Origin of the sequence: Flavobacterium sp., from assembly GCF_029945805.1 — a bacterium.
Taxonomy (GTDB): domain Bacteria; phylum Bacteroidota; class Bacteroidia; order Flavobacteriales; family Flavobacteriaceae; genus Flavobacterium.
Map to the genome: position 1 here is coordinate 1 of NZ_JAQSDH010000049.1, position 115,343 is coordinate 115,343.

General features: G+C 36.3%; 98 protein-coding genes and 2 tRNA genes. 42 read left to right on the top strand and 58 right to left on the bottom strand.

From position 1 onward, the window contains the following. Positions 1 to 124 precede the first annotated feature (124 nt). The 6 genes from PSU83_RS13665 to PSU83_RS13690 form a co-directional block, all read right to left on the bottom strand. The gene (locus PSU83_RS13665; protein ID WP_300590107.1) at positions 125 to 2,545 is read right to left on the bottom strand and encodes a ribonucleoside-diphosphate reductase subunit alpha; all 2,421 of its coding nucleotides are present in this window, start codon (positions 2,543 to 2,545) and stop codon (positions 125 to 127) included. A 370-nt stretch (positions 2,546 to 2,915) separates the two neighbouring features. Further along, on the bottom strand, positions 2,916 to 3,893 hold the full coding sequence (locus PSU83_RS13670; RefSeq protein ID WP_300590108.1) for a ribonucleotide-diphosphate reductase subunit beta: 978 nt from the start codon (positions 3,891 to 3,893) through the stop codon (positions 2,916 to 2,918). Between the two features lie 334 nt (positions 3,894 to 4,227). Then, a complete protein-coding gene (locus PSU83_RS13675) occupies positions 4,228 to 4,803 on the bottom strand; it encodes a hypothetical protein (protein WP_300590109.1) in 576 nt (191 codons plus the stop codon). A gap of 66 nt (positions 4,804 to 4,869) precedes the next feature. Further along, complete coding sequence (locus PSU83_RS13680; RefSeq protein WP_300590110.1) at positions 4,870 to 8,265, bottom strand: hypothetical protein; 3,396 nt, start codon at positions 8,263 to 8,265, stop codon at positions 4,870 to 4,872. A 42-nt stretch (positions 8,266 to 8,307) separates the two neighbouring features. Further along, positions 8,308 to 9,567 carry an aspartate kinase gene (locus PSU83_RS13685; protein WP_300590111.1) on the bottom strand — a complete coding sequence of 420 codons (1,260 nt, stop codon included), beginning with the start codon at positions 9,565 to 9,567 and terminating at the stop codon, positions 8,308 to 8,310. Beyond that, positions 9,567 to 10,040, bottom strand: coding sequence for a GNAT family N-acetyltransferase (locus PSU83_RS13690; RefSeq protein WP_300590112.1), 474 nt, complete (start codon positions 10,038 to 10,040; stop codon positions 9,567 to 9,569). The genes PSU83_RS13685 and PSU83_RS13690 overlap by 1 nt, the downstream gene beginning before the upstream one ends. A 107-nt stretch (positions 10,041 to 10,147) precedes the next feature. Between PSU83_RS13690 and fbp the strand changes: the two genes are divergently transcribed. Then, the gene (gene fbp, locus PSU83_RS13695) at positions 10,148 to 11,155 is read left to right on the top strand and encodes a class 1 fructose-bisphosphatase (RefSeq protein ID WP_300590113.1); all 1,008 of its coding nucleotides are present in this window, start codon (positions 10,148 to 10,150) and stop codon (positions 11,153 to 11,155) included. A gap of 72 nt (positions 11,156 to 11,227) precedes the next feature. On the opposite strand, the gene PSU83_RS13700 is transcribed toward fbp, so the two are convergent. Further along, the gene (locus PSU83_RS13700; protein WP_300590114.1) at positions 11,228 to 11,659 is read right to left on the bottom strand and encodes a TerB family tellurite resistance protein; all 432 of its coding nucleotides are present in this window, start codon (positions 11,657 to 11,659) and stop codon (positions 11,228 to 11,230) included. Between the two features lie 146 nt (positions 11,660 to 11,805). On the opposite strand from PSU83_RS13700, the gene PSU83_RS13705 reads away from it, so the two are divergent. The 3 genes from PSU83_RS13705 to PSU83_RS13715 all read left to right on the top strand — a co-directional run bounded on the left by PSU83_RS13705 (position 11,806) and on the right by PSU83_RS13715 (position 14,713). Continuing rightward, complete coding sequence (locus PSU83_RS13705; protein ID WP_300590115.1) at positions 11,806 to 12,399, top strand: HupE/UreJ family protein; 594 nt, start codon at positions 11,806 to 11,808, stop codon at positions 12,397 to 12,399. A gap of 287 nt (positions 12,400 to 12,686) precedes the next feature. Further along, the gene (locus PSU83_RS13710; RefSeq protein ID WP_300590116.1) at positions 12,687 to 13,115 is read left to right on the top strand and encodes a dCMP deaminase family protein; all 429 of its coding nucleotides are present in this window, start codon (positions 12,687 to 12,689) and stop codon (positions 13,113 to 13,115) included. A gap of 29 nt (positions 13,116 to 13,144) precedes the next feature. Beyond that, positions 13,145 to 14,713 (top strand): S41 family peptidase, encoded by a 1,569-nt coding sequence (locus tag PSU83_RS13715; protein ID WP_300590117.1) that lies wholly within the window; start codon positions 13,145 to 13,147, stop codon positions 14,711 to 14,713. Between the two features lie 3 nt (positions 14,714 to 14,716). On the opposite strand, the gene PSU83_RS13720 is transcribed toward PSU83_RS13715, so the two are convergent. From PSU83_RS13720 to panC, 3 genes are read right to left on the bottom strand one after another with little or no spacing between them, the layout of a single operon-like run. Beyond that, positions 14,717 to 15,679 (bottom strand): lysylphosphatidylglycerol synthase transmembrane domain-containing protein, encoded by a 963-nt coding sequence (locus PSU83_RS13720; protein WP_300590118.1) that lies wholly within the window; start codon positions 15,677 to 15,679, stop codon positions 14,717 to 14,719. A gap of 3 nt (positions 15,680 to 15,682) precedes the next feature. Further along, positions 15,683 to 16,033 carry an aspartate 1-decarboxylase gene (gene panD, locus PSU83_RS13725; protein WP_300590119.1) on the bottom strand — a complete coding sequence of 117 codons (351 nt, stop codon included), beginning with the start codon at positions 16,031 to 16,033 and terminating at the stop codon, positions 15,683 to 15,685. A gap of 14 nt (positions 16,034 to 16,047) precedes the next feature. After that, on the bottom strand, positions 16,048 to 16,896 hold the full coding sequence (panC, locus tag PSU83_RS13730; RefSeq protein ID WP_300590120.1) for a pantoate--beta-alanine ligase: 849 nt from the start codon (positions 16,894 to 16,896) through the stop codon (positions 16,048 to 16,050). A 106-nt stretch (positions 16,897 to 17,002) separates the two neighbouring features. Between panC and PSU83_RS13735 the strand changes: the two genes are divergently transcribed. From PSU83_RS13735 to PSU83_RS13765, 7 genes are all read left to right on the top strand, one after another. Then, positions 17,003 to 17,809 (top strand): glycogen/starch synthase, encoded by an 807-nt coding sequence (locus PSU83_RS13735; protein WP_300590121.1) that lies wholly within the window; start codon positions 17,003 to 17,005, stop codon positions 17,807 to 17,809. 18 nt (positions 17,810 to 17,827) lie between these two features. Beyond that, positions 17,828 to 19,612, top strand: a complete 1,785-nt coding sequence (locus tag PSU83_RS13740; protein WP_300590122.1) for a DUF4270 domain-containing protein — start codon at positions 17,828 to 17,830, stop codon at positions 19,610 to 19,612. Between the two features lie 11 nt (positions 19,613 to 19,623). Continuing rightward, positions 19,624 to 21,474, top strand: a complete 1,851-nt coding sequence (gene glmS, locus PSU83_RS13745) for a glutamine--fructose-6-phosphate transaminase (isomerizing) (protein WP_300590123.1) — start codon at positions 19,624 to 19,626, stop codon at positions 21,472 to 21,474. A gap of 280 nt (positions 21,475 to 21,754) precedes the next feature. Further along, positions 21,755 to 24,592 carry a TonB-dependent receptor gene (locus PSU83_RS13750; RefSeq protein ID WP_300590124.1) on the top strand — a complete coding sequence of 946 codons (2,838 nt, stop codon included), beginning with the start codon at positions 21,755 to 21,757 and terminating at the stop codon, positions 24,590 to 24,592. Positions 24,593 to 24,622: 30 nt separating this feature from the next. Beyond that, a complete protein-coding gene (locus PSU83_RS13755; protein ID WP_300590125.1) occupies positions 24,623 to 26,182 on the top strand; it encodes a G-D-S-L family lipolytic protein in 1,560 nt (519 codons plus the stop codon). 212 nt (positions 26,183 to 26,394) lie between these two features. Further along, complete coding sequence (gene atpD, locus PSU83_RS13760) at positions 26,395 to 27,906, top strand: F0F1 ATP synthase subunit beta (protein ID WP_300590126.1); 1,512 nt, start codon at positions 26,395 to 26,397, stop codon at positions 27,904 to 27,906. A 76-nt stretch (positions 27,907 to 27,982) separates the two neighbouring features. Continuing rightward, positions 27,983 to 28,264, top strand: a complete 282-nt coding sequence (locus tag PSU83_RS13765) for a F0F1 ATP synthase subunit epsilon (RefSeq protein ID WP_300590127.1) — start codon at positions 27,983 to 27,985, stop codon at positions 28,262 to 28,264. A gap of 70 nt (positions 28,265 to 28,334) precedes the next feature. Here the strand turns inward: PSU83_RS13765 and PSU83_RS13770 are convergent, their stop codons facing one another. Next, the gene (locus PSU83_RS13770) at positions 28,335 to 28,502 is read right to left on the bottom strand and encodes a hypothetical protein (protein WP_300590128.1); all 168 of its coding nucleotides are present in this window, start codon (positions 28,500 to 28,502) and stop codon (positions 28,335 to 28,337) included. 286 nt (positions 28,503 to 28,788) lie between these two features. Next, positions 28,789 to 32,094 (bottom strand): reprolysin-like metallopeptidase, encoded by a 3,306-nt coding sequence (locus tag PSU83_RS13775; RefSeq protein ID WP_300590129.1) that lies wholly within the window; start codon positions 32,092 to 32,094, stop codon positions 28,789 to 28,791. Positions 32,095 to 32,201: 107 nt separating this feature from the next. On the opposite strand from PSU83_RS13775, the gene PSU83_RS13780 reads away from it, so the two are divergent. The 6 genes from PSU83_RS13780 to PSU83_RS13805 all read left to right on the top strand — a co-directional run bounded on the left by PSU83_RS13780 (position 32,202) and on the right by PSU83_RS13805 (position 37,946). Beyond that, entirely contained in the window at positions 32,202 to 33,359 is a 1,158-nt protein-coding gene (locus tag PSU83_RS13780) for an 8-amino-7-oxononanoate synthase (protein ID WP_300590130.1), read from the top strand. Between the two features lie 2 nt (positions 33,360 to 33,361). Then, positions 33,362 to 33,766 carry a DUF2007 domain-containing protein gene (locus PSU83_RS13785; RefSeq protein ID WP_300590131.1) on the top strand — a complete coding sequence of 135 codons (405 nt, stop codon included), beginning with the start codon at positions 33,362 to 33,364 and terminating at the stop codon, positions 33,764 to 33,766. A gap of 19 nt (positions 33,767 to 33,785) precedes the next feature. Further along, entirely contained in the window at positions 33,786 to 34,676 is an 891-nt protein-coding gene (locus PSU83_RS13790) for a tetratricopeptide repeat protein (RefSeq protein WP_300590132.1), read from the top strand. 17 nt (positions 34,677 to 34,693) lie between these two features. After that, positions 34,694 to 35,311 carry a dethiobiotin synthase gene (gene bioD, locus PSU83_RS13795; RefSeq protein ID WP_300590133.1) on the top strand — a complete coding sequence of 206 codons (618 nt, stop codon included), beginning with the start codon at positions 34,694 to 34,696 and terminating at the stop codon, positions 35,309 to 35,311. 88 nt (positions 35,312 to 35,399) lie between these two features. Next, positions 35,400 to 36,671: an adenosylmethionine--8-amino-7-oxononanoate transaminase gene (gene bioA / locus PSU83_RS13800; protein ID WP_300590134.1), complete on the top strand. Its 1,272-nt coding sequence runs from the start codon at positions 35,400 to 35,402 to the stop codon at positions 36,669 to 36,671. A 117-nt stretch (positions 36,672 to 36,788) separates the two neighbouring features. Beyond that, positions 36,789 to 37,946: a beta-ketoacyl synthase N-terminal-like domain-containing protein gene (locus tag PSU83_RS13805; protein ID WP_300590135.1), complete on the top strand. Its 1,158-nt coding sequence runs from the start codon at positions 36,789 to 36,791 to the stop codon at positions 37,944 to 37,946. A gap of 304 nt (positions 37,947 to 38,250) precedes the next feature. Here the strand turns inward: PSU83_RS13805 and PSU83_RS13810 are convergent, their stop codons facing one another. After that, positions 38,251 to 38,730 (bottom strand): regulatory protein RecX, encoded by a 480-nt coding sequence (locus tag PSU83_RS13810; protein WP_300590136.1) that lies wholly within the window; start codon positions 38,728 to 38,730, stop codon positions 38,251 to 38,253. A gap of 327 nt (positions 38,731 to 39,057) precedes the next feature. Between PSU83_RS13810 and PSU83_RS13815 the strand changes: the two genes are divergently transcribed. Further along, positions 39,058 to 43,932, top strand: coding sequence for a choice-of-anchor D domain-containing protein (locus PSU83_RS13815; protein ID WP_300590137.1), 4,875 nt, complete (start codon positions 39,058 to 39,060; stop codon positions 43,930 to 43,932). Between the two features lie 213 nt (positions 43,933 to 44,145). Here PSU83_RS13815 and bioB read toward each other — a convergent pair whose 3' ends face one another. The 4 genes from bioB to PSU83_RS13835 form a co-directional block, all read right to left on the bottom strand. After that, entirely contained in the window at positions 44,146 to 45,231 is a 1,086-nt protein-coding gene (bioB, locus tag PSU83_RS13820) for a biotin synthase BioB (RefSeq protein WP_300590138.1), read from the bottom strand. A gap of 79 nt (positions 45,232 to 45,310) precedes the next feature. After that, positions 45,311 to 45,751, bottom strand: a complete 441-nt coding sequence (locus PSU83_RS13825; protein WP_300590139.1) for a hypothetical protein — start codon at positions 45,749 to 45,751, stop codon at positions 45,311 to 45,313. A gap of 121 nt (positions 45,752 to 45,872) precedes the next feature. Beyond that, positions 45,873 to 46,805 carry a bifunctional riboflavin kinase/FAD synthetase gene (locus PSU83_RS13830; protein WP_300590140.1) on the bottom strand — a complete coding sequence of 311 codons (933 nt, stop codon included), beginning with the start codon at positions 46,803 to 46,805 and terminating at the stop codon, positions 45,873 to 45,875. 98 nt (positions 46,806 to 46,903) lie between these two features. Continuing rightward, a complete protein-coding gene (locus PSU83_RS13835) occupies positions 46,904 to 47,314 on the bottom strand; it encodes a hypothetical protein (RefSeq protein WP_300590141.1) in 411 nt (136 codons plus the stop codon). A gap of 322 nt (positions 47,315 to 47,636) precedes the next feature. On the opposite strand from PSU83_RS13835, the gene PSU83_RS13840 reads away from it, so the two are divergent. Both PSU83_RS13840 and PSU83_RS13845 read left to right on the top strand, forming a co-directional pair. Next, a complete protein-coding gene (locus PSU83_RS13840; RefSeq protein ID WP_300590142.1) occupies positions 47,637 to 50,321 on the top strand; it encodes a reprolysin-like metallopeptidase in 2,685 nt (894 codons plus the stop codon). Between the two features lie 126 nt (positions 50,322 to 50,447). Beyond that, positions 50,448 to 51,755, top strand: a complete 1,308-nt coding sequence (locus tag PSU83_RS13845; RefSeq protein WP_300590143.1) for a zinc-dependent metalloprotease — start codon at positions 50,448 to 50,450, stop codon at positions 51,753 to 51,755. Between the two features lie 79 nt (positions 51,756 to 51,834). Here PSU83_RS13845 and pth read toward each other — a convergent pair whose 3' ends face one another. The 3 genes from pth to PSU83_RS13860 all read right to left on the bottom strand — a co-directional run bounded on the left by pth (position 51,835) and on the right by PSU83_RS13860 (position 54,350). Further along, on the bottom strand, positions 51,835 to 52,449 hold the full coding sequence (pth, locus tag PSU83_RS13850; protein ID WP_300590203.1) for an aminoacyl-tRNA hydrolase: 615 nt from the start codon (positions 52,447 to 52,449) through the stop codon (positions 51,835 to 51,837). 136 nt (positions 52,450 to 52,585) lie between these two features. After that, entirely contained in the window at positions 52,586 to 53,191 is a 606-nt protein-coding gene (locus tag PSU83_RS13855) for a 50S ribosomal protein L25/general stress protein Ctc (protein ID WP_300590144.1), read from the bottom strand. Positions 53,192 to 53,408: 217 nt separating this feature from the next. Further along, the gene (locus PSU83_RS13860; protein WP_300590145.1) at positions 53,409 to 54,350 is read right to left on the bottom strand and encodes a ribose-phosphate pyrophosphokinase; all 942 of its coding nucleotides are present in this window, start codon (positions 54,348 to 54,350) and stop codon (positions 53,409 to 53,411) included. A 278-nt stretch (positions 54,351 to 54,628) separates the two neighbouring features. On the opposite strand from PSU83_RS13860, the gene PSU83_RS13865 reads away from it, so the two are divergent. Beyond that, a tRNA-Leu gene (locus PSU83_RS13865) sits at positions 54,629 to 54,708 on the top strand. A gap of 165 nt (positions 54,709 to 54,873) precedes the next feature. Here the strand turns inward: PSU83_RS13865 and mgtE are convergent. From mgtE to serS, 6 genes are all read right to left on the bottom strand, one after another. Beyond that, positions 54,874 to 56,223 carry a magnesium transporter gene (gene mgtE, locus PSU83_RS13870; RefSeq protein ID WP_300590146.1) on the bottom strand — a complete coding sequence of 450 codons (1,350 nt, stop codon included), beginning with the start codon at positions 56,221 to 56,223 and terminating at the stop codon, positions 54,874 to 54,876. After that, positions 56,213 to 56,992 carry a 16S rRNA (adenine(1518)-N(6)/adenine(1519)-N(6))-dimethyltransferase RsmA gene (gene rsmA / locus PSU83_RS13875; RefSeq protein WP_300590147.1) on the bottom strand — a complete coding sequence of 260 codons (780 nt, stop codon included), beginning with the start codon at positions 56,990 to 56,992 and terminating at the stop codon, positions 56,213 to 56,215. Before rsmA ends, mgtE begins: the two co-directional genes overlap by 11 nt. A gap of 41 nt (positions 56,993 to 57,033) precedes the next feature. Continuing rightward, entirely contained in the window at positions 57,034 to 57,336 is a 303-nt protein-coding gene (locus PSU83_RS13880; RefSeq protein WP_300590148.1) for a GIY-YIG nuclease family protein, read from the bottom strand. 49 nt (positions 57,337 to 57,385) lie between these two features. Further along, positions 57,386 to 57,697 carry a DUF4286 family protein gene (locus PSU83_RS13885; RefSeq protein ID WP_300590149.1) on the bottom strand — a complete coding sequence of 104 codons (312 nt, stop codon included), beginning with the start codon at positions 57,695 to 57,697 and terminating at the stop codon, positions 57,386 to 57,388. Positions 57,698 to 57,751: 54 nt separating this feature from the next. Beyond that, positions 57,752 to 59,530 carry a tetratricopeptide repeat protein gene (locus PSU83_RS13890; protein WP_300590150.1) on the bottom strand — a complete coding sequence of 593 codons (1,779 nt, stop codon included), beginning with the start codon at positions 59,528 to 59,530 and terminating at the stop codon, positions 57,752 to 57,754. 78 nt (positions 59,531 to 59,608) lie between these two features. Next, positions 59,609 to 60,880, bottom strand: a complete 1,272-nt coding sequence (serS, locus tag PSU83_RS13895; protein WP_300590151.1) for a serine--tRNA ligase — start codon at positions 60,878 to 60,880, stop codon at positions 59,609 to 59,611. 179 nt (positions 60,881 to 61,059) lie between these two features. On the opposite strand from serS, the gene PSU83_RS13900 reads away from it, so the two are divergent. The 3 genes from PSU83_RS13900 to PSU83_RS13910 all read left to right on the top strand — a co-directional run bounded on the left by PSU83_RS13900 (position 61,060) and on the right by PSU83_RS13910 (position 64,530). Next, positions 61,060 to 62,982, top strand: a complete 1,923-nt coding sequence (locus tag PSU83_RS13900; protein WP_300590152.1) for a M1 family aminopeptidase — start codon at positions 61,060 to 61,062, stop codon at positions 62,980 to 62,982. Between the two features lie 74 nt (positions 62,983 to 63,056). After that, the gene (gene rseP / locus PSU83_RS13905) at positions 63,057 to 64,382 is read left to right on the top strand and encodes an RIP metalloprotease RseP (protein WP_300590153.1); all 1,326 of its coding nucleotides are present in this window, start codon (positions 63,057 to 63,059) and stop codon (positions 64,380 to 64,382) included. Between the two features lie 74 nt (positions 64,383 to 64,456). Further along, a tRNA-Asn gene (locus tag PSU83_RS13910) sits at positions 64,457 to 64,530 on the top strand. Between the two features lie 271 nt (positions 64,531 to 64,801). On the opposite strand, the gene PSU83_RS13915 is transcribed toward PSU83_RS13910, so the two are convergent. The 3 genes from PSU83_RS13915 to PSU83_RS13925 are packed head-to-tail and all read right to left on the bottom strand — an operon-like array spanning position 64,802 to position 68,130. After that, positions 64,802 to 66,199, bottom strand: a complete 1,398-nt coding sequence (locus PSU83_RS13915) for a GH1 family beta-glucosidase (protein WP_300590154.1) — start codon at positions 66,197 to 66,199, stop codon at positions 64,802 to 64,804. A gap of 3 nt (positions 66,200 to 66,202) precedes the next feature. Continuing rightward, positions 66,203 to 67,243 (bottom strand): glycosyltransferase family protein, encoded by a 1,041-nt coding sequence (locus PSU83_RS13920; RefSeq protein WP_300590155.1) that lies wholly within the window; start codon positions 67,241 to 67,243, stop codon positions 66,203 to 66,205. 2 nt (positions 67,244 to 67,245) lie between these two features. After that, positions 67,246 to 68,130: a UDP-2,3-diacylglucosamine diphosphatase gene (locus tag PSU83_RS13925; RefSeq protein WP_300590156.1), complete on the bottom strand. Its 885-nt coding sequence runs from the start codon at positions 68,128 to 68,130 to the stop codon at positions 67,246 to 67,248. Positions 68,131 to 68,562: 432 nt separating this feature from the next. On the opposite strand from PSU83_RS13925, the gene PSU83_RS13930 reads away from it, so the two are divergent. Further along, positions 68,563 to 68,901 (top strand): helix-turn-helix domain-containing protein, encoded by a 339-nt coding sequence (locus PSU83_RS13930; protein WP_300590157.1) that lies wholly within the window; start codon positions 68,563 to 68,565, stop codon positions 68,899 to 68,901. A gap of 324 nt (positions 68,902 to 69,225) precedes the next feature. After that, positions 69,226 to 69,636 (top strand): hypothetical protein, encoded by a 411-nt coding sequence (locus PSU83_RS13935; protein ID WP_300590158.1) that lies wholly within the window; start codon positions 69,226 to 69,228, stop codon positions 69,634 to 69,636. A gap of 56 nt (positions 69,637 to 69,692) precedes the next feature. Here PSU83_RS13935 and PSU83_RS13940 read toward each other — a convergent pair whose 3' ends face one another. The 9 genes from PSU83_RS13940 to PSU83_RS13980 form a co-directional block, all read right to left on the bottom strand. Next, the gene (locus PSU83_RS13940) at positions 69,693 to 70,286 is read right to left on the bottom strand and encodes a chemotaxis protein CheB (RefSeq protein ID WP_300590159.1); all 594 of its coding nucleotides are present in this window, start codon (positions 70,284 to 70,286) and stop codon (positions 69,693 to 69,695) included. After that, a complete protein-coding gene (locus PSU83_RS13945) occupies positions 70,268 to 71,077 on the bottom strand; it encodes a protein-glutamate O-methyltransferase CheR (protein ID WP_300590160.1) in 810 nt (269 codons plus the stop codon). The genes PSU83_RS13940 and PSU83_RS13945 overlap by 19 nt, the downstream gene beginning before the upstream one ends. A gap of 2 nt (positions 71,078 to 71,079) precedes the next feature. Further along, positions 71,080 to 71,448 (bottom strand): response regulator, encoded by a 369-nt coding sequence (locus tag PSU83_RS13950; protein WP_363319900.1) that lies wholly within the window; start codon positions 71,446 to 71,448, stop codon positions 71,080 to 71,082. Beyond that, a complete protein-coding gene (locus tag PSU83_RS13955) occupies positions 71,448 to 74,990 on the bottom strand; it encodes a response regulator (protein ID WP_300590162.1) in 3,543 nt (1,180 codons plus the stop codon). The genes PSU83_RS13950 and PSU83_RS13955 overlap by 1 nt, the downstream gene beginning before the upstream one ends. After that, a complete protein-coding gene (locus PSU83_RS13960) occupies positions 74,990 to 76,213 on the bottom strand; it encodes an ATP-binding protein (protein ID WP_300590163.1) in 1,224 nt (407 codons plus the stop codon). The genes PSU83_RS13955 and PSU83_RS13960 overlap by 1 nt, the downstream gene beginning before the upstream one ends. 313 nt (positions 76,214 to 76,526) lie before the next feature. Beyond that, positions 76,527 to 77,114: a ferritin-like domain-containing protein gene (locus PSU83_RS13965; protein ID WP_300590164.1), complete on the bottom strand. Its 588-nt coding sequence runs from the start codon at positions 77,112 to 77,114 to the stop codon at positions 76,527 to 76,529. A 160-nt stretch (positions 77,115 to 77,274) separates the two neighbouring features. Further along, the gene (locus tag PSU83_RS13970; RefSeq protein ID WP_300590165.1) at positions 77,275 to 78,045 is read right to left on the bottom strand and encodes a phosphatase PAP2 family protein; all 771 of its coding nucleotides are present in this window, start codon (positions 78,043 to 78,045) and stop codon (positions 77,275 to 77,277) included. Between the two features lie 70 nt (positions 78,046 to 78,115). Continuing rightward, positions 78,116 to 80,077 (bottom strand): alkaline phosphatase family protein, encoded by a 1,962-nt coding sequence (locus tag PSU83_RS13975; RefSeq protein ID WP_300590166.1) that lies wholly within the window; start codon positions 80,075 to 80,077, stop codon positions 78,116 to 78,118. Positions 80,078 to 80,132: 55 nt separating this feature from the next. Further along, positions 80,133 to 80,897 carry a hypothetical protein gene (locus tag PSU83_RS13980; protein ID WP_300590167.1) on the bottom strand — a complete coding sequence of 255 codons (765 nt, stop codon included), beginning with the start codon at positions 80,895 to 80,897 and terminating at the stop codon, positions 80,133 to 80,135. A gap of 190 nt (positions 80,898 to 81,087) precedes the next feature. Here PSU83_RS13980 and PSU83_RS13985 point away from each other — a divergent pair, with 190 nt between their 5' ends. Both PSU83_RS13985 and PSU83_RS13990 read left to right on the top strand, forming a co-directional pair. Beyond that, the gene (locus tag PSU83_RS13985; RefSeq protein WP_300590168.1) at positions 81,088 to 81,447 is read left to right on the top strand and encodes a hypothetical protein; all 360 of its coding nucleotides are present in this window, start codon (positions 81,088 to 81,090) and stop codon (positions 81,445 to 81,447) included. An 84-nt stretch (positions 81,448 to 81,531) separates the two neighbouring features. Further along, positions 81,532 to 82,008, top strand: coding sequence for a hypothetical protein (locus PSU83_RS13990; protein ID WP_300590169.1), 477 nt, complete (start codon positions 81,532 to 81,534; stop codon positions 82,006 to 82,008). 285 nt (positions 82,009 to 82,293) lie between these two features. On the opposite strand, the gene PSU83_RS13995 is transcribed toward PSU83_RS13990, so the two are convergent. The 3 genes from PSU83_RS13995 to PSU83_RS14005 are packed head-to-tail and all read right to left on the bottom strand — an operon-like array spanning position 82,294 to position 84,203. Next, a complete protein-coding gene (locus PSU83_RS13995; protein WP_300590170.1) occupies positions 82,294 to 83,259 on the bottom strand; it encodes an OmpA family protein in 966 nt (321 codons plus the stop codon). A gap of 42 nt (positions 83,260 to 83,301) precedes the next feature. Beyond that, a complete protein-coding gene (locus tag PSU83_RS14000; protein WP_300590171.1) occupies positions 83,302 to 83,430 on the bottom strand; it encodes a hypothetical protein in 129 nt (42 codons plus the stop codon). 11 nt (positions 83,431 to 83,441) lie between these two features. Further along, positions 83,442 to 84,203: an exodeoxyribonuclease III gene (locus tag PSU83_RS14005; RefSeq protein ID WP_300590172.1), complete on the bottom strand. Its 762-nt coding sequence runs from the start codon at positions 84,201 to 84,203 to the stop codon at positions 83,442 to 83,444. A 217-nt stretch (positions 84,204 to 84,420) separates the two neighbouring features. Between PSU83_RS14005 and PSU83_RS14010 the strand changes: the two genes are divergently transcribed. Then, positions 84,421 to 86,238, top strand: coding sequence for a lysophospholipid acyltransferase family protein (locus tag PSU83_RS14010; RefSeq protein WP_300590173.1), 1,818 nt, complete (start codon positions 84,421 to 84,423; stop codon positions 86,236 to 86,238). A gap of 44 nt (positions 86,239 to 86,282) precedes the next feature. Here the strand turns inward: PSU83_RS14010 and PSU83_RS14015 are convergent, their stop codons facing one another. From PSU83_RS14015 to deoC, 8 genes are all read right to left on the bottom strand, one after another. After that, the gene (locus PSU83_RS14015) at positions 86,283 to 86,789 is read right to left on the bottom strand and encodes a DUF805 domain-containing protein (RefSeq protein WP_300590174.1); all 507 of its coding nucleotides are present in this window, start codon (positions 86,787 to 86,789) and stop codon (positions 86,283 to 86,285) included. A gap of 111 nt (positions 86,790 to 86,900) precedes the next feature. Beyond that, positions 86,901 to 87,302, bottom strand: coding sequence for a DUF805 domain-containing protein (locus tag PSU83_RS14020; protein ID WP_300590175.1), 402 nt, complete (start codon positions 87,300 to 87,302; stop codon positions 86,901 to 86,903). A gap of 115 nt (positions 87,303 to 87,417) precedes the next feature. After that, a complete protein-coding gene (locus tag PSU83_RS14025; protein WP_300590176.1) occupies positions 87,418 to 87,804 on the bottom strand; it encodes a DUF2752 domain-containing protein in 387 nt (128 codons plus the stop codon). A gap of 53 nt (positions 87,805 to 87,857) precedes the next feature. Beyond that, positions 87,858 to 88,244 (bottom strand): DUF4234 domain-containing protein, encoded by a 387-nt coding sequence (locus PSU83_RS14030; protein ID WP_300590177.1) that lies wholly within the window; start codon positions 88,242 to 88,244, stop codon positions 87,858 to 87,860. Positions 88,245 to 88,383: 139 nt separating this feature from the next. Then, positions 88,384 to 89,352 carry a 2-hydroxyacid dehydrogenase gene (locus PSU83_RS14035; protein WP_300590178.1) on the bottom strand — a complete coding sequence of 323 codons (969 nt, stop codon included), beginning with the start codon at positions 89,350 to 89,352 and terminating at the stop codon, positions 88,384 to 88,386. Positions 89,353 to 89,470: 118 nt separating this feature from the next. Then, positions 89,471 to 90,352: an aldehyde dehydrogenase family protein gene (locus tag PSU83_RS14040; RefSeq protein ID WP_300590179.1), complete on the bottom strand. Its 882-nt coding sequence runs from the start codon at positions 90,350 to 90,352 to the stop codon at positions 89,471 to 89,473. 11 nt (positions 90,353 to 90,363) lie between these two features. Continuing rightward, the gene (locus PSU83_RS14045) at positions 90,364 to 91,830 is read right to left on the bottom strand and encodes an aldehyde dehydrogenase family protein (RefSeq protein ID WP_300590180.1); all 1,467 of its coding nucleotides are present in this window, start codon (positions 91,828 to 91,830) and stop codon (positions 90,364 to 90,366) included. A gap of 5 nt (positions 91,831 to 91,835) precedes the next feature. Further along, positions 91,836 to 92,738: a deoxyribose-phosphate aldolase gene (deoC, locus tag PSU83_RS14050; protein WP_300590181.1), complete on the bottom strand. Its 903-nt coding sequence runs from the start codon at positions 92,736 to 92,738 to the stop codon at positions 91,836 to 91,838. Between the two features lie 204 nt (positions 92,739 to 92,942). Here deoC and PSU83_RS14055 point away from each other — a divergent pair, with 204 nt between their 5' ends. After that, entirely contained in the window at positions 92,943 to 94,961 is a 2,019-nt protein-coding gene (locus PSU83_RS14055; RefSeq protein WP_300590182.1) for a M13-type metalloendopeptidase, read from the top strand. 215 nt (positions 94,962 to 95,176) lie between these two features. Then, on the top strand, positions 95,177 to 95,587 hold the full coding sequence (locus PSU83_RS14060) for a hypothetical protein (RefSeq protein WP_300590183.1): 411 nt from the start codon (positions 95,177 to 95,179) through the stop codon (positions 95,585 to 95,587). Between the two features lie 87 nt (positions 95,588 to 95,674). On the opposite strand, the gene PSU83_RS14065 is transcribed toward PSU83_RS14060, so the two are convergent. The 3 genes from PSU83_RS14065 to PSU83_RS14075 form a co-directional block, all read right to left on the bottom strand. Beyond that, positions 95,675 to 96,259, bottom strand: a complete 585-nt coding sequence (locus PSU83_RS14065) for a 2OG-Fe(II) oxygenase (RefSeq protein ID WP_300590184.1) — start codon at positions 96,257 to 96,259, stop codon at positions 95,675 to 95,677. Between the two features lie 192 nt (positions 96,260 to 96,451). Continuing rightward, positions 96,452 to 96,646 (bottom strand): hypothetical protein, encoded by a 195-nt coding sequence (locus PSU83_RS14070; protein ID WP_300590185.1) that lies wholly within the window; start codon positions 96,644 to 96,646, stop codon positions 96,452 to 96,454. Positions 96,647 to 96,957: 311 nt separating this feature from the next. Next, positions 96,958 to 98,535, bottom strand: a complete 1,578-nt coding sequence (locus tag PSU83_RS14075) for a L,D-transpeptidase family protein (RefSeq protein WP_300590186.1) — start codon at positions 98,533 to 98,535, stop codon at positions 96,958 to 96,960. A 104-nt stretch (positions 98,536 to 98,639) separates the two neighbouring features. Between PSU83_RS14075 and PSU83_RS14080 the strand changes: the two genes are divergently transcribed. From PSU83_RS14080 to PSU83_RS14090, 3 genes are all read left to right on the top strand, one after another. Further along, the gene (locus PSU83_RS14080; protein ID WP_300590187.1) at positions 98,640 to 99,140 is read left to right on the top strand and encodes a nuclear transport factor 2 family protein; all 501 of its coding nucleotides are present in this window, start codon (positions 98,640 to 98,642) and stop codon (positions 99,138 to 99,140) included. Positions 99,141 to 99,554: 414 nt separating this feature from the next. Next, on the top strand, positions 99,555 to 100,007 hold the full coding sequence (locus PSU83_RS14085; protein WP_300590188.1) for a hypothetical protein: 453 nt from the start codon (positions 99,555 to 99,557) through the stop codon (positions 100,005 to 100,007). Positions 100,008 to 100,025: 18 nt separating this feature from the next. Further along, the gene (locus PSU83_RS14090) at positions 100,026 to 100,604 is read left to right on the top strand and encodes a hypothetical protein (protein WP_300590189.1); all 579 of its coding nucleotides are present in this window, start codon (positions 100,026 to 100,028) and stop codon (positions 100,602 to 100,604) included. A 75-nt stretch (positions 100,605 to 100,679) separates the two neighbouring features. On the opposite strand, the gene PSU83_RS14095 is transcribed toward PSU83_RS14090, so the two are convergent. Beyond that, entirely contained in the window at positions 100,680 to 101,618 is a 939-nt protein-coding gene (locus PSU83_RS14095) for an L-threonine 3-dehydrogenase (protein WP_300590190.1), read from the bottom strand. 151 nt (positions 101,619 to 101,769) lie between these two features. Here PSU83_RS14095 and PSU83_RS14100 point away from each other — a divergent pair, with 151 nt between their 5' ends. Next, positions 101,770 to 103,317: a hypothetical protein gene (locus tag PSU83_RS14100; protein ID WP_300590191.1), complete on the top strand. Its 1,548-nt coding sequence runs from the start codon at positions 101,770 to 101,772 to the stop codon at positions 103,315 to 103,317. Between the two features lie 93 nt (positions 103,318 to 103,410). Here PSU83_RS14100 and tsf read toward each other — a convergent pair whose 3' ends face one another. From tsf to rplM, 4 genes are all read right to left on the bottom strand, one after another. After that, entirely contained in the window at positions 103,411 to 104,241 is an 831-nt protein-coding gene (tsf, locus tag PSU83_RS14105) for a translation elongation factor Ts (protein ID WP_300590192.1), read from the bottom strand. Between the two features lie 117 nt (positions 104,242 to 104,358). Continuing rightward, positions 104,359 to 105,210, bottom strand: coding sequence for a 30S ribosomal protein S2 (gene rpsB / locus PSU83_RS14110; RefSeq protein ID WP_300590193.1), 852 nt, complete (start codon positions 105,208 to 105,210; stop codon positions 104,359 to 104,361). 207 nt (positions 105,211 to 105,417) lie between these two features. After that, positions 105,418 to 105,804, bottom strand: coding sequence for a 30S ribosomal protein S9 (gene rpsI / locus PSU83_RS14115; RefSeq protein ID WP_300590194.1), 387 nt, complete (start codon positions 105,802 to 105,804; stop codon positions 105,418 to 105,420). Next, positions 105,804 to 106,259: a 50S ribosomal protein L13 gene (gene rplM / locus PSU83_RS14120; RefSeq protein WP_300590195.1), complete on the bottom strand. Its 456-nt coding sequence runs from the start codon at positions 106,257 to 106,259 to the stop codon at positions 105,804 to 105,806. The genes rpsI and rplM overlap by 1 nt, the downstream gene beginning before the upstream one ends. Positions 106,260 to 106,529: 270 nt before the next feature. Between rplM and PSU83_RS14125 the strand changes: the two genes are divergently transcribed. From PSU83_RS14125 to PSU83_RS14135, 3 genes are all read left to right on the top strand, one after another. After that, positions 106,530 to 107,552: a LacI family DNA-binding transcriptional regulator gene (locus PSU83_RS14125; protein WP_300590196.1), complete on the top strand. Its 1,023-nt coding sequence runs from the start codon at positions 106,530 to 106,532 to the stop codon at positions 107,550 to 107,552. Between the two features lie 111 nt (positions 107,553 to 107,663). Then, positions 107,664 to 108,203 (top strand): ankyrin repeat domain-containing protein, encoded by a 540-nt coding sequence (locus PSU83_RS14130; RefSeq protein WP_300590197.1) that lies wholly within the window; start codon positions 107,664 to 107,666, stop codon positions 108,201 to 108,203. Continuing rightward, positions 108,200 to 108,973, top strand: coding sequence for a T9SS type A sorting domain-containing protein (locus tag PSU83_RS14135; protein WP_300590198.1), 774 nt, complete (start codon positions 108,200 to 108,202; stop codon positions 108,971 to 108,973). The genes PSU83_RS14130 and PSU83_RS14135 overlap by 4 nt, the downstream gene beginning before the upstream one ends. Positions 108,974 to 109,185: 212 nt before the next feature. Here the strand turns inward: PSU83_RS14135 and polA are convergent, their stop codons facing one another. Further along, positions 109,186 to 112,041, bottom strand: a complete 2,856-nt coding sequence (gene polA, locus PSU83_RS14140; protein WP_300590204.1) for a DNA polymerase I — start codon at positions 112,039 to 112,041, stop codon at positions 109,186 to 109,188. Between the two features lie 191 nt (positions 112,042 to 112,232). Here polA and PSU83_RS14145 point away from each other — a divergent pair, with 191 nt between their 5' ends. The 4 genes from PSU83_RS14145 (at position 112,233) to PSU83_RS14160 (ending at position 115,301) form a co-directional block, all read left to right on the top strand. Beyond that, complete coding sequence (locus PSU83_RS14145; RefSeq protein ID WP_300590199.1) at positions 112,233 to 112,697, top strand: hypothetical protein; 465 nt, start codon at positions 112,233 to 112,235, stop codon at positions 112,695 to 112,697. Between the two features lie 94 nt (positions 112,698 to 112,791). After that, positions 112,792 to 113,466 carry a response regulator transcription factor gene (locus tag PSU83_RS14150; protein WP_300590200.1) on the top strand — a complete coding sequence of 225 codons (675 nt, stop codon included), beginning with the start codon at positions 112,792 to 112,794 and terminating at the stop codon, positions 113,464 to 113,466. Next, the gene (locus PSU83_RS14155) at positions 113,467 to 114,795 is read left to right on the top strand and encodes a HAMP domain-containing sensor histidine kinase (protein ID WP_300590201.1); all 1,329 of its coding nucleotides are present in this window, start codon (positions 113,467 to 113,469) and stop codon (positions 114,793 to 114,795) included. It abuts the gene before it with no gap. A 290-nt stretch (positions 114,796 to 115,085) separates the two neighbouring features. Further along, positions 115,086 to 115,301: a hypothetical protein gene (locus PSU83_RS14160; protein ID WP_300590202.1), complete on the top strand. Its 216-nt coding sequence runs from the start codon at positions 115,086 to 115,088 to the stop codon at positions 115,299 to 115,301. Positions 115,302 to 115,343 lie beyond the last annotated feature (42 nt).

A 115,343-nucleotide genomic window follows, 5' to 3' on the forward strand; every position in this document is an offset into this window, starting at 1 on the left:
TCATGTTTTTCCATAAGGATACTTTTTTGTGTATCGCTATTTCAGGACAAGACATTATTACAAAAAAAAACAGCCATCTTATCGACAGCTGCTTCTTTATTATTAATTCTTAATTTTTATTTCTTTATGATCCACACATTTCGCAATCATCCGGACCCGCGTTTCGCGCTAGTTCTACCATTGCGGCAAAATCTTCGGCAGTCATTTCACCGTTTTCTGTTGGTGCTACGACTTCTACTGCTACGGGTTCTGGAACTTGTACTGCTGGTTCGGCTTTTTTATCGTTGTTCAATGTGAATTTGATGGCGTCAACTGCAGCTTTAGTTCTCAGATAATACATTCCGGTTTTCAATCCACTTTGCCATGCGTAGAAGTGCATTGATGTTAATTTCGCATAATTGGCATCTTGCATAAACAAGTTCAACGATTGCGATTGGTCGATAAAATACCCTCTGTGACGCGACATGTCAATGATGTCTTTCATAGACATTTCCCAAACGGTTTTGTACAATTCTTTCAAATCTTCTGGAATATCCAAATTCTGAACAGAACCATTATTACGCATTAATTGTTGTTTCAAATCTTCGGTCCAAAGTCCACGTTTTACTAAGTCTTCTAGTAAATGTTTGTTTACAACTATGAATTCTCCAGACAATACACGACGCGTGTAAATGTTAGATGTATATGGTTCGAATGCTTCGTTGTTCCCTAAAATTTGCGAGGTAGAAGCGGTTGGCATTGGCGCTACCAATAACGAGTTTCTCACACCATGCTGCATCACTTCTTTTCTCAACGCTGCCCAATCCCAACGTCCAGACAATTCTTCGTCTTTAATGTTCCACAAATTGTGTTGGAATTCTCCTTGTGAAATTGGCGATCCTTTGAAAGAAGAATACGGCCCTTCCACTTTGGCTTCTTCCATCGATGCGGTTACGGCTGCGAAGTATAAGGTTTCGAAAATTTCTTGATTTAATTTCTTTGCTTCATCACTTGTAAAAGGCATTCTCAACATGATGAAAGCATCAGCCAAACCTTGTACACCAAGCCCAACGGGACGGTGACGCAAGTTAGAATTTTCCGCTTCTTTTACAGGATAATAATTTCTGTCGATTACTTTATTCAAGTTTCTCGTTACACGTTTGGTTACGTTGTATAACAATTGGTGGTTGAATTCGCCGTTGTCAACAAACATTGGTAACGAAATCGAAGCCAAGTTACATACTGCAACTTCATCAGGAGAAGTGTACTCCATGATTTCAGTACACAAATTCGAAGAACGAATGGTTCCCAAATTCTTTTGGTTCGATTTTCTGTTTGCTGCATCTTTATACAACATATACGGCGTTCCGGTTTCTATTTGTGATTCTAGGATTTTCTCCCAAAGTTCACGGGCTTTGATCGTTTTTCTTCCTTTTCCTTGTTCTTCGTATGCAGTATACATGGCTTCAAATTCGTCTCCATAAACGTCACATAATCCCGGACATTCATTTGGACACATTAAGGTCCAATGTATATCTGCTTGAACACGTTTCATGAATAAATCGGAAGTCCACATCGCGAAAAATAAATCACGTGCACGCATTTCTTCTTTCCCTGTATTTTTTTTCAAATCCAAAAATTCAAAGATATCCGCATGCCAAGTTTCTAAATAAATAGCAAAACTTCCTTTGCGTTTTCCACCACCTTGATCTACGTATCGCGCCGTATCATTGAACACTCTCAACATCGGAACAATTCCGTTCGAAGTTCCGTTAGTCCCACGAATGTAAGAACCTGTTGCACGTACGTTGTGAATAGATAATCCAACGCCACCGGCAGATTGCGAAATTTTGGCTGTTTGTTTTAAGGTATCATAAATTCCGTCAATGCTATCGTCTTTCATCGTTAGTAAGAAACAAGACGACATTTGAGGTTTTGGTGTCCCTGCGTTAAACAAGGTCGGAGTCGCATGCGTAAAGAACTTTTTCGACATTAAGTCGTAGGTTTCAATAACCGATTCCATATCGTTTAAGTGAATTCCAACCGAAACACGCATCAACATATGTTGTGGACGCTCTACGATTTTTCCGTTGATTTTTAGCAAGTAGGAACGCTCTAAGGTTTTAAAACCAAAGTAATCGTAGTTAAAATCACGGTTGTAAATGATGTGTGAATTCAAAAATTCAGCGTTTGCTTGAATCGCTTCGTGCACCTCATCTGATAATAAAGGTGCCTTTTGGTTCGTTCTTGGATTTACATAAAAGTACATTTCTTTCATGGTTTCCGAGAAGGACTTATTGGTGTTTTTATGCAAGTTTGAAATAGCAATACGGGCGGCTAATTGTGCATAATCTGGGTGTGCAATGGTCATTGAAGCCGCAGTTTCTGCCGCTAAGTTGTCAAGTTCAGAAGTAGTTACTCCGTCATACAATCCTTCGATAACACGCATGGTGACTTTTACAGCGTCTACCAAATCGTTCAATCCGTAACATAATTTTTTAATTCTGTCCGTGATTTTGTCGAACATTACGGGCTCTTTGTGACCGTCTCTTTTAACTACATACATATTCTTGTGGGTTTTTAAAAACAGAAAATCCCTTCGCTGCTTTTGGTTATTTGTTTGTGCTGAACTCGTTTCAACATCTTTATTTTTACTGATTTTATTTAAAAAAGTTCAGTTTCTTTTTTTGATTTATTTCAGGAGCTATTTCCAGCTTTCCGTTCTATCTTTTCTAGCTGTCCGGTTTTTAAAACCGGACAGCTAGAAAAGTATGCCACTGCAAACACTTTGTGTTCACCGAACTCCTATTAAAAATAGACGAAAGGCGAGGTAATCTGGGCTAGGATACTAGTTTTTCAAAGAACTATTTGTTTTTTAATTCACTAAGAGAAAAAAATCAAGCTAAAACTTAATCTCTTAATGGTTGATTTTTTTTCTAGAAATCCGCGTCGAAACTAATTTTTCCTGATTCTGCATCAGCATTCATCACACCAGCTTTTTGGTATTCAGCAACACGTTTTTCGAAGAAATTGGTTTTTCCTTGTAACGAAATCATATCCATAAAATCAAAAGGATTGGTTGAATTATAAACACGTTTACATCCCAATTCCACTAGCAATCTGTCGGCAACGAATTCTAAATAGTTCGTCATTAATGTAGCATTCATCCCAATCAAACTCACAGGAAGTGATTCGGTAATAAATTCCCGTTCGATGTCTAAAGCATCCGTAATTATTTCTGTAATTCTAGCTTTCGAAACTTTGTTCACCAAATGGTGGTTGTGTAAATGCACAGCAAAATCACAGTGAACGCCTTCGTCACGAGAAATTAATTCGTTTGAAAAAGTTAATCCTGGCATTAATCCACGTTTTTTCAACCAGTAAATTGAGCAAAATGCACCTGAGAAAAAGATTCCTTCCACCGCGGCGAAAGCAATTAACCGTTCTGCGAACGAATCGGAATCAATCCATTTTAAAGCCCAATCTGCTTTTTTCTTAATCGCTGGAAAAACTTCTAAGGCATTGAAAAGTTGTGCTTTTTCGGCTTCATCTTTCACGTAAGTATCAATTAATAGCGAATAAGTTTCGCTATGAATATTTTCCATCATGATTTGAAAACCGTAGAAAAACTTCGCTTCAGGATATTGTACTTCGTTTACAAAGTTCTCAGCTAAATTCTCGTTGACAATTCCATCTGAAGCGGCAAAAAAAGCTAAAATATGTTTGATAAAATACTTCTCATCATCATTCAGCTTATTGTTCCAATCGGTCAAATCTTGATGCAAATCGATTTCTTCTGCAGTCCAAAAACTAGCTTCCATTTTTTTGTACCAATCCCAAATATCATTATGCTTTATTGGAAAAATCACGAAACGATTTTTATTTTCTTGTAAAATTGGTTCTGCGTTGGCCATTTTGAAATTATATTTAGGGTGAAATTTTCTAATTCTGTATGTTACAAAGATTGTCAAACGAAACGTAAAATGAAAGCCAAACTTATTCACAATACGCTGTAGTTTTTAACATTTTCGGTGCTTTTGCCTGATTTGTGGAATTTACACAAATTGTTGATTTACAGAATTTTGAAAATGTAAAATTATTCAAAAAGCCCTAAAACAAAGGGTGTTAAGAATTTTCTGTCGCTAAAATTTTAACATTTAAAACAATCTAAAAATGATTTTTAAAACCATAAAAAAACGCAGTTTTCAATGTAGAAAACCGCGTTTTGAATTGTAGGTAAGAAATCGTTTATTCGTCTCTATCAACATAGGTTTTGTTTCCGTTTTTGTTGATGTAATATTTACCGCCTCTTGGACCAGTGAATATTTTTTTACCTTTATAAGAACCTGTTGCTTTGTCAGCTACTTTCTTTTCTGCCGCTTTTGAAACCGGAGTTTCTTTCATGTCTTCTTTTTCTTCAGCAGCTGTTTTTTTAACTTTGGCTTTAACTTTAGTTGTAGTTGTTTTAACCTCTTTTTCTGTTTCTTTGTACCGTTTATCTACCGTTCCGTCTTTTTTAAGTTTCGGTGCATCCTTTGCCGTTTCTTTAAATCGTTTGTCTGGCGTTCCGTCTTTTTTAGTTTTTGGCGCTTCTTTTGCAACTTTTTCAGCTTTAACGGCTGTCTCCTTAGCTTTCTTTTCTGTTTTTGTTGCTTTCTCTTGTACTTCTTTTTTTGTTTTTTCTGTTTTAACCTTAGCCTTTTTCTCTGTTGCCGTTTGGGCGTAGAACGTAGCTGAGAAAACAAAGAACATGCATAATAACAATACTTTTTTACTCACACTAAGTAGTTTGTTTAGTTGGAGTTCGTGAATCGGTGATTTCATGGTTTCTAGTGGTTTTTTAATTCAAATTAAAATTAGTGAATTTTTTGTTTCCAAATACTATTCCAATTAAAAATAGGCTCGTAATTGTACATTGCCGGTGTGAATCGTTTGGCTGGTTTCTGTTTTTCGGCCCTGATAATTGATATTGATATCTAAAAACTGTGTTAGATTCTTCTGTAAAAGCAAGCGCCAAGTCATGTTTTTTCCGGGTTGCAAGCCTTCCAACATTTGAAAAGCCACGGGCGATTGTGGATCGCCCGTAAAAGTATTTTGATACAATGAAAATTCACCATTCATCGTAATCTTCTTGTCGCTGGCGTATGAAAATGAAGTTCCAAAACGATTTTGCAGTAATTTTTCAGCATTTCCTATTTGGTTTAACTTGTTCTGATATTCATAAAAAACATCCCAGCTCGCATTTTTATTGAACAAATATGAAATCTTCGGATTGATTTGATACGAATCGACTTCGTAATTTTTACTGGTGTAATTTTCAGAAATCAAATCGGTTGCCGTTGCGTCTGTTGATACTGAAAAGAGCCACGATTTTTTAAGCAGATGAAGATATTGGAGTTGATAAGTAGTATTTTTACTTTCCTGCGAACCCACTGAAAGCAAGCTTTTCAATTGATTACTAATGTATGTTGCTGTTAGCGAATGGTTCTGCTTTCCTCTGTTATAAAACAAGCTATTCCTAATGCTGGTGTTTAATCCCAGTAGGTTTTCATCAGTAGTTGAGAACGGATTCAAATCAAAATTATCTCCATTTCGCCTTATTTTACGCTCTATTAAAAAAGAACTTTGGTTGTAGAAATGAGACAGTAATTTTCTAAAACCAGTCGCGTTTTGCCACTGACTCATATTTAACGTGAGCGACTGAGAGAACTTATTTTGATGCGTTTTAACAAAAACCTGATTGGGCAAAAACACGCGAACATACTTCGCCTGATCGGGAAATGGCGCGATTTCAAACTCTTGCAATTCCTGAATGCCGTTGCCGTTATAATCAATCCAAGTGTAAACGCCTTGCCCAGCTTCAACTTCAAGATAGGTGAATTCCTGTTGCGCTATCGAACCTGAAGTAGATTCATAAGCTGTTGTAACCTGCAACAATTGCTTAAAATACTGGTCATTATACAACAATCTCGAATTCAGGGAAGGTTCATTTTGTCTAGTCGCATCACTAAATTTCAGGTTTCGGTAATTGATAAATACTGACAAATCACTTTTTTTGGTCTGTATCAATTTTGATTTCAAATAATACGACTGTGATGTATTAACTCTTTGTAGAAAACCATTCAGCAAACTGTCATTAACCCGTTGCAAATAACCCAATTCAACAAAAACTTTGGTGCTATCACCACGTCCTATAAAAGCACCGTATTCGGTAAATTTCTGACTTAAAGCCGTTAATTGTTGTGTCGCAACCAATTTTTCTTTGTTGTTTTCCAATCGTAACGAACTTCCTATCCAATTGTTTTTGAAGTTGTACCGAACTTGTGATTGGTTTCGGATAAAGGTTGAATTGGCGTATGTTCCGTCACTTTTAAGGTAACTACTATTTTGTAGAATGTTCCAATTTTTGAGTTTCAATATTCCGTTTACAATATGGCGACTTCCAGAAAAACTTTTGGAAAAATCCAATTTTTCAAACTGATAACTAAGTTTTCCTTTTTCGGGCAGAATGAAATCCACGCCATTAATTAACAGACTTTGATTTCCTTCAAAAGTTGTCAAATTCCAATCACGATTGAATTCAATATTAAACAAACGCTCAATAGTTTTGAAATTTTCCTGAACATACTGATAGTTTCCAAAAGCATCAATTTGCCATTTCTTAGTCAACAATCTTTGCTTGAAATTCAACTTACCGGCAATGCCTTTATTATTTCCATCGTCAAGCGAAGAAAATAAATTTAGATCGTTATTGCTGACGCCAATTTCAAAATCAACCGTAGTCCTTTCACTCGGATTGAATTTTCCAAGAACCGTAGCAAGCTGTATTTTTGTAGGCGCTATCAATCGGGTTATCGGCTCATAATTTCCTTGGGATATTCCACCTATTGGATCTACATATTGATAAATCTTTCCTATCGCAGCGGAATTCGTTAAGATATAATTTCCGAGAAAATTGCCCACCAAAGTAAACCGCACGTTGAACAATTCGTCATCGGGATTATTTGAATACTGAAACGCTTCTCCGGTTGCGACCGTAATTTTTTTATACAAAACCTTATTCTCCGAAAACGAATCCGGAAACGCTGACGGAGCATTCATCAAGTTGGGATTGTCGCCGGCCCCAGCTAATACTGCAACTTGTTCACCTGTTAAATTTTGTTGCAACGGCTGATTTTTTACATCATTTTCCGAATACAAATAACCGCCCAAACTCCATGTTTTGGCTTCGTGATTGGCTCCAGCATACGTCACAAAACGCGTGTAATTTCTATCGGAATACTGATATTCAATCACAATACGCATTTCAGAAGTTATGGGGAATAATGACGTAAACGTAATTTCTCCCGCATTATAATCGATAACATAGTCGTTGTTTTCGCCGCGCTTTTCCAGGATTCCATTCACATAAACGCGTTCCGAACCCGAAATCACCAAAACATACAATTCGCCATTATTGCCTCGCAGTTTATACGGCCCTTGATTTCCTTCTTGTCCGGTGAACGCACTTTTAGCATATTGGCCGCGAACCAAAGCTGCCGAAGCAAATATATCGGTCTTATTTTCTTCTCCGCCAAAAGTAAAATGTGTCGACAATCCTTGCACTTTTTTATTGAAATTCAGAAAACGGGATTGTCGGTTTTCAAGAAATAAATCTCCAGCTCGAATGTTCCATTTATCCGTAAATAATTCGATAAAAATCTGATCAAATTCATCCAATTTCTGTGAATAACCGCCATCTTGTAGCGGAATATTCGAATCTTGAATCGAAGCACGAAGCGACACTTTATCCGAAATTTTTCCGGTGATTTGAAGATCTAAATTGGAACTTACCGAAGCGTTTTGATTGTTCCCAATGGTTACGCCACGCGTTATGCTTCCCGAAGTGTTCAATCCGTCAAACGGAACAAACTTTTTAACAGAGCGATTGACTTTATACAGATTTCCATCATTCGCAACCACTCGATCTTGGTCGTAAATGCTATAGGTTTTAGTTAGTTGTTCCGGATATTTAAAGTAGCGCACCGTCAAACTATCTTGTGAAGTAAAGCCGTTTTTGAAAACCAATTTTCCCTTTTTGAAATCGATTATATAGAAACTTGTATCGATTTCTGTTCCGTTTGCAGTTTGTACTTTAAAGAAACTTGGGCTAATACTTACTTTTTCAAGCGAAATACTATCCTTTGAAACGGCAACTTTTTTATTTTGATACAACGACTTGATTTCCTGAGCCGAAAGCTTGGAACAACCAAAAACGAACAACAATAAAAAAAGTTTTTTCAACATACATAATAGTAACGTAAAAAAGGGAATTTGAGTATAAAACAGTTACTCTTTAGCGACAATCTGCATGGTTTCTCTTGAGACTTGTTTTAGCAAGACCCTTTTGTCTTTTTCAACCATTTTTGCCGCATGGTCATCAAAGTGTCTGATGGTAAACAACGATACATTTTCGTTATAAGAAACTTTGAATTTTTTAGACAATATCTTTTTTACTTCATTAAAGTTTCCAAATTTATCTTCGATACAAACTGAAAAACTAATGGCTGAATTCTGAATTAAGCTTGTTTTCAATTTGTATTGATGTAATAAAGCAAATATTTCGCTGATATTTTCTTCCATGATGAAAGAGAAATCAATAGAGGACAACGAAAGTAATAATTGATTTTTCTTAACAATAAAGCAAGCTATTTTTGGCTCTAAATCGGTGCCTTTTGAAACGCTTGTTCCTGGCAAAAGCGGATTTACAAATGATTTTACAAACAACGGAATTTCCTTTTTCTGCAATGGTTGCAATGTTTTTGGATGAATAACTGAAGCGCCGTAAAACGCAAGTTCAATCGCTTCCCGATAAGAAATCTGGTTCAGCAAAACGGCATTTTCGAAATATCTTGGATCCGCATTCATGACTCCCGGAACGTCTTTCCAAATTGTTACGCTTTCCGCATTCAGACAGTAGGCAAAAATCGCAGCAGTATAATCGGAACCTTCTCTGCCTAATGTTGTAGTGAAATTATTTTCATCAGAGCCCAAAAATCCTTGCGTAATATGGAGTGCTCTTTTCTTTATCCCTTTTGAAATTAATTGCTGTGTTTTTTCCCAATTCACATCAGCATCACGATAATTATTGTCTGTCTTGATAAAATTTCTAACATCTATCCAGTTGTTTTTCAATCCGGCATAATTAAAATAGTGGCTCAAAATTGTTGTGGAAAGAAGTTCTCCATATCCCACAACTTGATCGTAAACAAAGTTATAATTTGGCGATTTGTTGCTTCGTAAAAAGTATTCTAAATCGGCGAAATGACTGTTAACTGCAAAAAAAACTTCATGTTCTTGCTCTTCATCTTCAAATAAATCCAATAAAATTTGGTTGTGGTATTTTCTAACATCTTGCAAAGAAGAATTGAGTTCACCCGATTTGTCAAAGTAATTCTTAATTACTATTTCCAAGGCATTGGTAGTTTTTCCCATGGCGGAAATAACCAAAAGCGTGTCTTCGTGACCCACTTTTTCCAATACGCTGAATACATTTTTTATACCGTTGGCATCTTTAACTGACGCTCCACCAAATTTGAATATTCTCATTACAAATTACTTAAAAATTCATTTATTCCGTTTTCATCCATTTGAGCTACTCGCCAAGTATCCAACACTTTTGCTCCCGATTTTACATAAAAATCAATGGCTGGCGTATTCCAATCCAATACATTCCATTCAATTCTGCGCACTTTATCGTGTTTTCCTTGTTCGATTATTTTGGAATATAAAGCAAAACCCAAACCGGAACCGCGCATTTTTTCCTTTACAATTAAGTCCTCCAAGTGAATTGTTTTGCCTTTCCACGTAGAATAGCGGTAATAATACAATGCGGTTCCAACAATCTCGTTATCAACCTCAGCCACAAAGGTGTAAAACAAAGGATAATCACCAAAACCATCGCGTTCTAAATCGGCTACAGTTACCACAACAGCATCGGGTTCTTTTTCGAAAGTAGCTAACTCCTGAATCAAATCAAGAACGGCTTCCATGTCCTTTTTCTCTCCTTTTCGAATGTTCATTAGAATCAAATTTTTAACAAAAATACAATTATTAATTTCTTGATGAAATAGATTTTTTCTTAGCCAAATTTATCGATATTTGCACAAACAACTACAACGATTTCGCAATGGAAGAACGCAATAAAACGCTTGGTGAGTTCATCATCGAAAAACAAGAAGAATTTAAATATTCTTCAGGAGAACTCTCCCGAATTATAAATTCCATCCGATTAGCCGCCAAAGTGGTAAGCTATAAAGTAAACAAAGCGGGTTTGGTTGATATTGTCGGTGCTGCCGGAGAGCAAAACATTCAAGGGGAAGACCAACAAAAATTGGATGTTTATGCTAATAACATTTTTATCCAAACGTTAATCAATAGAGAAATTGTGTGCGGAATTGCCTCCGAAGAAAATGATGATTTTATCACCGTAGCCGGTTCTGACAAAAGCCATAGCAATAAATATGTTGTGTTAATGGATCCGCTTGATGGTTCGTCGAATATTGATGTTAATGTTTCTGTTGGAACGATTTTTTCTGTTTACAGACGGGTTACACCCATCGGAACTCCAGTTTCGACAAAAGATTTTTTACAACCCGGAACCCAACAAGTGGCCGCAGGTTATGTGATTTATGGAACATCAACGATGTTGATTTATACAACGGGTCACGGCGTGAATGGTTTTACTTTGAATCCGGCAATTGGAACCTTTTATCTATCGCATCCGAACATGCAGTTTTCAAAAGATGGAACAATCTATTCAATCAATGAGGGAAATTATGTTCATTTTCCACAAGGGGTGAAAGATTACCTTAAATATTGTCAACTAGAAGAAGGCGATCGCCCTTATACTTCGCGTTATATTGGCAGTTTAGTGTCCGACATTCACAGAAATATGATTAAAGGCGGGATTTATATTTACCCAACGAGTTCGAAAGCACCAAATGGAAAACTGCGTTTATTGTACGAATGCAATCCGATGGCATTTATTGTAGAACAAGCCGGTGGAAAAGCGTCAAATGGTTTTTCAAGAATAATGGAAATAGAACCCACCGAATTACACGAACGCGTTCCGTTTTTCTGCGGAAGTTACAATATGGTAGAAAAAGCCGAAGAATATATGGCAAAAAACAAGTAACAAGTTTACAGAATTATAAATCAAAAAAGCGAACATTAGAGGTTCGCTTTTTTGATTTTAACTAGTTTACAACTATTTATTCATGTGAGTCATTTCGTAAACGAAGGCATCTAAATCTACGCCCATCACTAACAACGACATCGCTTTATCTACAATAAAAGGAACGTTCCCTGGAGTAAAACCAAGTGCTAAAGCAAACTTAGTCAAGATTTGTTTTTGCTTTGGCCCCAAAACATGATCCACATAAACCATTCTCGACAAATCATACAAACGCTCTAAACGTTGCGAATGTAAATAGGGAGGATTGATTGGATATTTTAAAGGATTTTCTAAAATTTCATCATATTCGGAGGGTGAAATCTCCAAGCGAACTGCCAGCTTATCAAGGAATTCCTTTTCCTCTATACTCATCGCTCCATCAGCAATCGCTACACGAACAATGGCAGAAAAATGACCTTTATTTCTACTTTTAAATTCACTATCAAATAAATCCGAAATCGACATATTATTTTGTTTTAGTACTACAAATATAAATCAAATTAGCATTTTTAAAAAATGTAAATCGAAAATGTTTTTCATCGATTTTAAAGCATTTTTTTAGTGCGAAAAGAAATAAATTGTACGTTTACATACCTAAATAACCTAATGCTATGTCAGATTTCTGGACCCACTTCACATTCGGATTAAAACATTTGTGGAACTTCAACGCTTACACTGATATCTTATTTCTTTTGGCACTCACCGTTCCGTATGAATTTAAAGCGTGGAAAAAGATTTTAATTCTCGTTTCTTTATTCTTGGCGGGACATATTTTAGCACTGCTGCTTTCTGTTTTCAATATTGTTACAATCAAAACCAATATTCTGTCATTCATCATTTCGATTATTCTTCTCATAATTGCGCTGTTCAATATAATTTCTGCGGGTAAATCAGGCAAAAAAGACAACATTACTTTCATTGCTATTGTGTCATCGGTGTTCGGAATGCTACACGGATTGGGATTTGCGCATTATTTCAACACTATTACTCCTCAAAAACCAACCGATAAATTAGTGCCTCTTTTCGAATCGGCTTTAGGATTTGGAATCGGAATTCTTATAGCCGTTACAGCAGCTTTACTTCTAGCTTACGTGGTGCAAACACTGCTGAAATTCTCCAAGCGCGATTGGATTTTAATTGTTTCCGCTTTTGTGTGTGGCGTTGTGCTTCCGATGATTGTTCATAGTAAATTTTTGAATTTCTAGCACCAATTTGAGGAGCAGAACCTTACTATTTTTAAGAACCATCGCTCCCGCTGTCCGCGCTACAAGGTAGCTCGCTCCCATCGGGGCTAGTGAGAACCATTCTGCATTTAACAACCTGAAAACAAAAAAATCGACGAAAAAGTCCATGCTAAATCTTTCCTAAATACAAAGTACACAATACAAATTTCGGTATATTTGCTGACCTTATACTTAGAATCTTAACGGTAGATTCTGAAACATTAGAATAGATTTTGCACAAAAAATTCCGAAAAATCGGAACAAAATAAATGAAAGAAAGTAAACAACTCAAATACGATACTGCCTATTTAAGAATTGCTTCCGAATGGAGCAAACTTTCGTATTGCAAACGCAAGCAGGTTGGTGCCATAATTGTGCGCGACCGAATGATTATTTCCGATGGTTACAACGGCACGCCATCTGGTTTTGAAAACTGCTGCGAAGACACCGAAGGCCTAACGAAATGGTATGTACTTCATGCCGAAGCGAATGCTATTTCAAAAGTAGCGCGTTCTACTCAAACTTGTGAAAATGCTACTTTATACATCACACTTTCTCCTTGCAAGGAATGCAGCAAACTGATTCACCAATCAGGAATAAAAAGGGTAGTTTACCAAAATGGGTATCACGATGATGCAGGCTTAGCTTTTTTAGAAAAAGCCGGTGTAATCGTAAATCAAATTCAGGATTTAGGATAATATTACATACTGAAACAAGCTCAGCATAAATGAAATCAAAGGAAAAATATCTACCAATATTATTATTCGCCTGCGTTGCGCTAGGTGTTATTATTGGTGGAATGATAAATTTTCCCAAAAGAACTTTATCCAAACAAAATGCTCGAAAAGTCAAAATAGAAAAACTCATCGATTTTATTAACGATGAATATGTTGACAATGTAAATTCAGATTCTATTGTTGACATTACGGTCAATAGCATTCTGGCAAATCTTGATCCACATTCGGTTTATCTTCCGCCAAGCGAACAATCTTCGGAAGCCGAAATCATGAAAGGTGATTTTGTGGGAATCGGCGTCAATTTTTACATGTATAAAGATACGGTTACGGTGGTAAAACCATTGTCAAATGGTCCGGCCGAGAAAGCCGGAATTCTTTCTGGAGATAGAATCCTATATGCCGGAAAATCAAAATTATTTGGCAGAAAACTACCAACAGATAGTTTGTTTACCAAATTAAAAGGCGAAGAAGGATCCAAAGTAAATTTGGTTATTTACAGAAAAAGCAGTAACAAAAAACTGAACATCACGGTGGAACGGGAAGTGGTTCCAATTAAAAGTGTCGATACTTATCTGATGCTGAACACTACTACTGGGTATATCAAAATTAATCGTTTTGCTGAGAATACGTATGATGAATTTCGCTTGGGATTAGAACAACTCAAAAAACGAGGCATGAAAACGTTACTAATTGACCTTCGTGATAATGGCGGCGGTTATTTGGAACGAGCTGTTTCTATTGCAGATGAATTTTTGAAAGATAAAGAACTTGTTGTATTTACCAAAAACAGAAAAGGAATAGTAGACAAAACGTATGCAACGGAAGGTGGAATCTTTGAAACTGGGAGACTATACATTTTAATTGATGAAAACTCAGCTTCGGCAAGTGAAATTTTAGCGGGAGCCATTCAGGATAACGATAGGGGAACAATTGTTGGACGACGTTCATTCGGGAAAGGATTAGTACAACGCGAAATGGATTTTGATGATGGCTCCGCTGTTCGATTAACGATTTCACGTTATTACACGCCAAGCGGACGTTCGATTCAAAAACCATATACCAAAGGCGAAGGCGAAATATATAGTCATGATTTTGAAACCCGTTTTGAAAGCGGCGAACTCTACAAAAAAGACAAAATTAAAATTGCAGATTCGTTGAAATTCAAGACGAAAAAAGGCAGAATTGTTTATGGCGGTGGCGGAATTGTTCCCGATATTTTTGTTTCACTTGAGGTTAGAAAAGGTGAAGAAAGTCTAGCTTACATTCTTAACTCTGGTGTTGTTGGTCATTTTGTTTTTGAACAATTAGACAAAAACAGAGCGACCTACAAAGGATTGAAATTTCCGGAATTTTTGACCAAAATGCAAAATGACAACAGCTACATTGCAAAATTTGACACCTATCTGCAAGATGCGGGAGTTGAAATGAAATTAGACAACAATAAAGCTTTGGTTAAAAAATACATTACTGCAGAACTTGCCCGTCAGTTATTTGGCGAAAGTCAATATTTCTCTGTCATTTTAAAGGATGACGCGATGATAAAAGCAATTTTGAAATAAAAATTATTTCTTATTTAGAATGGGCAACAAAAGGTAGGATAATAATCCGAGGCAAATGGACAAAGTAGTTTGAGAGGTCCAAACCAACCATCCGAAAGCAGTACCAACATCCTTAGTAATTCCGTAAAGCGAAAATATCAGTGCAATTGAAAACGGATATGCTCCCAATCCACCGTTGGTAAATCCAACCGCAAGACTGCCAAAAATAAAGCCCATGATTACAATGTCAAACGTGATCTCTTTAGTTTCGGGTAGCGCAAAAATCGCCACATAAAACATCATCAGGTAGGAAAACCAGATAAAAAAGGAATGAAAAATATACTTCCACTTGTCTTTCATTTTATAAACCGTTGTTATTCCTTCTGTCAAACCCGCAAGTTTTTTCTTCAACTTTAGAATGAGATCCCATTCGGCATAAATCCAAATTAAAATAAAAATTAAGAACAGTACAGAACCGATAATTCCAAAAACAATTAAGTTTTCTAACGAAACATTTTGGCTTAAAAGGAACTTATAAATAGTATCAAACTGCAATAAAAATCCAATAAAAACAAACAAGAAGAAGATGAGCAAATCCACAATTCTTTCGGCGACAATCGTTCCGAACGCTTTGTCAAAAGGCACATTTTCATATTTTTTTAGTAAAGCAGCACGAGTGATTTCTCCTGATCGCGGTACGGTAAAGTTCACCAGGTACGAAACGCAAACGGTAAAAAAATTGGTTGAAAATTTGGTTTGGTATCCCAGATGATTTAGCGAATATTTCCAACGGTACGCTCTAGACCAATAGCCAGTGCAGGCAATTACTAACGACAGTAGGATATAATAGTAATTTGCCTTTTGAAAGCTGACTTTTATCTTCGCGATTTCGTCTGCAGTTAATGTAGTAAATTGATAGTATATAATTCCGACTCCTATTACTAGCGGAATAAGAATGGTCAATAATTTACCTATTAGTTTTTTCAAAATCTAGGTTAAGGAATTATTAGTTTCGTTCGGAAAAATCAACCAAGGTTTGAACACTTTGGCCTCTTCAAAATCCATCAAGGCATACGACATTATAATAATGAGATCTCCTTTTTGCACCCTTCTTGCAGCTGGACCATTTAGCGTAATTTCGCCTGAATTTTTTTGACCTTTAATTGCATACGTTTCAAAACGCTCACCATTATTGATGTTGACGATAGCTACTTTCTCGCCTTCAATTAGATTAGAAGCTTCCATTAAAGCTTCGTCAATGGTAATACTGCCGACATAATTTAAGTCGGCTCCCGTAACTTTAACACGGTGAATTTTAGATTTTATTACTTCAATTTGCATGGGGTAAAAGTAAATTAATTTAATGAAATCGTATCAATCAATCTGATTTTGTTAACAAAAACAGCAATGAAAGCACGATATTTTTTGTTTTTATTTTTTCGAATACAAGGTAATAGCGTTGCTTCATCCGCAATTTGAAAGTATTCTAATTCAAAATCGGGGTGATTTTTGAAAGCAGTGGTTACAAATTTTGAAATTTCTGCAGCAGATTTTGTTGCAAATAATTCCTTGGTTTGTGAAATTATTTTGTAAATAATGTTTGATTCAGTTCGTTCAACATCGGTTAGTCTTTCGTTGCGTGAACTCATGGCCAAACCGTTTGATTCTCTAAAAATTGGACAACCAATCACGTTAACCGAAATTTTGTTTTTCTCTACCATTTTTTTGACGATTTGCAACTGCTGGAAATCTTTTTCTCCAAAGTAAGCGTTGGTTGGTTTTATGATTTCAAACAGACGCTTAACAACAGTTCCTACTCCGTCAAAATGTCCAGGACGAAATTTTCCTTCCATCTGATTTTCCAATCCGTCAAAATCAAAATGCTGCGAAACCGTTTTTCCTTCATAAATATCATCTACAGTTGGCGCAAAAACAAGTATCGAATTAGAAACCGTTTTAATCTTTTCTATATCTGCGTCTAATGTCTTGGGATACTTCGCCAAATCTTCAGCATTATTAAACTGCGTGGGATTTACAAAAATACTGATGACCGTGACGCTATTATTCTTCATCGATTCTTCGATTAAAGAAAGATGACCTGCATGAAGTGCTCCCATTGTAGGCACAAAGCCAACAGACGATTTTTCGTTAGAGACAGAATTTAGATAAGAAACTAATTCGTTTTGAGTGTTAAAAACAAGCATTGGCTTTCATTAAATGAGTTGCAAACTTAGCCTTTTCATAAATAACTGCATAAATTTTTGTACTTTTGCGTGTTTTTTAATGCCAATAAGTAAAGTAGATTAGATTATGGAAGATAAGAGGATATTATATGTATCATCTGAAGTGGTGCCGTATTTGGCTGAAAATGAGGTTTCTTTAATGTCTTATGACGTTCCCAAAATGATTAATGATCAAGGTGGACAGATTAGAATTTTTATGCCCAGATATGGAAATATAAACGAAAGAAGGCATCAATTACATGAAGTTATTCGATTATCGGGAATGAATTTGGTCGTAAACGACTTAGATATGCCGTTAATCATCAAGGTGGCTTCTATCCCAAAAGAGAGGATACAGGTATACTTCATAGACAATGATGAATATTTCAAAAGAAAAGCCACATTCAGCGATGAAGAGGGCGTAATGTATCCTGACAATGACGAAAGAGCCATATTTTTTGCCAAAGGCGTTGTTGAAACGGTTAAGAAATTAAACTGGGTTCCCGATATTATTCATGTTCATGGTTGGATGGCGAGCATGTTACCCATTTATATGAAGCATTATTATAAAGATGAAGCCCTATTTTCGGAAACGAAGATTGTAACTTCTGTTTACGGACAATCTTTCGACGGCACTCTTGATACTGAAATGATCAATAAAGTAAGTTTTGACAATATTCCGAAAGAAGCTATCCAAGAATTGGAATTGCCAAATTATGAAAACCTAATTAAAGCAGCAATCAAACATTCTGACGGCATCATAATTGCCTCTGAAAATGTGTCCCCAAGTTTAACAAAATATATAGAATCTTCCGAGAAACCTTTTTTATCTTTCGCGCCGAAAGATAGATTTGCAGAGGCATATACTACCTTTTATAAAAACATGCTTTCTTAAAAAATACAGTTACTTTTTATGAATAAAAAATCATTTTTATACACGATTTTGTTTGGATTAATCACCATTATTATTGCAACATCCTGCGATAAAGATTTTAATGAATTGGGAACCGATATTGTTGATGACGAACATTTTGGTTTTGATGTAGATTCGCTTTCAACAATAAAATCTTTCAATCAGAAATTAGGCCCAATAGCTTCAAACAATTTAGCCATAAATCCTCTCGGTTTTTATAACAATCCGGCTTTTGGTACTACAAAGGCTAACTTTGTTACGCAAGTAGAGCTTTCATCAATTAATCCTGTCTTCAATAATACCAATACAGAACTGTACCAGGCATTACCTACAATTGACAGTGTGATTTTGGATGTTCCTTATTACAGAACGGTCAAATCTGTAGCTAATGAAATTAGTACTTACAGATTAGATTCTATTTATGGTGTTGACGCTTCTAAATTTAAATTAAGCATTTATGAATCGGGCTATTATTTGAGAGATTTGGATCCAGATCAATCTTTGAATGAAGCGCAATTGTTTTACACCGATCAAAATAACGATATTGAGAATAATAAAGTTGATGTTTTGCTGAACGACAAATTTTATGCTGACGGTCACGAGAACGAAATGTTCTATTTTGACAAAAAAGAACATGTTTTAAAAACGTACAACGCTGACGGAGTAACACCAGTATTTACAAGATTTCCTCCTTCAATGCGATTGCACTTGAGGTCAGATGTTTTTTATAACAAAATCGTAAATGGTCCAAGTGCTGCATTATCAAGTCAAGCACTATTTAAAAATTATTTTCGGGGTTTATATTTCAAAGTAGATAACGGGAATCCAGGAAATATGGCAATGCTGAATTTCAAAAATGGAGCCATTACCCTATATTATAAAGAAGATAAAATAACGCCCGATAATGCAAACACAACTAATGTTAACGAATTCAAAGTAGAGAGAGTAAGCAAATCTTACGCTTTAAACCTTAGCGGAAACAGCATTAGTCTTTTACAAAACTCGAACGAAGATCCTACATACTTGACGGCGGCCACTAGTTCTCAAGAAGCATCAAAACTTTATTTGAAAGGTGGCGAAGGTTCTATGGCAATTATAGATTTGTTTGGAACAACCGATGTAAAAGGATACGCTCTAAATCCAGGTTTTAATTCTAATCTTCCGATAGATCCGTTGACGAATCCAAAATATACTATTGTAAATTCTCCAAATGGTATTTCAGATGAAATTGATGAAATTAAATTCAAAGGATGGTTAATAAATGAAGCTAATCTAACATTTTACGTTGATAAACCCGCAATGAGTGATAGTAAAGCCGTTGAGCCAAATCGTATTTATCTATATGATTTAACTAACAAAAAAACTTTAGTTGACTACAGCTTTGATTTTAGTGCGGATGGTGTATACAATAAACGAAATAAGTACGTTTTTGGCGGAATACTTTTAAACGAAGATGGAAGCATAAGCAAGCAAAAGAAGAATCCACTTACCGACATAGTAACCGAAAAAGGGTATAAATACAAAATCAGAATTACCAATCATATTAGGAATCTAATCAGAAATGATTCAACTAATGTGCGTCTTGGATTGTCAGTAACAGAAACCATTGCGAATATTGGTCTATCAAAACTTAAAACCGCAAACAGTTACTCTAATGGTGCTCCAACTATGTCAGTAATGAATCCACTAGGAACCATTTTATACGGAACGAATGTTCCAGTAGGTTTAACACAGGAATATAAAAAAAGATTAAAACTTCAAATTTATTATACAAAACCTAATTAATACGTAATATTATGTGTGGAATTGTTGGCTATATCGGATTTAGAGAAGCGTATCCAATTGTAATTAAAGGGTTAAAGAGACTAGAATATAGAGGATATGACAGTGCCGGAATCATGTTGTGTGATGGCGATAAAGTCATGATCTCAAAGACTAAAGGAAAGGTTTCTGATCTTGAAGAAAAGTCTAAAGATATAGCTTCATCTACAGCAACTATCGGAATGGGACACACTCGTTGGGCAACTCACGGCGTTCCTAATGATATCAATTCGCATCCACATGTTTCTAATTCAGGAAATATTGTAATCATACACAATGGAATCATAGAAAATTATGAGCCGTTGAAAAAAGAATTATTAAAAAGAGGCTACACTTTTACCTCTGATACGGATACGGAAGTTTTAGTAAACCTAATTGAAGATGTAAAAAAGAAAGAGAATATAAAACTTGGAAAAGCAGTACAAATTGCCTTAAATCAAGTGGTTGGCGCTTATGCTATTTGTGTTTTTGATAAAGAAAATCCAGACGAAATTATAGTTGCCCGATTAGGAAGTCCGATCGCGATTGGTGTAGGTGAAGATGAGTTTTTCATTGCTTCCGATGCATCTCCTTTTATTGAATATACTTCAAATGCTATTTATTTGGAAGACGAAGAAATGGCGATTGTACGACTTCACAAACCATTGAAAATCAGAAAAATTAAAGACGACTCATTAGTTGATCCTTACATTCAGGAACTTCAAATGAACCTGGAGCAAATCGAAAAAGGGGGTTACGACCATTTCATGCTGAAAGAAATCTATGAGCAGCCTAATGTAATCAAGGATACCTATAGAGGAAGACTTTTGGCAAATCAAGGAATTATCCGAATGGCCGGTATTGAAGATAATCTTGAAAAATTTCTTCAAGCAGAAAGAATAATCATTGTTGCCTGCGGAACTTCTTGGCATGCTGGCTTAGTAGCCGAGTATGTAATAGAAGAGTTTGCAAGAATATCTGTTGAAGTAGAATATGCTTCTGAATTCAGATACCGAAATCCAATAATTAACAAAAATGACGTGGTTATTGCAATATCGCAATCAGGAGAAACTGCTGATACTTTGGCCGCTATTAAATTGGCGAAAGAGAAAGGCGCATTTGTCTTCGGTGTTTGTAACGTTGTAGGTTCCTCCATTTCGAGAGAAACTAACGCCGGAGCTTATACACATGCCGGTCCAGAAATCGGAGTAGCGTCCACCAAAGCATTTACTACTCAAATTACAGTATTAACGATGATTGCTTTGCGTTTGGCTCAAGCCAAAGGAACCTTATCCAATTCAGACTTACACAGATACTTGCAAGAATTAGAAGTTATTCCAGAAAAAGTTGCAGAAGCATTAGCCTCAACCAATGAAATGGCTAAAGAAATAGCAGCCAAATTTAAAGACGCGACCAATTGTCTATACCTGGGAAGGGGTTATAATTTTCCGGTAGCATTGGAAGGTGCATTGAAACTAAAAGAGATTTCATACATACATGCCGAAGGTTACCCTGCGGCTGAAATGAAACACGGTCCCATTGCGTTAATTGATGAGCATATGCCCGTAATTGTTATCGCGCCAAAACAAGGACATTATGACAAAGTAGTGAGTAACATTCAGGAAATTAAATCAAGAAGCGGAAAAATTATTGCAATTGTTACTAAAGGAGATACCCAAGTAAAAGGTTTAGCCGATCATATAATTGAAATTCCAGAAACATCAGATGCTTTATCGCCATTGATTACTACAATTCCGTTGCAATTGTTGTCCTATCACATTGCAGTTATGCGTGAGTGCAACGTTGACCAACCTCGAAACTTAGCAAAATCGGTTACGGTAGAATAATTTTTTCGAAATATACAGTTTAAAAGCAGGGATATTTCCTGCTTTTTTTTGTCGTGATTTTTATGATTAATTTAATAAAACTTTCATTTCGTATGTACGCATAGTATTTTTAACATCAATATTGCCAAATAGTTAATGAAAACTTAAAAAACTGTCGAATATCATATTATCATTATAAAAACATAAAACTAAATTATTAATAAAAATACCCCCTATTATTTGATAATGTAAAAGAAATATTTGTATTTTGGCTTCATATAACCAACAAAATTAAAACCAAATGAAGATTTATTTACTTATCGTTTCATTGTTTTTTTGCGGCATCACGTTCTCGCAAACTTCAATATCGGGTTCGGTAAAAGACAGTAAAAACCAACCAGTTCCAGGAGCCAATGTAAAAGTTTCTGGTGACAGTGCCGGAACCATTACTGATAGTGATGGAAATTTTACTTTGTCAACGACAAAAAAACCTCCGTTTAATCTTGAAATTTCAAGTATTGGCTACGGAACACAAAAAGCCAGCATAATTTCTAACAACCAAAAGCTAAGTATTTCTCTAACTGACGAAGAAACGCAACTAGACGAAATTGTAGTTTCTGCTTCTAGAGCTCCAGAGAGAATTAGGGAATCCCCAGTTACAATCGAAAGATTTACCTTGAAAGACGTTAAAAAAGCTGCCGCTCCATCCTTTTACGATGGATTGGAAAACCTAAAAGAAGTTCAAATGAACACGAGTAGTTTGTCTTTCAAATCTATTAATACTCGTGGATTTGCAACTGTTGCAAATACTAGATTCTTACAATTAGTCGACGGAATGGACAATTCTTCGCCGTTATTAAATTTTGTTTTAGGAAATCTTATTGGAATTTCTGAAATTGATGTACAAAGTGTAGAGCTTTTACCCGGTGCATCTTCAGCACTTTATGGAGCGAATGCATTTAATGGAATATTGTTCATGAACAGTCAAGATCCTTGGACACGTCAAGGCGTAACTGCTTATGCAAAATATGGGCAAACAAATCAAAAAGCAGCTGGAACAAACGATTTTTATGATTATGGTGTAAGAGTAGCTCATGCGTTCGATAAACATTTTGCAGCAAAAGCTAATTTTACCTTTATGAAAGGTACCGATTGGTTTGCAACTAATTATGATGATATTGAAGTAAAAGGTAGAACTAGAGCAGACCATGGATACAATGGTATTAATGTTTATGGTGATGAAGTGGTCTTGAATCTTAAAAGTCGACAACCTTTTGGTAGTAGTGCCTATAATATTTTACCAAATGAAGACATAACAAGAACAGGTTACAACGAAACGGATCTAACAGAAAGCAAAGTTAGAAATGCTAAAGTAGACTTCTCGTTGCACTTTAAGCCTTGGGCAAATGACATCGAAATAATTTGGCAATCTAAATTTGGTTTTGGAAACTCAGTCTATCAAGGAGCAAGCAGATATAATTTGAATGGCTTTTTTATGCAGCAGCATAAAATTGAATTAAAAGGTAAAAACTTCTTCTTAAGAGGGTATACAACGACTGAAGATGGCGGAAAATCGTATGACATGACCTTCACAGCTATCAACATTAACAGATTATGGAAGTCGGATAAACAATGGTTTACTGACTACGGTGGTGCTTTTGCTAATGCTACGTTAGGATTTGTTCCTGGTGTTGGTACGAACCCAGCAGCTGCACATGCCTATGCAAGAAGCAGAGCGGATTTTGGAAGATTAGTTCCTGGCACTCAAGCCTTCAAAGACGCATTTAATCAAGTAATTGCTGATCCAAGTATATTAACAGGCTCTAAATTAGTGGATAATTCAAGAATTTATCATTCAGACGCGAATTACAACTTTAAAGATTTATTTAAACCTGCCGAAATACAAGTGGGTGGGTCGTACAGACTTTATGAATTGAACTCTAGCGGTCGAATTTATACGGATGCTAACAGCACTATTAATTATAATGAATATGGCGTGTATTCTCAGATTCAGAAAAAATTTATGGATGACCGATTAAAATTAACAGGATCTGTAAGGTACGATAAAGCTAAAAATTTCGACGGGAATTTCTCTCCAAGAATTTCTTTTGTTTTCGCTGTAGATAAAGAAAAAAATCACAACTTTAGAGGTTCATTCCAAACAGGATTTAGAAATCCTACTACACAAGACCAGTATATCGGATTTGATATTGGAAATAGAGTGCTAATTGGTTCTGCTCCAGACAACTTAACGCGATTTGTTGAAACAAGAACAGACGGTGTGAATGATGTTACAATTTCATCTGCTGGGCAAGCTATATTAGGTTCTAACTCGGTAACACTCTCAGGAAATGAGGCTTATTACAATTCATTTACAAAAGATTCTTATTTAGCTTTTGATGCCGCCTACAGATCTGGACCACCATCAGGTCTAGCAAATGCAGCTACATTGTTAGTTAAAGCTGATGTGAATTTAGTTAAACCAGAACAAGTTAAAGCCTTTGATTTAGGATACAGAACGAATATTAAAGGATTTTCATTAGACATTAACGGATATTACAATATTTATAATGATTTCATTGGAAACTTAAATGTTTTCACACCATATTACGGAACAGCAGCGACAAATCCTGATATTGCTACTAACACTTCTGCATTAGCACTTGCAAGTAGAGATTCAAGAGAGTACCAGCTTTATACGAATACCAATCTGGAAGTTAAATCATATGGTTTTGGTGCAGGACTTGTTAAAAAAATCTACAAAAATTTTGAATTGAGTGGAAACTACAACTATTCAGCTTTTGATTTTGATCAAGCTAAAGACCCAAATTTTGAAGCAAGTTTTAACACGCCTAAACATAGAGTGAAAGGTACTTTGAGCAATGATAAATTAATTGGCGATTTAGGCGTTTCCGTTAGTGCACGTTGGAATTCGGAATATTTATGGGAATCTACTTTTGCAGATGGAGTAATTACTGAAGCAACTGTTATTGATGTTCAGGCTAACTACAACATAAAATCTTTGAAATCTATTCTTAAAGTTGGAGCAACAAATATTGGAGGTAAAGAATACGGACAAGTAATCGGAGCTGGACTTATTGGTCAGCAGTACTTTATGTCTTTAACCATTACTCCATAAAAAATCAATATTAAATAAATTAAAAATATTATGATAAAAAATATCAAATTGTTACTATTGGTTTCGCTGACCTTTGTAGCTTGTAGCAGTGATGATGAAGCAGTTATAGATCAAAATTCATCAGATGGTTTACCTTTAACCGCAGGTACAGCAAATTTTTCCAAATACGTTTCTTTGGGAAACTCATTAACTGCTGGGTATTCCGATAGCGCACTTTTTATAAAAGGACAAGAAGGCTCTTATCCAAATATATTATCACAACAATTTGCGTTAGTTGGTGGAGGAGAATTTAAAATTCCTTTTATGAATGATAATATTGGTGGCTTTCTATTAGGAGGAGCACCACTTCCGGGATTCGGACCAAGATTGTATTTCAACGGCAGTGGTCCTGCACAGGTTCCAGGAACCATAACAACTGAATTAACGAATATTTTAACTGGTCCCTTTAATAATATGGGAGTTCCAGGAGCAAAAAGTTTTCATTTATTAGCACCTGGATATGGGAATATTGCTAACCTTTCTTTAGGACAAGCTAACCCTTATTTTATTCGTTTTGCTTCTAGTCCGGGTACATCTATTATAGCAGATGCAGTAGCTCAAAGTCCAACTTTCTTTTCGCTATGGATTGGAAATAATGACGTTTTAGGTTATGCAACTTCGGGAGGAACAGGTGTTAATCAAACTGGGAATTTAAATCCTGCAACTTATGGATCAAACGATATTACCGATCCTAATGTTTTTGCAAGCGTTTATTCAGGATTAGTAACTCAATTAACAGCTAATGGAGCTAAAGGAGTAGTAGCTAACATTCCTTATGTTACTTCAGTTCCATTTTTCACTACTGTGCCTACCAACCCAATTCCAGGGTTACCACCAGCAAGTGCAGGTCAATTAAACCAACTATTCGGCGGTATTAACGGAGCATTAGCCGGAGCGGGTTTACCACCACGTTTCGTAACATTAGTATCTGATGATGGAAATTCAGCTACGGTTGAATCAAATCCACTTTTAATTGTTGATGAATCATTACCTAATATTTCTGTACAAATAGCTAATGCATTGACTCCGCTTTTAGGCGCTACAACAGCAGGATATTTAGGTAGTATTTACGGTCAAGCCAGACACGCAAGTAATAACATAAGTTCAAGAGACTATATTTTATTAACTGCTAGAGGTGTCATTGCTACAACGCAAGCTGGAGCACCATCACCATTCAACACTGTCGGAGTATCGTATCCAATGCAAGACAATACAACATTAACAGCAAGCGAAACTTTAGAAGTAAAAACAGCTACTGATGCTTATAACGCAACAATTCTTGCCTTAGCAACAAGTAATGACTTAGCCTTTGTAGATGCAAATGCCGCTTTAACTCAAGTAGCGAATGGCGGAATTTCAGGAAATGGCTATACGCTTATTTCAACTTATGTAACTGGTGGAGCATTTTCTCTTGATGGAGTTCATCCAAGTCCAAGAGGCTATGCCTTGATTGCCAACAAATTTATAGAAGCTATAAATTTAAAATACGGTTCTAATTTTAAAGGAGTAAGTTTTGCAAATTACAGCATATTGTATCCTGCAGTTTTATAAAAACCAATAGCTTAAATTTAAAAAACCACTCTTTATCGAGTGGTTTTTTGTTTTACAAGGGTGTTAAAAATTTTTTTAGTGCTAATCATGTAAAAAATAAGCAAAAAAATTTATTTAAGCATTGATTTTTCAAATAGAAAAATTACCTTTGCACTCTGAAAAAAGAAGTGTTTTAGTCAAACCTAAATAGCTATTTAATAAATACATAAGTAATGTCACAAGCAATAGGAAAAGTTTCGCAAATCATTGGCCCAGTAGTAGACGTAGTATTTGATACTAAAGATGTTGAATTACCAAAAATCTATGACTCATTAGAAATCATCAGCAAAAATGGTTCAATTTTAGTACTTGAAGTGCAATCCCATATCGGTGAAAACACAGTTCGTACTATATCCATGGACTCAACTGATGGTTTAAGCAGAGGAACAGCTGTAAAAGCTACAGGTGCTCCAATAAAAATGCCAATCGGGCCAGATATTTACGGACGTTTGTTCAATGTAATTGGTGATGCTATTGATGGATTAGGAAACTTGCCAAAAGAAGGAGCTAACGGAATTTCTATTCACCGTCAAGCACCAAAATTTGAAGATTTATCAACGTCTACTGAAGTTCTATTCACTGGAATCAAAGTAATCGATTTGATTGAGCCCTACTCAAAAGGAGGTAAAATTGGATTGTTCGGTGGAGCCGGAGTTGGTAAAACAGTATTGATTCAAGAATTGATTAACAACATCGCTAAAGGACACGGTGGACTCTCTGTATTCGCAGGAGTTGGTGAAAGAACCCGTGAAGGAAACGATTTACTTCGTGAGATGTTGGAATCAGGAATTATAAAATATGGTGACGATTTCATGCACTCTATGGAAAATGGAGGATGGGATTTATCTAAAGTAGACAAACCAGGAATGAGAGAGTCAAAAGCTACTTTCGTTTTCGGTCAAATGAATGAGCCACCAGGAGCAAGAGCTCGTGTAGCTTTATCAGGATTATCTATCGCTGAATATTTCCGTGATGGTGCAGGTTCAGATCAAGGTAAAGACGTACTTTTCTTCGTTGACAATATCTTCCGTTTTACACAAGCAGGTTCTGAGGTTTCGGCTCTTTTAGGTCGTATGCCATCTGCCGTGGGTTACCAACCAACATTGGCAACAGAAATGGGTGCGATGCAAGAAAGAATTACCTCTACAAATAAAGGATCTATCACATCAGTACAAGCGGTTTACGTTCCTGCGGATGATTTAACGGATCCAGCACCGGCAACAACCTTTGCTCACTTAGATGCAACAACGGTATTGTCTCGTAAAATTGCTGAGCTTGGTATTTATCCTGCAGTAGATCCATTGGATTCGACTTCAAGAATTCTTACTGCTTCTATCTTGGGTGACGAACACTACGATTGTGCACAAAGAGTAAAAGAAATACTTCAAAAATACAAACAACTTCAAGATATCATCGCCATCCTTGGATTGGAAGAGTTATCAGAAGAAGATAAATTAGCCGTATCAAGAGCACGTAGAGTGCAACGTTTCTTGTCTCAACCGTTCCACGTTGCTGAGCAATTTACAGGATTAAAAGGAGTATTAGTAGATATTAAAGATACCATCAAAGGATTCAATATGATTATTGATGGTGAATTGGATCACTTGCCAGAATCTGCCTTCAACCTTAAAGGAACCATTGAAGAAGTTATCGAAGCAGGACAAAAATTGTTAGCAGAAGCATAATCAATTAACAATGGATAATTAACAATTGACGATTTTACATTATCAATTATCAATTATCAATTATCAATTATAAAAAATGATTTTAGAAATAGTATCACCAGAAGCTACATTATTCAAAGGCGAAGTTACTTCGGTTTCTTTACCTGGTGTTGACGGTTCGTTCCAAATATTGAACAACCACGCGCCTATAGTTTCTATTTTAAAACACGGTGTAATCAAAATTGAAGCACCAAGTTTTACAATGTTAAAAGATGTGGAACATAAATTTACTAAGGTAAATGAACAAACCTTCCTATTGGAAATCAATTCAGGAACTATTGAAATGAAAGACAATAAAGTAAACGTTTTAGTCGATTAAAACCACTTTAAAATAAAGCAAGGAAGCCCGACAAATTACTGTTGGGCTTTTTTTATTCTGGTAGATTAAGCTATTTTTTTCGAAGCGATTTCAGCACAAGCGAACCCAATGCATAAGCTTCTAAAGCGAGACCTGCTATCAAAACATAAGTTGAAAAATAAGAATGGTATATTTTTAACAATGCGCCAATAATCACTACTACCATCCCAATTATTAATAAGGTTAATTCTTTTTTCATCTTTACTGATTTTCGTTTACAAATACTAAAATACAATTTCTAAACACAAAAGCACATAAGCAAGCAACACATTATTTTTTTATTTTGAAGCTAATCCAGCTTTCCACTATATCTTTTTAGTTTGTCATACTGAGCAAACTAAAAAGGATGCCGTTGCACACGAACGAAGTGACTGCCGAAGGAATCTGGGCTATAACACATCAGACATAAATACCTTTTTTTCAAAATATCCTATAAAAAAAGCCAAATGAATTTCATTTGGCTTCTTACTATCTTATACGTAATCTTATTTGTCAATCACAATTTTCTTAGTAACCGATTGATTTCCGTTTTTCACTTTCAATAAATAAATCGCCGACTGAATCGCATCTAAATTTATAGTCTCGTTAAACAACGACTGATTTGCATAGCGTTTTGAATAGACTACTCTTCCTCGCAAATCAAAAACCTCAACATCAACTGGACTAGAATCATCTGCATTAAAATGGATTGTAAAAGTTCCATTATTCGGATTTGGATACAGTACAAAATTGTTTAAAGCATTCTCATTCACGGCAAGCGCTGTGGTAACAGTACAAATGCTTAAACCCCAACTGTTTAATACACCACCATCCTGATTAAACATATCTCTAATTCGCAAGGTCCATGTTCCCGTAGAACTTTGACCAACCAAACCGCTTAAAGCCTGCACTGGAATAACAACTCCTGAGATACCGGGATCTACTCCACAAACAACAGCAGTTCCATTATCATCAAAAGTGGCGCTAACATTTTGGATGTCATCACTCGTACACGGATTCGTAAACAAATTAATTTGAGTTCCAGCCGGACTTATCAAAATCGCTCGCAAATCATTTATCCACGTATGTGTTATATCCATAGTAACAGTAATGCTATTAATCGTTCCACCTGACGGTATGTTTAAAGTTGAATTTACCGTTGGTGTTCCCGTAGCCGAAATCGTTAACGGAATATTACTCGAATTAAAATCGGCACAACTCAATTGTCCTGTCGTAAATTTAAAAGGTGCACTAAAGGTTCCTGAACATGAAACGTTCTTTGGCAAAACGCGCCAAAAATAATTATTCGCTTGATTCAGTCCGCTAAAAGTAAAACTTGTTGCTGTTGTGGTGACCGTATTTAAAACAATTGCAAAGGAGGCATCATTCGCCAATTGCACATCATAAAAAGAGGCATTCGTATTCGCTGCCCAAGTAACCGTGGCTGTTGTAGCAATTCCGGTAGCAAGATTTGCAGGTGATGTCAATGACATAGTTGGGAAATTTGAATTGAACAACTCTAAATAATAATTTATTACTTTAGAAGTTGCCCCAGATGAAGCGGTAACCGCCAAAGTATAGAATCCAGGCAATGCGCTTGTAGTATTAGAAACTGTCATGGTAATCGCTCCATTTGCAGTCATACTCGAAGGTGAAAACGTGACTGTACTTCCCGTTGGATTTCCAGTAGCACTAAAAGATGTAGTTCCCGAAAAACCAGTAAGTGCCGTATAATTAATAGTATAAATAGCTGAAGATCCTGTACAAATCGGTTTGTTTTGCTCACCAGCAACGCCATTAAATGCGGCAAGAAAAGTAGCCGTTGGCGCTGTAATTGAAAAATTAGTATTAGAAACATCATAAAAAATATTCTCATATCCTTTTACCATAATTCTATTTTGTGTACCAACATTATTCGGAACCGCAATTATTTCGGAACCATCATTCGGAACTTTACTCGCCAACAATATTGGGAAAGAAGTTCCGCCATCTGTAGACAGATAAATATCAACATAAGGGGTATTTACGCCATTCGCTGTGGTTCCAGCAACATTCCAAGTAACGTTTTGTGTCGAACCAGCACCCCATGAAATCACTGTATTTGGAACTGTAATTACGAATGGTCCAGCCACTGCATTAACGGTAACTTTCATTAAATCAGAAGCAGTTTGTCCGCCTCCTGCTCTATTATCTCTAACAGTAAGCGAAAAATTTAAATCTCTAGCAACCGATGGGCAAACTTCCCAAGTATTCGAAGTACTTCCAGCTAAAACTGTTCCTAAATTTGGCATATAACGTGTTGGAGAAGTAGTTCCCGGAAGCGTTCTAAACATAGGGCCAGCCGCTCTAGTCGCTACAGGAGCTGAAGCCGAATTCGGGTTTTGAGGATCATTTTGTTCCCAATTGTAGGTAATAGCATCGCCATCAGGATCTGAAGCAGTTCCAGTCAAGATAAATGCAGTTGATTTTGGAATAACATAATCATTTCCAGCATTGGCAACCGGTGGATTATTTATGAAATCGGTCATTATTGGACACGAAGAACTGACTCCAGTTTTAACATTGGCAGAAATATCCCTGATGTTTACATAGCCAAAATAATCATCGCTACTCGACTGAACATCAGCTGGACAAATACCTGCATAGCCCATAATGCTAGAACCAGAACCGGTTTCCACTTCTGTCAAACCACTACCTGAACGGCAACCCGAACTACTTTGAACGTGAAAACCACCAAATTGATGTCCCATTTCGTGCGCCACGTAATCAATATCAAAAGGATCACCCGTTGGATTATCTCTACCTGTCATTCCGGTTCCTTTATGATTTCCCGATGCTGGATCCGTATTTGAACCACATACACAACCTATACATCCTGCATTTCCTCCACCATCAATGTTGAAATTGTGTCCAATATCATAACTATCAAAACCTACAGTTCCGTCAATCGTAATTCCAGTTTGGGTATTATACTCACCACTCCAAGGGTCAGAATTTACGTTTCCGTAATAAATAAGTTGATCATTGTTAGCAATAAAAATTAATGTTATTGCTAAATCTTTTTCATAAACGCCATTTACACGTGTAATCGTTGCCAGCATCTGCGCCTGAATGTTCGCTCTTTTTTGAGCATCACTTCCTGCTCCCGCAAAAATATTTCCATATTCCGCAACACAAGACTGAGCCAATCTATAGGTTCTCAGTTTTTTATCATCCGTACTCAAAGTAGCATTTGAATTTTTACTATTTGCACCATTTAAAGAAGGTAAATTAACTCCTTGATCCGTTAAACAAGCAAAATCATTTCCGTTTTTGGTCAACGAACTTTTGCTGTAAACTATGTAATTGTTTCTGTCTTCTGTATAGGCATCGATAAAAACCGTGCTTTTTTCGCCCGACAAAGTCATACTATTCAGTCCTAATTGCGTAACCGAAAATCTTGCCACTGCGGTTGGGTTCTCAATCCCTTGAGCCGCATACGTTTTCATCATTGGGTATTTTACCGCCAAACCAGATTCCATACTTGGCGTTTCAACGACCCTGAAATGTTCCAATTGACCTTCCGCGTTTGGAAGTTCAATGATCAGTTTTGATTTGCCTTTACTGTCTCGCAACGGAGCTGTCGCCAAAGAAGCTTTCAGTGCATTTAAATCCAATTGAAACAATTCAAAATTTCTCGGAAATGAATTCCTTTTCACTTTGGTTGCTGAGGCTAATTCAGATTCTTTTACTGATTTCCAAATGCTTTTTGATTGGGAAAAAGCAGTATTGATTACCAATAATGTAAACAGTAAGAGATAAATTTTTTTCATTTTATTTTTTTTTGGTTGCCCAAATTTAAATATATAATCGAGTTTTTAATCTGAATTTATATTTTTATTTAAAATCCTCTTTTATAAAAGTTGCTTACTTTTGAATAATGGAAAATTTCCCGAAATCATTACTGCAAAAACTGCAACAACGCGAAGAACAAAACGCTTTGCGAAGGCTTACATTTCCTAATAATTTAATCGATTTTGCTTCGAATGATTACATTGGTTTTGCTAAAAACAAACTCATTTTCGATCAAACGCACCAATTACTTTTAGATAAGAATATAAAGACAAACGGAGCTGCCGGTTCTCGCCTACTTTCAGGAAATCATACTTTATACACAGAAGCTGAAGCCTATATTGCCCAGTTTCATCAAACCGAGTCGGCACTGATTTTCAATTCGGGTTATGATGCCAATATTGGTTTTTTTAGCGCTGTGCCGCAACGCAACGATGTGATTTTATATGATGAATTGTGTCATGCTTCCATTCGCGACGGAATCTTGATGAGCAATGCCAAATCCTATAAATTTGGTCACAACGATTTTGAAGATTTGGAACGTTTAATTAAGCGATGTCAGACTGAACTTGTCGAAGTCTACATTGTAACTGAAAGCGTTTTTTCTATGGATGGCGATTGTCCAAATATGGAGGAACTAACAACACTATCACAAAAATATAACTGTTTACTAGTTATTGATGAAGCTCATGCTTTAGGCGTTTTTGGTGATCCCGAAGCTTTGGGAGGTGAAGGATTAGTTCAAAGTTTAGGTTTGCAAGACAAAGTTTTTGCCCGGATTATGACTTTTGGAAAAGGATTAGGATGTCATGGTGCTGCGATTTTAGGCAGTGAGAATTTGAAAAATTATCTGGTAAACTTTGCCCGAAGCTTTGTGTATACTACCGGACTTTCTCCGCATAGCATCGCGACTATTTTAATTGCCTATCAGCACTTAGAAAAAGATCAGGAAAGTTTAAAGGCATTAAAAAACAACATCATTTTCTTCAATCAGGAAAAGATGCGAATGGGGTTAAAACCTTTATTCGTCTACAGTAAATCGGCAATTCAGTGCGCCATTATTCCCGGAAATGAAAATGTAAAAAGCATGGCAACTCAATTGCAAGATAAAGGTTTTGATGTCAAAGCCATACTATCACCAACCGTTCCGCAAGGACAAGAGCGACTTCGTTTTTGTTTGCACAGTTACAATTCGGAAAATGAAATCTCTGAAGTCTTAGAATTGTTAGCTACTTTTGTATTCTAATTATGGAAGAAGAAAAATTTAAATTACTCCGCCGATTTCAGTATTCAAGCGAAGCCATTATTTACCAAGGTAAACTTGAAAGCAATGGAATTGAAGTTTACCTAAGAGACAATAATATAGTCGACTCCAATCCGTTATACAGCAATGCCGTTGGCGGTGTGAAACTTTTTGTACAAACAGAAGATTTTGACAAGGCTACTGAAATACTTGGCGACATAAGTCTCTATTCGGTTGACGATGACAATCAACCTATAAAATGTCCAAAATGTGGCGCCGAACAAGTTGAAATGGAAACTTCAATTGATGGTGTCAAATCTTTTTTTAGAGTTGTTTTCTTAGGTGCCTTTGCCCTGCTTTTTTCAAAATACAAATACCAATGTCAAAAGTGTAAAACCGAATTTAATTAATAACAAATCACATAATCTAATGAGGATTATTTTTATAGTACTTTCAATATTGTTTTCAGTCCTTTCATTTGCTCAGGATTATAAATCGGATTTTGGAAAATATTTTCAAGAAAAAGATACTATCAAGCAAAAAGAAACACTTCTCAAATGGGAAAAGGCAAAACCTAACGATGCCGAACTATTTACTTCCTACTTTAACTTCTATTTTCAAAAATCAAAAACGGAAATACTCAGTTTGTCTAAAAATGAGCCAACTGGTGATGCCTTAGTTTTGCTAGACAGTCTCAATAAAACAGCCGGTTTTTTGGGTAGTACGCAAAGTTACGATGCTACTGCTATAAAAAAAGCATTCATTAAAATTGATAAGGGAATTAGTCTGTATCCAAATAGACTTGATATGAGATTTGGAAAAATCTATGCTCTTGGGGAAATTGAAGATTGGACCAATTTCACTTCAGAAATTAGTAAAGCTGTAGCTTATTCTCAAATAAATAAGAATAACTGGACTTGGACAAACAATACAACAAAAGAGGCTGGTCAGGATTTTTTATTGTCATCCATACAAAGCTATCAAGTTCAACTATACAATACGGAACGAGATGATTTACTGCCAAATATGCGAGAAATTGCATTAGCCATTTTAAAATATTACCCTGAAAACATTGAAAGTTTATCCAATCTTTCAGTAACCTATTTCTTAATCGGTGAATTTGACAAAGGACTTGATGCTCTTTTTAAAGCAGAAAAAATTAACCCAAAAGATTATATTGTGTTATCAAATATTGCTAATGGATATAAGCAATTAGGGAATAAAAGCAAAGCCATTGAATATTACGAAAAAACATATTTGTATGGAGATGAAGAAGCTAAGAACTTTGCTAAAAAACAGATTGCAGAATTGAAAAAATAAATTACTTATTCAACTTAATGAAACTATTTATAACAGGAATCGGAACAGATGTTGGCAAAACGATTGCCTCAACCATTGTAGTCGAAGCTTTAGAAGCTGATTATTGGAAACCCATACAAGCGGGCGATTTGGATAATTCTGATACCCAGAAAGTAAAGTCGAAAGTCAAAAGTCAAAAGGGAAAATTTCACCCTAATGGGTATGCGTTAAACACACCCGCAAGTCCACATTACGCTGCTGCTATTGATGGAATAGTGATTGATTTAAAAAAGATAATCGAGCCAAAAACTGAAAATCATCTTGTAATTGAAGGCGCTGGCGGAGTTCTAGTTCCACTAAACGACACCGATTGTGTGATTGATTTAATCCAAAAAGACTATAAAGTCATTGTGGTTTCGCGGCATTATCTTGGAAGCATTAATCATACATTGTTGACTTTTGAAGCTCTAAAAAGCAAAAAGATTACCGTTGCCGGAATTATATTTTCGGGCGATGAAAACAACCCTACTGAAGAAATTATCCTAAAAAAAACTGGTGCAAAATGTATTGGTCGAATTGAAAACGAACCTTATTTTGACCAAAATGTAATTAGCTATTACGCGGACTTATTTAAAGAGAATTTATTACAATTATAAAGATAAGAGATAATAGACGGATAGATAATAGACCTTTTATCTATCATTATCTATCATCTTTTAGTCTATCATCTATTATCTAAAAAACATGACCCTTTCCGAACGAGACAAATTATACAACTGGCATCCATACACCCAACACAAAACGGCAACTGATTTTCCGGCGATTGTCAAAGGAAAAGACGCCTTGCTTTGGGATGAAAACGGCAAGGAATATATTGACGCTATTGCCTCGTGGTGGGTAAATCCTTACGGACATTCGAATAAAATTATTGCCGATGCTATTTACGAACAGCTTACCACTTTAGAACATGTTTTATTTGGTGGTTTTACACATGACAAAGCCGTTTTATTGGCTGAAAAGCTGATGACCATTTTACCAAGCAATCAAAAAAAACTATTTTATTCTGACAACGGTTCAACTGCTGTGGAAGTCGCGTTGAAGTGCGCTTTGCAATTCAATTACAACAAAGGAATAAAAAAAACCAAAATTATTGCGTTTGAAGATGCCTTTCATGGCGATACCTTTGGTGCTATGGCTTCTAGTGGAATTACCTTTTTTACAGAAGCGTTCAAAGGTTCGCTCTTAGAAGTAATTCGCATTCCGGTTCCTATTGCGGGTAACGAAGAAAAAAGTGTGCAAATTCTAAAAGATTTGGTTGCAACCAATCACTATGCGGCATTCCTTTTTGAGCCTCTTGTGCAAGGTGCGGCCGGAATGGTAGTGTATGCGCCTGAAGTTCTGGATAAAATGATTGCGATTTGCAAAGAAAATAACATCTTCACTATTGCCGACGAAGTCATGACGGGTTTTGGTAAAACCGGAAAAACGTTTGCCTCAGATTATTTAGAGAATAAGCCCGATATGATGTGTTTGTCCAAAGCATTGACCGGCGGCACCATACCGATGGCGATTACGACTTTTACTCAGGAAATATTTGATGGTTTTTATGATGACGATACGAATAAAGCGCTGTTTCACGGACACACTTTTACGGCAAATCCAACGGGTTGTGCAGCAGCTTTAGCCAGTATTACTTTGTTGCAAACGGATGAAATTCAGCAGAATATTGCCCGAATAAACCAATCCCATATGACTTTTGAACAGCGAATAAAATCACATCCAAAAATAAAAACCACACGGGTTCTCGGAGTTATTTTCGCCTTAGAAATCAAAACGGAAACTCAAGAAAGTTATTACGGAACCATGCGCAACAAACTCTACAATTTCTTTATTGAAAACGGTGTAATTCTGCGTCCTGTGGGAAATATTGTTTACATTTTGCCACCATATATTATAACCGAAGAACAATTAGAAAAAGTGTATGCAACGATAGAAAAAGCGCTGGAAATAGTATAATTTTGCATTTGTTGCACAGAGCATCACAAAGATTTCTCAGAGATTCACAGAGAAATTATTGAATTGATTTCAACTCTGTGAACCTTTAATTTTTTGTGAATCTCTGTGTAATAAAAAATGAAAACTCCCATTGCCATAACGTCCATCGCTTCTTTTTCTGCTTTAGGAAAAAATTCTGAAGTTGTTTGGACTGATTATTTAAATCCGAAAACACACATCGTTGAAAAAACTATTGGTGAAACTTCCGCTTTGGTTGCTCCAATTTCTGAAACAGTAGCTCAAGAAGTTCAAGCCTTACGGAATTCAGATACTAAATACAAATCATTAGACAATTCGGTCCTGTATGCAATTCTGGCTTCAAGAGAAGCCGTAAAAAAAGCAGGTTGGAACGATAGCGTTTTTGGCGTAAATATTGGTTCATCGCGCGGTGCTACTTCCCTATTTGAACAACACCATCAAGAATTTTTAGCCACTGGAAAAACACCAACATTAGCCTCGCCAACAACAACTTTGGGGAATATTTCAACTTGGGTGGCCCACGATTTAAAATCACAAGGACCCGAATTATCACATTCTATTACCTGTTCTACGGCACTTCATGCTGTGCTCAACGGAATTGCATGGCTTCAAGCTGGAATGGCCGATAAGTTTTTGGTTGGCGGAAGTGAAGCACCCTTAACGGCTTTTACTATTGCTCAAATGCAGGCGTTAAAAATTTATGCTAAAACGAATGATAAATTTCCGTGTAAAGCGTTGGATTTAGAGAAAACCAAAAACTCGATGGTTTTAGGCGAAGGTGCGGCAATGGCTTGTTTAGAATTGGGCGAACACAAAAATGCCTTGGCTTACGTTACCGGATTTGGCTATGCTACGGATGATTTACAACACAGCATTTCGATTACGGATGAAGCCGAATGTTTCCAGAAATCGATGAAAATGGCATTGCAAAATATACCGCTTGACGAAGTAGACGCCATTGTAATGCACGCTCCAGGAACGATAAAAGGCGACAAATCAGAATACAAAGCCATTCAAAAAGTCTTTGGAGCAACCCTTCCGATGCTTACTACCAATAAATGGAAGATTGGCCATACTTTTGGTGCTTCCGGGATGCTAAATCTTGAGATGGCGGTTCTTATGCTGCAACACCAACAATTTATCGGAGTACCATTTTTTACTGAACCCAACCCGAGAAAAGCAATTCGAAATATTATCGTGAATGCCGTTGGTTTTGGGGGAAATGCGGTGAGTATTTTGGTTTCAAACAAGTTCTAATTAGATGTCGTTTTAATTAGAAGCACTTCGGCACTTCGGCACTTCGACACTTCGGCAAGCTCAGTGCAGGCGTAGCTCAGTGTGACAGTAAGGTTCTAATTGGATTTAGTATAATTTACACGAGAGCCAATCAAAATACGTAATGTCAGTCTGAGCTCGCCTGTGCTGACGAAGGAAGTATCGAAGACTTCTTACTTGCACTTCGACACTTCGGCAAGCTCAGTGCAGGCGTAGCTCAGTGTGACAATAAGGTTCTAATTGGATTTAGTTTAATTTACACGAGGGACAATCAAAATACGTAATATTAGTCTGGAAGTAGTGACGACAACTCCTTCAACTTTTCATAGACCAAGTTACTTTCCCAACCTTTGCGCAGTAGGTAATCGCAGAATTTCTTTTTCTTTTTTTGAGCGTTGGTTTCTCTAATCGTGTCCCAATGTCTTTCGGCTAAAGTGGCTAATGTGTTTTGATAGTCGTCTTCATCGATCTCGGATAGGGCGCATTTTATATTGGGTGCCGAAATGTGTCTTTGTTTGAGTTCGTTGACAATCCGGATTTTACCCCAACTTTTAATTCGGTGCTTTCCTCGAGCGAAACTTCGGGCGAACCGTTCTTCATTCAAAAAATTATTTTGCAACAAATGCACCACAACGGCATCAATTTCGTTTAATCTCAAACCCAAATCATAACTTTTCTGCACCACTTCCTGATGACAGCGTTCCTGATAAGAACAATAATATTCTAACTTGAGTTGGGCTTCAGTAACCGTTAGTTTTTCACTCATTTTTTGGATGGAAATTTGTAGCAAACAAAGTTAGGAAATTTGAATGGATACGCTGATACGATTGCTTTATTTAGGATTAAACCGATAAAAAAATTAGAGGAATACGCAAAATCTTAATTGAATTCGTAACCAAAAATCGAGTATTCGATTTTATTGACAAAAAAAGGTTAAAAAACAAACCTTTTCTTAATAACTTCTTAACTTAAACCTCTTGTGATTTAGTAATTTAGATGTAATTTTGTCACCCCAACCTCTACTATGCCTTTCGTACTATTTTGCAAAAAAAATAGGCAGTGCTATGAAAACTAATTAGATAACATAATTAAAATGAATTTTAAAAAATTACTCATAGCTTTTGTTCTTTTAGTAACACATTCATTTACTTCCTTTGGACAAATCACTACTGACGGATTAAATAATACAACCACTCTTTTTACATTAACAGGTGGTGCGTATTATACTGGAAATTCAGCCGCAGGAGATAGACCTGCAACTTCCCCTTTTGCAACCGAAGGAACACATTCAAGAGGAATTATAAACGGAACTTCTACCCTAGTCACAACTAACATTAATACCGTTGGCTACGCAGCCATTTCGTCTAGCTTTAGGTTGGCTTCTTTCTCAATTAGTTCAACTGCAAATGGAGCAGAAGTAACTGATGTTGTTACGGTAGAGATTAGTCCAGACGGTGGAATAAACTATTACAGCACTGTTAGAGTTTTAGGAAACAATAATGCCTATTGGGCATATTCGGCTTCTGGTATTGCCACAACTGCATATGATGGTAATGCAACTCCGGCAGACTTCTCTCCCGCAGGAGGCGGTAACAGAACAGCAGATGGATATTCTACAGTAGAAGTTACCGGTCTACCTGCCGTTACAAATTTGAGAGTACGAATAACAATGTTGAATAATTCTGCAAATGAACAATGGGTAATGGATGACTTTAGAGTTTTAGGTACGCTTACAGCACTTTGCTCCACCCCAACTGCTCAAACTTCGTCCTTAACCACCAGTAATGTAACTACTACTGGTGCTGATTTAAGTTGGACCGATGGCGCGAGTGCTTCTGGAACTATAGTGGGACTTCGATTGACTGCCAATGCAAATGCTACGCCAGTTGCCAGCACCAATTATACACCAACCCTAAATTTTGCGACCGCAGCCGGTGCCAATTTAATCAATGCCAACAACGTCGTGGTAGCTAAAAATTCAGCAGAAACAGTAACTGGAATTACAGGTTTAGCACCTGGAACACAATACACCGCCACGCCGTATGCTTATAATGGTAGCGGAACGAATGTGTGTTTTAACACTACTAATCCAGAGAGTTTGAGTTTTTGGACTTTAGCAAATGAGCCTACAACTCCAATTGGAAGTTTTACTTGTGGTGCTCCAACAACTACCAGTATCATATTAAATTTTCCTGCAGCAAATACAATAACTAATGTCGGTGCAAGTGGAGGTTATTTCTTAGTTTACCGCGAAAGTGCTGCGCCTACAGGTTTTCCGGTTGACGGTACAATTTATGCAGGAGGTTCAACAATCGGAGATGCTACTGTTCGTTCACCCGCAGGTTATATTCCTGCGGCAGCAACAACAATAACAGTTTCTGGTTTGAATGGTGGAACTACTTATTATTTTGCCTTGATTCCTTATGGCGCTGTAACTGGCCCAATAGCTTCTACGGTAAATTATAGAACCGGAACACCAATTACTGGATTTTGCAACACCTCTCCAGCTCCAGAAATAAATGTTAGAGGAATTATCGGTTCCAATCCAACAATCACTGATGGCGACATCACACCAAGTGGGTTAGACAATACCTTGTTTACGACCGTAGTGGTTGCCAGTAGTCAGTCTAAAACGTTTAGAATAGAAAATACGGGTAATGCCAATTTAAATGTAAGCAACATTACCTTAACTGGAGTAGACCCAGGCGATTTTGCGATTTCGGGTATTTCGCTTCCAGCAACTATTGCAGGTGGCGCTTTTTTAGATTTCACAATTACGTTCACACCTACAGCCGCAGGAACCAGAACCGCAATAGTTACCATTGTCAATACAGATGCAAATGAGGCAAATTATGATTTTGTAGTGCAAGGAACGGGCACAACTACTCCAATTGTAGAAATTAACGTTAAAGGAAACGGACAAAGTATTCCTGATAACAGCATTTATCCGCAAGGCACCAACTGGACTTTCTTTCCGGTTACTTTGCAAGGTTCTTCCTCAACCCGAATATTTACGATTGAGAATTTGGGAACCACTCCTCTGTCACTTACTGGCGCTTCACCGTACATTCAAATTACGGGCGCTCATGCTACTTTATTTACGGTTAGTATTATTCCGTCCAATTCCATTGCGGGAAATAGTACCACCACATTTCAAATAACTTTTAGTCCAACTTCGGGCGGTGCTAAGAATGCTACCATCACAATTTTTAACAACGATACTGATGAAGCCGTTTATAATTTCAACATCAGCGGCACTTGTCAGGGAAATAATAATATTTATGTAAGTGGCAATGGATATGACGTACCCAAAGCATCGGTAACGACAAGCACCACTAACCTGACTAATTTTGGCTTGATAGCAGTAACTACTGGAGTAAAGCAAAATACGTTTGTAATTACTAATTTATCTGGCGCCACGCGCTACCTGTCTAATGTGTCCGTTTCGGGTGCTGATGCTGCCATGTTTACCGTAGTAGCACAACCTAATAACGGCGCTTTTGCAAACGGAAACACGACCTCATTTACCGTAAACTTTACGCCAACTTCTGCTGGTGTTAAAAATACAACGGTAAACTTTAATGTCTACACCAATAGTGGAAGAACCACGTTGGACCTTATTGATCCCGTATTTACTTTTGCGGTTTCTGGTGAAGGTATTGTTTATACATCGTGTACCAATAACCCTTCTCAAACTATTGTCGTACAGGATTTTGAAGTGCTGCCTGCAACACCTACTTGGGGGTACACTCCAGTGCTAACAGACGCTGTCACTGCAATTGCTGGTGGAACATTTAATAACGGTTCTGTTCCTGTTAATGCTTTTATTGGAGCAAAATCGTACCAATTTAAAGGAGCCACAACCGGAATTACTGGAAGTGCTGTACTAACTATGAATTCCGTTGACGTGAGTCAGTTTAACAACATAGATTTTTCTATGAGGGTTGCTGCTTTCAGGGTAAGTGGTACCTCGCAAGGACTTGATGTAAACGATTTAGTGCAAGTAGAAACAAGTACAGATGGCGGTGTAAACTGGTCGGTAGAATCGGTTTTGAGAGGCTACACTAATTCGCGATGGAGTTTTGCTGCAACGGGTAATTTTAATGCATATTATACCGGAAATAATTCGGGCAGTACTATCGACACCCGATTAGGAAATGCTGAATTGACCGGTTCTGCTGGAATCTCAACTTATTACGTTAAAAACTTACCGCAGTCGACCGCGCTTTTAATCCGAATTACCCTTAATGTAGACCGAACTGATGAAATGTGGGCACTTGACAACATTAAAATTGAAGGTCAAACACCACAATCAACTACTTGGAACGGATCGAATTGGTCTGCTGGTTTTCCAACCCCAAGCACCAAAGCCATTATTGATACCGGCACAATTTATACTACAGTTACAGATATTGCTCACGGAATTGGAAGCATAGAAGCTTGTGAACTGCAAATTAAATCTGGCGCAACGGTAACTGTAGATGCTAATTATTATTTTGAAATTCAAAGTAATATTACAAATGATGGAATTTTAAATGTGGCTAACAACGGAAGTTTGGTTCAGGTAAATGACACTGCGGTAAACAAAGGAGATATAAATTATGAAAGAAACGTAACGAGTTTAAGAGGTTATGATTATATATATTGGTCTTCACCAGTATTAGGTCAACCCTTGGGTTCACTATACTCAAGTACAACTCCAGGACTTAAATACGAATGGAATCCTATTGCTTTAAATCCATCAGGCAGTTATGGTTTTTGGATTGCGCCCGTTTCCTCTACGATGGAAGTAGCAAAAGGGTATATTATTAGAGCCTCAAGTTCTTATGGTTGGACAGGCAGTTTCACAAGTAAGTTTACCGGCCAACCTAATAATGGAGTAATTTCGCCAACCTTAAGTAGAATAGCAAATTCAGCTGTGGTAAATGACCGATGGAATTTGATTGGAAATCCATATCCTTCCGCGCTTGATGCAAAAGCCTTTTTAGTAGAAAACGCAGTAACAAATCCTAATATTGATGGATTTATTGGATTATGGAAACATCTTAATGCACCTGTTTCTCCTACTAGTCCTTATTATTCAACTTATCAATATAACTATACTAATGATTATTTAATTTATAATAGAACTGGTGCTCAAACACAGAATGGCTTCGACGGTTATGTAGCATCTGGACAGGCCTTTTTTGTAAATTTATTGCAAGGCACAACTACTACGTCAACGATAAAGTTTAAAAATGCCTTTAGAAATAAGAGCTATGACAACAGTCAATTTTTAAGAACTAGTCAGAATGAAGAGGGCCGCATTTGGTTGGATTTAGTCAACTCAGCCAATATGCCTGTACGATCGCTTATTGGATATGTAGATGGTGCAACGCAGGAAAGAGATCGATTATATGATGCAATAACTACTATTGGAATCAATAATAGTATCCATTCCGTCATAGATACTGAAATCTTTGTTATACAGGGAAGACCTATTCCATTTGATACCAATGACCAAGTACCACTAGGATACAATGCAACAGTAGCAGGCAATTACAAAATCGCTATTGCGGGAGTTGATGGATTGTTTACACAAGATCAACCGATTTATTTAGAAGACAAATTATTAAGTATACTACATGATCTGAGACAAAGCCCCTATACTTTTGATTCTGCTGTTGGCGTGTTTAATGATCGATTTGTGTTGCGGTATACCGCAACGGCTTTAGGCAATTCTAATTTTGAAACATTGGAAAGCAGCGTTATTGTTTCAACCAAAAATAACGAACTGACTATCAATTCGTATATCGAAACCATTCAAGACGTGACGATTTATGATATTCTAGGCAGACAATTATTAGAAAACAAAAGTATCGCAAACAACACTTTTGTAGCGTCTAACATTTCGATGAGTCAGCAAGCACTGATTGTGAAGATTAAATTAGTCAACGGTTTAGTTGTTACACGAAAAATAATTCTATAACAAAAACATAAATAAAAAAAGAGTCCGATTCTAAAAACTAGAATCGGACTCTTTTTTTATACAGACGAAATTATAAAATAGGTTTTTAATTTAACTAAGTCTCCAAGGCACTTCGATACTTCCTTCGTCAGCACAGGCGTACCTCAGTGTGACAAATTGCTCCTAATTGTCTTTATTATATAATTAGTACCAATGGCTTGAAGTACTAAAATCTTATTTCCCTTTTGTGGATGCTTCTAAATTCTTCTCAATTTTATGTCCTGGTCTTGACCATTTTGGTTTTTCTCCTAATGCTTCAAATTGCGAATCTGCTGCTTCTACTGTTTGTGGTTGCGACACTTTAGTGAATGGTTTTTGAGGTTTTAATCCTAACAATTCAAACATTTTCATATCGTCTTCCACATCCGGATTTGGTGTGGTCAATAATTTATCGCCTGCAAAAATAGAATTCGCACCCGCAAAGAAACACATGGCTTGTCCTTCTCTTGACATATTCATTCTTCCTGCTGAAAGTCTAACTTGCGTTTCGGGCATAATGATTCTAGTGGTCGCCACCATACGAATCATTTCCCAAATTTCAACTGGTTTTTCATCTTCCATTGGTGTTCCTTCTACAGCAACTAATGCATTTATGGGCACTGATTCGGGTTGAGGATCTAATGTGGATAGCGCTACTAGCATTCCGGCTCGGTCTTCTACGCTTTCTCCCATTCCAATAATTCCTCCGCTACAAACGGTTACATTTGTTTTACGAACGTTTTGAATGGTTTCCAAACGGTCTTCAAAACCTCTGGTCGAAATTACTTCTTTATAATATTCTTCAGATGTGTCTAAGTTGTGATTGTAGGCATACAAGCCAGCTTCCGCTAATCGATGTGCTTGATTTTCGGTAATCATTCCAAGTGTACAGCACACTTCCATATCTAATTTATTGATAGTCCGAACCATTTCTAAAACTTGGTCAAATTCGGGACCGTCTTTTACATTTCTCCAAGCTGCACCCATACAAACACGAGATGAACCACCAGATTTTGCTCTTAAAGCCTGCGCTTTTACTTGTGCAACGCTCATCAAATCATTCCCTTCTAAACCAGTATGATAACGCGCAGCTTGCGGACAATACCCGCAATCTTCTGGACAACCACCAGTTTTTATAGATAATAACGTGGATACCTGAACTACGTTTGGATCGTGCTGTTCTCTATGGATTGAAGCTGCTTCGAAAAGCAAATCCATCATAGGTTTATTGTATATAGCGATGATTTCTTCCTTGGTCCAATTGTGCTTAATACTGCTCATAAAGGCTATTTTATATTGCATCAAAAGTAGTTAAATTGTATGGAAGTTACAATTATGTCTGCTAATTAAGAGTTAATTTTTAATCTTGGGTTGAAGTTTTACTGCGCCAAAGTTGCATTGCAATAAAAACTATAATTACAGATGATGCTAAACCTTCAAAAAGTACTCCGATACAATATTCGTTAACGCTAGGTGAGCCTCCAAAAAGAAAGTCTTCTGAAAGTGTTGCGATGAATGCTTCTCCACCTTTACTGTAAATGTAAATCAGCAATCCAATAACACTAAACACAACGCCTAAAATAGCCGTTAGTCCGGCAGAACGTAGGTTATCAAGATAGCCTGATTTTCCTTCCGCATAATTAGAATTCAAGGTTCGATATACGCCATAAAACACTATAAAACCATTAAGAATTCGCAAGTAAAACAGATTGGTGAGTCCAAAAAATTCCATAATAACGAAGTAAACTGCTATACCGGCAAAAATTATAAGTGCGTTGATTAGTTCTTTAGGTAGTTTCATAACAATAATTTTTAAGTGATTTATAGTTTACATTATATAAACTTAAGAAAGTTATCATCAAAAATTGAGTTATTTAACAAAAAAAGAGAAAATAAACAAGTTAAAACTGTTAATCATTCGCTTACTTTAACGAAGCAATATATTCTTCCGCTGTAGATTTATCAGCACCTAATTGGGCTTTGAGTGCCTCAACGGATTCGAACTTTTGTTCGGACCGCATTCTTTTTAAGAGTGAAACTGTAATTTTACGACCGTACAAATCTTGATTGAAATCGAAAAAATGAATTTCTATAGTTTGCGTTGTTCCATCGACCGTTGGACGAATCCCGATGTTCATCATTCCGTAAAGTAGACTTCCATCGATGCTACTTTTAACAATATAAACTCCGTTTGCGGGAATAAGTTTGTAATTTTCCGCTATTGTAATATTCGCCGTCGGATAACCAATAGTTCTTCCGAGTTGCTTTCCTTGAATCACTGTTCCCGTTACTGAATAAGTGTAGCCCAAATAATCTGCTGCCAACTCTACATTTCCTTCTAATAGTGCGGTTCTTATTTTTGTAGAACTGATGGAGACTTCATTTAATTGTTCGACCGAAATTTGTTCTACATCAAATCCGAATAGTTCTCCAAAAGTGATTAAATCATCAATATTAGCCGTTCTGTTTCTGCCAAATCGATGATCATGTCCGATAATTATTTTTTTAACTTTAAAAACATCTACCAAAACCGCTTTCACAAATTCCTCTGCAGTTAATCTTGAAAACTCTTTATCAAACGGATGCACAACAAGATTGTCGATACCTAAAGTATCTAACAAACCTATTTTTTCATCCAGTGTATTCAATTGTTTCATTTCGGTATCATCCTGCAGCACTATGCGTGGATGTGGGAAAAATGTAAGCACCAAACTTTCACAATTCAACTCCTGGGCGTTCTTCGTGATTTGTTCCAAAATTTTGCGGTGCCCTAGATGTACACCATCAAAAGTACCAATGGTTACAATGGTTTGTTTGGTTGCGCTGAATGATTTTATGGAGTTGACTATTTTCAAAAACTAAGTAAAAAAATGTGTGAGGCAAAAATATGTTTTACAAACCAAAAATCGATAATTTTTATCACTTAAAATAAAGTACAACCACACGGGAGTTTTTAGTACGCTATCTTTTCTGTAACCTGTGGAACTTCTGTTATTTTAAAATCGAGTTCAAAGTGAATATCTTTTTTGGTTGATTTTACGTGAAGATTACCTTGTGCTATTTTATAGACACCTGTTTTACCTTTGCAAAAACAATATCTACCGAAAATCATTTTAGTGTTTTGCAATTCTTTATCTGTGTATTTAGCCTCTAAAACTTCATTTGGAACTTCAAAAAGAACTTCTTCTCTATACCCGCCATCATAAGCAACCTGATCCTGATTTATAGCATAAACATAATGCAACACATTTGTTTTGTCATTCTCTAAAATTGTATAAGATACATAACCATCATTTTGCACTACTTCAAGCTTCTTATTTTTCAATAAATGTAATTTCCTTGAGCCATTCTCCAATGAATCCATTTTTAAAAGAGAAATTTCTTGGTTCACCTTTTGGTTGCATTTACAAGAGGACATTTGTAATGCTAAACAAAATAGCAGTAGTGTAATTAAGAATCGCATAGCATAATTATTTAAAAAGTGATAACAAAGATATGAAAAGACTGTGCCTTTTTTTGCGTTCAAAATCAGTTTGTCAAGAAAAGCAATACAAAAAATTGATTAATTTAATTAAAACGCTACCAAAATGTTAAAATTGCGAATACAATATTTAATAATCATGCTTATAATTTGCAAATTATTTAAACATACCTATCTTTACCTACTTTTATTAAATCAACAAACCATGAAAAAACTTTTACTTTTAGTTGTTTTTATCGTTACTGCAGGTCAAACCTTTGCCCAAAGAAATTCCGCTTGGAAACAGTGGGACAGTAATAAAACAATAAGTTCAGAGCTCGTAAGACAAACTTCTTATTCTCAAAATCAACAATTATTGCAGTTTGACGCTGTTAGTTTTAAACAAGCGCTTGCTACTGTTTCTCAAAAATCTTCAGGTCAAGCAGGTGTTGAAATTCAATTGCCAAATATTAAAGGGGTAATGGAGAAATTCTTAGTTTGGGAATCCTCAAACTTTGAACCGGCATTGCAAGCACAATATCCAGAAATCAGAGCTTTTGTTGGAAAAGGTATTACAGATCCTTCAGCTACTTTAAACTTTAGTTTTGATCCAAAAGGAATTAAAACTATGGTGTTCAGAGCGGGTTCAGGTTCAGAATTTATTGAACCTTACACTAAAGATAGTTCTGTGTACGTAGTTTTTGATTCAGCAACAAGATACAAATCACAGTTGCCGTTCGTATGCAGTACAGAAGATTTCGCTACAACTGAAACCCTAGGAAGATTGGTAGATCCGAATAGTATACAATCAAGCGCTCAATCTTATAAAACAATGCGTCTTGCTTTATCGGTTACTGCAGAATACACCATTTATCACGGTGGAACTGTAGCTGGCGCATTAGCAGCAATGAATGCAACTATGGCAAGATGTAATGGCGTTTTCGAAAAAGATTTAGCGATAAAATTACTTTTAGTTAATAATACAACTATAATTTACACAAATGCAGCGACTGATCCGTATTCTACTGAAACAGGTACTGGCGCTCCAGCAGCATGGAATGGTCAATTACAAGCTACTTTAAATAGCGTTGTGGGTGCTGCTAACTATGACATTGGACATCTTTTTGGTGCAACTGGTGGTGGTGGTAGTGCAGGCTGTATTGGTTGTGTATGTCTTGATGCTAACAAAGGAAGTGGTATAACATCGCCTGCAGACGGTATTCCTGAAGGTGATACTTTTGACATCGACTATGTTGCTCACGAAATGGGCCACCAAATGGGCGCTAACCATACTTTTTCTCATACTACAGAAAATAATTCAGTAAACGTTGAGCCAGGTTCTGGAACAACTATTATGGCTTACGCTGGTATCGGCGGCAATGGAACAGACATTCAGGGAAATTCAGATGATTACTATACTTTTAGAAGTATTTCTCAAATCCAGTCCAATATGAACACTAAAACTTGTCCTGTAAGCATAAGCACTGCGACAAGTAATCCTAGACCTGGCGTAATCACAACAGGACCTTTCACTATTCCTATAAGTACCGCTTTTAAACTTACAGGATCAGGTACTGGAACTACCGGTGAAGTATTGACTTACTGCTGGGAAGAAAATGATGATGCCACAACATCACTTGGAGCGGCATTATGCATTCCATCGCCAACTAAGACTGATGGTCCAAACTTTAGATCGCGTATACCTGTAACTTCACCTATACGCTATATGCCTCAGTTCGCTGATGTTTTAGCAGGAAACCTTACTCCAACATGGGAAGTTCTTTCTTCTGTTGCAAGAACTTTAAACTTCTCGTTAACTGTAAGAGATAATGTGCTTGGAGGTGGTCAAACTAATAGCGCTGCTACTGTTGTAAGTGTTGTTGATGCTGGTGGTGCTTTTTCAATCACAAATCCTTCAGTTAACAATACTAGCTGGTTGACCAATAGCACACAAACCCTAACTTGGAATGTTGCTGGAACAACCGGAAGCGGAATTAATACTGCGAATGTTAATATATTAATTTCTATTGATGGAGGAACCACTTTTACAACTTTATTAGCAAACACTGCGAATGATGGCTCAGAAAGCATAACTCTTCCTGCTACACCATCTCCAAATTGTAGAATTCTAATTGAAGCTGTTGGTAATATATTCTATGCCGTTTCAAAAAATATAGCTTTGGGTTACACTATAACCAACGCTTGTAATACTTACACTTTTTCTGGAACCATTCCTTTTGTAGATCAGGCGCCTGGTACTTATACTACTAGAACTTTAAACGTGCCCGTTGGAGGAACAATCTCTGATGTCAACGTTTTCAACAGCATTACACATACCTATCTTTCAGATGTTCAAACTGATATTAGTAGCCCACAAGATCCATCTACGTTTGTCAAATTATTTAACAGAAGTTGTGGAAATACAAGCGCTACAGTGAACTTAAAGTTCAGTGACGATGGAGCAGCAATTAACTGTGCTGGAGGAACTACTTTACAAACGGTTATTCCTGGCGCATCGCTTGCAGCATTTAATGGCCAAAACCCGGTAGGAAACTGGACCTTTAGAGTGTACGATAATTTCACTGGCGATACTGGAACTATAAATTCATGGGGTATTGAAGTTTGTACTCAAACAATTACATTAGCAACACCTTCAAATCAATTAACAGATTTCTCAATCTATCCAAATCCAAACAAAGGAAACTTTACTATTCAGTTTGACACTGCAACTTCAAGCGAAATTAAGGTTAATGTTTACGACATGAGAGGCAGAACCATATTTGAAAACAAGTACTCTAATCAAGCTGTATTTAATGAAAACATTCAATTGAGCAATGCTCAATCGGGAGTGTATCTAGTTTCAGTTACTGATGGAACTAATAAGATCGTAAAGCGAATAGTTATCGAATAGTTATTTGACAATTAAACAGTTAAAAAGGGAAATCTTATGAAGATTTCCCTTTTTTTTGTATAAAAAAGTTCATAATATCAAACATTTGATTAAATTTGAAATCTTATAAAATTTAATACCACCAAGATGAAATTAAAATTACTTTTCCTACTACTTATTTTTCAATTTAGTTTTGCCCAACAAAGAACTTGTGGCGCCGAACAACAAATGGAAATAATAATGAACAACCCTGTTCAAAGACAAGCTTATATTGAGCAACAAAATAAGTTTGAAATTGAATTGCAAAGATTAGAAGCTAATAGCGCTAGAAATGCAAATGCTGTAATCAGAATACCTGTTGCCGTGCATTATCCCTCTGCTGGTGCTGTAACAGAAACTGTTAAAACTTGTTTAAGAAATTTAGCGCAAAGACAAGTAAACATCTTAAATGCCGATTATAACGGAACCAATACTGACATCTCTAATTGGGCTTCAGTAAGCGGAAATTATCCTGAAACAAATACGGGAAGTTTGAATGTACAGTTTGTAATAGCGACAGAAAACCATCCAGCCGGTACAGGATTGAATAATGGTGATTTAGCAGTAACCTTTGGAACCGATTTTCTAACCGCTGGAAACATAAGCTGTACTGATGGCTGTAACGAGGATGCTACTTGGAGTGGCTATATGAATTTAGTAGTTAAAAATATCGCTGGTGGAATTCTCGGCTTCTCACCGGTTGGCGGAACACCTGCAACAGGTAAAACGGTTGTTATAGATAACAATGCTTTTGGAGCATCTTTAGGTGGAAGCACTCCTAACTGTGCTGGCTTTGTACCCGGCGCACCTTATAATAAAGGAAGAACATTAACCCATGAGTTAGGACATTTTTTTAACTTAAATCACACTTTCGCAGGTTGTGACGGAGCAAATTGTGCTTCATCTGGCGATAGAGTTTGTGACACACCGTCTACCAATCAACCACGCTATGATTGTAATGATGCTTCGCTCCCACCAGATCCTAATGTTTCTGGAAATCCCGCTGTAACAACTTGTGGCTATCTTCAACTAACCATGAATTACATGGATTATGTCCAAGATTCGTGCATGTATATGTTTACCGCTGGTCAAGCAGCTAGAATGCAAGCTTGGTATAATACAATTGCCAGTCAATTTACCACAACCGCTTTGGCAAATGATGCGTTTTTACAAAAAGAATTCAGCATATACCCAAATCCAAACAACGGTACTTTCACCATAGAATTCAAAGAATTGGCCAATAGCTTTTCTGTTGAAGTATTTGATATTTCAGGAAAAATAATCTACGAAAACAATTACGACCAATCGGCTAATCTTATTCAAGAAATCAATTTAAACAAACCTGCTAGCGGCGTTTATTTCGTAAACATCAAGAGCGATAAAGGCCTTGTAACTAAGAAATTGATTGTTCAATAAATTCAGAAGTATATCTATAAAAAAAGCCCTTTCATTAATGAACATGCCCCAAAAAGTTAGACACTATTTGGGGCTTTTTTTATTTACCGTTAAAACTATTCATTGTTTCGTTTAGTCCTGCTAAAGCAAACGATTCTACAATTTGCTTACCCAATTCAAATCGTTCCGGAAGTTTTTCTTTTTCGACAGCATTCCATTCGCCAAGAACATAATCGATCTGCTGTCCTTTTTTGAATTCATCACTAATTCCAAAACGGAATCTAGGATATTCTGAAGTATTTAAAAGCAACTGAATGTTTTTCAATCCGTTGTGTCCGCCATCTGTTCCTTTTCCTTTTATTCGAATAGTGCCAAAAGCCAAGTTCAAATCATCCGTAATGATCAGAAGATTTTCTTTGCTAATATTTTCTTTTTGCATCCAATATTGAACGGCCTTCCCACTGAGATTCATATACGTATTCGGCTTAAGTAGGATTAACTTTCTTCCCTTAATACTGATTTCTGCAACTACACCCAACTTTGCCGTTTCAAAAGAAACACCGTGTTTGGATGCAATATAATCGAGGACTTTAAACCCAATATTATGGCGTGTATTTACATATTCACCTCCAATATTACCCAGACCGACGATAAGGAATTTTTTACTCACTTCTTCTATAGTATTTTTTTGGTGTTCCTCACTCTCCAATATCATTTCTACTGATTGTTCAGAGCTAGGATTTGTTTTAAACAACTTCTTAATCCAATTCATTCTGCAAAAGTAAACTAATTTGATTGCATAAAAAAAGCACCAGTAAACTGATGCTTTTCTATTATGGAAAAATAAAGACTTATTTTTTCTTTTTCGCTCCACCTTTTTCGGCTTTTGCTGCTTCTTGAGCCGCTTTCATAGCAGCACGTGAAATCTTCACTTGAGCTACAACCGTATTGTCTGGGTGCATTAATTTAAAGTTATTTGTAGGCAACTTAGTTACATACAATTTGTTTCCCATTTGCATTTCAGAAATATTTGCTTCAACAAAATCAGGTAGATTTTTTGGCAAAGCTTTCACTTTTAATCTACGTTGGTTCAAGTTCAAAACACCTCCTAAAAGTACACCTGGAGAAGTTCCAGTTACTTTAACAGGCACTTCCATAATAATTTCTTTGTTGTCATCCAATTGGAAAAAATCAATGTGGTTGATTCTGTCAGAAACTGGGTGAAACTGAATGTCTTGCAAAACGGCATTGGTAGTTTTTCCATCCAAATCAATCACAACGGTGTGTGCGTTTGGAGTGTAAACCAAAGTTTTGAATGCTTTTTCTTCTGCTGCAAAATGAATTGGTTGACTTCCTCCGTAAATAACGCAAGGAACCATTCCAGCATTACGTACCGCTTTAGTCGCAACCTTGCCTACGCTTTCTCTTTGTGATCCTTTAATTGTAATCGATTTCATTGTAAATATATATAATTAATAAAAAATACTTAATTGATAATTAACAATTAATAATTGATAATTATTTGGGCGTGTCCCTTTCGGGCCAGGCTTTCCGCAGTATCTTTTTTTTCAAAAAAGGATACTTGCTCCAATCCTTCACGCAATTTATTTAAAACTTCAACTCTAACTTTTTATTGAAGCTTTTTTTCTTTCCTCTTGCTTCTTTCTTCTGATTTTACATCAAAAACTTTCCGCTTATGGAATTGTTGTGTTGCACCATATTCATTACTTCTGCAAAAAGAGGCGCACAACTCACTACTCTTATTTTATTAGATTCTTTCTTTAACGGAATGGAATCGGTAACAATTAATTCCAATAGTTTAGAGTTCTCCAGTTTTTCATAAGCATCACCCGAAAGTATGGCATGAGTACAAATAGCTCTCACACTCAATGCGCCTTTTTCAATCATCAAATCAGCCGCTTTAGCCAATGTTCCTCCCGTATCCACCATGTCATCAACCAAAATCACATTTCTTCCTTTCACGTCACCAATCAATTCCATGGTGTCAATTACATTGGCCGTTTTTCTTTGCTTGTAGCAAATTACCACATCCGATTCTAAAAACTTAGAATACGCATACGCTCTTTTTGAACCTCCCATATCTGGAGAAGCGATGGTTAAATTGTCTAATTGCAGACTTTTAACATATGGCAAAAATATCGTCGAGGCAAACAAATGATCGACTGGCATTTCAAAGAACCCTTGAATCTGATCCGCATGTAAATCCATGGTCATGATTCGAGTTGCTCCAGCCGTTTCCAATAGTTTTGCTATTAGTTTTGCTCCAATCGGAACTCTAGGCTTGTCTTTTCGATCTTGTCTTGCATAACCAAAATACGGAATTACGGGAGTAATGTGTCGTGCCGATGCTCTTTTAGCAGCATCAATCATTAACAAAAGTTCCATTAAATTATCTGCTGTTGGAAATGTAGAGCAGACAATAAAAACGCGCAATCCTCTTATTGATTCTTCAAAAGAAGGTTGAAATTCGCCATCACTAAATTTTGAGAACGTAACTTTGCCCAACGGAACTCCATAGTTTTCAGCTATTTGTTCCGCGAGATGGACGCTTTGTGAACACGCAAATATCTTTGCTTCTGGTTCTAGATGCGACATTGTAATTTGTTGTTTTTATCCGATGCGCTCAGTACAATTTTGCTCTCTTTTTCTCAAAAGCTGACTGTATTAATTGCCTCGAATGTAGTTAGTTAGTTGTGTGCCGTTTTACCGAGGTGCAAATTTAGAAATTAAATCTAACTCTGAAAGGATATTTTCGAGTATTTTTTTAGAAAATGATATTTAATTTTTTACATTTGCACCGTGTTTAAAAATAACCAACGGTTTCGTTGCTTATTTTTCGCGATAAATCAACTGTTGTTGGTTTGGTCTCCTAAGCCCGGATGGCGGAATTGGTAGACGCGCTGGTCTCAAACACCTGTGGGCAACCGTGCGGGTTCAAGTCCCGCTCCGGGTACAAAAGCTTCTCTGAAAAGAGGAGCTTTTTTTGTACGTATTTTTTATTGGTGTAAAAAAGAATTATAGACTAGATAGCCCCGACAGGAGCAAGCTACCATGTAGCGCGGATGGCGGGAAGATGGTTGTAAAGAAGCACAAAGTGCCGCTTCAAATAAAAAAAGAATTAATAGCCCAAAACCATACGCGCAATTCCGAAATATATCATAATTCCGAAGACGTCATTGGTAGTAGTAATAAAGGGCCCTGTTGCAATAGCCGGGTCAATTTTGTTTTTATGTAGAAACAACGGCACTAAAGTCCCAAGCAAGGCGGCAAAAAGAATTACAACCACTAGAGAAATAGAAATAGCAAGTCCAACTAAATACTCGCCGTACATCAACGAATGGTATAAAAACAAGAAGGCGGAAATAATTATTCCGGAAATCATCGCAACTGTTATTTCCTTTGTCAAATATTTTTTACTGAATTCTTTTAACGAACCATTAGCTAACCCTTGAACCACAATAGCTGATGCCTGTACACCAATATTTCCAGCGGTTGCCGAAAGCAAGGGAACAAAAATTATTAACGTTGAATATTGTTGCACTGAAGTTTGGTTGTCTTTTAGTACTAAAGAGGCAATTAGCTCAATGACCATTCCAATTAAAAGCCAAGGCAACCGTGCTTTAATCATTTCGAAAACGCTGTCGCCTGCTTCAATATCCTGGCTAATACCAGCCGCCATTTGGTAATCCTTATCGGCTTCTTCTTTAATTACGTCTACGATATCATCAATAGTAACACGGCCCACTAGTCTTCCCATTTCATCCACTACCGGAATCGCTTCCAAGTCGTAACGCTGCATGATTCGGGCAACTTCTGTATTTGGAGTATCTACTTTTACAGAATCCACCTTTTTAATGTAAACCTCACTTATAGGGGTTTTGGTAGAGGTAGTCAACAAATCTTTAAGTGATAATCTTCCTTTCAGCCTGTTTTCATCATCTACAACGTAAATCGAATGTACTCTTGTAACATGTTCGGCCTGCATTCTCATTTCTTTCACACACGTAAGAACGTTCCAGTTTTCATTCACCTTCACCATTTCTTTCCCCATCAAACCTCCGGCGGTATCCTCGTTGTAGCGCAACAAATCAACAATGTCTTTCGCGTGTTCAACATCTTCAAGTTCAGAGATTACTTCTTCTTTCTTACTTTGAGAAAGTTCGGAAATAATATCGGCAGCATCATCGGTATCTAATTCATCTAACTCTTCAGCAATTTCTTTAGCCGAAAGACCTCGCAGTATTTTTTCACGGACGTCACCTTCTAATTCAAGTAGAATTTCAGCCGTAATTTCACTATCTAAAATCTTGAAAATATAAATAGCATTATCAATATCCAATTCGTCAAAAATCTCAGCAATATCAGCATGGTGCATGTCATTCAACAAAACGAATAATGCGGGATCGTCGTTTTTCTGAATGAGTAGCTCAATCTGCTCTACAAGTTCTTTGCTGATTTTAAACTGCATTGGCCTCTATTTTTTGAGTAAGTTCAATGAATTGGTCAACCGTGAGTTGCTCCGGTCGGAGGTCAAAGATAGTATCTTCTTTTAAATTATCCGAAAGGTTAAACGATTTTAAACTATTTCGTAATGTCTTACGCCGCTGTTGAAATCCAGTTTTCACGACAGAAAAGAATAATTTTTCATTGCAAGGCAACGTGAAGTTTTCTCTTCTTCTTAATCTTAAAACGCCTGAATTTACTTTTGGTGGCGGATTAAAAACTTCGGGTGAAACGGTAAATAAATATTCCGCCTCGTAAAACGCTTGAACCAAAACTGAAAGTATTCCGTAGGTTTTAGTGCCTTTCTTTTCGCAAATTCTTTCGGCTACTTCTTTTTGAAACATCCCCGAAAACTCAGGAACTTGATGACGCAGCTCCAAACATTTGAATACAATTTGAGACGAAATATTATACGGAAAATTGCCAATAATTGCAAAAGGCTTTCCTTCAAAAACTTCGTTGATATTGTATCTTAGAAAATCTTGCGAAATAATTTTACCGTGTAATTTTGGATAATGCACATTCAAATATTCAACCGAATCCCTATCAATTTCGATAACATACATTTCAGTAGGTTTGTCCAAAAGATATTTGGTCAAAACACCCATTCCGGGACCAATTTCTAAAGTAATGTCGTACCCTTCATAGTTTAAGGTATCCGCTATGTTTTTGGCAATCGATTCATCCGTTAGGAAATGTTGCCCCAGATGTTTTTTTGCTCTTACGTCTTTCATTGTATCCGCTTTTGTCATTCCCGCGAAGGCGGGAATCTATATTATTTAAACCAGTCTTCCGAGAGGTCGTTCCATTCTTTATTCTCTTCTTCAATCAAATTAATTTTCCATTTGCGATTCCATTTTTTGAGTTGCTTTTCTCTTTTGAGAGCATCTTCTATATATTGAAATATCTCATAGTAAACCAATGTATCAACATCATATTTCGCCGTAAAACATTGCGGATTTAATTTGTTTTTGTGTTCTTCAATTCTTCTTTCAAGACTATTTGTTACACCAATATAAAGGGTTCCATTTTTCTTACTTGCTAAAATATAAATGAAATATTGGCGAAACTGTTGCATTTGTATTTTTTAAATGGATTTCTGCCTTCGCGGAAATGACAAACAGGAATTAATGCTCACTTATCAACTCCAATTCCGTTCGGAATGCCATCATTTTGTCTCCAAATAGCGAAGCGCTTTCTGCTCTAAGTTTTGGCGCATCTTCATCATAATAGCGCTGCAATGTTTCTTTAGAATCGGTGGTAAATTGGACCGAATAGGTTGTTCCACCCATTTCTTCTTCAATCAAAACCTTAACCATTCGCGCTGCTGAAAATTTGCCCGTAGCCAGCATATCTTTAATGTGTTTTTCTTGCATCCATTGCATCCATTGGTCGTGAACACTTTCGTGGATGTTTATTGTAATGTTGTAAAGTATCATTTTTGTGGATTTGGTGATTCGGTTATTTGTTTTAATGAAACTGCCTGCTCAAGACTACAGATTTGTATCGCCACGTAATTTTCGGTATTTATTCCTCGAATCTACAAAGTAAATACTGTCTTCGTGTTTGAAAATCATTTCTTCGTAGAGTGGTTTCGCCTTTTCAGTATCTTTGAGTTGGATATTATAGATTTCAGCCGAAAAATATAAGGCTTCGTCAATGTAAATACTTTCTTTATATTTCTTGATTATCTCATCATAAGTTCCCAAAGCATTTACAAAATCACCTTGTTTTTCGTATATTTTTCCAATTCGAAGTAACGTTACGGCTTCAATATCTTCGCCCTTATGCTCTTTTAAAATCAATTGAAATTGCAACAAAGCTTCCTTCTTTTTATTTTGGTATAAAAGAAAATCTGCCCGAGCAAACTTCTTCAAAGCCACCTGCAACGAATCTTCTACCGTATTGTCGCTTATTAATAAAAATAAATCTAAGGCATCGTTCGCAATCAATTGTGAGGAAGCTGATTTCAATACTTTCAATTGATGCGACGCCCATTCAAAATCGGTTTTAAAATAACTTGTTTTAGCAGTTTTCAAACTGGCTTCCTGACCGATTACATCGCCTGACATATCCTCATTAACCTGCGAATAGTATAGCAATGCCTGATTTAATTTTTCTTCAAACAAAAGAATATCTGCTAGTTCCATTTTGGCATCAGCCAATTGATATCTATTGATGGGCATTTCCATCGCACTTTTCAAAATTGCTTTTCCTTTCTCAGGATTATTCAAATTAAACGCGTTGAACTGGGCTTGTAATTTCAATAAGGAAAGGGTGTACGGACTTACTCCAAATTCTTTGATCAACGCATCCAATTCGGCAGTGATAGGCACATAATCTTTATCCGTAGCATGATCAATTTTCATTTGAATCAGATACGAATGGGCTTCAATTAGCAACTCTAAATCTTTAGTGTTTTGCAAAACGAAAGTCAATATTTCTTGTGCCGAATCTTGGTCGTTATCTTCAATGGCCATTTGGCCCAAACTCACGATATTGCTAAACGAGTCTGGATTTCTTTTGTAAATGGCTTTCTGCTGAATAAATGCTTTTCCGTATTCTTTTTGTTGGATAAACAACCAGCTCAGGAAATCATTCCAGAAAATATCTTGCGTTTTTTGAGCTCTAATAAGTAATGCTTTTTTTAATGAATCATTAAAGGATGCATCAACTTCCTCCGTCATAAAACGCGACAATTGATTCTGAATCAACGGGAGATTTTGCGGATTAACGTACGCTTCATTCAAAAAAGTATCAATCATCAAATCCTTATTGCCTTGTTGTCCGTAAAGCACTGCCATTTGGAAGTTGAAGCTTAGTTTGGGTTCTTTTTCTACTGCCGTTTTATAGGCTAAAAGCGCATAATCTACCAATGATTTTCTTTCAAAAGCATAGGCGATTCCGTAAACATCGGTAGCATTTTTTTTGATTTTCTCAATCGCCTGATTGTACTGTTTAGTGGCTTTATCTTGATTTTTCTGTAATTGGTAATTATACCCTAATTCTACCAAAAGTGTGCTTTGCTTGTACTTGTCAATTCTTTTTTCCAAGGCGCTTTCAGCTTTGTCAAACTGCTGCAATTGCTGATAACACTCAATTACTCTTTGAAAGTAATTGGAATTACCTTCCTGTGATTTTAGCAATTCCTCATAGCTAACCAAAGCTTTATCGAATTCTCCGCGATCAAAATAATTATTGGCTAACTGCTCGTTTTGGGCACTAACACTAATTGTGACGAATAATAAAACTATAGCGAGGAATTTCTTCATGGATTTCTAGTAAAAAAAACAATGTACTAAAGTAACACATTTTGCTCGCTTAGTACATTGTTTACAAAAGATTAACTTTTAGTTTATGATATCAAAACCAGTGTATTTGCGCAATACTTCTGGAATCACAATCCCTTCTGGAGTTTGATAATTCTCCAGTATTCCGGCTAAAACTCTTGGCAATGCTAAGGAACTTCCGTTCAACGTGTGCGCTAATTGTGTCTTTCCTTCTTTTCCTTTAAAACGCAATTTCAAACGGTTGGCTTGGAACGTTTCAAAATTGGACACAGAAGAGATTTCCAACCATTTATCCTGAGCTGTCGAGAATACTTCAAAATCATAGGTCAATGCCGAAGCAAATCCCATATCACCTCCGCAAAGGCGTAAAATTCGATAAGGCAATTTCAATTCGTCAAGGATATTTTTTATATGCTCAACCATTCCGTCTAAAGCTTCATACGATTTATCTGGATGCTCGATGCGTACTATTTCTACTTTGTCAAATTGGTGTAACCGATTCAAACCTCGAACATGCGCTCCATAAGATCCCGCTTCACGACGGAAACACGGTGTGTAACCCGTACATAAAATAGGCAATTCGCTTTCCTGTAAAATTACGTCACGAAAAATATTTGTCACTGGAACTTCTGCAGTTGGAATTAGGTATAAATCATCCGTTTTATCGTGGTACATCTGCCCTTCTTTATCTGGCAATTGTCCCGTTCCGTAGGCAGAAGCTTCGTTTACCAAATGCGGCACTTGGTATTCTTGATAGCCTGCATCTGTATTTTTATCTAAAAAATAAGAAATTAGTGCACGTTGTAATTTGGCGCCCTTTCCTTTGTACACTGGAAATCCAGCACCCGTGATTTTTACACCCAATTCGAAATCGATGATGTCGTATTTTTTTACCAATTCCCAATGTGGTTGTGCTCCTTCATGCAAAACCGGAATTGTTCCTGTTTCGAAAATGTTCAGATTTTCTTCTGGAGTTTTACCTACTGGAACGATAGCTGCTGGAAGATTTGGTAATAAATACATTTTATCCAAAAGATCTTTAGCCAAAGCATCTGATTTTTCAGATAGTTCTTTACTAGTTTCTTTCAGTTGAACGGTTTTCATTTTTAGAATTTCCGCTTTAGCTTTTTCACCATTTTTCATTAAATCGCCAATAGCCGATGAAAGTTTGTTGGCTTCTGCCAAAGTGTTGTCAAGAGCCACTTGAGTGCTTCTTCTATTTTCGTCTAATTCGATTACTTCTTCCACGAGCGCTTTCACATCCATGTTTCTTTTGGCCAAAGCCGCAATCACTTTTTCTTTATTTTCTCTAATGTAACTTATCTGTAACATGACTTTTCTTTATAAGGACGCAAATTTAATGAAATGTTTGATAAAACCTTTCTGTTACCAAAAAACTTATGCTATTCTAAACAAATTAAAATCAGTAAAATAGGTATAGAATTTATATTTTTTTTGGCAGATGTTTACTTCATAAATTATTATATTCGCAAAAATTTCTCTTAACCATTATGAAAAAAGCCTACTTATTACTCCTTTGTTTACCTTTATCCTTTGTTTTTGCTCAAAGTAATACAGCCACAAGAAGTTCAATTGCTGAAGCTGAAATGAAATCAGCAGCCCAAACAATGAATCTCCAGGTAAATCCAAACACTATTAATTATGACATTACCTATCATAAATTAGAGTTAACCGTAAATCCAAATACGAAATTTATCTCTGGAAAAATTACTACAACTTTTACGGCTTTGGCTGATATGAATACCATCACTTTTGATTTTGCTAATACCCTGACCGCAAGTTTGGTAAAAAAAGGAGTTGCGAATTTGACTTTTACGGAAAATACCAGTAACGAATTAATCATTACACTACCATCAACTCAGGCTGCGGGAACTTCTGCCACCATTGAAGTAACTTATTCTGGAACGCCACCTAACAACGGTTTTGGTTCTTTTGAGCAAACAACACATAACGGAGTGCCGATCATCTGGACCCTTTCTGAGCCTTTTGGCGCTAGAGACTGGTGGCCATGCAAACAAGATTTGAATGATAAAATAGACAGCATCGATGTTTATATCACGGCGCCATCGCAATATGTGAGCGTTTCTAACGGCATTGAAACTACGGCACCCGTAATTTCTGGAGCGAATAAGACAACGCATTTCCATCACGGATATCCTATTCCAGCCTACCTTATTGCTATTGCTGTAACTAATTATAGCGTTTACACTCAGGCCGGAGGAACGGCTCCTAATGATTACCCAATTATCAATTATATTTATCCAGAAAATTATAATCAATCTTCTTTTTCTCAATTAGATGAAACTCCTGCAATTTTAGACTTATATGAAAACTTATTTGAAGTATATCCATTTCACAATGAAAAATATGGACATGCTCAATTTAGTTGGGGTGGCGGAATGGAGCATACAACGGTTTCATTTATGGTAAATTTTAGTCGCCAGTTGATTGCTCACGAATTAGCACACCAATGGTTTGGAGACAAAGTAACTTGCGGAACTTGGAAAGATATTTGGCTTAACGAAGGTTTCGCAACCTATCTGGCAACGTTAGTTATTGAAAACTTTGACGGGATTGATGCATTTGTAACCGAAAAACAAGATATGATCAATAACATAACATCAAGTCCAACTGGAAATCTTTATTTAACAGACGTTCAGGCGACTAATGTAAACCGAATATTCAGTAGTCGATTGAGTTATGACAAAGGCGCAATGGTTTTAGAAATGCTTCGTTTCAAATTGGGCGATACTGCTTTTTTTCAAGGTTTAAAAAATTACTTGGCCGATAGTAATCTAGCGTATAAATATGCGGTAACGGATGATCTTCAAGGACATTTAGAAACCGTTTATGGAGGAAGTTTAACGGAGTTTTTTAATGATTGGGTTTACAATCAAGGATATCCAACGTACAGCATAGTAGCTCAGAATTACGGTGCTGGACAAGCACGATTTGTGGTAAACCAAACGCAGTCGGATGCTTCGGTCTCCTTTTTTGAGATGCCGGTGCCTGTGAGGGTTTTTGGCGCTGCAGGGCAACAAGCCGATTTAGTTTTAAACAATACGATCAATGGTGAGGAAATTATACTAAATGTTCCTTTTGAAATTACGGGTGTAGAATTTGATCCAGAAAGACATCTTGTTGCTCGTAATTCGACCATCACTTTAGGGAATCAAAACTACGATTTAGAAAAAGCGATTGGCCTTTATCCTAATCCCTCGTCGGATGTTTTACACATTCAGATGCCTAACTCTACAAACTTTGAAAAAGTAATCATTTACAACAGTTTAGGGCAAAAAGTTATGGAAGCTACTAGTGCTAATTTCTCTGTAAATAGTCTGGCAACTGGAGTTCATTATGTAGACATTCAAACTACAGAAGGTACTTTTCATAAAAAATTCATAAAAAAATAATCTTAACCAAATATTATGTGCGAGAGTAAGGTGGAAACCTTACTTTTGTGCGTTTAAAAATCAAATTTAAATTAATGATACAAATAGCACAGATACTTTTTATACTTTCAGTTCTGGTAATTCTACACGAATTGGGACATTATATTGCCGCTAAAATCTTCAAGGTTAGAATTGAAAAATTCTATTTATTCATTGATGCAGGATTTTCGCTTGTTAAGAAAAAAATTGGCGAAACTGAATGGGGAATTGGTTGGTTGCCTCTTGGGGGATATGTAAAACTATCTGGAATGATTGACGAAAGTCTAGACGAAGCGCAAATGAAAGAACCTGCGCAACATTGGGAATTTCGTTCTAAACCCGCATGGCAACGTTTAATTATTATGTTAGGCGGAATAACCGTAAACATTTTACTGGCGTGGTTTATTTACACTACAATGTTTGCAACGGTTGGTCAGAAATATGTTTCTACGGAAGCGATTCAGAAGAATGGTTTGGTTTTTGGCGATGTAGGTAAAAGCGTTGGATTTGAAAACGGTGACCGAATTATATCGGTTGATGGAAAACTTCAGGATAAGTTCAATTGGATGATTATTGATGTTTTGTTGAGCGATAACATTCAGATTGAAAGAAATGGACAAAAAGTGAATTTGGTTTTAACTGATGAGCAAAAAGGAGAAATTATTTCTACAGAAGGAAGAGAGTTTGTTCAGCCAAGACTAAATCAAGCAATAATAGATTCCGTTTTTTTAGACGGACAAGCATTTAAAGCAGGTCTCAAAAACAATGATATTATTGAAGCTGTAAATGGTAAATCTTGTGCTCATTTTGATCAATTTACAGACGAAATCAAAGCGCATAAAAATGATACTGTTGCCATAACTGTAAAAAGAAACGGCAGCGACATTATTTTAAAAACATTGGTTAACAAAGAAGGAAAGATAGGATTTAAAGCAAAGTTCACAGAAAGAGAAGACTATATCATAAACAAACAGCATACCATTGGAACTGCCATTCCAGCTGCGGTGAGAGAATCATGGAAACTATTTGTATATAATATCAAACAGTTCAAATTAATTCTTAAACCAAAAACAGGAGCCTACAAACAAGTTAAAAGTCCGGTGGGTATTGCACGACAATTACCTGATACTTGGAATTGGGAGTTTGTATGGAACTTTACAGCCCTATTTTCTATCGGTTTGGCGTTCATGAATTTGTTGCCAATTCCAGGATTGGATGGTGGACATGCCCTTTTTACCATTGCAGAAATGGTTACCGGCAGAAAATTAAGTGACAAAGCAATGGGCCACGTTCAGACCTTTGGAATGATTATTTTACTGACTTTGATGGTATTAACTTTCGGGAAGGACATCTATCAATTAATAGCCGATAAATTATTTTAATTTTTATTGTTTTTTATTTGTAAAAATTAAAAAACGTATTATATTTGCAACCGCTTTAAAAAGGTAACACACCTTCCTTCTTAGCTCAGTTGGTTAGAGCATCTGACTGTTAATCAGAGGGTCCTTGGTTCGAGCCCAAGAGAGGGAGCTGCTAAAAGAGCAACATGAAAATGTTGCTCTTTTTTTATGCACTATATTTGGCGAGCAATTTATCCCAAACTTGTTTCGGAAAGTCCAAGAAAGGAAGCAAACAAAAAGCCTGATATGAAAGTATCGGGCTTTTTAATACAAACACGTCATGCCTGTGTAGAGCATTAAAACTTTAACTTGATGTTAAAATGATGCAAAAAGTAAAAAGAGGATTGCTATAATTTGGCTGAAGACTTTAAATAAAAGCGCTTTTTGCCTGTAACTGCAATTTATTTTATGTTCAATTGTTCCTCAATTGACTCCAACCGGACTTCCTTTTTAGCAACAGACAAAAAATCACGATACCATTTCCCTGAATTCTTAACCGTTCGTTTTTGAGTGTCATAATCAATATGGATTAATCCGAATCGTTGCTTGTATCCTTCTGCCCACTCAAAATTATCGGTCAAAGACCAAACAAAATATCCTGCCAATTTGGTACAACTTCCTTTGGCTCGCAATACTTGTTCTAAATAGGATTTTATAAAATGAGTCCGATTATCATCCTGCACCTCTCCAGCAATTACCTCATCCGGAAAAGCCGCGCCGTTTTCGGTTACCATTATTTTTCTTACTCCTTCATACTCTTGAAATTTGGAAATCATTTGAAAAATAGCTTCCGGATAGACTTCCCAATCCATTGAAGTATAAAAGACTTTTCGTTTATCGGCCGGAATAATTTTGGCATTCAAATGCGGTGTGAAAATAGTATGGGCAACCACTTCCCGTGTGTAATTTTGTATGCCAATGAAATCAAACGTGACTTTCATTAACTCGGTATCTCCTTCTGCAATATAGTGCTTTACTTTTTTTAAGAATGGCAAATCATCTGTGGGATACCCCAAACCTAAAGACGGTTCGATAAACAAGCGATTGAGCAAGGCATCTACCCTTTTGGCAGCAACACTATCTTTTTGCGAAAACGAGTTGGGTGTAATGTAGGAACAAGAAAATGTACTGCCTACAATTGCTTTTGGACAAATATCTTTAATAGTGTTATACCCAATGGCCTGGCAAAGTACCGCATGATGCATGGCAGGAATAAAGTTATTAAATCCTTTTTTACCTGGGGCATGCATTCCCAAAAAATAACCAGCACCAGTGAATACCATTGGCTCGTTGAGCACCATCCAGTAGGTTACTTTATTTTTGAATGCCGCCACACAAACGGTTACATAATCTCGAAACCAATCTAAAATATCTCGATTAGACCATCCTCCTTTTTCTTGTAACTCTTGCGGTAAGTCCCAATGGTATAGTGTTACAAAAGGGGTTATGCCACTTACCAAACAGTAGTCTATTATTTTGTGATAAAAGTCGAGCCCTGCTTGGTTAATTTCTCCCGTACCATCAGGAATGATTCTCGGCCAAGATAAGGAGAATCTGAAGTTGGGAATCCCCAATTGTTTGATTAAGTCAATGTCTTGTTTGTAATTGATATAGAAGTCAGAAGCCTTATAATGGGTATCATCATTTAATATTTTATTCTTTTGCGTAACAAACACATCCCAAATAGAAGCGCCTTTTCCGTGTAGGTTGTGTGCGCCTTCTGTTTGCAAAGCTGAGGTAGCAACACCCCAAATAAAATCAGGTCCAAAATCATTTTTAGAAAAACTTTTAGTAGTCATGGGTTATTGAAATAAAGAGTAATGATCCGACTCATAATTAGCGTCTAGTTTTTGTTTTCCGGCATGGATATCCACAATCAGGTCGATCATTCTTTGGGTGTTATCAGGATAATCAACAGGAACAATGGTGTCATCCATAAGCCATGCTTTTAGTAACGGAAGAGTATCCGAATTGAACTTTTTCAATACCGGAACGCCCATCGACTTGAGCATTTCGGCGTTATAAAATTGTTCCAACTGTTTTTTCATTGGGACTACCAGTAACTTTTTTTTTAGAAACAAGGCTTCACTTGCTGTTCCGAAACCGGCATTGCAGAAAACTCCTTTTGAAGCGGCCATACTCTTTAAGAATTGAGCTCCATTGATAGGCATGATCTTAATGTTCTTAACTATTTTTTCTTCTTTGTTGTGTTTAGAAAATACTTGCCATTGTACATTTTCTATTTTCTTTAGTCGTTTGATGATTTGCTCATCGCTAAAAGAAGGAAGATAAACCGTATAGTGTCCTTCATTAGTTGGAATCAATTCACGCACTGCTTTGCGGATAATCGGAGTAAATACATTGGCGTCCAAACTTTTGAAATGAAAACCATAATTATAAGTCGTAGGCGCATAATTTTGAAGCACCAAGCGTCCGATAAGATCACTTTTTTTAGGTTTAGGTGCTAAAGAATGTAGGGTGGCCACTTGATTGCTCAACCCAATACAAACCCGTTTGGCTTTGATGGCTGCCCAACAGGAAACCGGTTCAAAGTCGCTTATGATTAAGTCGTATTCTTTGACATTCAACTTTTTGATTTCTTTTAAAAGCTTAATCGAATTAAGCTTTACAAAGGTTTTCCAAAAGTCAACACCGCCTTTTTTACCAAAGATAAACGACATACCATTGAACTTATATTTCACTTTAAAAGGCAACTCAATATCCGACTGTATACCACTAACCAAAATGTCTAAGTCACCCTTTTTTTCTAGATAAGGGATGATTTCCATAGCTCTAGTGATGTGACCGTTTCCGGTTCCTTGTATGGCGTAAAGTATTTTCATTTCTAAAAATTAAGGGTTGTAATACGGTGCTTTTCTTTTAAGAAACCACTGAGCATTTGGTTGAAAATAGCTTGATTGTCTAATAAAGTAAGTTCATCATCAGTGTCTTCATGAACCTCAATAAAATGAATTGGGTCGTATTTAAATAGTGTCCAAGCTTTATCATGGTACTCTAAGGCCGTTAGGTTTTCTATCCAATCGCCCGAGTTTAGGTACTGTACTTGTCCGTTTTCTGTAATTATGGTTTTTATTTCAGGATGGTGAATGTGTCCGCAGAGCACAAAATCATAACCATTTGAAATCGCAATATCAGCCGTAGTTTTTTCGAAGTTGTTGACGAATTTAACCGCTTCTTTGACACTGTTTTTGATGTTTTTTGAGAGCGATATTTTTCCTTTCCCCATTTTAACAGAAAACCAATTGCACAACGCATTAATTAGAATTAACATGTCGTACCCATGTGAACCCAATCGAGTCAGCCACTTGGAATGCTGCATCGTGACATCAAATACATCACCATGGAAAATCCATGTTTTTTTACCGTCAAGGTCTAAAAGCAATTTGTTTTCAATCGTAAGGTTCCCCATCTTAAAGCCGGCAAACTTTCTAAGCATCTCATCGTGGTTGCCTGTGATGTAGTAAACTTTGACACCTTTACTGACCCAATTCATGATTTTATGAATGACTTGCATGTGTGATTTGGGCCAATAGCGTTTGCTAAACTGCCACATGTCAATAATGTCACCGTTCAGAATAATTACTTTGGGCTTGATGCTGTTCAAATAATTCAAAAGCTCTTTACTTTGGCAGCCGTAAGTGCCCAAATGAATATCAGAAAGCACTAATAAATCAATTTTTCGCTTCTTTGGTTTTTGGTTTTTAGACATGGCAAATGGATTTATGGGTACTATAATAGTTTAGTCCTGTGGTGCGTGTTGGCACTAAAATAACTTTTGGTTTTAAAGGACAAGAAGCTAGATGAGTCGTGTGGAGTGCACTCATTTGAGCAATAGCAGAAAAAAATAGCCGTGAATTTTTCAATACTGGTTTCAACTTGCAATCTGATTAGCATGCAGGTCAAACAAATGTACCCCAAGCAGGTAAAGCACTGATTATTTTATCATTAAGTTTGGGTTAATGTTTTAAGAAAAATAGCTGTTGACTTGTTACAGTGAACAAGAAAACCAACTCACACATTGGTTTTTTTAACTCTTTATAGCCAAACATTGCGACAAAAAATTTGAAATAAAAAAATTGTCACAGAAAGTGTGGCAAACTTTTTGTAAGAAAAAAAATGTCACAGAAAAAGTTTAAAGCAAATGAAAAAAACGAATCCAATCCGGAATTTACTAGGTGTCAGCCAGGAAGATATGGCGCTCATATTACAAGTTAGCCGCAGCCAATGGGCTATGTACGAACTGGGAAAAAGAGATTTGCCTACAAAAGCAAAGTTGGTGTTGGCTGAAATATTGCATTATGTAAAGACTCCCGAAATGTTTGCCAAAAGCTTACCTCAGGTAGAGCAACAACATGTTAGAAAACAACAACAACTTGAGCATTTATTAAAAGAAAACGAGTACCAACAGGTGTTGACATCCAAAAAAATAAATTTCGTTGAGAGGAATATGCGACTAAGGTTAGAACACTACAAGTGGTAGATTTTTTGGCTGTTCATCCCAACAATAAGGGTGAATCCTTGACCAATCTGTTAAAAACTATAGCAAATAAGGCTTCCAAAGCATTAGAAGTAGATGGATTAGCAACTTTGGCCAAGTATCAAATGAAGCAGGAGGTATTGGAACTGGAAAAGTTACTACTCGAATCAAAATTGCGAAAACTAACTCTATCCCTTTAAATTAAAGGGAAGGAATAAAATTATAATGTAAGAAATATGTTAAAATTATATTAATATCTATTTTCTGACACTTTTTGGCACAAGCTTTGAAAACATCTGATTATTAATCATTTAAAATTTTAATATTATGAATTATTCAGTATCAAATTTAACGCAGGTTGCCGATTGCAACGCGTTATTAGCATGGGCCGGAAAAGAGAAAGCCGATTTGAGTTTCAAAAAACTTTCCGATGAACGTTTAACAGTTAGATATGCCGAGACTTCATTAGAGTTGGATGCTATCTTACAAGGAGTATTAGCCGAACTTGCGGCAACAGAAACCATTATTGCCGTATTGCCTGAAGGGCCGACTAAGGAGGATGCCATGAACAAAAAAGTAAGACTAGAGTACAAAAAGTTTTTACTGGAAACTCGTAAAGAGAGCTACGGTTCGGTAGCTTTGCTGGAAAAAGAAATGGATTTGGGTAGAGTCAATCAGGAGATTGCAGAAGTAGACGCCTTTATCGTGGCGGTAGAAGCACAGAAAGCGACATTATAATACCGTTTTATTTTGTGTTTAAAGAGGTTGCCTTTTTGGGTGACCTTTTTTTGGTTTTAACTAGTCTTACCCACCAATCCCTTAATAAACACCGCAATTTCGTTCGCTGATAAAATATAATCTGCATCAAGGTTTTTGATGGCGTGAGCGGGCATATATGGAACTTCAGCCGTTTCCGGTTTTTGGATGATTACAATGCCACCGTTTTCTTTAACGGCAAGTAATCCGTTAGTGCCATCATTATTAGCGCCTGATAGTAGTATGGCCACTAATTTAGTCCCGAATACATCGGCAGCCGATTCAAAGCCAACATCAATGCTGGGGCGGCTGTAATTCACTTTTTCGGAAACGTCTAACGAGAACGACAGGTTGTTTTCAATTAGTAAGTGGTAATCGGCGGGAGCAACATATACGTGCCCCACTTTTATAGGGGTTTTATCTTCGACTTCTTTAACTTTGAGGCCACTCTTCATCCGAATCAATTCTTCTAGAAAATTATCATCCGAATTGCGACGGTGGACAATTAGTAAAATAACTAATGATTCAATGTTTTGCAACTTGGGAAGAACTTGCAACAACACTTCAAGGCTGCCTGCCGAACCGCCTACGATTACCACTTTAGCATGAGGATTTAGTTTATTTTCTTCCATATCTTCTCTTTCCGTAGTTGTTCGTAATTCTTTTGTACCGCAGTGAACCGAATTGTTTCTTTGGTTCCCAATGCCAAATAACCCAATCGCGCCAAGCTACTGTCAAAAAGGTGCAGTACCCGATCTTGCAAATCCCTATCAAAATAGATCATTACGTTGCGGCACAAAATCAAATCAAATTCGTTAAACGAACTATCCGAAACCAAGTTGTGTTGCGAAAAAACCATCTTTCGCGATAGGTTTTCATCAAATTTCGCAAAGCCGTAATTCGCACTATAATACTCTGAAAAATCATTTTTACCTCCGGCATTACGGTAATTCTCGCCGTATTCTTTCATTAGCTTCAGCGGAAACAATCCTTTTTTGGCACTTTCCAAAACCGTTTGATTCAGATCGGTGGCATAAATTAATGATTTCGACAAAAGCCCTTCTTCGCTTAACAAAATGGCCATAGAATATACTTCTTCGCCTGTTGAACAACCGGCATGCCAAATTCGGATAAAAGGCTTGGTGCGCAATGACGGAAGGATTTCCTCTCGAAGTACTTTATAAAAGGCAGGATCACGAAACATTTCGGTAACGTTCACCGTAATTTCTTCTATAACATGGGTTAAATAAGCTGCATCATTTTTTATTTTATAGAGGAATTCTCGAAAACTAACAAAATCACCCATTTGATATACACGCTCCAAACGTCGTTTAAACGAGGCATGAGAATACCCCGCAAAATCGTAGCCGTAGTAGTCATATATTTCGTTTATAAATAAGGTAAGGTGCTGTTCGTCAAACATAATTAAATGGTTTGGAGTAGTCGGAACAATTGGTCCACATCTACGGGTTTGGACAGATAATCATCTGCCCCTGCATCAAGACATTTTTCACGATCACCCGTCATCGCTTGCGCAGTAACAGCAATTATGGGCGTAGAAATGCGTGAAGGAATTTTTCTGATGAGTGGAATGGCATCATAGCCATCCATTTCGGGCATCATCATATCGATAAGTACCACGTCAAACTCAGCTTCCGTTTGCAAAAGAGCAAGTGCTTCTTTGGCACTTTCGCAAGAATCGATTTGATATTTTTTTGCCTTGAGCGTTGCGCCTAAAGCAAATATATTTCGAGGATCGTCGTCTATAATCAAAATTCGTTTAGTCATATCCATTAACTATAAAGCCACACACGAAGCAGCGATAAAAGCTGATCTACGTCAACAGGCTTTGTTATATAATCAGAGGCTCCGGCATTAATGCATTTTTCACGATCGCCTGTCATTGCTTTCGCAGTAACGGCTATCACCGGAAGGTTTTTCCATTTTTTATTTTCACGAATGAGTTTGGCCGTTTCATAGCCATCCAAGTTCGGCATCATCATGTCCAATAAAACTACATCAGTTTGTGGATGTTCTTTAAGTACTTTTAAAGCCTCAGCACCATCAATAGCGGTTATTACTTTCATTTGTAATACTTCTAAAGCTTTGGTTAACGAATAAATATTTCGCACATCATCATCAACTACTAGGACCGTTTTATCTTTCAGTACATTGTCGAGTTGTCTTTTTGACGCATCGCGTTTAGTTCCTACTTTTTTATCCTCTACAATATGCAAGAACAGTGAAACTTCATCAAGCATACGCTGATACGAATGTGCCGTTTTTACGATTATAGAATCGGCGTACTTCTTAATTTTCATCTCTTCGTTCAATGACAAACTCGTTCCTGTAAATACAATAACCGGAATGTTATCCAAACTGCCATTGCTTTTTACACTTTCCAGAATTTCGTACGCTTGTTGATCGGGAATTCCCATATCCAGAATCACGCAGTTGATGTCTTCTCGTTGTAACGTTTCGATACTTTTTGAAACATTACTACTGATTTCCGATTTGATATTATTACTGTCTAAAAACAACGATAAGGCTTCGGCATGTTTTGAATTGTCTTCGATAATCAACACTTTTTGAGATTCGCGGTTGATAATATCTTCAATGCGTTGGAACACTTGCGGAATCTGTTCAAAGGCTGCGGGTTTATCAAGGAAATTAATGGCTCCTTTCAAAAGACTTTCCTGACGCACGTTCATTGATGACATAATGTGCACCGGAATGTGACGCGTAATAGCACTCGCTTTCAATTCTTCCATCACTTCCCAACCCGATTTTATTGGCAATTGAATATCAAGCAATACGGCTAAAGGTTTGTAATGCGCTGCTAAATTATATGCTTCATCACCTCGTACAGTTACGATTCCCTTATAGCCGCGTTCTCTTGAAAATTGAAGTAAGGCTTTTGCGAATGGTCGATCATCCTCAACAATTAACATCACTTTATCACCTGCTTGAATCGCATCTCGATCATCTGGAACGGCTTCTGGAATGGTTTCACTGATGTATTTTTTCTGAGGAACTACAGCAGGTGCTGAAGTTTCAATTACCGGAGCGCTTTCTCTGTATATGGCTGCAGCCGATGATATTGAAATTGGAATAATCAATGTAAACGTACTTCCTATTCCAGGTTCACTATCAACAGTGATTTCACCTTTTAGCAAACGCGCCAATTCACGGCTGATAGACAATCCGAGGCCAGTACCGCCATACTTTCGTTTGGTAGAACCGTCTGCTTGTTGGAATGCCTCAAAAATCAAGGGTTGTTGGTCTTTCGGAATACCAATCCCCGTATCGGTTATGGCAAAAGAAAGGTAGTTTTCTTTATTGTCTGGCTTGGATATGGTAAGGCTTACTGAACCTTTGGCTGTAAATTTAATCGCATTCGAAATCAGATTTTTTAGAATCTGTTCCAAACGCATTTTGTCCGTTTTGATTACTAACGGCGCCTGTTTGGCGTCAATAGTAAACGCAATATTTTTTTGCTTGGCTACTTGTTTGAAAAGACCGTCAATACCACTAGTAATTTCTTCCACTGGCACATCCGTAATTTCAAGATCCATTTTACCGGCTTCTATTTTTGAAAGGTCCAGAATCTCATCAATCAATCCCAAAAGTCCATTACCCGAACTTTGAATCACCTTAGCAAATTCAACTTGTTCCTCCGATAAATTCTCCTCATTGTTTTCACCTAAAAGTCGGCTTAACAGTAAAATTGAATTCAACGGAGTTCGCAGTTCGTGCGACATATTGGCCAAGAATTCCGATTTGTATCGTGTAGAAAGTTCCAACGCTTCTGATTTCTTTTGGATTTCAAGATTCTGTTCTTCTAATAATACACTTCTTTCGTTCAGTTCCTCATTGGTCTGCTGCAATTCTTCTTGTTGTACTTTAAGTTCTTCTTCTGATACTTGAAGTTTTTCGGTCTGCGTCTCCAATTCGGCGTTCATACTTTCTAAATCGGTATGTTGCACTTTCAATTCTTCTGACTGAGACTGTGTTTCTTCCAAAAGTTCTTGCACGTTTCTGCGGCTTTGTGCTACCTGAAATGCAATTGCAATATTTTTATTTATCGAATCAAAATAAGTCAGTTCTTTTTCTCCATAGGTTTCAACACTGGCCACTTCAATCACACCCACAATTCCGTTAGCATGTATTGGGAACGCAATGATATGTTTGGGTTTGGCTTCACCAAGTGCATACGATATTTTAATACTGCTGGAATCGGGCGCTATAACTTCAAGCGTTTTTTCTGATGCCACGGCTTGTCCGGCTAACCCTTCACCTACTTTTAGTTCTTTTTTAACGGTAGCCACATCATAACTGTATCCTGCTGTAAAAACCAATTTTTCATTTTCAAGAAGGTATAATAGTCCGGCCTGACTTCCGGTGTATTGTGCAACAAATTCAATTATGGTTTGTGCAAGATTTTCTATAGTAGGTACTCCAAGCATTGCATTATTCAATTGGGCTACACCCGCCTGAAGCCACGCATGCTCTGATACTTTGTTAAAAGAAGTTTTCAAAGCGAGAGACATATTGTCAAGAGAGTCGGCTAAAGTTCCTAAGGCATCGGTTTCAATATTGTCAATCTTAATTTCGTAGTTCCCTAACGCAATTTGTGAGGCAAGGTTACTAATAAGGTGAATCCGTTGTGCAGTTTCGCGGTCTTTTTTCTCTAATTCCACCTGAAGCGCTACACGAATCCTATAATCCTTAATAATTCGCATAAAGAACACTATACTGATCAGTATCGCAATTACTGCTGCTATAATGATTAAAATGGAAGTATTGGTTCCGTAATTCGCAGAGGTTTCTGTTCTTTGTTTGAGTATTTCTGTTTCACGGCTTTCCATTCGCTTGAAAAAAGAACGCATTTCATCCATAAGCAGTTTTCCTTCCTGCAAATCCATGTCATCTAGGGCAACATTATTTTTTCTGTCCTGTACTCTGTTTTCTAAATAGATGTAGAAAGTCTGTGTTATGGTATTCAGTTTTTTTAAAGCTGCCTGTTGCTCTAGATTATCACTTGTTAGCGTTTCTAAACTTTCAAGGTATTCATTTGTGCGTACCTGTGCCGTTTTATAGGTTTCTAGATAATTTTCGGTGCCCATTATAAGATAGCCTCGCACACTAGTTTGAGCATCCGTTAAAGAGAGTTGTGCCCCATTAAGATTATAAATAACCTCGTGTGTGTGACCCACCAATTTATTACTTTCCAGTAGTTTTTTGATACTTTGATACGAGGCAACAGAACTTACAACTAATATAAGTATAGATATCGCTGTACTAATAACGAGGTTTCTTTTAAATGTGGTATTCATTAATGGGTAGGTGTTGTTATTGGAAGAATGATGATAAAGGTAGCTCCTTCTCCTGGTTTACTTTGACTCACAATTACGCCGTTGTGTTTTTCGATGATTTTTTTGGTAATGGCAAGACCAATTCCGGTTCCTTCATACGTTTCTTTATTATGGAGGCGTTGGAAAATGGTAAATATTTTTTCTTTGTATTGTTCTTCAAAACCAATACCGTTGTCTTTTATAGTAATGCGATGGTAGTTTCCGAAGTTGCTTGATGGCGCTTCAAAATCTGACGTATCGATTCGATCTGCTGTAATGGTGATTTCGGGCTTGACCTCATCCTTTACAAACTTTAGTGCATTGCTAATTAGATTTTGAAATACCTGACGGAATTGGCTTTCTACACCTATAATTTGAGGCAAGTCGCTTTGTATATTTAGTTTTCCTTGTTTTTGTTCGAAAGCATATTCAAGATCCGTAGCCACTTCATTCATTACATCGTTTAAGTCAAAAGCTACCAATTGCGGTTCTGCAGACAATCTAGAAAAAGATAGTAAATCTTCAATAAGATTGTTCATTCGTTCCGCTGCTAGAATGGTACGCTGCACATAAAATGGACCATTGGCTTCTTCGTTAAGACAACGTTCTCCTATGAGTTTTACAAAGGTTCCTATTTTGCGTAAGGGTTCTTTTAAATCGTGTGATACTACCCAAGAAAATTGTTGCAGTTCATGATTACTTAGTTCTAGTTCCCGATTTTTTTGCACTAATTCGGCGGTACGTAAAGCAACTTTCTCTTCTAAATTTTCTTGTGCATCTTTGCGGATGGCTATTTCTTTAACCAATAAGTCTTGGGTATCTCTGAGTTCTTTTTTTTGTTCGTAATGTTTTAGTAATGTTTTTACTCTAAGGATAAGTAAATCCGGATCTACGGGTTTTGTGATATAATCTACTCCGCCAGATTCATAGCCTTTAGTAATGTATTTTTTTTCTTTGCTAATGGCAGAAAGAAAAATAATGGGAATGTCTTTTGTACGGTTGCTTCCTGCTAAGGCTTCTCCAACTTCAAATCCGTCCATACCGGGCATTTGAACATCAAGAATAATAAGAGAATAATTTTTTTGCAGTGTCATTTTGAGCGCCTCTTCACCTGAGCATGCAGCTTCTGACTCCAATCCGTGCAATGAAAGAATTTTTTTTAAAGGCAGGATGTTTTCCCTTTTATCGTCAACTAGTAGTATCATGTTATTGTTTAACCATTATATAGCTTATAAAAGGAACACCAATTACTTCAAAATTAATAAAAAAACTTATAGTTTCGTTAAAAAGTAGGTAGTGATTATCGTTTTGGTTTATTCAAAGCTACCAAAGCTACACCACAAGAGCGTGGTAAGATTACATAATTTTTTGGAGATGTTATATTATTACCACCTAGCTGTTTTCTGAATTTTTGTTGTTTTGTTTCATAATATATCTTGGTTGCTGTTTTAAAGAGATTAAAAAACCCACAATATTTTACTCATACTGCGGGTTTTATAAGTAATAGTAAAATGAAGATTATTCATCTAATTCTTCCGCTTCAAAATTAATGTTATGGTACGCGGCATCGGTAAGACCAGAATCGGCTAATTTTTCTTCACCAAGTGTTTCTTTAAGCAATTCCGCTGCTTGAATTTCACCCAAAGTTCCAGCCCATGCTGCCAAGGTTCCGTAAGTGGCTATTTCGTAGTGTTCTACTTTTTGTGCTGCTGCAATAATTCCAGCATCACGAACCACTCCGGGTTCTGTGTCTTCTAAAATACCATTGCCTTCCTCAAGAAGTCCGGCCATAGCATCGCATTTTTTGCCTACTGCTTTTTCACCCATACTATTGAACACCTTTTCTAAGCGGGTTACATGATTTTTAGTTTCTTCTAAATGATTTGTAATTGCGGAAACTAAGTTTGGTGCAGTCGCATTTTTAATCATTTTAGGCAAGGCTTTCACCAAAGCATTTTCTGCCCAATAAATGTCTTTTAGTTCATCGATGAACAAATCTCTTAATCCTTCTGCGGCAGTTCTTTTTGGTTTAACTTTTCCAGCTGAAGTTGTTGTTTCTGATGCTGTTTTCGCAGCTGCTTTTTTTGTTGTCGTTGCTGTTTTCATACTACTTGTTATTTAATTAAATTTAGAATATCAAATTTACATTACACTAACATTTAGTTCTTTACAGAATATTTATAAAAAATTATAGAATGTCAATTCAATGGAAAACAAAAATGCCCAACACTTTCGTATTGAGCATTTTATTTAAATAAAACTAAATTTAAAACGTTTTCAAAAACCCAATTCCAGTTTCTTTACCATTGTAAAAGGGTACCATAACAGTTGCTGTTTTTTTATTTTTATCATTCCCAAAAAGATGCGACTTTACCCAAGGATGAATCCAATAAGCAACTTTCGTACTTAAAATTCCGATTCCAGCTCCTGCAGCTACATCGGTAAGCCAATGGCGGTTGTTCACGATGCGGAAGATTCCGGTTCCTGAGGCAACAGCATAGCCCGCTATTCCATACCATGGCGATTTGTCTTTGTATTCCTGCCATAGCATTTCGGCTCCAGCGAAAGCTGTTGCAGTGTGTCCTGACGGAAAAGAATTGAACGAACTTCCGTCGGGTCGTTCGATTTTGGAAATAGACTTTAAAGCCAATACCGTCGAAGCCATTATAATATAGGAGGTTGAAGCTATAATCGTCCGATCTTTAAGATTGTGCTTTCCTTTTATTCCGGCTAAATTCAATGCATAAACTGCGGCTAGTGGCGCATATTGCGAAAAGTCGTCAATAGTGATTTTTTCGTCAATATGCTCTCCTACTTCTTCTCGTATCTCAGAATTAAAAAATTTAAGCTGATCACTTTCTATACCGATAACTCCATAACCTAACAACGTAGCTGGAATAATCAACTGTTTGTAATGAAATTTAATAGTATGCGAAACGGTATCTTGAGGGATACTATCTTTTACTATTTCTGGTTTTACTTGCTGTGCTTGCACCGTGATAAATCCAAATAGCAAAAACAAAATTACTTTTGACATGAGTTACTGTTTACTAATACAAGGTTTTATTTCATAAAATCATCGAAGAAGCGTTATAAATGGCACCTAATTATTTAAGCAATTTATTCGTAAACAAATAATCGGCAGTTTGGTACCACGAAATGGTTTCGTTTAGGAATGATTTTTCTATTGGAAGCGGTTTTAAACTGTTGTCCGCTTTGTTCCAAGTATAGAAAGCTTGCTTCTTTTGGTCAGAAAGAATCATGACTTTATTCTGTTTCATTAATACCAGTTTTCTATAAGTTCCCATTAAGGCACGTTCCTCGAAAGTGGGATTGAATACATTTTTACCGAAGAAATCACTATCGTACGTCCAATTTTGTAATGCAAAGAATGTTGGAAACAAGTCAATTTGCGAGCATTGCTTGGTTACTTTTTGGTTCAACGCTTCAGGCATATTTACGATAAAAGCTGGGATATGGTAATTGGCAACATCTATTTCATCTTTACCAGCACTACTCGCGCAATGGTCAGCAATAATGATGAAAACGGTGTTTTTAAACCAAGGTTTATCCTTCGCAGATTCAAACATTTTTTTTAATGCATAATCGGTATATTTTACAGCGCCATCACGACCTGTTCCTGACGGAATATCAATTCTCTTGTCAGGATAAGTATAAGGCCTATGGTTGGATGTAGTCATTACAAAATTAAAAAACGGCTGCTTATTCTTGTAATGCATATCGGCTACCGTTATCATTTTTTTGAAAATATCTTCATCGCAGATTCCCCAAGCATTCTCAAAAGTTACTTCAGCGTTGGTGATATTGTTTCGGGTAGTTTTGATATCATCACTCAAGACACTTCCGCGTCCGCGATCATAAATATTAAAACCATTTCCACCGAAATACGAATTCATATTATCAAAATAACCGTCTCCACCGTAAAAGAAATTTGAAGTATATCCTTTCTGTTTAAACACATTTGATACGGTAAAAAGATTGTGATTATCCGGACGCTTTACGATACTTTGTCCCGGAGTTGGCGGGATGTTCAAAGTCACGGCTTCCATACCTCGAACGGTTCTTGTTCCAGTGGCGTACAAATTACTGAAAAAGATACTTTTCTGTGCCAAGCTGTCTAAAAATGGTGTGATATTATTTTTATTTCCATTCTCTTTCATGAAGCTTCCGCTAAGGCTTTCGACCAAAATAAACACTACGTTTTTCTTGGCTGGAACTACGGTAGAACTATCTGTAATTATTCTGCGGATACTGAAATCATCGCTTATAAAATTGCTATTGCTTTCTTTTAATTTGTTTCGAATCATTCCGAAAGCTTCCTTGTTATCAATAGAAGTATAAAAATCCTCATATTTCATCTGATTGTTCCTGAATGCAGCAAAAAAGGAGTAGATTCCGGATTTTGATATCTCAGCATTGTAACGGTTTTTAGACCATTCTGCCTGATTATTTGTTATAAAAGTCGCAAAGAACAAACAGCTGATTAATGCTACAATAAACACCGTTCCTCTTTTTTTGAAATTGGCAGTGTGCGTAAAAGTATTGGTGAATGCTTCTCGTTTGTACAAAACAAACAATACCAAAAACGTCAGTACGGTAACGCCTCCCACAAGTAAAGGCAAAGGATACGATTGTTCTATATTTGAAACTACTTCGTGTGTGTAAATTAAATAATCAACGGCTATAAAATTGAAACGCGTTTTGAATTCATCCCAAAATGTTAGTTCAGCGAAAAAGGCAAATAGCAAAATAAAGGTTACGAAAGAGGTGAAAAACCACACTAGAATTTTATCCAACAAAGAACCAATCCATTTATTCGGAAAAATAAAATAATAGATGATGGATGGGAAAAGTATGAAACTTACCGTTCCAATATCAAAAAACAACCCCGTTAAAAGTGTTCCTAAAACGGTAAAAACATTTAAAGAAACTTCATCGTACTGCCAGATGATGAATATAATTCTAACTACTTGTGACATCAAAAGAAACCACATGGCGAAAGAAAATAAAAGTGAAAAGCGACTTGGAAACCATTTGGAATTAGACATTATACTTATAAATTTTAGACAAAACTACAGCTAAAATTATAATTATTTCGGAATTTTAAACTCCGTGTCGCTTTTTATCAAAATTAATATGTTTTTGTTTATTATTTCTGATAATTGAGAATACTATCAATGTTATTAAGAGTATAAAAAGTAGTGCGGAGGAACCAATGGTTCCGAAATTCAATCCACCTTTTTCATAAGGTTTAGTCAGTAAGTCTCCGAATGTTGCTCCAAAAGGTCGGGTCAAGATAAATGCCAGCCAAAACAAAACTATTCTTGAAACGTTGGAAAAGAAATAGGTCAGGGTTATCAGCACCAATACTACCCCAATTAGTAGTGCGCCACCCAGAAATCCTAGACCAGAATCATCTGCTAGAAAATCTCCTAAAGCCGTGCCAAGAGTATTAGAAACTAAAATAGCGATCCAATAAAAAACTTCACCTCGAAACGAATGAATTTCATTTACCGAAATGGATTTTTCTGCTTTTCTCCAAAGAAACAATGTTAGAATTAAAAGTGAAGCTAGCAGTAATGAACCATTTGCATAACCCAAACCCAAAGTTCTGTCCATAAAATCCGAAATTGTTGTCCCAGCCGTACTCGTGGCCAAGATGACAAACCAATACAGTAAGGGATTGTATTTTTTAGCATACAATTGCAACTGAAGTGTAACAATAAAAAAGCCAATAAGAATCAGTGAACTTACTGCATACCCAATATTTAATGTCATCGAAAATAAATCTCCAGCGGTTTCTCCTAGAGTAGTCGCACAGATCTTCATAATCCAAAATGCCATTGTGATTTCAGGTATCTTTTTCATTAGTGTTTTTAGAATTTGAAAGTGAAATTCCCAGTTTCGCAGTGGATATTATTAGTCTTTTACTAAATTTTTACGCTGCAAATTAAGAAATGTAATTGGAATTAATTTTGAATACTTGCCGCGTTTCTAAAATTATGGGTTTTAACTTTATTTTATCACTACTCTTTTAAATAAGGGCTATGTTTGCGGCATGTCCACCAAGAAATTCTTAGCGTTCGGCAAGATCCTAGCACTACTGATGCTTATTAGCTATTCGGTTGTTGCGAAATCTGTTAGTTCTACCAATGAATTACAAGATCCTCGCCCTCTAAGTCTTAACAAACCCGCAGATAGTTTTCATAAAAACATGTTGCAGCCGCAGGTTGTGCATGTCAGTATGATGATGGAACATTCGATTAAACTGGTAAATCCTACTGTTGGGATTTTGTTTATTGGTTGTGATACTGATTTGTTGTCGATGCCTACAGCACAAACTCATGTAATTCTACAAGATGTAAATCGCTGTAAAAGTGTTTCTCCGCTCTTATTTCCCTATCATTTTTTTTGGTAAAGTTTCTCTTTTTTTAGTTTCTAAAAATTGATTTCGTTGCATTCCCAAAGGATAGCAATACTAACTTTATTAAACAAAATGACCATGGATACATCAATAATGATTATCGGATTTGTGCTTCTACTAATAATAGTGCTTCCAATATATTTTATATTAAACGCAAAAAATATAGACCAAAAACACGTGAAGAGCCTCTTTGCAAAACACAGTCAGGAGAATAAATACAACTTCCAACTTATCGCGAATCAAGGGCGTAAAGTTTTAGGAATGGATCCTCAAAAGAAAGGCTTGCTTTTTATTGATTTCAATCTTAAAGAGCCACTTGTTACGTTTCAAGATTTGAATCAAAGCGAAAGTTGTGCCGTAGCTACTTCAAGTCCGCTAGGAAAATCTAATGTTTTGGAAAAAATTGAATGGGTTTTTATGTCAAAAAAAGGAACTCCAATAGACAATTCCGTACTTTTTCATGATTCGGATAGAAATTACCTAATCCCTGTATATGCTCATGAAGAATTAAAACTGGCGCAGCAGTGGCAGGAGACGATTCAAAAACATCTTTAAAATTGAAAAGCGGACTTTGAGTTCGCTTTTTTTATCAGATCAATAAAAAGCCCATCAAAAGTACTTTTGATGGGCTTAAATTTTAATTTAATTTAAACAGGTTAGGTGCAATTACATAGTAGCGCCAATTAGTAGCAGTTTGTCACACTGAGCTTGTCGAAGTGCTTCAAAAAAGGTCTTCGACAAACTCATATTGACATTTTCTGTTATAATTGAATTCGAAAAAAGCTAAAATCTATTTTTCATTAAACTAATGATAAGGATACCCAACGGATAAGTCTAAGACTAAAAGTCGTTCAGCATTCTAGAAATTTCATCTAATTTTGGAGTCAGAATAACTTCAATTCTACGGTTTTTAGCTTTGCCTTCTTGCGTATCATTGCTCATGATTGGAGCAAATTCACCACGACCTGCAGCCGTTAAGTTTTGTTTTTTGATTCCGGCGTTTTCAGCTAAAATGTTTACGATTGCCGTGGCTCTCTTAGTTGATAAATCCCAGTTGCTTTCGATTCCACCACCAATGGTTCCAAGTATTTTATCGTTATCCGTATGCCCTTCAATTAACACGGTAATATCTGGATTTTGTGCTAATACTTTTCCAACTTCAACAACAGCTCTTCTTCCTTCTGCACCAACAGCCCAGCTTCCGGTTCCGAAAAGCAATTTATTTTCCATAGACACATAAACTTTTCCGTTTTTCACTTCTACCGTCAATCCTTTTCCTTCAAAGGCATTCAACGCTTTAGACAACGTATCTTTCAATCGTTTCATAGCAGCATCTTTCGCCGCAATCATACTTTCCAATTCGTTCAAACGTTTGGTATTGGATGCCAATTCCGCATTTAATTTATTCAAACGATCTTGTTCAGCCGCCAATGATTTTTCTTTAGCATCCAATTGCGCTAACAAATCCCTGTTTTTAGACATATTAGTTTGTAATGCATCATTGCTGTTTTTTTCCAATGCAGCATACGAATCCTGTAGTGTTTTCAAGTTGTTGCTCGTTGCGGTACAATCTGCCTGTAGCTTGGCTCTTTCTGCCTGGGTTTTTTCCAGATCCGCCATTAAAGCTCGGTTCACCGAATCAAATTCGGCATTAGCCTTACGAAGTTCATCGTTTTCATCCGTCATTACACGGTTCTCTTTTTTTAAATCGGTGTATTTGTTTTCCAAATCATTGTAGATTTTTTTAGAAACACAAGAACTCATCATAGTCAATATGGCTAAGCCAAAAATTATTTTTTTTATCATTATACTCTAGTATTACTTATACATTTTAGGTCAAAACCTAGTTTATTTAAAATACGTCATCAAACTGCGCGTTCCAAAGAAAGCGATGGCAAATACAATTACAAAAATCAAAATCGATTTTATATACGGATTTTTTTCAGGATTATTATTCGGTTCGTTTTTATTTTCCATAATGCTATTTATTAATCAATTTCGACCAAAATTGGACAATGGTCAGAATGTTTGGCTTCGGGTAAAATTACGGCTCTGCTCATGCGGTCTTTCAGATTTTCGCTTACCAAATTATAATCGATACGCCAGCCTTTATTATTGCCTCGTGCTCCGGCGCGGTAACTCCACCAACTGTAATTGTGTGGTTCTTTATTAAAATGACGGAAACTATCAACGAAACCTGATTTCATAAACTTATCGAGCCAAGCGCGTTCTTCGGGTAAAAAACCAGAAACGGTTTTGTTGCGAATTGGATCGTGAATATCAATGGCTTCATGGCAAATATTATAATCGCCGCAAATGACAAGATTTGGAATTTCCTTTTTCAATGCGTCAATATAATTCTGAAAATCATCCATGTATTTGAACTTGTGGTCCAAACGATCCAAATTTGTTCCCGACGGTAAATACAAACTCATTACCGACAAATCGTCAAAATCAGCTCTTAAATTTCTTCCTTCAAAATCCATGTGTGTAACTTCGGTTCCGCGAACTACTTTGTTGGGTTTTATTTTGGATAAAATAGCAACACCACTATAGCCTTTTTTTTGTGCAGAAAAATAATATTGATACGGGTAACCAGCCGCCGTAATCTCATCAACTGGAATTTGATCTTCGTTAGCTTTTATTTCCTGCAGACAAATTACATCAGGATTGGCTTGTTGAATCCAGTCTAAAAATCCTTTAGTAATTGCGGCACGAATACCATTTACGTTATAAGAAATAATTCTCATGGAGTGTAATTTAGTGTTTTTAACTTCGTTCAATTCGGCTAAAATGCCTCGGGTTCAAAAGTAAATAAAATAGATTTGTGATTTAAGATTAACGACATAAGATTGCAGAATTTTTTTTACTTCAAAAATCAAAAATCATTAGTCAACAATCTTGAATTTGTTAACCCTATTTCAGTAGAATTGTTATCTTTGTTTCTTGCCAAAAAACAAGTTATAAATGGGTTTAGTTACTGCTAAAGAAGTTGCGAAAGCAATACACACTGACAAATATGGAGTCTTTGGCACTTTTTGTGGCTGGCTATTGATGAAAGCTTTAAAGATTTCGACCCTAAACAAAATATACGACCGAAATAAACATTTAAGCGAAGTAGAATTCCTTAATGCTATTTTGGATGAGTTTCAAATTAAGTTTGAAATTCCCGAAGAAGATTTCAAACGTTTGCCAAAAGACGGCGCTTACATTACTATTTCCAATCATCCTTTAGGCGGAATTGATGGTATCCTTTTATTGAAACTGATGCTCGAAAGAGAACCTAATTTCAAGATTATAGCGAATTTTCTTTTGCATCGCATTGAGCCGATGAAGCCTTATATCATGCCGGTAAATCCTTTTGAAGATCGCAAAGACGCTAAATCTAGTGTGATTGGAATTAAGGAAACCTTGCGGCATTTAAGCGATGGAAAACCGTTAGGCATGTTTCCAGCCGGAGAAGTTTCTACCTATAAAGATGGGCAGTTGGTTGTGGATAAAGTTTGGGAAGAAGGCGCCATTAAAGTGATCCGAAAAGCACAAGTTCCGGTAGTACCGATTTATTTCCATGCCAAAAATAGTCGTTTCTTTTACATCTTATCCAAAATAAATCCAACACTTAGAACGGCAAAGTTACCTTCTGAATTGCTGACACAAAAAGACCGAGTCATTAAAGTACGTATTGGAAAGCCTATTTCGGTTAACGAACAAAACGAACATAAAACTATCGAAGAATACTCAGAATTTCTGAGAAAGAAAACCTATATGCTTGCGAATTCTTTCAATAAAGAAAGTACGCTTTTCGACCCGCAAAACTTACATCTAAATCTGAATTTAAAAACAGCAAAAAATCCGAAACAGATTGTAAAACCAGCCAACCACGATAAAATTTTAGAAGAAATTGAAGTCTTAAAATGTGGTGATAATCGTTTGCTACAAAGCAAAAATTATTGGGTTTTTCTGGCTCAAGCCGATGTGATTCCGAATATTCTTCATGAAATTGGACGTTTGCGCGAAGTCACGTTTAGAGCTGTTGGCGAAGGAACAAATGAAGCTATTGATTTGGATCGATGTGATTCTTACTATCACCATATGTTTTTATGGGATGAAGAAACAGAACAAATTGCGGGCGCTTATAGAATGGGATTGGGTTCTGAAATTTTCCCAAAATATGGCATCGAAGGTTTTTATTTACAGGACTTATTTCGTTTTGAACCCGAATTATACGATATGATGTCGAAATCCATTGAAATGGGAAGAGCCTTTATCGTTAATGAGTATCAGCTGAAACCAATGCCGTTATTCTTGCTTTGGAAAGGAATTGTACACACCACTTTGCGGTATCCCGAACATAAATTCCTGATTGGCGGCGTGAGCATTAGTAACCAATTTACAGAATTTTCCAAATCGCTGATGATTGAATTTATGAAGTCGCATTACTATGATCCTTATGTGGCGCAGTATATTCATCCGAAAAAGGAGTTCAAAGTTAAACTGAAAGATGCGGATAAGGATTTTGTATTCAACGAAACGGAAGCCGATCTGAATAAATTTGATAAAATCATTGATGAAGTAGAACCTGGAAGTTTGCGCTTGCCTGTTTTAATCAAGAAATACATCAAACAAAATGCGCGTGTTGTGGCATTCAATGTGGATCCGAAGTTCAACAATGCCGTTGATGGTTTAATGTACATTCGAATAGCCGATTTGCCCGAAAGCACGGTAAAACCAGTCATGGAAGAATTTCAGGCCGAACTGGAAAGAAAAGAAAAGAACTATAAATAAAAAAGTCCCGAATGATTCGGGACTTTTTAGATTTTGAACACTAATTATTCAGTTCCTATTTCGTTTATTTCTTCTCCACTAGATTTTGGATCTGAACCGTATTTATTAGCCCCTTGATTCCCTTCTGTGCAATAGAGGACCAACATCCAAATAGACATTGCTAAAATTAGTAGTAACGGAATAAAAAAACCGATTCCCGGAGTTCCTTCGCCAGTCATAAACAGTGAAAGTCCCGAAACTACCATAACTACTACCAAAGCGATAATAGCTACATAAAAAAGCAATAATAATTTGCCGCTTTTACCAATATCATGAAGTCTTCTGACTGAAACGGCCAGTCCCGGAACAATCACCGCGAGACTGTATATTGAGTTTAGAATTCCAGAACTTTTAGTGGCTCCAAATTTTAAACCCAATACTTCGTCTACGATCATTAAGACTATTGAAATAATTATAGTCATTAAGGTGTAATACCAATATTCTGAACGTCGTGCGCGCCCGCTGAAATTTGCGTAATTCTCAAACACTACTTTTTTGTACCAATCAATCATAAATTTTTAGTTTTTGGTCAGCCCTACTCTTAAGGATTTTCGGTTGCTCCTTTTGGTTACTTGTTTCAAATAAAAACAGTTGAAATACAAAGTGATTTTTAAAATAAAAAACTATTCAGTTCCTATTTCGTTTATTTCTTCTCCACTAGACTTTGGATCTGAACCGTATTGATTTTCTCCTTGGTCTCCTTCGGTAAAGAATAAAACTAGTAACCATATCGCACCAATAATTGGAATCAATACAATGAAGTAAAACCAACCGCTTTTGCCCACGTCGTGCAGGCGTCTAACCGCTACAGCTAATCCAGGAATAAAAGTTGCCAATCCTAATAGCGCATATAAGTATCCATATGGCAGAGGAGCAAAGTTAAAGCCTAGAAGATTGTCTAATAGTGCTGCAACAATAAATAGTATTAAATTCATTAATGCAAAATACCAATATTCTGAACGCCTTGCACGTCCGTTAAAATTTGCGTAGTTTTCAAATACCACTTTTTTGTACCAGTTAATCATAAGTTTTTAGTTTTTAGTTAGTCCTACTCTTAGGGATTTTCGGTTGCTCCTTTTGGTTACTTGTTTCAAATATATAGAATTTTAGCTATACTTTTTATTTTGTTAAAAAAGCGGGTCACTTCCAAAGCGATTCTTTTAAAATTTCTTGAAAAGAATGTTCGTGTATAAAATAGACTAAGCGAATCACATGATAAACACCAATAAAAATTGCCAATCCGTATGCCAATTTTCTACTGTAGATATAATTGTTGAAGTATTCCTTTTTAGTTAATATTTCAAAGGATAAGAGTCCAATAATCAAAAAACAAAAAACTACGGTAATCGGCCCTAAAATATGGTATCCAATGCTTTCTATTAAATTGCCTTTATAAATAGAAACTATCGATTTAGTAATTCCGCAAGATGGACAAGGAAATCCTGTGAGCATCTTAATAGGACAAAGTGATTGATCGTTTTTAAGTTGATTGTTTTTGTCGTTAAGCATTAAAAAAAACGGTATCATTAGTGTTAGAAACGCACCAATAATACCGTAAATTTTATATTTTATTTTATTTTCTATTTGTACAATCTGTTGATATCGCCTTGAACAATCATTGCTGCAGCGATTGGGAAAAAGAAGCCTAAAATAATAAGTAATGTAGATTGATCTTTTTCTAATTCACCTGTCAATTTATACACTTTTGGCAAACCGTCTTTTCCAACTATATAATAGAAATACACGTGAACAGGCAAACAACAGCCTGAAAATACGGCTAATGGCGTTGATATTATTTCTCTTTCTGCAACAGCATTGAAAACCTCTGCTACCTTGATGTTCCAGTAAATAAGATACAGTCCGCAGGTTAAAAAACTGAAAACCAATACTAATACTGGATCTACTTTAAATTCGGGAATGTTTGGCGGTTTGTTCCAGCTTGGATTTGGTGAGTCAATTATTTCCATGTTTTTTTGTTTTTGATTGTTAGTTAAGGCTAAAATATAAAAAAATATAAGAAAGCGCTATCAATTGGAATCTATAATTGATTTTTATTTTTATAAATCTCAAATCCTGCCAAAGCAAATTTTCAGAGTATGACCTTTCTTATGTGTATAATTTCAGGATTTTGTCCACTATAACTTGCGCTAATTTTTCGTGGCTTTCATAGGTCCAACCGGCGATATGTGGTGTGAGTAATACATTTTCGGATTTAAGCAAATAGTCGAATGCTTTAGGGAGCTCCCTAGACTGCGCTGGGGATGACAAAAAGAGGTTTTCAAAAGACAATTTTTCATATTCCAACACATCCAAACCAGCACCGAGAACTTTTTCCGATTCTAAAGCGGCAACCAAATCATCCGTCACTACATTTTTTCCGCGGGACGTATTGATGAACCAAAACGGTTTGGCAAAGGCATTGATAAAATTGGAGTTTATCATTTTATCGGTTTCTGGTGTCCACGGAATATGTAGGCTCAAAACATCGGCTTTAGCTTGCAATTCGGAAAACGCAACTTGTTTGGCATTTTCATCGCCAACATTAGGCAGAAGGTCATAACAGAGCACTTCAACATCAAATCCTCGTAATTTCTTGGCAAATGATTTTCCCATATTGCCATAACCGATGAGTCCAACAGTTTTGCCTTCTAATTCGTAACCTCGATTGCCTTCGCGAATCCATTTCCCTTCTCGTACCAATCGGTCTGCGCGATTCAATTTGTTCATTAAGGACAAAAGCATTCCTAACGCATGTTCACCAACCGCATTCCGATTACCTTCCGGAGCAGCAATCAAATGAATATTTTTGGATACTGCATAATCACAATCGATACTTTCCAACCCGGCACCAACTCGTGCAATGAATTTTAGATTAACCGCTTTGTCAATAAAATCTTTGTCAATTTTAAATCGGCTACGGATTACTATTCCTTGATAATTGTGGATTTTGTTTTCGACAGCTTCTTTTGATGAAATAAAATCTGCTTCGTTTTGAAAACCAGCTTGTTCTAATTGTTCCCAAAGCAAAGAATGATTGCTATCGATGTGAAGTATTTTAACGTCTTGAATGGACATAGTTTTGTGTTGAAAAAGTAAAGATACTATTTATTGAAGGACACAGAAAAGAGTTGAGCATAAAAAAAAAGCCATCAAATTTCTATGATGGCTTAGATGTTTAGAACTGCAATTTATATTAATACCCTGCACCAGCCCCAGCAATCACTTCAATTGGATGCCAAGTTGTTTTAATTTCCTGAAAGTCGAAAATCAGATACGGGGATTCGTGTTTGTCATCAAAATAATCACTGTCTTCACGAAGGATAACGCGCTTTAAATTTTCGATAGCTAAATCTTGAATTTTCGCAATAATTTCTGAATCCTTACCACAATATAAAATAGCATTGACGTCTTTATGCGCTGCAAATTGCGATACCAATTCCGCTTGATTTCCTGTTAAAATATTAACCACACCGCCAGGAACATCTGAGGTCGCTAAAACTTCTCCAAAAGTTATTGCGCATAAAGCCAATTGTTCGGAAGCCAAAACCACACAGGTATTTCCACCAGAAATGACCGAAGCAATTTGGGTTACTAAACCAAGCAAACCACTTTGTTGCGGAGCGAAAACGGATACGACTCCCGATGGTTCTGGAACTGAAAAGTTAAAATAACTTCCCGAAACCGGATTCACGGTGCTGAATAATTGCGTGTATTTATCGCACCAACCCGCATAATAAATGAGTCGGTCGATACTCAAATCAACTTCTTGCTGTGCTTTAGTTTTGCTGATTCCTTGCAATTCTAATTCTTCTACAAATTGGGCTTTTCTACCTTCGAGTACTTCTGCAATTCGGTATAAAATCTGGCACCGATTGTAAGCAGTTTTATGCGACCATGCGCCTTGCGCACTTCTAGCCGCTACGACAGCATTTCTGAAATCTTTTACAGACGACCAACACATATTAGCCAAAGTTTTTTTGTTAGCAATAAGCGGATAATAGCGTCCCGATTCGGTTCTTGGAAAACTTCCGCCGATGTATATTTTATAGGTTTTCAAAACTTCTATTCTTGACATAATGATAGTTTTTATTCAAATTTTAAATAAGGTTCCAATCCGTGTAAACCGCCTTCTCTTCCGAAGCCGCTTTCCTTGTAACCCCCAAACGGAGACGCCGGATCAAACTTGTTAAAGGTATTCGCCCAAACCACTCCAGCACGCAATTGTGACGTCATGTTGAAAATTTTTGACCCTTTGTCGGTCCAAACTCCAGCTGATAACCCGTAAGGAGTATTGTTTGCTTTTTCGATAACTTCATCTACCGTTCTAAATGTTTGGATTGTCAAAACGGGTCCGAAAATTTCTTCTTGGGAAATCCGGTTTGACTGGCTTACTTTCGTAAATAATGTTGGTCGGCACCAAAACCCTTTTGATGGTAAATCGCAAGCAGGCTGATACATTTCGGCACCTTCTTGTTTCCCGATTTCAATATATTTATTGATTGTTTCTAATTGCTTTTTGGAGTTGATAGCCCCAATATCAGTATTTTTATCTAATGGATCTCCAACGTGCAGTGAATGCATTCGGTCTTTCAATTTCTGAACGACAACGTCAAAAACCGATTCTTGCACATACAAACGAGAACCTGCACAACAGACATGTCCTTGATTGAAGAAAATTCCGTTTACAATTCCTTCCACGGCTTGGTCTAAAGCAGCATCTTCAAAAATGATGTTGGCCGCTTTTCCACCTAATTCCATCGTAGATTTTTTTGAAGTTCCGGCAATCGCCTTCATTATAATTTTACCAACTGCCGTAGAACCTGTGAATGCAATTTTATTCACATCCGGATGATTTACAATATGCGCCCCTGTAAGTCCAGCACCCGAAACGATATTCACCACTCCGGCAGGTAATCCCGCTTCCTGAATCACTTCGGCTAATAAATATAAAGTTAAAGGGGTCGTTTCAGAAGATTTGATAACCACTGTATTTCCGGCAGCTAACGCTGGTGCAATTTTCCATGCAGCCATCAATAAAGGGAAATTCCATGGAATAATTTGTCCTGCAACTCCAAGTGATTTATGTTTTCTATTTGGGAAAGCATATTCCAATTTATCTGCCCATCCGGCATAATAAAAGAAATGGGCTGCTGCCAATGGAACGTCTACATCACGGGATTCACGGATGGCTTTTCCACCATTTAAGGTTTCAACAACCGCAAATTCTCTCGCTCTTTCTTGAATTATTCTGGCAATTCGGTAAATGTATTTTCCGCGTTCTTTTCCGGATAATTTGGACCACGTTGTATCGTATGCTTTTCGGGCTGCTTTTACTGCTAAATCAATATCGGCTTCATTCGCTTCGGCAACTTTGGCCAAAACTTTCTCATTGGCTGGATTTATAGTGTCAAAATACTTTCCGGATTTTGGCGCGACAAACTTTCCGTTGATAAACAAATCGTAAGTTTCTTTCAGCTTAAAGTGTGTCGTGCTTTCTGGTGCTGGCGCTAAATTCCAATGGGAACTAAAATCTATTTTATGTGTTTTTTTCATTCGGATTAAACTTTAGAAATGTAATCATGTGATTGGTAAATACCGGATTTTTGTTTGACGATTTGAAGCAAAACATCATTCGCTAAACTACTGGCTCCGAAACGGAAATACTCATTGGTTAACCATTTTCCGCCAAGCGTTTCCTTTACCATTAATAGATACTGCAACGCTAATTTAGATGTCGAAATTCCGCCTGCAGGTTTCATTCCAATCATAATTCCGGTTTTATAATAATAATCACGGATGGCTTCGAGCATCACTAAAGTTACGGGCAAAGTTGCGGCGGGTTTGATTTTACCTGTTGACGTTTTGATGAAATCGGCTCCAGCATACATGGCGATATCACTCGCTTGACGTACTTTATCCAATGTTCCGATTTCGCCTGTTTCTAGTATAACTTTTAGTCGAACATTCTTTCCGCAAGCTTCTTTAATCATGGCAATTTCATCGAAAACAAAATTGTATTCACCGCTGTGAAATTTTCCTCGACTGATTACCATATCCACCTCATCGGCTCCGCCATCTACGGCCATTTTTACATCTAGCAACTTGATTTCAGCACTCGATTGTCCGCTTGGAAAAGCGGTGGCAACTGAGGCTACTTTTACACCCGTTCCTTTCAGCTCATTGACCGCAAGTTTTACAAAATTTGGATAAACACAAACGGCAGCAGTAGTGGGCAATCCCGCAATATCATCATGCAGGTGATGCGCTTTGAAGCAAAGTTGCTTTACTTTTTCATCAGTATCCGCACCTTCAAGAGTCGTCAAATCAATCATATTCAAAGCCATATAAAGCCCTTGCATTTTTGATTCTTTTTTGATGCTTCGCGCTGTAATTCTGGCAATTCTGTCCTGAATTCCAACTTGGTCAATGCGTGGGGAATTTAAAAAATCAGTATGTTTCATTTAGTATTTCAATTAAAAATTGGTGCGTTTGAATCAGCATCAACTAACAAATATATAAATATCTTAATGACAAAAACCGATAATTAGCAATTATTTAAACCCTCCTGTACGTTATAGAATACCGCATGTGTAACAATTCTCCTGAACTAATAACTAATGTTTCATAATTGATTACATTAGCACTAATAATAAACAAACCAACACATGAAAAACATTAAAATTTCTATACTGGCTGCAGCTTTAGTTATGGCTTCGTGCGCTAAGAAAGAAGAACTTACATCGGGTATCTCAATAAAAAATATGGATGCAAAAGTAAAACCTGGAGATAATTTTGCCAGCTACGTAAACGGAACTTGGCTAAAAACGATGAAAATTCCGGCTGACAAAGCTTCTTATGGTGCTTTTGATATGCTGTATGACAAATCTCAAAAAGATGTAAAAGCCATTATTGAAGAAGCGGCAAAAGGTAGTAATGCTGAGGGTAGTAACGAACAAAAAATTGGCGATTGTTACTCTTCTTTCATGAATAGAAAAGATAGAGATTCAAAAGGAATGGCGCCAATTCAAAACGAATTAAAAGCTATTGATGCCATTGGAAATTATGATGACTTGGCAACTTTTTTTGGAACAGCTAACAGAACCGGAATCAGTATTCCTTTCAATATTTCAGTATATACTGATTTTAAAGATCCCACAAAAAACATTTTGATTACTTGGCAAAGCGGACTGGGTCTGTCTGAAAAAGAATACTATTCTTCTAAGGATGCTAAGATGGTTGACATTCGTAAGAAATATGTTGCTCATGTGGAGAAAATGTTTCAGTTAAGTGGTATGCCAAATGCAGCTGAAAGTGCCGCTAAAATTATGGCGCTTGAAACGTCAATAGCTTCCCAACACATGAAAAAGGAAGATACGCGCGACATGATGAAATTGTATAACAAATATGCTACTGCCGATTTAAAAACGGTAATGCCCGATTTTAATTGGAATGCTATGTTATCTAAAGCAAGTATTGATAAAGAAAAAAATATTGTGGTAACACAAGTTGATTATTTGAAAAACTTGAATACTATCATCAAAAGCACTCCTGTTGATACTTGGAAGACCTATTTGAAATGGGGTTTAATTAACCGATCTGCTGGCTTGTTAACAACGGAATTAGACAACCAAAATTTTGAGTTTTACAGCAAAACATTAAACGGTACGGAAAAACAAGAAGAAGATTGGAAACGTGCTGTAAGTACAGTAAACGGGAGTTTAGGTGAAGTGGTTGGAAAAGTATATGTTGAAAAACACTTTTCTCCCGAAGCTAAGGAACGCATGGTAACCATGGTGAAAAACTTATTGAAAGCTTACGCTGAAAGCATCAAGAAATTAGATTGGATGAGCGCTGCAACCAAAAAAGAAGCTTTGAACAAGGTCGATAAATTCATGATTAAAATTGGATATCCTGATAAATGGATCGATTACTCTTCTTTGAAAATTGCTAAAAATGATTTGTATGGCAACACGCAAAGAGCATTGGAATTTGAATACAAACGAACTCTGGATAAACTAGGAAAACCTGTAGATAGAGCGGAATGGGGCATGACACCACAAACAGTAAATGCATATTATAACCCATCGCTTAATGAGATTGTTTTTCCAGCTGCTATTTTACAACCGCCTTTCTTTGATTTGAAAGCGGATGATGCCGTAAATTATGGGGCAATTGGTGCTGTAATTGGTCACGAAATTGGTCACGGATTTGATGATCAGGGAAGTACATTTGATGGTTCTGGAGTGTTGAAAAACTGGTGGACTCCAGCAGATTTACAAGCCTTTAAATCTAAAACAGGCGCATTAATTGCGCAATATAATGAATTCAAACCCTTTCCAGATTTAAATGTAAACGGTGCGTATACTCTCGGAGAAAACATTGGTGACTTAGGTGGATTGAGTATTGCCATAAAAGCATATAAAGCAACTCTTGGCGGAAAAGAAGCTCCAGTAATGGACGGATTCACCGGAATGCAACGTGTATTCTTAGGTTGGGGACAAGTCTGGGGAGAAAAAACACGTGAAGAAGCTATTCGCAGTCAAATTGCACGTGATCCACACTCACCCGCTAAGTACAGAATTAATGGTGTCGTGAGAAATGTACCGGAATTCTACGAAGCGTTTAACATTAAGCCAACAGATTCTTTATATCTTGCTCCTGAAAAACGAGTTAAGATTTGGTAAACTGTTTAAACCATATATAGAAAAATCCCCATCTCATTTTAAAAAGAGATTGGGGGTTTTTTAATTTAAAGGATTGCAATTCGCAACGTTTAAAGCATTGAATTATATGATTTATTTTTTCTACAGGTACTATTGTTTTGTAAAACCTTTCTATTTTAATCCTCTGTATCGTCATTATTTTGTATCTTTAAAGTAAATAATAAATTCAACAGTACATGAAAGCAACAAAAAGAATAGGTGTTTGGATGGATCATTCTGCAGCGCGATTGATGGAATATACTACAGAGGATTATAAAGTAGTAATTGTAGAGTCTGACATGGATGATTTAGACAATCAGGAAGGCTTACAACATAGCGAAAATGTATTTCACAACAAAGAAAACCAATCGATAACCGCCTATTACAAATCGCTAATTGAAAAAATCAAGGATTACGATGAGATTGTTCTTTTTGGGCCAACTACGGCTAAAACAGAATTATATAATCTTATTAGAGAACAACACAAGTATGATCATTTAAAAATAGAAACTAAGTCAGCAGAAAAAATGAGCTATGATGAACAGCATGTGTTTATTCAGGAATACTTCTCCAAACTGCTTAATTACAAAAGTGATTTCAACAAGTAAAAAACTGTTCACCTATTTAAAAGGCTTTGAGAAATCAAGGTCTTTTTTATTTGCTAGAAACATAGTGTAGCTTGTAAATACAGAATATTATCTTTTTAACCATCCTGCAATACTCATCCGTCTGGTATTAGTAACCAAAACTTCGTGTATTAATTCATCACTTTTAAAAAAGACTGTTTTTCCCTGGGTTGGCGCAACCTTTTGATTGTTTCCAATTTGATGCAGAAGCAATTCTCCGCCGTCGGCTTCCTTCCAATTTGCGTTTAGGTAACTAATCATGGAGAAAGCGCGGCTTGAATTATCCTGAAACTGATCAAGGTGTTTTACATAAAAACTTCCGGCTTCGTAAAGGGAATAATGAAATTCATAACTTGTAATTCCGGCATAGCATTCGGAATTAAGGTACTCAATAAAGCCTTCCATCTGCTTGAGGAAAGCGGTTTCGTGAATATTGTTGTGTTTTTTATCGAGCCAATAGATGGTATCACTCCGCACTTTTTTGTCATGCGACAACTTACCATCATTACCCGTTCCGGCAGCTATTAACAAACCTTCTTCCAGTAACTGAAGTAAATTATTTTGTAAATGTTGTGACAATGCCACCGAAATAAAATCTTCTGAAATCCCTACTTTTTGCTCCAAATAAGAACTGAGCAAAGTTTCAAATGCCATTTCCATTAATTGTTGATTTGTCTTATAGTAAAGCAATGAGGCAAGATAATGTAATTAATGTATAGACTGCGTTACCAATTGAACTATTATTCAACTGCTTACTAAAAACTCTAGTGTTTCGTAAATTAATAAAGTAAAATCTAAGACTACAACTACGCTATTTAGTTGAAATTTTGGATAGCAAAAGGTAAATTATGACTCGTCTTTAGTTGTTTTTACTAAACCTATTCCCGAGATAAAAAATACTACTCCCAAAATTCCGAAAATAATTAGCGACTTAACGTCTCTTTCTCCGCCAGATGTTCCTGCAAAAACAACAGCTGCATATATTAATCCTGCAATCCCTAAAACGGTAAGAATGGCTCCAAAAGTTCTTTTTAAATTCATAATAGTGGTTTTTTAAATGAACTTCAAAGTTCTTGCATATGTTATCAAGTATGTTATATAGTTGTGGTGGATTGTTATACGATTTGGAGCGGCTAATAAAATTAAGGTATACTTATGATACTTGATGGTTTTGGATTTTGATTAGATGAAAACCTCCAAATGAAACCAAAAAGAAATCGCCAGCCCCGATAGTAGTGGCATCCTGTTATTGTGAGCTTGCTGCGCAATCTTACAATAACAGATAAAACGGATAGCGGGACCAAACATCCCGAATAATGGAAACGCTGTGCTCCTAAATTGTTGAAAAAAGATTACTCTTCTACCAACATAGCGGCGAGTTGCGCATCTTTTTGGTAAATGTCTTTGTAGAAATTAATAGCGCCGTTTTCATCAACAAGAGCCGTAAAATAACCAATATATACGGGAATTTTTTCTTTAAGTGTGTACCAACTTTCTCTTCCTTTGTGCATGGCTTCGTATATCTTTTCTTTGGTCCAGCGTGGATCATTTTCAAGAATTAGTTCGGCCAGTTCCACTGGTTTTTCCACCCGGATACAACCATGACTGAAAGCGCGTTTCTCTGAATTGAACAATGATTTAGAAGGTGTATCGTGTAAGTAAATATTATTGCTATTCGGAAATAAAAACTTAACCAACCCCAGAGAATTCGAGGGCCCTGGTTTTTGTCTAATATTACTGCCGCTCCATTCCATATTGTGTTTGGCCAAATAGTTTCTGTTTTTCGAAATCCCTGGAAGTATTTCTTTTTCTTTGATACTTGTCGGCACGTTCCAATAAGGGCTGAATACGATATAGCTCATCATTCCGCTAAAGATTACGGTCTTGTTCATAGTTGTACCGACGACTACATTGGAACTCAGCGCGACTTTTCCTTCTTTAAAATAAGTGAGTTTGTAAGAGGGTATATTAACCACGATATACTCTTTAGCCTTAGTGACATCAGTAGAAATCCATCGGCAGCGCTCCATATTGACAATAATTGTTTTGATGCGTTCACTAATGGGAACGTTCATTTCATCGATGTGCTTAGGCAAAATAATTTTGTCTACTGTAAGTCCGTTGCGCTTTTTATATTTTAAAACGGCTTGTTGCAGGGAATACCCGTACACTTGATTTCCCGAATCTTCTGCAATATCTCCCGTTAAAAACAATCGTGTTCTGATTTTAGCAACCACTTCTAAACTGTCACCAGGTTTGACAGAAACAAAATCTCGAGGCACAGCTATAGAGTCCCAGCCGCCCTTTTGTTCTATATCTCTGTAGTGCTGTAATACTACTTTTAGTTTGTAATATTGACCAATCAGTTGCTCATTCTTATCAACAAACTTAGGATTAACCAACAGCGAATCTAAGTAACTAACATAGGACTGTTTTTTTCGAGGCAGATACCAGCCCATTTCTTCCGTCTTGGTGCTATCAATGCCTTGAAGGGTTTTATTGACGTAAAAGAAATAATAATTTGACAAGAATAACTCGGTATCAGTATCTGGTTTTGCTCCATTTTTTTCAATCAACCGGTCCAGTGTTTCCTTGTACGGTATTTTAGCCTGAACGCCTTCTTGATAAAGATTGTTGATTTTATTGTAAATAACGTCTGCGGTTTCCTTTCTGCCTTTAGTGTCAAACCAAATAAAATTATAGTTGTTCTGGTTATACAAAGCCACGACTTGTTTTTTATACACTACCAGCTTAGGATATTTGGCATAAAAAGTAGCAACTAAAGTACTATCAAAAGAAAGCACAAAACTGTTTGTCTTCCTTTTTTGAATTACAGCAACCTCTTTCTTCTTATCACAAAATGAGCTGGTTAACGAAATAATCACAACCAAAACCACCATTAAGAAACCATAACCTCTTGCCTTTTTCATATAACAGCAACTAATTTATTTTATAAAAATACAAAAACTAATAGTACAGTAAACGTATATTTACTTGGTGATGCAATGTTACAGTAAACCAATCTATGTTTCTTATGAAAAAGCAATTTATTTTTATACTATTACCATTTTTCATTGCTAGTGCAAGTTCACAAAGCACTAACGAATTTAAAGTTAATGCTGTTCTTGATTCCTGGCATAAGGCTGCAGCCGAAGCCGATTTTAATGCGTATTTTAATGCCATGACGGATGATGCCCTTTTCATTGGAACCGATGCAAAAGAAAATTGGAACAAGACTGCTTTTATGGCCTATGCTAAACCTCATTTTGACAAAGGAAAGGCTTGGAGTTTTTCTATGATTGAAAGACATATTTACTTTAACAGTAACCACACATTAGTTTGGTTTGATGAATTACTCAATACTCAAATGAAAATTTGTCGTGGTTCTGGTGTTTTGGTTTTACAAAAAGGCAAATGGAAAATACAACACTATGTCCTTTCGATGACGATACCAAACGATGTAAGTGATGAAGTAGTCAAAATTAAAACCCCTATTGAAGATCTCCTAATTACTATTTTAGAAAATAAAAAATAAATACTTTTTTTATTGCTTTGAAAACCATACTCTTTATTTTCTCGTAGTTGATTTATAGTAGCCAAATTTTACGATTATGATTTATAATAAAAACGTAAATAGCACTTTGATAACAATGTACTATAATCATTTCGCTGTCACTCTTAGTGTTTTATGTAGTTTTATTTACTGCATACTATATTGATAAATTGAAAATAGTACAAAAAAATTTATACCTGCTCAATGACTATTTACACAATGATTGGTTAGTTTTGTTTAGAGAGAAAAGCGCTCGTTTCGTGTCAAAAACAGTGCTTTTTGATTTAAAAACAGTAAAAAAATTTACTAATTAATTTAAATAAAACTTATATTTAATAATAGAAAACGAATTATTTACTTTTAAAGTAAATTTATAAAACACAAAACTAAACGATTATGACAACCAAAGACAAGCCTAAGATGACCAATAGAAAGAAGATAAAGATTGCTTTATTAAGTATATTGAGCTTTATAGTTTTAATGTTTGCAATATTAGTATACCACATTGCAAATGCTAGACCCATAGAGAGCGCCACCATTCAAGTTAGTCGTATTGATTTTGACAAAGCTTTCGATTCGACCTCCACTATTGATATAACGAAAAAGCTACATGCTATCGAAGGTGTGAAAAGTGAAATTATTGTAAAAAGAAATGTCGTAGTATATTTTCACGACAACAGAGTAGCTGACTCCAAAAAGGTGTATGATGAACTAATGAAAACAGGAAACTATAAGGCTCAACGATTTATACTGCCAGCAAGCCTTGCAAACAAAGAAGTTTGTCCTGTGATGAATAAAGAGGGCTTACAATATAAGTTTAGCAAGTTTGTACAAAGAATTTTCAATTAATCTATAAATATTAAAATTATGACTAAGTATTCAAAATTTGCACTATGTGCACTCGTATTTGGAGCTTTCACTATGACATCATGTAGCAATGATGATGGTCCAACGACTCCACCTTCAATCTATCAGAGATTAGGGGGAACAACTTTGGTTGCTGACCCGGATAATGCCGGACAAATGATTGAGAAAGGGCGTTTAAGCTATCGTAAAGTAATCAACTCAACAGTAGGTTTGATTGTGGCTGACATTGGGAGCAACGCTTCTGGTAATTTAGGCGAACACTTTGCACCATTATTAGCAGAAGTTCAAGCGAGTAACACTACTAATTTAGCTGAATTGGTTGATAATTTAACTGATTTTTTCTCTTTTAACACTGGAGGAACGAATCCTGTAAATACCTATTCAGGATTGGATATGGTTACGACTCACAATCCTGCTCTTAATCCAAGAATGGGAACCAATTCAACTGATGCTAACTTTGATAAATTTAAAGGTTATGTAGGAGCTGCAGCGGTTCAAAACGGCGTTACTGCCAATACACAACTTTATACAGACATAGTGGCTGTAGTGGAATCTTTAAGAGCTCCTATTGTTCAATAAAAAACTTTTTATTTTGTTCTTGTTTAGAGAAAAACGCTGCATTACGTATTTAAGGCAGCGTTTTTTATGTTTAAGCTATTTCAGATTTTCTAGCATTTCATCAGTCATTGAAGCCAAATCAAATTTGTGTTTCCAGTTCCAATGTTCTCTTGCCTGACTATCATCTATACTAGCGGGCCAGCTGTCTGCAATCTTCTGACGGAAATCAGGTTTATACGTAATCGTAAATTCTGGAATCCGTTTTTTGATTTCGTTTGCAATTTCTGCGGGTGTAAAACTCACACCAGATAAATTATAAGACGAACGTATTCTAATTGCTTCGGTTGGTGCTTGCATTATTTCTACTGTGGCACGAATCGCATCATCCATATACATCATTGGCAAAGCTGTTTCTTCCGAAAGGAAACACTCATACTTACCGTCTTTTAATGCTTTGTGGTAAATATCTACGGCATAATCTGTTGTCCCACCACCTGGCTCAGTTGACCAACTAATCAATCCGGGATAACGGATACTTCTCACATCAACACCGTAAATGTTATGGTAGTATTCGCACCATCTTTCGCCCGTTTGCTTACTGATTCCATAAACAGTTGTAGGTTCCATTATTGTATACTGCGGCGTATTGTATCTTGGTGTAGTGGGTCCAAAAACCGCAATACTTGAAGGCCAAAATACTTTCTTTATCTTTTTAGCTTTCGCCAGATTCAAAACGTGGAAAAGAGAATTCATATTTAAATCCCATGCAAATGCTGGGTTTTTTTCTGCTGTAGCCGATAGTAAGGCTGCCATTAGATACACATCTGTAATTTGATATTGTTCAATTAAATGTTCAATCTGATTGTAATCTAAAGCATTTACCACTTCAAAAATCCCATTGTTTACAATATCGTTATTCAGTTTTCGGATATCGGAAGCAATTACATTATCATTGCCATAAATACTTCTCAATTTCTGCGTAAGCTCGGTTCCGATTTGTCCGCACGCGCCAATAATTAATATTTTTGTATTCATTTTAGTTGTGTATTTGTCCCACAAAGATACAGTTTTTCAGAAAGTATATCTCGGTAGCATCTAAGCTTATTTCTGTAAATAAATTGCAAAATGTTATAAGAACTTACTTCGTTTAAATATTAAATTTATAGCTTACACAAAATGAACCGTTATGAAATGGTATTGGAAAACTCTAATCGGATTCAGTTCGCTGATACTATTTGCTATACTTTTAGATATTGGCCTTAACATTTGGGTCAAATCCCACTTACCAAAAATCATCAATAACAAAAATGATTCTGCCTATTATATTACCTATAAAAACATGGATGTTTCCTTCTGGAGTGGTTATATCATAGCCAACGAAGTTGTCATTGTTCCAAAGGCCGTACTTAAAGATTCCATTACTAAAGCCGGGATTTACGCTAAAGTTAAATCTGTTGAAGTTAGGCAGTTTAAAGTTTGGAGTTTGCTTTTTCACGACAAACTTAAAGCGAAAAGCATTACTGTTGAACACCCCAACGTAATCCTTTACCAAAAAAACTCTAAAGAGAATGTAAAAAATTCGGTTGTAGCGCCATTTGAAAAAATTATAACGGTAACGGATATTTATCTCAATCACGGTGACATTAAAATTATCAATATCAAAAACAATAAAGCAGTTTTAAGCGTTACTGACATTAATCTTAATCTAGACGGAATCGTGATTACAGATAAAACATTAGATGATAAAATTCCATTTCAATTCAATAATTACAAGCTGACTTGTGACCGTATTTATTATCATCCGAATGAATATTATCATATCAAAACCAAGAAACTTATAAGTACAAAATCGGAATTAAAAATCGATAAACTCGAAATGCTTCCGACCTATTCCCGACGTAAATTTGTGTCAAAAATCCCCCAGGAAAAAGATATTTACACCTTGCTTTGCGACACTGTTTCTATAACTAAAATCGATTGGGGATTTAAAGCGGATGACTTTTTCTTTCATTGTAATGCTATCAATTTAAATAATGTTGCTGCCAATATTTATCGATCTAAAGAACCAGCGGATAATTTGACGAAAAAATACCTTTATAGTAAATTGCTTCGCGATATGAAGTTTGATTTAAAAGTTGACACGCTTAAAATTAGAAATTCTCTTATTGAATATGAAGAAGAAAAAAAATCAGAAAACGGTGCGGGGAAAATAATTTTTAGTTCTTTCAATCTTACGGCCACATCGCTCTGTAGTGGTTTTAAAAGAGAAAAAACTCCCGACATTATCATAAAAGCCAACTGTAAATTCATGAAAAAATCACCCTTGAATGTTGCATGGAAATTGAATGTTATGGATAAAACGGATGGCTTTGCTATAAAAGGCACGCTAACGCATTTTGATGCACAAAATATGGGGGTTTTCACGAAACCTTATATGAATGTTACGGCAAAAGGAATGCTTGACCAAGTGCATTTCAACTTTGCGGGTAATGACAAAATGATGTCGGGTAACCTTGCTGTAGAATATGATGATTTAAAATTCACCATTTACAAAAAAGACGACCGCAAAAAGATAAACAAACTACTCACCCTTGTTGCTACTATTTTTGTAAAAAAAGACACCAAAGATAAAATCAAAGCTGCAGACATTGAAATAGAACGCATTCCGGAGAAATCCTTTTACAACTTATTATTTCGAGGAATTGCCGAAGGTTTGAAGAAGATTTTAGTGTAGAGAATAAAAAAACCCGATTCATATGAATCGGGTTTTTTAAGTATTTGTTTTGGATTAGATCCTGAAACTCCCGAAATTTCGGGACAGAATAAATTATCCTAAAGCAACTCTTTTGAATCCAGTAACCGTTAAATTTGCATCAACTGTTCTGATGTAAGCTGTAACGCTCATTGAGCTATCTTTAATATAATCTTGGTTTACCAAAGTATTGTCTTTAAAGAAACGTCCTAATTTGCCTTTAGCGATGTTTTCAATCATAGCTTCAGCTTTTCCTTCTTGACGTAATAAATCTTTAGCGATTTCAATTTCTTTTGCAATGGTATCTGCATCAACACCTGCTTCGTCTAAAGCGATTGGATTCATAGCAGCAGCTTGCATAGCCACGTTTCTTGCAGCTTCTTCAGCACCAGTAACGTTAGCAGAAAGAGCAGTTAAAACAGCGATTTTGTTGCCCGCGTGAATGTAAGAACCAATGAAAGCACCAGACAATCTTTCGAAAGAAGCGATTTCAATTTTTTCTCCAATAACACCTGTTTGCTCAATTAGTTTTTCAGCAACAGTGATTCCGTTAAAATCTGAAGCTAAAAATGCTTCTTTAGTATCAAAGTTGATTGCATGATTAGCTAATTCTGTGGCCAATTTTACAAAACCTTCATTTTTTCCAACGAAGTCCGTTTCGCAGTTTAATGTGATAGCAACACCAGATGTTTTATCAGCATTAACAACTGCGATTGCAGCACCTTCTGTAGATTCTCTATCAGAACGATTAGCAGCAACTTTTTGTCCTTTTTTTCTAAGGTTTTCGATCGCTAAATCAAAATCTCCTTCAGATTCAACTAACGCTTTTTTGCAGTCCATCATTCCTGCACCCGTAATAGTTCTTAGTTTATTTACGTCTGCAGCAGTAATTGTGATTGTTGACATAATATTTTTTATTTAAAAATTTAAAAATCGTTTTAAAAGTAAATTACGAATTACAAATTTGAAATTACGAGTAAAATAATCCGTAATTCGAAATTCATAATTCGTAATTATTTTGTTTTATTCTTCAGTTTTAGTCTCTGTAGCTTCTACTTCTGGAGCAGCTTCTACTTCAACAACCGCTTCCACTTCTGGAGCAGCTTCAGCAACTGGCGCTTCAACAGCAGCAGTTACTTCTTCAACAGCAACAACTTCATTCGCCTCATCTCCTTCTTTATCAGAAGTTCTGTTTGCCAATCCGTCAATAACTGCAGCAGTTACTAAAGATAAAATTTTATCAATTGATTTAGAAGCATCATCATTGGAAGGTATAACGTAATCTACTTCACGTGGATCAGAGTTAGTATCAACCATTGCGAAAACTGGAATGTTTAATTTTTGTGCTTCTTTTATTGCGATGTGTTCCGCTTTGATATCCACTACAAATAATGCAGCTGGAAGTCTAGACATATCAGAGATAGAACCTAAGTTTTTCTCCAATTTAGCACGAAGACGATCTACTTGAAGACGTTCTTTTTTAGACAAAGTCATGAAAGTTCCGTCTTTCTTCATTTTATCAATAGTAGCCATTTTTTTAACAGCTTTACGGATAGTAACGAAGTTGGTTAACATACCACCAGGCCATCTTTCAGTGATGTAAGGCATGTTACAAGCTAATGCTTTTTCAGCAACGATATCTTTTGCTTGTTTTTTGGTAGCAACGAAAAGTATTTTTCTACCAGATGCTGCAATTTTTTGCATAGCTTCAGAAGCTTCTTCAATTTTTGCAGCTGTTTTATATAGATTGATAATGTGGATTCCATTACGCTCCATATAGATGTAAGGGGCCATATTTGGATCCCACTTACGAGTCATGTGTCCAAAGTGTACACCTGCCTCTAATAAATCTTTAACGTCAATTTTGTTTGCCATTGTGTAATAGTTTACGTTCCGTGATTAGCAATGTTCTTTTGGCTGTTAGCTGTTAGCTATTGGCTTTAAGCTTCATTTAGATGCTAAACTAATTCCCTTTTTAAAAGGAATATCGACAACTTGTTTTTAATTTCTAATTTAATTGTAAAATTTTTGGTGATCTTAATAAAGTACACTTCGACAAGCTCAGTGCAACATTGTATAAGATTAACGTTTCGAGAATTGGAATCTCTTTCTCGCTTTTTTCTGACCGAATTTTTTACGTTCTACCATTCTTGGATCTCTTGTTAGCAATCCTTCTGGTTTCAAGATAGCTCTGTTTTCAGCATCAACTTCACACATTACGCGTGCTAATGCCATTCTTACAGCTTCTGCTTGTCCTGTTGAACCACCACCATAAACATTTACTTTTACATCAAAGTTTTCTGCATTGTTTGTCATAGACATTGGTTGCATAACTTTGTACTGTAAAGTTGCTGTTGGGAAGTAAGTTGCAAATTCTCTTTTGTTAACGGTGATTTTTCCTGTTCCTTCTGAAACATAAACACGCGCAACTGCACATTTTCTTCTACCGATTTTGTGAATAACTCCCATTACTTTAAGTCGTTAAGGTTAACGGTTTTTGGTTTTTGAGCCTCATGTTTGTGCCCTGTACCAACATTTACATTTAAATTTCGGAATAATTCAGCACCTAATTTGTTTTTAGGTAGCATTCCTTTTACAGCTTTTTCTACTAATAATGCAGGATTTTTTTGTTGCATTACTTTAGCAGTCAAACTTCTTTGTCCTCCTGGGTAACCTGTGTGACGAATGTACGTTTTTTCGTCAAGTTTGTTACCAGTTAGGTTGATTTTCTCTGCGTTGATAACAATTACGTTATCTCCACAATCAACGTGCGGGGTATAACTTGGCTTGTATTTACCTCTTAAAAGCATCGCAACTTTTGAAGCAAAACGACCTAAGTTATGACCTTCTGCATCTACAACAATCCACTGCTTATCTGCACCGGCTTTGTTAATAGAAACTGTCTTGTAGCTTAATGTGTTCACAATAATTTATTTTAATTAAACATTCCATTCCCAATAAAGGGAGTGCAAAAGTACAATTATTTATCAATAAATCAAGTGGCATTTTTTAAATATTTTTTGAAAGCAACTTTTTAGCCCTAAAATCCTTTGAATGAATGGGATTAGCAAAGAAAATAGCGTTCGTATTTGTTTAAATAACACTATAGTTATTAACAAAATTCTATCAACTTCTGTTTTTATTCAATGAATAGAGCACAAATTTTGTTATTTTTACAACTTAAGCTACTATAAATGAAATCGAAGGCCACACTAAAACAAATTGCAAAAGAATTGGGAGTTTCCGTTTCTACCGTTTCCAAGGCATTAAATGGAAGCCCAGAAATAAGTGAGCCGACAAAGAAACGCGTTCAGGAATACGCGAAGCTTAAAAACTACAAGCCAAATGTTATTGGGCTAAGCCTTAAAAACAGAAAGACTAAAACCATTGGCGTTATCATTCCAAACATTCTAAATCACTTCTTCGCCAAAGTTTTCAGCGGTATCGAAAAAGTTGCGGATGAAAAAGGATATAAACTAATCACCTGCATTTCCAACGAATCGTCTGAGAAGGAAATCAATGCTCTCGAAATGTTAAGTAACGGAACCATTGACGGCTTTATTCTTTCTATAGCGGAAGAATCACAAAAACTTCAAAAATTCGATCATTTTACTAGCATTATCAATGAAGGAATTCCAATTGTTATGTTTGACCGTATCGCTGACGAGGTAAATTGCGATAAAGTTATTGTTGATGATTTTGAATCTGCAGTCAATGCAACGGAGCATTTAATTAAAACGGGCTGCAAAAAAATAGCATTACTTTCCTGCATCGACAACTTAAGTGTTGGCAAACTAAGAGCCAAAGGATTTTACCATGCCATGGAGAAACACAAGGTAAAGGTCGAAGAAAATTTGGTTATCCTAACAGAAAATTCAAAAGATTTTAATAAAAAAATTGGTGGCTTTTTCATCAAAAATAAACCCGATGGCGTTTTCGCACTTGACGAACACACCTCCGTAACAGCTATGAAATTAGGTATTCTAAACGGGTATAAAATTCCTCAGGATTTATCCCTTATTGGTTTTGCTGACGGTGTTTGGTCGCGAAGAATGACTCCAAGTCTATCAACAGTGAGTCAACATGGACCTGAAATTGGAGAAGTTGCTGCCCAATTATTGATAGACAAATTAGAAAGCAAAGAAGAAACGTTTACCTTTTCAACAACAACCATTAAAACCGAATTACGCCAACGCGATTCTACTAAAAAACTCTAGTTAGTAGTTAAATAGCGGTAATTTTATTAAATTGTAAACCTAAAGTACACTAACATTCGTGCATAGGTTACAAGGAATTGAAATAAATTTGTTCCTGATAAAATTACATAAATGAAAAAACTAGTACTTTCCTGCATTTCTATTATCGCTTTTAACTTTTGCCACAGCCAATCAACGCCCGATGTTTTTGACATTGGGAGAAAAGGAACTGCTGAACAGGCTAAAGAAAAATTTAAAGAAAACCCAAACAGCTTTAATGTCGTAAATGACGAAGGATATTCTCCTTTACTACTTGCTTGTTATCGCGGCAACAATGACGTTGCTAAATTTTTAATTGAATCAGGAAGCGACATCAATGGTAAAAGTAAATTTGGAACTCCTTTAATGGCATGCATCGTTAAAGGAAATAATGAAATCGCAAAACTATTGATTGAGAATAAAGCGGATTTGAATTTCGCTGATGCTAGTGGAATGACAGCGTTAATTTATGCTGTGAATTTTAAAAACTATGAAATTGTGTCTTCTTTAGTAAAAGCTTCTGTAAATATCGACTTTAAAGACAGCAAAGATAAATCTGCTTTAGATTATGCCATTTTAATGAATGATGACCTATTAATTGAACTTTTAAAAAATAAAAATAAAAAACTATGAAAAACGTTACGCTATCCTTCCTATCCTTATTTTTCTTCTCCACAATTTCCGCACAAACATTTAGTACTGGAACAATTACTTTTCCAGTACCTTTAAGCGAATATTCAGTAAAAATTGATGTAACCCCATCATTAGTAACACTGACACAAATAATGCCTGACGACAGATGGTACTCATTAGCTTTTGATAATGGAGGAGCAATGACAGGTCCGGCAGATATCATTGCTTTTATTAACACTACTACTATTTCAGACAGAACCTTAGGAGGATTTCAAGTTCCTGAAGCGGATCTAGTGCAAAGCTGGACAACTATTTCAAACACCGTCGCTGGTACTACAAGAACAGTCGTTTCCACAAGATTACCCAATACTGGAGAACCGAACGATTATATTTTTTCGGCATCAGCTGGTTCAATAAATTTAGCATGTTCTCGTTCTTCTTCCGCTAGTTTTACATTAGCGCCTCATGGAGGATTGGCAAATGCTGTTTCTACTGCAAATTATGCCGTAACCTTAGCTAATACAGATTTTGCTGTTAATGATTTCAAAATTTTCCCTAATCCTGCTAAAGGGTTTACAAATATCGAATTGCCAACCAATGTTGATTCCGGAATTGTAAAAATTTACGATGCCTTAGGAAGAGTGGTAAAAAATCAGTCCATTTCAACAACAGAAAATGAAATTAATACTTCAGAATTAACCGCGGGAACGTATATGGTTGTTTTAAGATCAGATTACGGAAATGCTACAAAAACATTGATTATCGAATAAGTTAAAATCGCAAAAAAAACAAAAAGCCAGAAAGTAATTCTGGCTTTTTGTTTGAAATATTTTATTGATAAATTGTAGCTTTTCATTTCGAATTTTGGAGAGAAATCACATTAAATTAGTAATGCAATTTAATTTAGATGATGAGATTTCTCCTTCGTCGAAATGACAAAAAGGGAGCGACTACCAACTAATAACTGAGCCCTGAAAACTTTTTAATGCGCTTCTAACCAATTTTTTCCCATTCCAATTTCAACATCTAAAGGCACTGCCATTTTAAAAGCATTTTCCATTTCGTGTTTAATCATGGGTTGAATTTTCTCCAATTCGGAATTGTGGACGTCAAAAACAAGTTCGTCATGCACTTGCAATAACATTTTTGATTTCCAATTTTCATCTGTTAATTTTTTGTAGATATTAATCATTGCAATTTTGATAATATCTGCAGCACTTCCCTGAATTGGAGCGTTAACCGCATTTCGCTCTGCGCCACTTCTGACCATCATGTTGGCCGAATTGATATCTTTTAAATACCGACGTCTTCCTAAAACCGTTTGCACATACCCATTTTCACGCGCAAAATCGACTTGTTCTGACATATAGGCTTTCAGTTTGGGATACGTTTGATAATAGGCTTCAATCAAATCGGCACTTTCTTTTCGAGATAATGAAGTTTGGTTACTTAATCCAAAAGCAGAAACGCCATATATGATTCCGAAATTTACCGTTTTGGCATTGCTTCGTTGTTCTTTTGTAACTTCTTCAAGTGCAACATTGAATACTTTCGCAGCGGTACTTTTGTGGATGTCTTCATGGTTTTGAAATGCTTTGATCATGTTTTCTTCGCCCGAAAGTGCCGCAATAATTCGAAGTTCTATTTGCGAATAATCGGCAGATACTAAGGTGTGATTTTCATCTCGTGCAATAAATGCTTTTCTGATTTGTCTTCCACGTTCAGTTCGAATCGGAATGTTTTGCAGATTCGGATTGTTCGAACTCAAACGACCGGTTGCTGCAACAGTTTGCATGTAATCAGTGTGAACGCGATGCGTATTTTTATCCACTTGGTTTGGTAACGCATCAATATAGGTACTTTGCAATTTCACCATTTGGCGCCATTCTAAAATATCGCGCACGATTTCATTATCATTTGCCAAGTAGGATAACACTTCTTCACCCGTTGCGTATTGACCTGTTTTGGTTTTCTTTTGTTTGGCTCCGCCGATTTTTAGTTTATCAAATAAGACATCTCCCAATTGTTTTGGAGAAGCTAAATTGAATTTTTCTCCAGCACTTTCATATATTTTTTGTTCCAATGCACCGCTTTCCTTCGCCATTTCCACTGACATTTTCTTCAAAAAATCTTCGTCTAGATTGATACCTTCCATTTCCATTGCGGCCAACACTGGAATTAGTGGAATTTCGATTTCATCAAATAACTTTTTAGTTTCGGCTTTGTCTAAAATTGGACTGAAAACTTCTTTTAATTGTAATGTAATATCCGCATCTTCCGCAGCATATTCTTTAATATCTTCCAAAGCTACATCCCGCATGGATTGTTGACCTTTACCTTTTTTTCCAATTAAGGTCTCGATAGATTTTGGCGAATATTTCAAATAAGTTTCCGATAAAACATCCATATTGTGACGCATGTCTGGATTAATTAGATAATGCGCGATCATCGTATCGAATAATTTTCCTTTGATTTGAATTCCGTATTTCGACAACACTTTTAAATCGTATTTCACATTTTGCCCGATTTTTTCAATGGCTTCACTTTCGAAAAAAGGTTTAAATTTTTCAACCAAAGCATGTGCTTCTTGTTGATTTTCGGAAACTGGAACATAAAATGCTTTTCCCTTTTCCCATGAAAAAGACATCCCTACCAATTCGGCATTCAACGCATCGATTCCGGTAGTTTCAGTATCAAAACAAACCGAAGATTGGTTCATTAAGTTTTGCAAGAACAGTTTCGTTCCTAATTCGCCTTGAATACTCGTATAATTATGATCCGTGTTTTCTAGAGTTGCGTAATACGAATGTGGTTTTGCCTCTTCTCCTTCGTTATCGGAAAAACCGAATAAATCGAATTGATCTTCGTTGGATTTTTTTATGACCGTTTTTTTTGTGGCCTGCGGAATTTCAGAAGTGTTGCCATTGGTGTCTATTTCGTCATACTCTTTTCCAGTCCCAAAATATTTGTCAAACTGCGCTTTCATTTGACGGAATTCAAGTTCCTGAAACAATGCATCCGTTTTTTCTACATCGGGTTTAGACAATTCGTAATCGGATGCATCAAAAGTCACCGGGCAATCTAATAGAATTCGCGCTAATTTTTTGGATAAGATTCCGAGTTCAGCATTAGCTTCAATTTTATCTTTCATCGCACCTTTTAGCTTATCGGTATTTGCTAAAAGATTTTCCATTGAACCAAATTCTTTCAATAATTTTTTGGCGGTAACTTCACCAACTCCAGGTAATCCCGGAATATTATCGGCTGCATCGCCCATCATTCCAAGAAAATCAATGACTTGTTCTGGATGTTCAATTTCAAATTTGGCCAACACTTCTGGAATTCCCCAAATTTCTATGTCATTCCCCATTCTTGCGGGTTTGTACATAAAAATATTTTCAGAAACCAATTGGGCAAAATCCTTATCTGGTGTAACCATAAAGACTTGAAAATTTTCTTTTTCAGCTTGTTTTGCTAAAGTTCCAATTAAATCATCGGCTTCAAAACCGGCTTTTTCAATAATCGGAATGTGCATCGCTTTTAATAATTCTTGAATATACGGAACTGAAATTTTTATAGCTTCGGGTGTTTCGTCGCGATGTGCTTTGTATTCTTTGTACATTTCATAACGGTAATCACTTCCGCCCTTGTCAAACGCAACTGCTAAATGATCAGGTTTTTCGCGTTTGATGACATCCATTAAAGCATTCATAAAGCCCATAATGGCAGAAGTATCCATACCTTTTGAATTGATCCGAGGGTTTTTTATAAAGGCATAATAACCCCGAAAAATCAAGGCATAAGCATCAAGAAGGAAAAGGCGTTTTTGTGACATAATCGTATTGGTTTTAGATTCTAAAATACATTCAGAATGAGGTGTAAAAATAGGAATTTGAAATTAACCTTTTGGCATAATCCTAAACTAAAGTTAAACTTTTTTAAACGTTTAGTTCTTCATCTCAACTTCATTTTACGCATGTAGTTTTGCCCAGTACTCAAATGATAAAACAATTTAAAATAATAGAAATAATGAAAAGTTTACTCTTGATCGTATCGTTATTTTTCGCTGTTGTTCTGCATGCTCAAGATGAAAATTCAAAAGTTGTTGTACCGACACTTAAGGTGGTAAAAGAATTTCAAAAAGATTTCCCAAAGGTTAAAGCAGTTTGGAGAACAGATTACGCTGGAGCCGATAGCGATCAATTGTGTTATGAAGGTGATTTTGTGGTGAACGAGATAAATATGACGGCAGTTTACAGTGCAATCGGAATATTTAAGGTCTTAGAAATTGAAATCAAACCAGCTGAAATTCCCGCTAAGGCAAGCAGTTATTTGGCAAAAAACTATCCAAAAAACAAAATTAATAAGGCGGCAAGAATGATGACAAACACTAACAATATCACCTATGAAATAGGGATTACACTTAATGATAAATCGACAGATGCTGTTTTTAATAAAGAGGGAGATTTTTTAAGAATGGTTCAGAAGGATTAGAAATTTTGTTTTTAGAGATTGTAGGTTGTAAAAGTCGGCGAAGGGATTTGCCGGCTTTTTTGATTACTTTTACTAGTGCTTTTATACCTTATATATGAATGTTTTAATTGTTGAAGATTACAAAGAACTCGCAACCGAATTGGTAGATTATCTTTCCAAAAATGGTTATTTATGCAAAGCGGTTACGACTTGTGAAGATGCACTGGAAGAGATTGCCGTGAACGATTATGATGCGATGTTGCTTGATTTGGGTTTACCCGATGGGAACGGTTTTGACATTCTGAAAGCTGTTCGGAAATTGAAATCAAAAATTGCTGTTATTGTGATTACGGCTCGTGGCGAACTGGATGACAAAATCAACGGATTGGAACTTGGAGCCGATGACTATTTGACAAAACCTTTCGCTTTAACCGAACTTGGCGCTCGATTGTTTGCTGTTATTAGAAGAATTCACGGGTTTACTGCGAACGAATTAAACATTCACGGATTTTCGATTCAGTTACAGGATTATAAAGTCAGTTTTGAAGACAAACCGATTGCTTTGACCAAAAAAGAATTTGATATTTTTCAATATTTAGCCTTGAATAAAAACCGAGTTATTACCCGATTGCAGCTTACGGAACACGTTTGGGGTGATATTTTAGAAGTCAATTCTGATTCTAATTTTATAGATGTTCATGTTCGAAATCTCCGAAAAAAATTAGTGGCATTTTCGACTTTAGATTGGTTTGAAACCGTGAGAAATGTGGGTTACCGAATAACGTTGTAAATGAAAATCAAACATCAGTTAGCGGTTTTCAATTTAATAACACGATTGTTAATCATTGTGGTGCTTTGGTTTGCACTTCCGGTTTTGGTTGAGAAAGTGGTCTATTCGCATATTGACAACAGTATTTTAGAAAAAAAACAGAAGTTTATCCAGCATTTGGACACGAAAGAAATTAATGATTTCATAAATAGAAATGACTCCACCGAAACGTACGCCAGTTTTTCCAGTTTGCACAATGAATTTTTACAACTATATTTAGGAAAGAATAATTTTACTAAAGACAAAAGCACTTTCATTAACGAAAGGAGAATTATAGAAGATGAAGAAAATGAGTACCGCGTTTTGTACTATAATTTCACCTACGGAAACTCTAATTATGTGCTTGAAATTGGGAATAGCTTAAGCGAAATAAATGATTTGACCTTTACCATTCGGTTTTTTACTTCGGGCTTGCTTCTCCTTACGATGCTGATTACCTTTTTAGCAGATACTTTTTTTATCGAATACCTTTTAAAGCCTTTTTATAAAATCATCAATTCTAAAATTAGGCATGTAAATGAACCCAATGGTTTTGATTATACCGAAATCAGTACACATTCCGCCGATTTTAAGGAATTGGATTTGGTTTTGAACCAGATGATGTTCCGCATAAACGATTTGTTTCAGAAAGAAAAGCAGTTTATTGCGAATGTTTCCCATGAATTGCTGTCGCCGATTTCACTTTTAAAAAACCGTTTTGAAAATTTACTTCAAAATGAATCTATTAATGATGAAGGCGTTGATAAGATTGTGAGTTCGTTGCGCACATTAGACATACTCAAAAAAGTGATTAATAATTTATTATTGATTTCTAAGATTGACAACAACCAGTTTGCGGATAACGAAAACATTTCGATTAAGGAAATCATTGCCGAAATTCTAGAGGATTTTGAAGATCGGATTGATGAAAAGCAACTTACTGTTGTAAACGAAGTCAATGCTGATTTTGTCTTTTTAGGAAACCGCACTTTGATTCGGATTATGTTCAATAATTTAATCGTAAATGCCATTAACTATAATAGTGAAAACGGAAAAATTACTTTGCAAAATGGTTTTTCTAATAATCATTATTTGGTAAGCATTACCGATAGTGGAAAAGGAATGACGGAAGCGCAACAAGCTATAATTTTTGAGCGTTTTAGCCGAATCGCTGTGGATCAGGAAGGCCAAGGATTAGGTTTAGCCATTGTAGAAAGTATCGCTAAGTTTCATCATCTTGAGATTAGTGTAAGGTCTAAAATTGGTGTTGGAACAACCTTTGCGGTTCAGTTTCCAATTGTTCTTCACTAAAGGTAGTCCACAGCAGATTTTCTTCGGTTTATTAGTAACGAAAAAGTTATCGTTAGCCCCGATGGTAGCGGCATCTCCCGATTTATCGGGAATACAGCGAACAGCGGGACCAAACGTTCTTAAAAACGTAAAGGTTCTGCTCCTAATTTCGAAACAAATCAGGCAATTGCCAATGTAACGTTAAACTGCACAAACCAGTTTCAATCTTCATTTCATCTTCATTTGGCAGGTATACATTTGTCCTATAAATAACAACAACGTTATTCATTTAATTTTTAAAAATAGAAATCATGAAAAAAGTATTTATGTTGGCAGCTTTAGTATTAGGAACAACTGCAATGGTAACAGCACAAACGGCTCCAGCAGCAAAAGCAGAGGTTAAAAAAGAAGTTAAGCATGCTAAAAAACAAGCAGCTAAAGCTGAGAAAAAAGCGGACAAAGCTACAGCAGCAGCAGTAAAAGCCGATGCATCTGCAACAAAAGCTGAAATGAAAGCAAAAAAATAATTTGCTTCTATAAGTGTAAAAGGCCAACAAGAAATTGTTGGC

Excerpts from the sequence above, each read along its gene's own strand:
- PSU83_RS13995 (WP_300590170.1), bottom strand. The coding sequence starts at position 83,259 with ATGATAAAAAAAATAATTTTTGGCTTAGCCATATTGACTATGATGAGT.
- PSU83_RS13980 (WP_300590167.1), bottom strand. The coding sequence starts at position 80,897 with ATGAAAAAGATACCTGAAATCACAATGGCATTTTGGATTATGAAGATC.
- PSU83_RS14005 (WP_300590172.1), bottom strand. The coding sequence starts at position 84,203 with ATGAGAATTATTTCTTATAACGTAAATGGTATTCGTGCCGCAATTACT.
- atpD (WP_300590126.1), top strand. The coding sequence starts at position 26,395 with ATGTCACAAGCAATAGGAAAAGTTTCGCAAATCATTGGCCCAGTAGTA.
- PSU83_RS13880 (WP_300590148.1), bottom strand. The coding sequence starts at position 57,336 with ATGCAACAGTTTCGCCAATATTTCATTTATATTTTAGCAAGTAAGAAA.
- PSU83_RS14145 (WP_300590199.1), top strand. The coding sequence starts at position 112,233 with ATGAAAAGTTTACTCTTGATCGTATCGTTATTTTTCGCTGTTGTTCTG.
- PSU83_RS14130 (WP_300590197.1), top strand. The coding sequence starts at position 107,664 with ATGAAAAAACTAGTACTTTCCTGCATTTCTATTATCGCTTTTAACTTT.
- panC (WP_300590120.1), bottom strand. The coding sequence starts at position 16,896 with ATGCTTGTTTTTAACACTCAAAACGAATTAGTTTCTTATCTAAATTCT.
- rsmA (WP_300590147.1), bottom strand. The coding sequence starts at position 56,992 with ATGAAAGACGTAAGAGCAAAAAAACATCTGGGGCAACATTTCCTAACG.
- PSU83_RS14125 (WP_300590196.1), top strand. The coding sequence starts at position 106,530 with ATGAAATCGAAGGCCACACTAAAACAAATTGCAAAAGAATTGGGAGTT.
- PSU83_RS14095 (WP_300590190.1), bottom strand. The coding sequence starts at position 101,618 with ATGAATACAAAAATATTAATTATTGGCGCGTGCGGACAAATCGGAACC.
- rpsI (WP_300590194.1), bottom strand. The coding sequence starts at position 105,804 with ATGGGAGTTATTCACAAAATCGGTAGAAGAAAATGTGCAGTTGCGCGT.
- PSU83_RS14015 (WP_300590174.1), bottom strand. The coding sequence starts at position 86,789 with ATGATTGATTGGTACAAAAAAGTAGTGTTTGAGAATTACGCAAATTTC.
- PSU83_RS13710 (WP_300590116.1), top strand. The coding sequence starts at position 12,687 with ATGAAAGAAAGTAAACAACTCAAATACGATACTGCCTATTTAAGAATT.
- PSU83_RS13965 (WP_300590164.1), bottom strand. The coding sequence starts at position 77,114 with ATGAAAACAGCAACGACAACAAAAAAAGCAGCTGCGAAAACAGCATCA.
- serS (WP_300590151.1), bottom strand. The coding sequence starts at position 60,880 with ATGTTACAGATAAGTTACATTAGAGAAAATAAAGAAAAAGTGATTGCG.
- PSU83_RS14085 (WP_300590188.1), top strand. The coding sequence starts at position 99,555 with ATGACAACCAAAGACAAGCCTAAGATGACCAATAGAAAGAAGATAAAG.
- tsf (WP_300590192.1), bottom strand. The coding sequence starts at position 104,241 with ATGTCAACAATCACAATTACTGCTGCAGACGTAAATAAACTAAGAACT.
- PSU83_RS13930 (WP_300590157.1), top strand. The coding sequence starts at position 68,563 with ATGAAAAAAACGAATCCAATCCGGAATTTACTAGGTGTCAGCCAGGAA.
- PSU83_RS13780 (WP_300590130.1), top strand. The coding sequence starts at position 32,202 with ATGGAAAATTTCCCGAAATCATTACTGCAAAAACTGCAACAACGCGAA.
- PSU83_RS13855 (WP_300590144.1), bottom strand. The coding sequence starts at position 53,191 with ATGAAATCGATTACAATTAAAGGATCACAAAGAGAAAGCGTAGGCAAG.
- PSU83_RS14160 (WP_300590202.1), top strand. The coding sequence starts at position 115,086 with ATGAAAAAAGTATTTATGTTGGCAGCTTTAGTATTAGGAACAACTGCA.
- PSU83_RS13705 (WP_300590115.1), top strand. The coding sequence starts at position 11,806 with ATGTCAGATTTCTGGACCCACTTCACATTCGGATTAAAACATTTGTGG.
- PSU83_RS14030 (WP_300590177.1), bottom strand. The coding sequence starts at position 88,244 with ATGGAAATAATTGACTCACCAAATCCAAGCTGGAACAAACCGCCAAAC.
- PSU83_RS13990 (WP_300590169.1), top strand. The coding sequence starts at position 81,532 with ATGGATACATCAATAATGATTATCGGATTTGTGCTTCTACTAATAATA.
- PSU83_RS13815 (WP_300590137.1), top strand. The coding sequence starts at position 39,058 with ATGAATTTTAAAAAATTACTCATAGCTTTTGTTCTTTTAGTAACACAT.
- PSU83_RS14075 (WP_300590186.1), bottom strand. The coding sequence starts at position 98,535 with ATGAAAAAGGCAAGAGGTTATGGTTTCTTAATGGTGGTTTTGGTTGTG.
- PSU83_RS14055 (WP_300590182.1), top strand. The coding sequence starts at position 92,943 with ATGAAAAACATTAAAATTTCTATACTGGCTGCAGCTTTAGTTATGGCT.
- PSU83_RS13685 (WP_300590111.1), bottom strand. The coding sequence starts at position 9,567 with ATGAGAATATTCAAATTTGGTGGAGCGTCAGTTAAAGATGCCAACGGT.
- PSU83_RS13775 (WP_300590129.1), bottom strand. The coding sequence starts at position 32,094 with ATGAAAAAAATTTATCTCTTACTGTTTACATTATTGGTAATCAATACT.
- PSU83_RS13810 (WP_300590136.1), bottom strand. The coding sequence starts at position 38,730 with ATGAGTGAAAAACTAACGGTTACTGAAGCCCAACTCAAGTTAGAATAT.
- PSU83_RS14040 (WP_300590179.1), bottom strand. The coding sequence starts at position 90,352 with ATGTCAAGAATAGAAGTTTTGAAAACCTATAAAATATACATCGGCGGA.
- PSU83_RS13715 (WP_300590117.1), top strand. The coding sequence starts at position 13,145 with ATGAAATCAAAGGAAAAATATCTACCAATATTATTATTCGCCTGCGTT.
- rpsB (WP_300590193.1), bottom strand. The coding sequence starts at position 105,210 with ATGGCAAACAAAATTGACGTTAAAGATTTATTAGAGGCAGGTGTACAC.
- PSU83_RS13925 (WP_300590156.1), bottom strand. The coding sequence starts at position 68,130 with ATGTCTAAAAACCAAAAACCAAAGAAGCGAAAAATTGATTTATTAGTG.
- PSU83_RS13935 (WP_300590158.1), top strand. The coding sequence starts at position 69,226 with ATGAATTATTCAGTATCAAATTTAACGCAGGTTGCCGATTGCAACGCG.
- PSU83_RS13960 (WP_300590163.1), bottom strand. The coding sequence starts at position 76,213 with ATGATACTACTAGTTGACGATAAAAGGGAAAACATCCTGCCTTTAAAA.
- glmS (WP_300590123.1), top strand. The coding sequence starts at position 19,624 with ATGTGTGGAATTGTTGGCTATATCGGATTTAGAGAAGCGTATCCAATT.
- PSU83_RS13785 (WP_300590131.1), top strand. The coding sequence starts at position 33,362 with ATGGAAGAAGAAAAATTTAAATTACTCCGCCGATTTCAGTATTCAAGC.
- PSU83_RS13890 (WP_300590150.1), bottom strand. The coding sequence starts at position 59,530 with ATGAAGAAATTCCTCGCTATAGTTTTATTATTCGTCACAATTAGTGTT.
- PSU83_RS13945 (WP_300590160.1), bottom strand. The coding sequence starts at position 71,077 with ATGTTTGACGAACAGCACCTTACCTTATTTATAAACGAAATATATGAC.
- PSU83_RS13950 (WP_363319900.1), bottom strand. The coding sequence starts at position 71,448 with ATGGATATGACTAAACGAATTTTGATTATAGACGACGATCCTCGAAAT.
- PSU83_RS13955 (WP_300590162.1), bottom strand. The coding sequence starts at position 74,990 with ATGAATACCACATTTAAAAGAAACCTCGTTATTAGTACAGCGATATCT.
- deoC (WP_300590181.1), bottom strand. The coding sequence starts at position 92,738 with ATGAAACATACTGATTTTTTAAATTCCCCACGCATTGACCAAGTTGGA.
- PSU83_RS14150 (WP_300590200.1), top strand. The coding sequence starts at position 112,792 with ATGAATGTTTTAATTGTTGAAGATTACAAAGAACTCGCAACCGAATTG.
- PSU83_RS14090 (WP_300590189.1), top strand. The coding sequence starts at position 100,026 with ATGACTAAGTATTCAAAATTTGCACTATGTGCACTCGTATTTGGAGCT.
- PSU83_RS13840 (WP_300590142.1), top strand. The coding sequence starts at position 47,637 with ATGAAAAAACTTTTACTTTTAGTTGTTTTTATCGTTACTGCAGGTCAA.
- PSU83_RS14135 (WP_300590198.1), top strand. The coding sequence starts at position 108,200 with ATGAAAAACGTTACGCTATCCTTCCTATCCTTATTTTTCTTCTCCACA.
- PSU83_RS14155 (WP_300590201.1), top strand. The coding sequence starts at position 113,467 with ATGAAAATCAAACATCAGTTAGCGGTTTTCAATTTAATAACACGATTG.
- PSU83_RS13790 (WP_300590132.1), top strand. The coding sequence starts at position 33,786 with ATGAGGATTATTTTTATAGTACTTTCAATATTGTTTTCAGTCCTTTCA.
- bioD (WP_300590133.1), top strand. The coding sequence starts at position 34,694 with ATGAAACTATTTATAACAGGAATCGGAACAGATGTTGGCAAAACGATT.
- PSU83_RS13755 (WP_300590125.1), top strand. The coding sequence starts at position 24,623 with ATGATAAAAAATATCAAATTGTTACTATTGGTTTCGCTGACCTTTGTA.
- PSU83_RS13825 (WP_300590139.1), bottom strand. The coding sequence starts at position 45,751 with ATGAAACTACCTAAAGAACTAATCAACGCACTTATAATTTTTGCCGGT.
- PSU83_RS13670 (WP_300590108.1), bottom strand. The coding sequence starts at position 3,893 with ATGGCCAACGCAGAACCAATTTTACAAGAAAATAAAAATCGTTTCGTG.
- PSU83_RS13860 (WP_300590145.1), bottom strand. The coding sequence starts at position 54,350 with ATGTCGCATCTAGAACCAGAAGCAAAGATATTTGCGTGTTCACAAAGC.
- PSU83_RS13675 (WP_300590109.1), bottom strand. The coding sequence starts at position 4,803 with ATGAAATCACCGATTCACGAACTCCAACTAAACAAACTACTTAGTGTG.
- PSU83_RS14000 (WP_300590171.1), bottom strand. The coding sequence starts at position 83,430 with ATGGAAAATAAAAACGAACCGAATAATAATCCTGAAAAAAATCCGTAT.
- PSU83_RS13835 (WP_300590141.1), bottom strand. The coding sequence starts at position 47,314 with ATGGATTCATTGGAGAATGGCTCAAGGAAATTACATTTATTGAAAAAT.
- PSU83_RS14035 (WP_300590178.1), bottom strand. The coding sequence starts at position 89,352 with ATGTCCATTCAAGACGTTAAAATACTTCACATCGATAGCAATCATTCT.
- PSU83_RS13915 (WP_300590154.1), bottom strand. The coding sequence starts at position 66,199 with ATGACTACTAAAAGTTTTTCTAAAAATGATTTTGGACCTGATTTTATT.
- PSU83_RS13700 (WP_300590114.1), bottom strand. The coding sequence starts at position 11,659 with ATGTCGATTTCGGATTTATTTGATAGTGAATTTAAAAGTAGAAATAAA.
- pth (WP_300590203.1), bottom strand. The coding sequence starts at position 52,449 with ATGATATTGGAGAGTGAGGAACACCAAAAAAATACTATAGAAGAAGTG.
- PSU83_RS13740 (WP_300590122.1), top strand. The coding sequence starts at position 17,828 with ATGAATAAAAAATCATTTTTATACACGATTTTGTTTGGATTAATCACC.
- fbp (WP_300590113.1), top strand. The coding sequence starts at position 10,148 with ATGGAAGAACGCAATAAAACGCTTGGTGAGTTCATCATCGAAAAACAA.
- PSU83_RS13770 (WP_300590128.1), bottom strand. The coding sequence starts at position 28,502 with ATGAAAAAAGAATTAACCTTATTAATAATTGGGATGGTAGTAGTGATT.
- PSU83_RS13920 (WP_300590155.1), bottom strand. The coding sequence starts at position 67,243 with ATGAAAATACTTTACGCCATACAAGGAACCGGAAACGGTCACATCACT.
- rseP (WP_300590153.1), top strand. The coding sequence starts at position 63,057 with ATGATACAAATAGCACAGATACTTTTTATACTTTCAGTTCTGGTAATT.
- PSU83_RS14010 (WP_300590173.1), top strand. The coding sequence starts at position 84,421 with ATGGGTTTAGTTACTGCTAAAGAAGTTGCGAAAGCAATACACACTGAC.
- PSU83_RS14045 (WP_300590180.1), bottom strand. The coding sequence starts at position 91,830 with ATGAAAAAAACACATAAAATAGATTTTAGTTCCCATTGGAATTTAGCG.
- PSU83_RS14065 (WP_300590184.1), bottom strand. The coding sequence starts at position 96,259 with ATGGCATTTGAAACTTTGCTCAGTTCTTATTTGGAGCAAAAAGTAGGG.
- PSU83_RS14020 (WP_300590175.1), bottom strand. The coding sequence starts at position 87,302 with ATGATTAACTGGTACAAAAAAGTGGTATTTGAAAACTACGCAAATTTT.
- panD (WP_300590119.1), bottom strand. The coding sequence starts at position 16,033 with ATGCAAATTGAAGTAATAAAATCTAAAATTCACCGTGTTAAAGTTACG.
- PSU83_RS13970 (WP_300590165.1), bottom strand. The coding sequence starts at position 78,045 with ATGTCAAAAGTAATTTTGTTTTTGCTATTTGGATTTATCACGGTGCAA.
- PSU83_RS13900 (WP_300590152.1), top strand. The coding sequence starts at position 61,060 with ATGAAAAAAGCCTACTTATTACTCCTTTGTTTACCTTTATCCTTTGTT.
- PSU83_RS14070 (WP_300590185.1), bottom strand. The coding sequence starts at position 96,646 with ATGAATTTAAAAAGAACTTTTGGAGCCATTCTTACCGTTTTAGGGATT.
- PSU83_RS13690 (WP_300590112.1), bottom strand. The coding sequence starts at position 10,040 with ATGAACATTCGAAAAGGAGAGAAAAAGGACATGGAAGCCGTTCTTGAT.
- PSU83_RS13765 (WP_300590127.1), top strand. The coding sequence starts at position 27,983 with ATGATTTTAGAAATAGTATCACCAGAAGCTACATTATTCAAAGGCGAA.
- PSU83_RS14060 (WP_300590183.1), top strand. The coding sequence starts at position 95,177 with ATGAAAGCAACAAAAAGAATAGGTGTTTGGATGGATCATTCTGCAGCG.
- PSU83_RS13750 (WP_300590124.1), top strand. The coding sequence starts at position 21,755 with ATGAAGATTTATTTACTTATCGTTTCATTGTTTTTTTGCGGCATCACG.
- PSU83_RS13885 (WP_300590149.1), bottom strand. The coding sequence starts at position 57,697 with ATGATACTTTACAACATTACAATAAACATCCACGAAAGTGTTCACGAC.
- PSU83_RS13975 (WP_300590166.1), bottom strand. The coding sequence starts at position 80,077 with ATGTCTAATTCCAAATGGTTTCCAAGTCGCTTTTCACTTTTATTTTCT.
- mgtE (WP_300590146.1), bottom strand. The coding sequence starts at position 56,223 with ATGCAGTTTAAAATCAGCAAAGAACTTGTAGAGCAGATTGAGCTACTC.
- PSU83_RS14080 (WP_300590187.1), top strand. The coding sequence starts at position 98,640 with ATGAAAAAGCAATTTATTTTTATACTATTACCATTTTTCATTGCTAGT.
- PSU83_RS13940 (WP_300590159.1), bottom strand. The coding sequence starts at position 70,286 with ATGGAAGAAAATAAACTAAATCCTCATGCTAAAGTGGTAATCGTAGGC.
- PSU83_RS13680 (WP_300590110.1), bottom strand. The coding sequence starts at position 8,265 with ATGTTGAAAAAACTTTTTTTATTGTTGTTCGTTTTTGGTTGTTCCAAG.
- PSU83_RS14100 (WP_300590191.1), top strand. The coding sequence starts at position 101,770 with ATGAAATGGTATTGGAAAACTCTAATCGGATTCAGTTCGCTGATACTA.
- bioA (WP_300590134.1), top strand. The coding sequence starts at position 35,400 with ATGACCCTTTCCGAACGAGACAAATTATACAACTGGCATCCATACACC.
- PSU83_RS13845 (WP_300590143.1), top strand. The coding sequence starts at position 50,448 with ATGAAATTAAAATTACTTTTCCTACTACTTATTTTTCAATTTAGTTTT.
- PSU83_RS13665 (WP_300590107.1), bottom strand. The coding sequence starts at position 2,545 with ATGTATGTAGTTAAAAGAGACGGTCACAAAGAGCCCGTAATGTTCGAC.
- PSU83_RS13985 (WP_300590168.1), top strand. The coding sequence starts at position 81,088 with ATGTCCACCAAGAAATTCTTAGCGTTCGGCAAGATCCTAGCACTACTG.
- PSU83_RS14025 (WP_300590176.1), bottom strand. The coding sequence starts at position 87,804 with ATGATACCGTTTTTTTTAATGCTTAACGACAAAAACAATCAACTTAAA.
- bioB (WP_300590138.1), bottom strand. The coding sequence starts at position 45,231 with ATGAGCAGTATTAAGCACAATTGGACCAAGGAAGAAATCATCGCTATA.
- PSU83_RS13735 (WP_300590121.1), top strand. The coding sequence starts at position 17,003 with ATGGAAGATAAGAGGATATTATATGTATCATCTGAAGTGGTGCCGTAT.
- PSU83_RS13805 (WP_300590135.1), top strand. The coding sequence starts at position 36,789 with ATGAAAACTCCCATTGCCATAACGTCCATCGCTTCTTTTTCTGCTTTA.